This window comes from Bradyrhizobium sp. Pa8 (assembly GCF_052588265.1).
Map to the genome: position 1 here is coordinate 1,095,001 of NZ_CP176767.1, position 115,343 is coordinate 1,210,343.

Genomic DNA, 115,343 nt, shown 5'->3' on the forward strand with positions numbered 1-115,343 from the left:
GGCGCCGCAGGCCGCGCCCGCGCAGGCGCCTAGCCTCAAGCAGATCGCGCTGACCGACAAGCAGCTCGACGGCGTGCTCGCCGCGCAGAAGGACATGGATGCGATCACGGAAAAGCTGCCTGAGAACACCGCGCCCGACCAGAAGGTGATCGGCCAGCTCGACGGCGTCGCCAAGAAGAACGGCTTTGCCGGCTATGACGATTACAACAACGTCGTCGACAACATCAGCCTCGTGCTCGGCGGTTTCGATCCCGCGACCAAGAAATATGTCGGCACCGAAGCCGTCATCAAGGCGCAGATCGCGCAGGTCCAGGCCGACAAGAAGATGCCCGCCAAGGACAAGAAGGAAGCGCTCGACGAGCTCAACGAAGCGCTGAAGACACCAGCGCCGCAGGTCGAGAACAAGGCCAACATCGATCTGGTCGGCAAGTACTACGACAAGCTGGTTGCCGCGCTGGGCGACGATCAGAACTGAGCGCTATCGCGGCAAGCGCACGCCACACCCACCGCTGTCATGCCCCGGCTTGACCGGGGCATCCAGTACGCCGCGGCGGATGTGGTGAGAGCGTGCTCTCCAATATGGGCCTCTGGAATACTGGATCGCCCGGTCAGGTGTTCAGGCCTGGCGATGACACCTTCGGGGCGGCCCCCGTCCTTGCTCTACAAAAAGCCCCGGAGACATCTCCGGGGCTTTCGTCGTTTCTGGCGCTGCGTTTCGCTTAACGCCTCACGTCCTTGTCCGCATCCGCATCATGAAGCTGTCGTAGCTGAGCTCGGCAACCTGCATCCACGCCAGCGACTCGTTCCTGAACGCCGACAGGCTCGTGTACATCTTGTTGAAGTGCGGATTGGTCTTGCTGAGATCGGCGTAGATCTCGTTGGCGGCGTTGTAGCAGGCCTCCAGCACTTCCTGCGGGAACGGCTTCAGGATCGCGCCGGCCACCAGCAGGCGCTTCAACGCAGGCGGGTTGACGTAGTCGTATTTGCCGGTGACCCAGGTGAAGGTGTCGCGCGACGCCATCTCGATCACCGATTGATAATGCTTCGGCAGCGCGCTCCATTTGTCGCGATTTATGACGTTGTGGCCCTGGCCGGTGCCTTCCCACCAGCCCGGATAGTAATAGTATTTTGCGACCTTCACGAAGCCGAGCTTCTCGTCGTCATAGGGGCCGACCCATTCGGCGGCGTCGATCGTGCCCTTCTCCAGCGCCGGATAAATGTCGCCGCCCGCGATCTGCTGCGGCACGCCGCCGACCTTGGCGATAATCGTGCCGGCGAAGCCGCCGACGCGGAATTTCAATCCCCTGAAATCCTCCATCGACTTGATCTCCTTCCGGAACCAGCCGCCCATCTGGGCGCCGGTCGAGCCGGTTGGAATGCCGAGCGCGTTGTATTCCTTCAGCAGATCGTTGAGCATCTCGGTGCCGCCACCGAACAGCAGCCAGGAAATATGCGCGCGCGTGTTCAGCCCGAACGGCAGCGAGGTGCCGAACGTGAAGGCGGGGTTCTTGCCCCAGTAGTAATACAGCGCCGTGTTGCCCATCTCGACGGTGCCGTTCGACACCGCGTCGAGCACCTGCAGGCCGGGGACGATCTCGCCGGACGCGAATGGCTGGATCTGGAATTTGTTGTCGGTGGCCTCGGCTACGCGCTTGCAAAAATATTCGCAGCCGCCGTAGAGCGTATCGAGCGCCTTGGGCCAGCTCGCGGCGAGCCGCCATCTCACTTCCGGCGAAGATTGCGCGATGGCCGGCGCAGCAACCGCTGCACTTGCCGCCAGGCCAGCGCCTGTCACTTTCAGGAATTCACGACGTTTCATGCGTATCCCTCCGTTGTGCCGATTGCTCGACTAAGGGAACGATCTTGGTGTCGTCTTTTGCTTCGCCGAGAACCGAACTTGTCTTTGGTGAAGGTGTGAGTGTGTCCGACGGCCCCTTCAGGGCTCTTTGTGGATCCCGTACGTTGCGGTTCCGGCCATCAGGATGACTGGTCGCCTTACGATAATCAAGCGTCGTCGGAACGCTCGCAGTTGCGAAGCCGATTGGGACAACCAGGTTTGGTCCGAAACCAGAACCAAAGCACGTAAAACCCCGGAGATGGCAGCATCTCCGGGGCTTCTCCGTCGTTAGTCTGTGAGCCGCTCAGCGCCTCACGTCTTGGTCCGCATCCGCGCCATGAAGCTGTCGTAGCTCAGCTCGGCCACCTGCGTCCAAGGCAACGAGTCATTCTTAAAGGCAGTCATGCTTGCATACATCTTGCCGAAATGCGGATTGGTCTTGGACAGGTCCGCATAGATCTCGTTGGCCTGGGTGTAGCAGGCCTCGAGCACGTCCTGTGGGAAGCCCTTGAGGATCGCGCCGTTCACGATCAGCCGCTTCAGCGCCGGAGCATTCACCGCGTCGTACTTGCCGGTGATCCAGGTGAAGGTGTCGCGTGACGCCGCGTCGATCGCCGCCTTGTAGTGCTTGGGCAGCGCGTTCCACTTCTCGATGTTCATGATGTTGTGGCCCTGGCTCGTGCCTTCCCACCAGCCGGGATAGTAGTAGTACTTCGCGACCTTGGCGAAGCCGAGCTTCTCGTCGTCATAGGGGCCGACCCACTCCGCTGCGTCGATGGTGCCCTTCTCCAGCGCCGGATAGATGTCGCCGCCGGCGAGTTGCTGCGGCACGACCCCAAGCTTGGCGAGGATCGTGCCGGCAAAGCCGCCGATGCGCATCTTCAGGCCCTTGAGGTCGTCGACCGTCTTGATCTCCTTCCTGAACCAGCCGCCCATCTGCGCGCCGGTCGATCCGGTCGGGATGCCGTAGACGTTGTGCTCTTTCAGGAGGTCGTTGACGAGATCCTGTCCGCCGCCCCACAGCAACCAGGAAATCTGCTGGCGCGTGTTCAATCCGAACGGGAGCGCCGTCGCGAAGGTGAAGGCGGGATTCTTGCCCCAATAATAGTAGAGCGCGGTATTGCCGATCTCGACCGTGCCGTTCGACACGGCGTCGAGCACCTGAAGGCCCGGGACGATCTCGCCCGCCGCAAAAGGCTGGATCTGGAATTTGTTGTCGGTAATGTCGGCGACCTGCTTGCAGAAATATTCGCAGCCGCCATAGAGCGTATCGAGCGCCTTCGGCCAGCTCGTGGCATAGCGCCACCTGACCTCGGGCGATGACTGTGCAATCGCGGGCGCAGCGACGGCAGTGCTCGCCGCCAAGCTGGCGCCCGTTACTTTCAGAAAATCACGACGTTTCATGCGCATCCCTTCCATTGCGTCGATGCTTCGACCAGGGAACGATCTTGCTGTCGTCTTGTCTTCGTCGAGGATCGACGTTCTCTTGTTGAGATTTGTTTGAGCGTTTCCGAATGGCCCTGATGGGCTCTTTTTGTTGGAAGTCCGATCATTGCGGTTCCGTCAGCAAGGATGACCGTTCGCCTTGCGATAATCAAGCCTTCTGCCTTCCTCGCAACTGCGAATGCGGGCCAGACGCAAGTCGGATTGTCCCGCGATCTGCTACTCGATTGGGCAATAACAAAAGGGAGGCTCGCGCATGACGGGCAAGAAGGTGGTGATCGCCGGCGCGACCGGTCTCGTCGGCAACGCCGCGTTGCGACACTTCGGCACATCCGAGCCTTCAGAAGTTGTGGCGCTGTCACGGCGCAAGCCGCGCGACCTCTATGGTGCCCGCCACGTCCCGATCGACCTTACCAGCGAGGCCGATTGCCGCCGTGTCGCCGCCGAGCTCAAAGGAGCCACCCATTTGATCTACGCCGCGCTTTACGAGGCGCCGCAGCTCGTCGACGGCTGGCGCGACCCGCAGCAGATCCAGATCAACGATTTGATGCTGCGCAATCTGATGGCCGCGCTCGAGCCGGTCGCGCCCGGTCTCGAGCACGTCGCTCTGTTGCAGGGCACCAAGGCTTACGGCGTTCACGTTCGCCCCCTGACGGTGCCGGCGCGCGAAGGCCGCTCCGAGATGTACGAGCAGCCCAACTTTTACTGGGCGCAGGAAAATTTCCTGCGCGAGCTCCAGGCCGGGAAAGCCTGGCACTGGAGCATCTTGCGCCCCGTGCTCATCGTCGGCCTCGCCATGGGGGGCGCCATGGATCTGATCCCGCCGCTCGGCGTCTATGCCGCGATGCTGCGCGAGCAGGGCAGGCCGCTCGACTTTCCCGGCGGCGCCGCGCGCGTCGCGCAGGCCGTCGACGTCGATCTCCTCGCGCGCGCGATCGCCTGGTCGGGCGAGGCCAAGGCGGCACAGAACGAAGCCTTCAACGTCACCAATGGCGATGTCTTCACTTGGGAAAACATCTGGCCCGCGGTGGCCGACGCGCTGGAGATGAAGCCCGGCAAGCCGGTCCCGCTATCGCTCGCCAAGGAGTTTCCAAATTGGGTCTCTTCTTGGGACGCGCTGCGACGCAAGCATGACCTCGTGTCGCCGGACCTCGCCGGCTTCGTCGGCCTGTCGTTCCAGTACGCCGATTACAGCATGCGCTATGGCCAGACCGAGTCCGGTCCGCCCTCGATCGTCTCGACCGTGAAGATCAACCGTGCGGGGTTCACCGAGATGATGGACACTGAGGACATGTTCCGGAGGTGGATCAAGCAAGCCAAAGAGAGCCGGCTGCTTCCATAGAGATCGCTACCACGAAGGCCCACCGCCCGCTCGAAGCACTGGTGACGGTACGCGACCTAGATCCGGAGATCGGGGTCGTTCGTACACCCAGTCGTGCACCCACCGCGTGACCTGGATGCTAATTCTCGGCGAGAGCCACAAGCCGACACGAAACAGGCGACCCCTTTTGGGGCCGCCTGAGCTGTTTAACGTCAGAGCAGATGACCTACTGGCAGAGATGCTGGAGGCCGTCGCTACCCTTGAAATAGGTGCCGGGCCGGCAAACGATGCCGTTGCGGGCAGCATACGTACTCCAGCTGCCGTTCCAGCCCATCTCGCCGTACGACATGCCGGGCGACATGGCGTAGGAATTGCCCCAGCTGCCGACAGTAGCGCTCGGCGCAGCCGGCTGGCGATATGCCGTTCGCCGAGTTGATGGCCGATATCGATAGTCGGGGGTGGTCCCCGTTCCAAGACCCGTGCAGTTGGCGAATTCAGCTTGGCATGCGTCCGGATTGGAGTTGTACCACTGCGCCTGTGCAGCAGAGCTGGACAGGGCAGATGCCACAACAACGACCGCACCAAGAATTTTCAGATTTATCATGGATTGCTCCTTACGGTTGGACCGTGGTGCAAGATGCCACGTGTGTCAGTATCCGGTTTTTTTGCGCGCGGAGTATCAAATCGACGTGAAACACGCTGGGCGAGTACGACAGAACGAGTATCCCCGCGCCATCCCTTGCCACCACCCTGACACTGCTTGGCCTGATCATTGGCTTCTCCAGGCGATCAATCGATATGACCAGCGCAAGAATTTCGAGGAGACTGAAGCCAACGCCATCGTGGTCGAATAGGACGCAACCTGCTGCAATCATAAGCCGCACACGAGCGGGACATAGCGCGGGCTGCGGCCGATGCCGGCTTTTGATCGCGAAGCAGAACTCATGGTTCAACATTCACCGCTTTGGCATAGCTCCACTTCATCTATAATTCTCTTCCGTGGATCAGCTACAGGAGGCAAGAATGAAGCGATCAATTGCCTTGTCAGCGTCGCTAATTATTGGCTTCTCAGTTGGAAGCAATGCAGGCGCGAGTGCTGCAACTTACTGCCGACACGTTGGCTATCCCGCCAAATGTGGCGTTCGGACCGGCGTCATAGTCGCGCCAACCCGTGATGTTCGCGGAATGCCACCATCAATTGATGCGGGCCCGAGCGGCGTTATAAGGCAGGACTTGTTCGCAAGGAATAATCCGAACAATTTGCGATCGGATTGGCCCAGTCCACCCGCTCAACCGGGGCAGTTCTAGCCGCTATTTCGCGAATGCCGTCTCCATCGCCTTGCGCGTCCTGATCGTCTCGTCGTTGGCGTCGAATTCGACATCGCTCCAGCGCACGATTTGGCCATGGGCGACGTCGTGCTTCAGCTTGAGGCGATGTGCGAGACCGATCGGCAGGGCGCCCGCCTTCAGGCTCGTGGCCGCCGGCACCAGCTTGCCCCACACGGTGTAGCCGCCTTCGCCGTCCAGCATCTCGCCGGCGCGCAGATTGCGCTTGGCCACGGCGGCGACGTCGCCGCGGAAGCCATAGGGCTGGCCGGTCGGCTCGCCCCGCAGCGCCGCCGACAGGATCGAGATGTTCAGCTCGAGCCCGATCAGATGGTACGGCTTGTACATCGCCGCGAAGCGTCCGCTGCCGTCGGTCTTCAGGCCGTATTGCCTGAAGCAGTCGGCGGCATAATCGTTCGGCGCCTCCAGCACGACATAGACGCCCCAGCGCAGATCGCGAAACACCGGCCGGCCGTCACGCTCGAGTGACGACACCACCTCCACCACGCCCGACCGCTCCAGCACGCCGCCCTTGTCGCTGGGGCGCATGACATGCGGCAAATCGTCGACGCCGCAGGGCGGAAACAGCAAGCCGCTCGCGGGCACATCGAGGCCGCAGGCATTGGCGATGGCGGCCATCTCGATCGCCGATTTGGTGCCGTCGAGGAACGAGTTGAACATCTGCGGATTCATGCCGGCCGACTGTGCCTCGCCCGCGGTGAGACCATAGTGCTGCCAGACGCCGTCAGGCGTCACGTCGTGATAGGCCGGCAGATATTTTGTGCCCTTGCCGGCCGCGACCACGCGAAAACCGGTGGCGCGGGCCCAGTCGACCATCTCGGCCGTCAGCGCCGGCTGATCGCCATAGGCGAGCGAATAGACCGCGCCCGCCTTCCGCGCTTCCTCGGCAAGCAGGGGGCCTGCCAGCACGTCGGCCTCGACATTGACCATCACGATATGCTTGCCCGCCGCGATCGCAGCGCGTGCGTGCTTGATGCCGACGGCCGGATTGCCGGTCGCTTCAACCACAACATCCATCGCGCCGCCGGCAATGGCGCGCGCGCCATCATCGGTGAACACCGTCGCGGCAATCCGCGCCGCGTCCCAGCCGACGGTGCGGCAGGCTTCGCGCGCACGGTCGCGATCGATGTCGACGATGATGGGCACCTCCAGCCCCGGCGTGTGCGGCACCTGCGCCAGAAACATCGAGCCGAACTTGCCGGCGCCGATCAGCGCGACACGGACAGGCTTGCCGGCGGACGCGCGGGCCTGGAGGAGGCGGAAGAGGTTCATGGGGGTGTCCTGCGAAATGATCGTGTCCCGGACGCGGTGCAGCGTGAAACGCTGCTCCGCAGAGCCGGGACCCAGAGGAAAACTGTTTGTGTAGTGTGGGCCCCGGCTCAGCAGCGCACCGCTTGCGCGCTGCTGAGCCGGGGCACGAGACCTGTTTACTCCGCCGCCTGCCGCGGCGCACGTGCCAGCCGCACCAAGGCATCATCGTCCACCGTCTTGATCGGTGCAAAATCGCGATGCGCGATGTACTCGGGCCGCGTCGGTGTACGGATGTAGTTCGAGACCGCATTCAGCGTCAGGTACACGATCTTGCGCGGGTAGGGCGTGATGTTGCCGCTAGAGCCATGCACGAGATTGCCGTGGAACATCAGCATGCCGCCCGGTTTGCCGGTCGGCGCCACGATGCCGCCCTGCTTGACCAGCCGCGTCACGGTCTCTTCGTCCAGTGTCCACAGCGGGTAGGACGTCGTCGCAAGATCATGGGACGCCTGGAGATCGCCGGCATTCTGGCTCTGCGGCACCAGCATCAGCGGCCCGTTGATCGGCATCACCTCGTCGAGGAAGATCGCGATGTTCATCGCGCGCGGCTCCGGCATGCCGTCGTCGCGCTTCCAGGTGCCGTAATCCTGGTGCCACTGCCAGACGTCGCCGGTGAAGGCCGATTTCGCGTTGATCTTGAACTGGTGCATGTAGACCGGCTCGCCGAACAGTTGCTCGACCGGGTCGATCATGCGCGGATGCGCACCCAGGATGCCGAAGGCCTCGTTGTAGAGATGCGCGGCAAAGGCCGTGCGCGGCGCGCCGCTCTTCTCGCGCCAGACCTCGGGCCGGTTGGCATCATAAATGCCGACCGCCTCGCGCGCGAGGAAGTCGACTTCCTCCTGGCTGAACAATTCGGGGAGGAACAGCCAGCCCTCGCGATGGAAGAACTCCAATTGCTCCTGAGACAGTTTCATGGGTCGTCCTCCTTGTTTTGTTTATTGTTGTCATTCCGGGGCGCGCGAAGCGCGAGCCCGGAATCCATTTCTCCGCCATCTCTGAGGACCGATGGATTCTCTGATGCGCAATTGCGCATCATAGCTCGACGCTGCGCGCCGCCCCGGAATGACAGCTACGCCGCCGCCTCGTCCGTCGCCTTCAATCTCTCCTCGGTCATCCGTCCCGCCGTCTGCGCATGGGCCAGCGCTGCGCGCTCGGCGGCTTTCGCATCGCCTGCGAGAATGTGTCCGGCAATCGTCGCGTGCTCGGCCCATGCGCTGCCGCGATAATCGAGCTCGGAGAGCACGGTCGCCATCGAGCGGCGCATATGCGGCCATTGCGGCGCGATCGTCTCCTCGATCACGGGATTGCCCGCGAGCTGATAGATCGCGCGGTGAAAATCGACGTCGAGCACGATCAGCTCGGCGAGCGAAGTCTTGCGGTCGATGCGGCGCCCGGCGGCGAGGGCTGCGTCCAGCCGCGCGCGTCCCGCCGCGTCGCTTGCGGCGCGCTGAGCGGCGAGCCGGGCGGCCAGCGCATCGATGGCGCCGCGCACCTCGTAGAGCTGGCGGATGCGCGAGGGGTCGAGCTGGGTGACTTCAAAGCCGCGCCGGCCGCTCTCGGCGACGAGTCCCTGCCGATGCAACAAATGCAGCGCATGCGACACCGGCTGGCGCGACACGCCGAGCTTGTCGGCGAGTTCGTTCTGCCGGATGCGTTGGCCAGGTTGAAGCGTGCGGTCGGAAATCGCTTCCAGGATCCGCGCATAGACCTGGTCGATCAGGTTCGGGAGCGGGTCGAGAGGGATCACGCCGGCAACTCCGAGATACAAAATGGGAATACAGAATTCCGTATTCGAAGGTACTGCGAGAGGGGAGGGGCGTCAAGCGGGGCGCGGGGCCGTTTAGGCTCTCCTTTGGCGTCTCGCTAAGCCATTGATATCGCTAGGCCCGTCTACTGTGCATGGGGTTGTTTTCGACAAAAAGGGCCTGATGGCGCCGAGCGCCTACTTCTTCTTGCCCTGCTCGATCAGGATCCGGCTCATCAGATAGAGCCGCGGCACGATCGAGTTGGTGTCGATGAATTCGTCCCGCGCGTGATAGCCGAAGCCGGCGAGGCCAAAGCTCTCGACCACGACCGCCTTGCCGCTGCGGTTGGCATAGCCGGCGTCGGTGGCGCCGCCGGTCATCTCGGCGATGTCGAGCTTGCGGTCGATCTCGGCATAGATCGCCTGCCCCTCCTGCGCGAGCGCGCGGCCGCGATCGCTGGCGACGAAGGGTGGGCGGCCCGCCGTGATCGTCACCGTGGTTTCGGTGTCGGGCACGAACTTGTCCTTCACCTTCGCGTCGAGCGCCGCCTGCAATTTGGCGATGCCATCGGGGATGGTCAGGCGGATGTCGGCGCCGGCCTCGGCCTTTTCCGGAATCTGGTTGCGCACCGTGCCGGCCTGCGCCGTGGTCCAGTTGAGCTGCGTGCCCGGGATCGACTTGGCGACGTCCTTCGTCTGCTGCAATTGGTGCGCGAGCTCGATCAGCGCGTTGCGGCCGAGATCGGGCGCGGCGCCGGCATGCGAGGCGCGCCCCTTCACCTCCATTTTCGCCGTGGCAGTGCCGCTCGCGCCCAGCAGCAGCCCGTCATTCTTGGCGATCGGCGCAGCCACCGTCGGTTCGCAGGAGAGCACGACGTCGTGCTGGTCGGCGAGCTCGGCGATGATCTCGCCCGACCCGATCGAGCCGACCTCTTCATCCGGATTGAAGGCCACGGTGAGCCTGGCGTAATCCTGCCAGCCGGCGTCCTTCAGGATCTTGAGCGCATGCAGGACCACGGCGATGCCGCCCTTGTCGTCGGCGATGCCGGGGCCGTAGATGCGGTTGCCGTCGACACGGTACGGCTCGCTTGCGAGGATGCCGCGCTGATAGACCGTGTCCATATGCGCGATCAGCATCAGTTTTCGCGACCCGGTACCCTGGAAGGTGGCGATCACCATGTCGGCGCCTGTACCCGCGGTGGTCTTGCGCCGCTCGATGCTGCCGCCCAGCGCTTTCAGGCGCGCTTCGGTGAAGTCGGCCATCTTCTTCAGGCCCTCGGCATCGCCGCTGCCGCTCTCGATCATCACCATGTCGCGCAGGGTCTCGATCAGCGGCGCCTTCTCTTGCTCGGCCGCGGCCTTCAGCTTCTCGTCGGCGGCCGCAAGCGCGGTGGTGCTGCCGGCGGCGAGGCCGAGCAGGGACAAGGCGAGCAGGGGAATGAAGCGGACTGTCATGGAATCGTCCTTTCGCGTCTTCAGCGCTGGCACCGCGCGATTGGACTTCAGCGTAACATCCGGGCTGTCCGGATGCCACGTCCCGCTAGCGCTCCAGCACCTCGACCTCGAGCGCCGCAATCCGCTCCGCATCGGCCATGGCCTCGATTCCCGCGATCCGGTCGCCGTTGAATGTCACGCGGAGCGCGATGCGCAGCAGGCCGTCGAGGATGACGGCGACGCCGATCGCGCCATCGACCAGCGCCGCCCGCGCAGCCTGCGCCCGGCCCTTGTAGAGCTGTGCGACCGCATCCGCGCCGCGGATCTCCGGCAGCGTGCCGAGCCGCACTGCGGCGTCGTCGGCGCGGAACACGACGTCGGGATCGAGCAGGGCCAGCAGGCCCTCGAAATTGCCCTCGCGCGAAGCCCTAAGGAAGGCATCGACGATCGCGCGCTGGTGCGCGATGTCCGTCTCGGGCACCGGCGCACCCTGGACGCGCCGCCGCGCGCGGCTCGCCAGCTGCCGCGAGGCGTCGACCGAGCGTCCGACGATCGGCGCGATCTCCTCGAACGGGACTGCGAACATGTCGTGCAGCACGAAGGCCAGCCGCTCCGCCGGCTGCAATGTCTCGAGCACGACGAGCAGGGCCGCACCGACGGAATCGGCCATCTCCGCCTCGCGCTCCCGCGTCTCGTCGACCGGCTCGGGCACATGCGGGCCCATCGGGTCCTCGCGGCGCGATTTGCGCGCGCGCAGCATGTCGAGGCAGATGCGCGCGACCACGGTGGTCAGCCAGCCGCGCAGGTTCGCGACATCGGACGTGTCGTAGCGGCTGACCCGCAGCCAGGCCTCCTGCACGGCATCGTCGACCTCGGCGCTGGAACCCAGCATCCGGTAGGCGACCGCGCACAGATGGTCCCGGCTGGCCTCGAACTGGTGGCTGAGAAAACTTTCTTGGCTCATCGGTCACACTCCCTGATCGCGATCCGTCATGCCCATGACGAAGCCAATCCGGCCGATGTGACCGGAACCTTCGAAATTCTCAAACGGAGACGCAAGATGATGCACGCCCGCATGAACCACCCCGTCATGGTCCTTCCCGATGCCATGAATGTCCTTCAGTCCCTTGGCAATTTGACCAAGCAGGGCCTGCCGGAAAAGCTCCTGGAACTGGTGCACCTGCGCGCCAGCCAGATCAATGGCTGCAGCGTCTGCGTCGACATGCATCCCAAGATCGCCCGCAGGGCCGGTGAGACCGACGAGCGCCTGTTTGCCGTGTCGGCCTGGCGCGATGCGCCCTATTTCAGCGACGCCGAGCGCGCCGCGCTGGCGCTGACCGAGGCCGTCACGCGCCTTGCCGATCGCGAGGACCCGGTGTCTGATGCGATCTGGAACGAGGCCGCCAAGCACTTTGACGAGCGCGAGCTCGCAACCCTGATCCTCTCGATCGCGACGATCAACGTCTGGAACAGGCTGAATGCGACGATCAAGATGCCGGTCGGTGTGTGGAAGGTGTGAGCTACTGTGCCCTCTCCCCTTGCGGGAGAGGGCACACCGCTGGCAGACACGAACTCACTTGGGTGAGGGGTATTTCTCCGCAGACCCATTTGCAGATGTGACTGCGGATAGAACCCCTCATCCGGCGCTCCGCGCCACCTTCTCCCACATCCGCCTTCGCCTGAAGGCTTCGGCGGACAAGAGGGGAGAAGGAAGAAAGAAACCTACTCCGCCAGAAACCTGTTCACGACCTCGCCGAACTCCAGCGGCGCCTGCTCGAACATCCAGTGGCCGGCATTCTCGATCACCGCCGTCTTGCTGCCCGCGATGTGCTCCGCCAGCACGCGCCACATCACCGACAGGCTTCCGGTGGTCGCGCCGCCGCCGATCAGCAGCGTCGGCGTCCTGATCGCTTGCGCGTCAGCGAGCGTGTAGGGCCGGCGCTGCTCGTTGATCTGGCCGAGGAAGGTGAGCGTGTTGTCGCGCAGCTGTTGCTTCGCCGCCGCCGGCACGCGCCGCCACGAGCCGTCGCCTTCGATGCCCTCGTAGAAATTCTGCAGCGCGCCGTCGAGATCGCCGGCGCGGATCATCTCGACCGAGCGTATCGTCTTCGCAGCGAGCGGCGGATGCGCGGGCGTGCCTTCGGGCACCGGCAGGCTGGCGTCGAGATCACCGCCCGGCTCGGCCAACACCAGCTTGCGCAGCAGGTCAGGCCGCGCCTGCGCGACGCGAAAAGCGATGTGGCCGCCGCGCGAATGCCCCATCAGGTCGACCGGGCCCGGTTTGACCTGCTCGATGAAGGCGATCGTGTCGGCCACATGCTGCGCCATCTTGTAGTCGTCGCTGATGGCGTCCCAATGCTCGGGAAAGAAGTGCCGCAGGCTGACCGAGATCACGCGGTGCGCCTTCGACAGCGGGCCGAGCACTGAATACCAGGTGCGGAAATCACCCAACGTGCCGTGGACGCAGACCAGCGGCGGGCCCTCGCCGACTTCGAGATAGGCCATATCGTAACCGTTGACGCGAAAGCTCTGCATGATCAGCTCGCCAGGAAATCCAGAACCAGTTCGGAGTATTTTTGCGGCGCCTGCTCGAACATCGGATGGGTCGCGTTCGGGATGATCGCCGTCTTCGAATAGGGCACATGCGCGGCGAGCGCATGCAGCACCTTTGGCAGCAGGCCCTTGGTCCGCGCACCCAGGATGAACAGCGTCGGCATCCTGATCGATTCTGCATCCGCCTTCGAGAAGGGCGGGCGGTTGTCACGGACCTGCCCGATCAGGGTATAGGCGTTGTCGCGCAGATTCTGCTTCACCATCGCCGGCAGCCGCGGCCAGGTGCCGGCTCCCTCCAGCGTGTCCACGAAGACGGCGAGGCCGCCGTCGACATCGCCGGCCGCGATCTTCTCGGCCGAGGCCGTGAACCGCGCCAACAGCGGCGAGGGTCCACCGACGTAATCGGGATCGAGGCTCGCATCGAGCTCGCCGCCGGGCTCGGCCAGGATCAGCCGCCGCAACAGGTCGGGGCGCGCCTGCGCCACGCGAAAGCAGATGTGCCCGCCGCGGGAATGGCCCATCAGATCGACCGGGCCGACGTCCAGCTTCTCGATGAAGGCGATGACGTCCTGGACATGCTGGGCGATCGAATAGGTGTCGCCGACGCCGTCCCAGCGGTCGGGAAAGAAATGCCGCAAACTGACGGCGATCACCCGATGCCGCTGCGTCAGCGGTCCGAGCACGCAGCCCCAGACGCGGAAGTCATTGAGCGAGCCATGCACGCAAACCAGCGGCGGCCGGCCTCGGTCTTCACCCACGTCGAGATAGGTCATGTCGTATCCGTTGACGTGGAGGCTTTGCATTCGGGGCTCGCGGGAGGGGGCGGGAACTCCTGTGCAAGATTCCCGGAAACCGGGTGGATCGCAACTATTTCCAAGCCTAGATATAGGCACGGATCACAATGGGGGCATGCGATAAGGACGCAAGCCAGGAACCAAGCCATGACCGATCAGCATTTTGCCCTGTTCGACACCAGGATCGGCCTCTGTGCCATCGCCTGGGGCCCGCGTGGTATCAACGGCACGCAGCTGCCCATGGGCGGCGAGGAGAAGATCCGCACCCGCATCAGCCAGCGTCACGCCGACGCCACCGAAGCCGAGCCAACCGCCGAGGTGCGAGAGGCGATCGACCGCATCACAAAATTGCTCGCGGGCGAGCCGGACGATCTCACCGATATCCCGCTCGATCTCGACGGCGTGCCCGACTTCAACCGCGGCGTCTACGAGATCGCCCGCGCCATCCCGCCCGGCAAGACCATCACCTATGGCGACATCGCCAAGCAGCTCGGCGGCGTCCAGCTGTCGCGCGATGTCGGCCAGGCGCTCGGCCGTAATCCGTGCCCGATCGTCGTGCCCTGCCATCGCGTGTTAGCCGCCGGCAACAAGCCCGGCGGCTTCTCGGCGAATGGCGGCGTGGTGACGAAGCTGAAGATGCTCGAGATCGAAGGCGCGCTGGTGAACCACACGCCGAGTTTGTTTGATTGAGATTCTCGTAGGGTGGATTACGCTTCGCTAATCCACCCTACGGATCTCGCCCTAGATCTTCGCCGCCGTCTTCGGCCAATACCGGTCGCGCAGATGCCGCTTCACCAGCTTGCCCGTCGGCGTGCGCGGCAGCTCGGCTTCGAAATCGATCGAGCGCGGGCATTTGATCGCCGAGAGACGCGTCTTGCAGTAGGCGATCAGGTCGGCTTCCAGCGCCTTGCCGGCGCGGCTCATGTCGTGTGGCTGCACCACCGCCTTCACCTCTTCGCCCATCTCCTCGTTCGGCACGCCGAACACGGCGACGTCGGCGATCTCGGGGTGGGTGATGAGGACGTCCTCGGTCTCCTGCGGGTAGATGTTCACCCCGCCGGAGATGATCATGTAGGACTTGCGGTCGGTGAGAAACAGGAAGCCGTCCTTGTCGAGATAGCCGACGTCGCCGAGCGTCGACCATCCCTTGGTGTTGTAGGCCTTCTTCGTTTTCTCTGGGTCGTTGTGATAGGTGAAAACCGGCGCATCGGCGAAATAGACCGTGCCGATCTCGCCCGTCGGCTGCTCCTCGTCGTTCTCGTCCAGGATCTTGATCTTGCCGACCACGGCGCGGCCGACGCTGCCGCGATGCTCCAGCCATTGCTGCGAATTGCAGACGGTGACGCCGTTGCCTTCGGAGCCGGCGTAATACTCGATCAGGATCGGTCCCCACCACTCGATCATTTTGGCCTTGACGTCGACAGGGCAGGGGGCAGCGGCGTGAATCGCGCCCTTCAGTGTGGAGATGTCGTAACGGTTGCGGACCTCGTCCGGCAGCTTCAGCATGCGCACGAACATGGTCGGTACGAGCTGTGACTGGGTCACTTTATACTTTTCGACCAGCTTGAGAAAATCCTCGGCGTCAAAGTGTTCCATGATGATGGAGGTGCCGCCAAGCACGATCGCCATCATGTTGAAGCGCAGCGGGGCCGCGTGATAGAGCGGCGCCGGCGAGAGATAGGTGCTCTCCGCATTCATGCCGCACATGTCGGCGCAGAGCACGCGCAGGAATGCGTTCGGCACGTCGATCTTGTTGCCCTCGAACGCTTTCTTGATGCCCTTCGGTCGGCCGGTGGTGCCCGACGAATACAGCATGTCGTAGCCGGCGACTTCGTCCGCGACCGGCGTTGTCGGCTGTGCGGACGCTTCCTTGTCGTAGGAGCGAAAGCCGGGCTGGGGCTCGTCGACCATGTAGAAGATCGGCTCGCCCGCGGTCTCCTTGATCAGGGCCTTGATCTGGTCGGCGCATTTCGGCGTGGTGATCACGACCTTGGCGCCGCAATCACCGATGATGTAGTCGATCTCGTCCTGCTTCAGATAGCGGCTGATGGCGGTGTAATAGAGCCCGCTGCGTTGCGCGGCCCAGCAGATCTCCATGAACGCGAGACGGTTTTCCATCAAGAGCGCGATGTGGTCGCCGGCCTTCAGGCCGAGCGAGCGGAACAGGTTTGCGCCCTGGTTCGAGAGCTCGTCGAGCTCGCGATAGGTGATCGCCTTGCCGGTCCCGGCCATCTGGTAGGCGATCTTGTCGGGCGTCGTGCGGGCGTAGATGGAGGGATGGGTCATCGCGGAAATCTCGCAACAGAGAAGGTGTCGTCCCGGCCTAGTGCGCAATTGCGCACGGGAGCCGGGACCCATAACCACCGTTCCAAATTGTTGAAACGCGATGTCGCCCCAGCTCGCCCTAACCACAAATTCCTGTGGTTATGGGTCCAGGCGTTCGCCGGGACGACACCTTTAATGTGGCTGCGACTTACCGACGTCTCGGCTTACAGCCGCTCCACGATCGTCACGTTGGCCATGCCGCCGCCTTCGCACATGGTCTGCAGGCCATAGCGCTTGCCGCGCTGGTGCAGGGCGTGGACCAGCGTCGTCATCAGCTTGGTGCCGGAGCCGCCGAGCGGATGGCCGAGCGCGATGGCGCCGCCATTGACGTTGAGGCGGGACGGATCGGCGCCGGTGGTCTTGAGCCAGCCGGTCGGCACCGAGGCGAAGGCCTCGTTGACCTCGAACAGGTCGATGTCGTCGACCTTCATGCCGGCCTTCTCCAGCGCACGCTTGGTCGCGTGCAGCGGAGCATCGAGCATGATGACGGGATCGCCGCCGGTCATGGTCATGTGATGGATGCGCGCCAGCGGCGTGAGTCCGAGCTGCTTGAGCCCGCGCTCGTTCACCACCATCACGCCGGAGGCGCCGTCGCAGATCTGGCTGGCGCTGGCCGCGGTGAGCTTGCCGTTCTCGGCGATCAGCTTGACGCCCTTGATGCCGTCGAGCGTGGCGTCGAAGCGGATGCCTTCGTCGATGTGGTGGGTGTCCTTGCTGCCGTCGGCGCGGGTGATCTCGAGCGGCACGATCTCCTTCTTGAAATGGCCGGCCTGCGTCGCCGCGATCGCGCGCTGATGGCTGTTGTAGGAGTATTCGTCGAGGTCATCCTTGGAGAGGCCGTACTTCTCGGCCATCATCTCGGCGCCGGTGAACTGGCTGAACACGATGTTCGGATATCTCGCTTCAATGCCCGGGCTCTTGTAATTGCCAAAGCCGTTCTTGGCCGGGAGCTGCGAGGACAGGCCCATCGGCACGCGTGTCATCGATTCCACGCCGGCGGCGATCACCACGTCCATCGTGCCGGACATCACGGCTTGCGCCGCGAAGTGCAGCGCCTGCTGCGAGGAGCCGCACTGGCGGTCGATCGAGGTGCCCGGCACGCTCTCCGGCAGCTTCGAGGCCATGATCGCGTTGCGCGCGACGTTGTTGGACTGCTCACCGACCTGCATGACGCAGCCCATGATCACGTCCTCGACCAGGGCTGGATCGACCTTGGTGCGATCGACCAGCTCGTCCAGCACTTTTGCGGCGAGATCGGCCGGATGCCAGCCGGCGAGGCGGCCCCCCTTGCGCCCGCCCGCGGTACGCGCAGCGGCGACGATGTAAGCCTCGGCCATGTCGGTCTCTCCCTGGATTGTTCTCTATCGAGTTGGATTGTCGGCGCGGATTTGATGGGCGCGATATCGTTTAGTCAATCGATCAATTAACTCTTGTGATGAGGCGCTGCTTCGGCTTATCTGCGGCCGCTTCAAGCGGCGAGAACAGGGAACTCCGTGACTACCAGCGTACCGAACAGGCTCCCGAGCGGAAAGAATTCCACGGCAGAGAAATTGCTCGTGGCCGCGAGCGAGCTGATGATCGAACGCTCGTCGATCGAGATCTCGCTCTCCGACATCGCCCAGAAGTCGGGCGCCAATGCCGCGCTGGTCAAATATCACTTCGGCAACAAGGACGGCCTCTTGCTGGCGCTGCTCGCGCGCGATGCCGCGACCGAGATGTCCAACCTGGAATATCTGCTGGCGCAACCGATCACATCGACGGCGAAGCTGAAGCTGCATATCGCCGGCATTATCCGCGCCTATTACCGGTTCCCCTACATGAACCGGCTGATCCACTATCTTCTGCACGAAAGCGTTGCCGGTTCCGCGGACGAGGTCTCGAAATTCTTCGTCGCGCCGCTGCTGGATTTCCATCGCCGCCTGCTCACTGAGGGCGTCAGCCGCGGCGAGTTCCGCGCCACCGATCCGGTGCTGTTCTACACCAGCCTGATCGGCGCCTGCGATCACCTGTTCTTTGGCCGGCACGCGATGTCCCGCGCGACCGGCGTCGGTCCGGTCACCGATGACGTCTGCCGGCAATACATCAGGCACATGGAAACGCTGATCTGCGGCGGCATCCTCACGCAAGCCGAGGAAGCTGCCGCGGCCGGATAATCCGGCCGAGACGTTCAAAGTCTAGAGAAGAAACGCCCAAGGAAAGGTACCCATCATGGAATTGAAAGACGTCGCCGTTCTCATCACCGGTGGTGGTTCGGGTCTCGGTGAAGCAACTGCCCGCGCCATGGCCGCCAAAGGCGCCAAGATCGGCGTGATCGATCAGAACAAGGACAACGCCGAGAAGGTCGCTGCCGAAGTGAAGGGCGTCGCGCTCCATGCTGACGTCACCAGCGAAGAGCAGATCAAGGCGGCGATCGCGAAGGCGGAAGCCGCGCACGGCGTCGCGCGCGTGCTGATGAACTGCGCCGGCATCGGCGGCTCGCAGCGCATCGTCGGCCGCGACGGCATCTATCCGCTCGAAAAGTTCGCGCGCATCATCAACGTCAATCTGATCGGCACCTTCAACTGCCTGCGTCTGTTCGCCGAGCGCCTCGTCACGATCGAGCCCGTCGGAGAAGAGCGCGGTGTCATCATCAACACTGCCTCGGTTGCCGCTTATGAAGGCCAGATCGGCCAGATCGCCTACTCGGCCTCGAAGGGCGGCGTCGTCGGCCTGACGCTGCCGGCGGCGCGCGACCTCGCCAGCCAGAAGATCCGCGTCAACACCATTGCGCCCGGCCTGTTCTTCACGCCGTTGCTGATGGGTCTGAACGAAGAAGCCCGCAAGAGCCTGGGGGCCCAGGTGCCGCATCCCTCGCGCCTCGGCGATGCCAAGGAATACGGCTCGCTCGCGGTGCATATCGTCGAGAACGCGATGCTCAACGGCGAGACCATTCGTCTCGACGGCGCCATCCGCATGGCGCCGCGGTAGGCGACGCTGCTTCTTACCCTCCCCTGGAGGGGGAGGGTCGGCGCGAAGCGCCGGGGTGGGGTGATCTCTCCACTCGAGCACTGTTCGGTGGGGAGAGACTGTCACCCCACCCCGCTCGCGCTGCGCGCGAACGACCCTCCCCCTCCAGGGGAGGGTGACAGTCCGGCTCATGACCGATGTGCGAGGCTCCCATGTCCCAACCGCTGCTGATCGAGCACAACGATGGCGTCGATACGGTGACGCTCAATCGGCCCGAACATCTCAATGCGCTCGATCCCGCGCTGATCGATGCGCTCAACGTCTACTTCCAGGGCCTCCAGCGCAACCGCGACACGCGCGTCGTTGTGCTCAAAGGCGCCGGCAAGAATTTTTGCGCCGGCCTCGACCTCAAGGCTGCGATGGCCCGCCGTGCCGGGCAGCAGGAATTGCCCGGCGTCACCGAGTCGCTCGACTCGCAGCGTCGCATCGCCGACATCGTGTTGCTGATGCGGCGTTGTCCGCAGCCGATCATCTCTCTGGTGCAGGGCGCGGCGGCCGGCGGCGGGTTTGCGCTGGCGCTTGCCTCCGACATCCGCATCGCGACAAAGTCGGCGCGGATGAACTGCGCCTTCATCAAGCTCGGCCTCGGCGGCTGCGATATCGGCACCAGCTACTTTCTGCCGCGGCTCGTCGGCGTCTCGGTCGCATCCGAGCTGATCCTGACCGGACGTTTCATCGGCGCCGAGCGTGCGCTCGCGGTCGGGCTCGTGTCCGAGGTCGTCGATGAAGACCAGCTCGATGACGCCGCTGCGCCCTATGTCGATGCGATGATGACGGCCTCGCCGGTCGGGCTGCGGCTGTCAAAAGAATGTCTCAACATGAGCGTCGATGCGGGATCGCTGGAAGCCGTGATCGCGATGGAGGACCGCAACCAGGTCCTGTGCAGCCGTTCCGAGGAATTTTCGGAAGGCATCAGGGCCTTCCTTGAGAAGCGAAAGCCTGTCTATATCAAGCGCTGAAACGAGAACGATCCGCAAAGGACGATAATTCCGGGAGACGCAAAATGAGTGGAAGTGCGGCGGCCGTGATGACGAAGCCCGCCTTTCGCAAGGTCGAGTGGCTCGCGCGCGACATCGACGTCGAGCGCCGCGACGACGGCACGGTGGTGCTGAAATCGCGCATTCCGCTGCAAGCCTACGAGACGCATCTTCCGGCCTCGCTGGCGAAATGGGCGAGGCAAGCGCCCGAGCGCATCTGGCTCGCGCAGCGCGGCGGAGCGAACCGCGAATGGCGCAAGGTCTCCTATGGCGAAGCCAAGCGTACCGTGGATGCGCTGACGCAGGCGCTGCTCAATCTCAAACTCGAGGGGCGCCCGGTTACGATCCTCTCCGGCAACTCGATCGAGCACGCGCTGATGACGCAGGCCGCGATGCAGGCGCGCTCGCCGGCGGCTCCGGTGTCGCCGGCCTACTCCTTGATGAGCCATGATCACGTCAAGCTGAAATATCTGTTCGACCTGATCAAGCCGGCCGTGGTGATGGTGCAGGACGGCCCGACCTTCGAGAAGGCGCTGAACGCACTCGACCTCACCGGCGTCACCGTCGTTCACGTCGTGCGCCCCTGCGACGGCGTCAAGAGCGTCAGCTTCGCTGAACTCGCAGCCACCACGGTCACCGCTGATGCCGAAGCGTCGATCGCAAAAATCACGCCGCAGACCGTTGGCAAGCTGTTGTTCACCTCGGGCTCGACCGGCATGCCCAAGGCCGTCATCAACACGCAAGAGATGATGTGCGCCAATGCAGCAATGATGATGCAGGTCCGTCCACGCGATCCCGGCGGTCCGATCTCGACCATGCTGGACTGGATGCCATGGAACCACACCATGGGCGGCAATGCGGCGTTTCACCCGGTGCTGGTCGACGGTGGCACGCTCTATATCGATGACGGCCGGCCGATGCCGGGCCAGTTCGAGGAGACGCTGCGGAATCTGCGCGAGATATCGCCGACCTATTACGCCAACGTGCCGGCCGGCTATGCCGCGCTCGCGGCGGCCATGGAGAAGGACGACGCGCTGTGCCGTTCCTTCTTCAAGAACCTGTCGATCATGGCCTATGGCGGCGCGCGGCTGCCTGACGATCTCTATGAGCGCATGCAGGCCCTCGCCGTGAAAACGACCGGCGAGCGCATCGTGTTCTACACCGGCTGGGGCTCGACCGAGACGGCGCCGACCTCGACCGGCACCTATTGGGATACCGAGCGCGTCGGCCTGATCGGCCTGCCGTTCCCCGGCGTCGAATTGAAGATGGTGCCGTGCGGCTCGAAATACGAGCTGCGTCTGCGCGGCGTCAACGTCACGCCCGGCTATTTCGGGCAGCCGGACCTGACGAAGAAGATGTTCGACGAGGAAGGTTTTTACTGCATCGGCGATGCCGGCATCTTCGTCGACGATGCCGATCCGGTGAAGGGCATCATCTTCGCCGGCCGCGTGGTCGAGGATTTCAAGCTCACCACTGGCACCTTCGTCCATGTCGGATCGCTCCGCACTGACGCGATCGCCGCCGCGACGCCCGTCGTGCATGACGCGCTGGTTGCCGGGCAGGATCAATGCTCGATCGGTCTGCTGGCATGGCCGAACCTGCACGCCTGTCGCCAGCTCGTCGGCAATCCCGATTTGAGCTTTGAGGATGCTGTAAAACATCCCGAGGTGATCGCCTGCTTCAGACGTGGCCTCGAAGCACACAACACGGAATGTGGCGGCGCCAGCAGCCGCGCTATCGCGCGCGCAATGCTGATGGCCGAGCCGCCCTCGATCGACGGCAACGAGCTCACCGACAAGGGCTACATCAACCAGCGCGCCGGCTTAGAGCGCCGGGCGGCGCTGGTGGAGCGGCTCTACGCGGACAAGCCGGATCAGGATGTGATCGTGCTGCGATGAATCAAGACTGTCTCCAATCGTCATTCCGGGGCGCGCGTAGCGCGAACCCGGAATCCATCGGGCCGCAAGCGCGTGGCGAAATGGATTCCGGGCTCACGACTTCGTCGCGCCCCGGAATGACAGCAAGAAAAAGGTAGCCCGCCATGAACTTCGATTTCTCCGACGACCAAAAGCAGCTCCGCGACCAGGCGCGCAAATTTCTCACCGAAAAATGCTCGCCGAAGGCGGTGCGCGTCGTGCTCGACGGCAAGGCGCCCTACGACAAGGAGCTGTGGAAGGGGCTCGCCGAGATGGGCTTCCTCGGCGTTGCGATTCCGGAAGAATTTGGCGGTGCGGGCGCGGGGCATCTCGAGCTCTGCGTGATCGCGGAGGAGATGGGCCGGGCGAATGCGCCGGTGCCGTTCTCCTCGACAGTGTATCTTGCCGCCGAAGCGCTGCTGATCGCGGGCAGTGATGCCCAGAAGAAGAAGTGGCTGCCGGCGATTGCCTCGGGCGAGGCGATCGGCACGCTGGCGCTGTTCGAGGGCAAGGGCAATCCGTCGCCGAAGAACGTCAAGCTCACCGCTGCGAACGGCGTGCTGAACGGCGTCAAGAGGCCGGTCGCCGATGGTGCGATCGCCGATTTCGCCGTGGTTGCCGCGCGCGCGGGATCGAGCGGTCGCGACGGCGACATCTCGCTGTTCCTGGTCGACCTCAAGGTCGGTGGCGTCGAGGTGAAGAGCCTCACCAATCTCGATCCAACCCGGGGGCAGTCCGAAATCACGTTCAGGGATTGCAAGGCCGAGCCGCTGGGAGCTGCGGGTGAAGGCTGGAGCATTTTGACCCAGGTGCTCGACCGCGCCGCGGTGCTGTGCGCCTTCGAGCAGGTCGGTGGCTCCGACCGCGCGCTGGAGATGGGCCGCGATTACGCGCTGGACCGCATCGCCTTCGGCCGCCAGATCGGCTCGTTCCAGGCCGTCAAGCACATGCTCGCGGACATGTATGTGTCGGCGACGCTGGCGCGCTCCAACAGCTATTATGGCGCCTGGGCGCTTTCGACCAACGCGGCCGAGCTGCCGGAAGCCGCCGCCGCCGCGCGCATCAGCGCGACGCAGGCGTTCCAGCACTGCGCCAAGAACAACATCCAGGTTCACGGCGGCATGGGTTTCACCTGGGAGTTCGACTGCCACATGTACTACCGCCGCGCCAACGCCATGGCGCTCGGACTCGGCAGCCTGTCCTATTGGGAGGACCAGCTGATCGACCGCATGCGCAAGAAGAACGCGGCGTAAGCGAAGGACACGACCATGAACTTCGACGACACCCCGCAGGAAGCCGAATTCCGCGCCACAGCCCGCGCCTGGATCGGTGCCAACGCGCCGAAGCAATACGAGGAAGAGCTGCGCAAATCTTCGCTCGGGCGCACGGCGCTCAAGAACGCCAACATCCTTGAAGTGGCAAAAGCCTGGCAGAAGAAGAAGGCCGATGCCGGCTGGGCCTGCCTGCACTGGCCGAAGGAGTATGGCGGCCGCGGCTCGTCGCCGATCGAGCGCGTGATCTGGCAGCAGGAGGAGGGGCCGTTCGGCCAGCTTTCCCGCATGTTCATCATCGGCCACGGCATGTGCGGACCGACCATGATGGCGTTCGCGCGCGAGGAGCATAAGCGCACCTATCTGCCGCCGCTCGCCTCCGGCGAAAAAGTCTGGTGCCAGCTGTTCTCCGAACCCGCCGGCGGCTCCGACGTCGCGGGTCTGCGCACGCGCGCGGAAAAGGATGGCGATGACTGGGTGATCAACGGCCAGAAGATCTGGACCTCGGGCGCGCACTATTCCGACTATGGCATCCTGCTGACCCGCACCGATCCGACCGTGCCTAAGCACAAGGGTCTCACCATGTTCTTCCTGGACATGAAGAGCCCGGGCGTCGAGGTGCGGCCGATCAAGCAGGCGAGCGGCGCCTCCGACTTCAACGAGGTCTATTTCACCAATGTCCGCATTCCCGATCATCAGCGCCTCGGCGAGGTCGGTGACGGCTGGAACGTCTCGCTGACCACGCTGATGAACGAGCGCAGCGCGATCGGCGCGGCCGTCTCGACCGGTTTCCCGGAACTGTTCGAATATTGCTCCAGCCTGATGCTCGACGACGGACCGGCGATCGAGGATCGCGCGGTGCGCTCGAAGCTTGCGAACTGGGCGGCGAAGGCGAGCGGGCTGAAGTACACCAGCATGCGCGCGATCTCGGCGCTGTCGAAGGGCGAGCGCCCGGGTCCGGAGAATTCCATCGGCAAGCTGGTGGCGGGCTCGATGATCCAGGACGTCGCGACCTACGCGCTGGATCTGCAAGGTGCCAGCGGCGTCGTCAGCGGCGAGGATGGCGAACTCGCCGGCCGTTTCCAGGCGATGCTCTTGCGCGCGCCGGGCACCCGCGTCGAAGGCGGCACCGACGAGATCATGCGCAACATCATCGCCGAGCGGGTGCTGGGCCTGCCCGGCGATATCAGGGTCGACAAGGACGTGCCGTTCAACATGATCCCGACCAAGGGAAGAGGGTAGAGGTCCGCCATGAATTTCGACGACACCCCGCAGGAAGCCGCATTCCGCGAGACCGCGCGCAAATGGGTCGAGGCCAATGCGCCGAAGGAATTGCACGCCGAGCTGTCCAAATCCTCGCTCGGCCGCATCCGGCTGGCCAATCATGACATCGTCGATGTCGGCAAGGCCTGGCAGAAGAAGAAGTTCGAGGGCAATTGGGCCTGCCTGCACTGGCCGAAGGAATATGGCGGCCGCGACGCCACGCCGATCGAGAAGGTGATCTGGCAGCAGGAAGAGGGCGTCTACGGCAAGCTGACGCAACCGTTCCAGATCGGCGAGGGCATGTGCGGCCCGACCGTGATGGCTTTTGGCAGTGAGGACGCCAAGCGCCGCCATCTGCCGAAGCTCGCCTCCGGCGAGGAGATCTGGTGCCAGCTGTTCTCCGAACCGTCCGCCGGCTCCGACGTCGCGGGCCTGCGGACGCGCGCGGAGAAGGAAGGCGACAATTGGGTCGTCAACGGCCAGAAGATCTGGACCTCGGGCGCGCATTATTCCGACTTCGGCCTCCTGATCGCGCGCACCGATCCAAACGTGCCCAAGCACAAGGGCCTCACCATGTTCTTCCTGGACATGAAGAGCCCGGGCGTCGAGGTCCGCCCGATCAAGCAGGCCAACGGCATGCAGGAGTTCAACGAGGTCTATTTCACCGATGTGGCAATCCCCGACAGCCAGCGCCTCGGCGCCGTCGGCGAGGGCTGGAGCGTGTCGCTGACGACGCTGATGAACGAGCGGATGTCGATCGGCTCACGACTTGCGACCGGCGTCCCCGAAATGTTCGAGTTCTGCTCCAATCTGATGCTCGAGGACGGGCTCGCCATCGATGATCCCGCCGTGCGCTCGAAGCTCGCGAGCTGGGCGGTGAAGTCGAGCGGGCTGAAATACACCAGCTACCGCGCGATCTCGGCGCTCTCGAAGGGCGATCGGCCAGGGCCGGAGAATTCGATCGGCAAGCTCGTCTCGGGCATGATGCTGCAGGACATCGCGACCTACGCCATGGACCTTCAGGGCACGGCCGGTGTTCTCACCGGCGCCGACGAGGAGACCGTGCAGGGCCAGTTCCAGCAGATGCTGCTGTCCTCACCCTCGATGCGTATTGCCGGCGGCACCGACGAGATCTTGCGCAACATCATCGCCGAGCGCGTGCTGGGATTGCCGGGCGACATTCGCGTCGACAAGGACGTGCCGTATAACAGGATCCCGACCAAGGGGCGGTGATCCAGCCTCTCGCTGTATCTCGTAGGGTGGGCAAAGCGAAGCGTGCCCACCATATGCAGATGCGCCGGGGTGAGTCTGTCGGTGGGCACGGCGCTATCGCGCCTTTGCCCACCCTACGAGAGGAGCGCGAGCTAATTCATGGATGCAAAAGTGAGCCAGACCCAGGACCGCATCGGCGTGCTCGAGGAGCTCCTCAACGAGCGCTACTCAGTCCGCGCCTTCCTGCCCAAGCAGGTCGACCGCGCGACCATCGAGCATGTGCTGACCACCGCGCAGCGCACCGCGTCCTGGTGCAACAGCCAGCCGTGGCAGGTCATCATCGCCAGCGGCGCGGCCAAGGAGTGCTTTCGCCAGGCGATCTACCAGGAAGCATCTGGCGGATTGGGTGACGATTACGACTTCACCCCGCCGCGCGAATATGTCGGTGTCTATCTCGAGCGCCGCCGCGAGAGCGGGTTTCAGCTCTACAACACGCTCGGCATCGCGCGCGGTGACAGAAGCGCCTACGCAAAACAGGCGCTGGAGAACTACAATTTCTTCGGCGCGCCGCATGTCGCGATCATTCACACCAACGAGCCGCTCGGCATCTACGGCGCGATCGATTGCGGCGCCTATGTCTCGAATTTCATGCTGGTCGCGCAGGCGCTCGGGCTCGGCACCATTCCGCAGGCGGCGCTGGCGCGCCATTCCGGGCTGATCCGCCGCCACTTCAATCTGCCCGACGACCGCCGCGTCGTCTGCGGCATCTCGTTCGGCTATGCCGACGACGCCCACAAGATCAACAGCTACCGCACCTCGCGCGCGAGCGTCGCCGACACGGTGACGTTCGTCGAAGAGTAGTTAGACGCGCAAAGGCGGCCGCAGAAACGGCCGCCTTCGCATTCGTCTCGGTCCGGTTGACGCGGCCGCTATCCACCGCTGCCGCCGATCACGGCGCGCACGGTCTCGTCGGGCCCGAAGTCCTCGGCGCCATCGACATAAAGCAGCGCAGCGAGCTTCGAGCGCGCGCGATTGACGCGGCTCTTGATCGTGCCGACTGCACAGCCGCAGATCGAAGCTGCGTCCTCATAGGAGAAGCCGGAGGCGCCGACCAGGATCAAGGCCTCGCGCTGGTCCTGCGGCAGCTTCTCGAGCGCGCCGCGGAACTCCTCGAACTCGAGATGCGCGTTCTGCGACGGCTGCGTCTTCAGCGTCTTGGCATAGTTGCCCTCGGCATCCTCCACCTCCCGCCGCCGCTTGCGATAGTCGGAGCGGAACAGGTTGCGAAGGATCGTGAACAGCCACGCCGGCAGGTTCGAGCCGGGCTGGAACGAGTCGATGTTGGCGAGCGCACGCAGAAGCGTTTCCTGCACGAGATCGTCGGCGCGATCTGCGTTGCCGCTCAGCGAGATCGCGAACGCGCGCAGACTGGGCACGGCCGCGAGGATGTCGTCACGTAGGGAGTCCGTGAGAGGCATTAATCCCTCCCATTGTTGTCGTTGGAGCTCCTGTCGGGTTCCACTTGGGGTGCGCCTCCCGGCGCATCAAGCTTCTTGATCAGTTCCGCGAACCGGTCCGGAACCCCCTGCCGCACCACGTCGTCGTACATGGCGCGCAGCTGGTGGCCGATCCGGGACTGGATTTCCGGAGTGAGGCCTCCCTTGCCGGGGGTCGTGCTTTTGCTGGCTTGAGACTTGAGATCTTTCATGACCTGTTCCACGTTTCCCCGAGTTAAGTAACTGTAAAATCGAGAAGTTCTCTCAACCGGGAGCCGTTCCCTGGATAGGCACAATTCCAGGTTCGACAAAAAGTTCCCAGATAAGCGGAACTTTTCTTGGCGTGAGGCGTAGACAGCCCAGCAGGGGAACCAGGGCCTCCCCGCTTGTTGCGTGGTTCGTCAAGGTCGGCCCGAAGATGAATGGAGTGGGGATGTCCCGTTCGCAGCTTGTTGCTGAACACTTGCCGTTGTTGCGCCGGTACGCGCGCGCCCTGACGGGCAGCCAGGCCTCCGGTGACGCCTATGTCGCAGCCATGTTGGAAGCGATGCTCGGAGATCCGTCCGTGCTCGACGAGAGCCATGGTCCGCGCGCCGGCCTGTTCCGGCTGTTCACCCAGATCTGGAATTCGGTCTCCGTCAACGACGATGCCGAGGTGACGACCCTGCCGATGCCGCCGGAGCGGCGGCTGTCGAACATCACGCCGCTGCCGCGGCAGGCGTTCCTGCTGCTCTCGCTCGAAGGATTCTCGGAAGAAGAAGTCGGCTACATCCTCGGCACCGACGTCGCCGAGACGCGGCGGCTTGCCGATGCCGCGGGACGCGAGATGGCGGCCGAGATCGCGACCGACGTGCTGATCATCGAGGACGAGACCTTCATCGCCATGGACCTCGAGAGCCTGGTGAAGAATCTCGGTCACAATGTCGTCGGCGTCGCGCGCACCCATGCCGATGCGGTGGCGCTGGCCAAGAACAAGCGGCCGGGCCTGATCCTCGCCGACATCCAGCTTGCCGACGGCTCGTCGGGCCTGGACGCCGTCAACGAGCTGCTCCGCACCTTCGAGGTGCCGGTGGTGTTCATCACCGCCTATCCGGAGCGCTTCCTGACCGGCGAGCGCCCCGAGCCGGCGTTCCTGATCTCAAAGCCGTTCCAGCCCGCGATGGTGTCGGCGGTGGCGAGCCAGGCGCTGTTCTTCCAGCGCAACTCGCGCAACCGCGCGCCCAAGGCGCCGGCGGCGTAAGGAAGGCGCAATTTAGCGAAACAATCTGATCCGGCGTGCTGTCAGGCACGCCGGATTTTTCGTGACCGCTCCGCCGCGCTTGACGGCCATCGCGTTCGCCGCTCATACCTCATGCATCGCCCCAATCGGAGATGTGCCCATGGACCAAGCGCTGCTCGACCGCCTCGCCATCCGCGACCTCGTCGAGAACTGGGCGGTGTGGCGCGATGCCGGCGACTGGGAGCGCTTTGCCACGGTCTGGCACGACGAGGGCTGGATGTCCGCCACCTGGTTTCAGGGGTCGGCGCGGGATTTCATGCGCGTCAGCCAGGAGGGGTTTGCCAAGGGCGTGCGCATCCTGCATTTCCTCGGCGGCACCAGCATCGATCTTTCGGGCGAGCGGGCCATTGCCCAGACCAAGACGACGATCTCGCAGCGGGCCCTCGTGCACGACGTGCTCTGCGACGTCGTCTGCACCGGGCGCTTCTACGATTTCCTGGAGAAGCGGCATGACCAATCAGGCATTGGTAAATGGGGCATTGTTCGCCGCCAGCCGATCTACGAGAAGGACCGGATCGACCCGGTCGATCCCGCCGCAACGCTTCAGCTCGACCAAAAAGCGCTCGCTGCGCTCCCCGAAGGCTACCGCCACCTCGCCTACATGCAGGAATTGATCGGCTACAAGATCAAGCGCGACATGCCGGGCCTGATCGGCGCCGAGGTCGAGAAGCTCTATGGCGAGGGACGGGACTGGCTCGCGGGGAAGCCGAAGTAAATCCCGGACAATCTTTGACGCGCCATGATCCGCTTCTGCGCGTATGTCTCGCGCAAATCCTGAATGCGCGTGGTCGCCGCAATTTTCGTCACGCTGCTGATAAATTCATCCAGCAATATTCACGCGCATACGCCTCACGGCTTTGTCACTGATCAACAGCTTCGCGAAAATATGGGCTGCTTGACAGGCATTTTCAGCCGTCGCAGTTTTAAGTTGAAATGGTCGTCGAATGATTTTGCTTTGCTCGTTTGATTTTCCAGGCACCAAACGTGGAGCATTCATATGACGGCTATTCCTCCCGCCAGTGGCGTTACGCTCCACGATGGCGACACGATGGATGTCAGTGGCGGCATTTCCGTTGATAGCACGACGATTTTTGCCGGCGGCTTGCAGACGGTCGGCGGATCTTTCTCGACGAGCACGGCAACCCACACTGTCATCTATGGCGGAGAACAGGACGTCGTCTTTGACGGCGTCGCCAGCTATACGACCATCTACCAGGGCGGCATCCAGCGCGTCACCGGCCAATATATCCATGAAGGTCCAACCCCGGGCGCAGCCGATCACACCACGATCAATGGTGGCGGCGAGCAGGACGTCGACACGGGAAGCGCAACGGCGACGACTGTCAATTCCGGCGGCCTCCAGAACGTGACGAATGGTGGCACCGCCAGCGGCACCATCGTCAATTCCGGCGGTGTTCTCAAGGTTTCGGGTGAAACGGTCGAAACGGCGCCCGTGTATCCGGAGCCTGTCATCCGAAGCGTGGCAACCGCTGCAACCATCAACTACCAGGGCGAATTCGACGTCACTGGCGGCGGGACTGCAGTGAACGCCGTGGTCAACGGCGGCGTCATGACTGTCTCGGGATCGATACCCGATCCGTTCGCCAACGTCCCCGGCCAGCCGGCCGTCGACGCCAGCATGGCGACGGGCACCATCGTTGAAGGTTTTGGAACGTTGACGGTGTCGGACGGAGCGGTCGTATCGGGCACGATACTCCAGAACTTCGGCACGTTGAACGTTGATGCAGGCGGCACGGCAACCGGCACGACCATCAATTACGGAACGTTGGTGCTGTCCGCCGGCGCGAGGGCGACCAACACGACCGTCAATCAGTATGGCGGCCTCATTGTGCTTGGCAACGCCGATTTTTCGGAGACAGTCTTTAACGCCGGCAGCACCTTGCAGATCGGCGATGGCACGATTGAAAACGGATTTGTTGTCGCGAGCAGCGTGACGCTGGCCGTCCTGGACGGCGGTGTCGCCAAAAACACTGTTGTTTCCGCAGGCGCAACGCTCATCGCTGAAGCTGGCGCGACGCTGTCCAATACGACGTTCCAGAGCGGCGCAACGTTTATTGCCGACTACGGCTACACGGAAAACGGCTTCACCGTATCGAACGGCGTATTGTTCAAGGTGTTCGGCACGGCCACGAACACCACGATATCAGCGGGTGGCAAGGAAATCCTGGGCAACTTCGACCTGGGAGCCACCGCCAGCAACACCGTTATCAATGGCGGCGAACAGGATGTCGGCCTTAGCTCCACCGCGAGCTACACCACGATCAACATGGGCGGCATTCAACGTGTCGCCGGCATCTATCTGCACGATGCGCCGGGGCCGGGCCGGGCCGATCACACCATCGTCAACAATGGTGCCGAGCAGGACGTCGATACCGGCATCGTGACGTCAACCACCGTCAACGCCGGCGGCGTCCAGAATCTCACCAATGGGGGCTTTGCAAGCGGCACCATCGTCAAGACGGGCGGCATCATCAATGCTTCGGGAGAGACGCTCTATCATTCTCCCGGGGCCCCATACAGCACCGTCATCAGAAGCGAAGTCGATTTTGCCGTTGTCGACAGCGGCGGCCAATTGCACCTGTTCGGGGCGGGGATCGCCAAGAAGGCCACCATCAATGGTGGTGTGATGACGGTTTCGGGATTCATTGTAGACCCCACGGCCGATCCAAGCGCACCGGCGCTCGACGCCAGCGCGGCGAGCGGGACGATCCTCAATTCAGGAAGCATCTCCGTCTCGGACGGCGGCATCGTCACCTCCACGACTTTGAACGGCGGCACGCTTGACGTGCTCGATCACGGCACCGCGAACGCTTCGACCATTTATCATGGCGCCACAGAGCTCGTCGAAGCGGGTGGCATTGTCGGCGCGACCACGATCGCCGGCGGCATGCTTGATCTCGAGGCGGGCGCGATTTCCGACGACGCGATCACCTTCTCCGGCCAAGGCGCACTCAAGATCGAGCAGAAGCTGGTTTCAGGCGCTTCGACCTTTGCAAGCCAGATCAAAGGCATTGTGCTCGGTGACCAGATCGACCTTTCCGGACTGTCCTATGCAAGCGGCGCAACGGTAACTGTATCCGGCTCGAAGCTCACGGTCAGCAACGGTGCGGCCAGCGAGACCTTCACACTGGCGGATACGTCGGTCACGCGCTTTGGCATCGCGAAAGACGGCTCCGGCGGCATTCTGCTGACAGCCGCAGCCCTGCCGACCATTGCTGGAGCCGTGTCGGGACAAACGACCAGCAACGGAGCTGCGATCAATCCGTTCGCGAGCGTAACGATCACAGATCCAAACGCGGCAGCAACGGACAGTCTGATCATCACGCTCGCGGGCGCCGCCGGCATCCTGTCCGGAGCAGGATTGATCTCGCTTGGAAACGGAACCTACGAGCTGACAGCTACCACCGCCGCCAACCTGACCGCCGAGTTGCACGCCCTCACCTTTGTCGCCTCGCCGCACGGAGACGGCAGCGCAACGACCACTTTCACCCTGAGCGACACGAGCAGCGTCGGCGTGACCGTCAGCGACGCCCACACGTCCGTCACAGACACGCATCAAGCCGGGAGCACGACGATCGACGGCCCGGCATCCGGTTATGCGGTCATTCAGGGCACGACGGGCAACGACATCATCCACGCCTATGGCATGTTCAATACCATCCACGGCAATGGCGGGAGCGATACGATCTACGCCGGATCATACGGTACGGTTGATGTACCGAGCGGTGACAGCACCGTCTATCTGGAGGGGATCGTCAACCACGTAACCGGCGGCAACGGCAACATCACGGTGACGGGATCGACAGGCGCCACGACGATTGCGCTCGGCAACGGCAACGACACCATTAATGCTGGCGGATATGGAAACATCATCTCGCTGGGCAACGGCAACGATGTTGTCCATCCCGGTGACGGCGCGAGCCAAACGACGGCCGGCAATGGCAACGACCGAGTGACGCTTTCCGGATATGGCAACACGGTCGTGCTTGGGAATGGCAACGATGTCGTCACGGGCGGAGATGGCGCCAATAGCGTCACTCTCGGCGATGGCAACAACACCGTGAATCTCGGCGGGATGGGAAACCAGATCACCGTCGGCTCGGGAACGAACACGATCATGGCCGGCAGCGGATCCGACAACGTCGTTGCTGGCGCGGGCCACGATACAATCGTACTTGGCGGAGCTGCCAATCACGTGGTGCTCAACGGGTCCCAGGCAAACGTGACAAACCAGATTGGCCAAGACGTCATTACGGTCAATGGCGGATCAGACCAGTTTAACTTTGCCGGGTTTGGCAATCAGGCCATCATCAATGGCCCGGCCCACGTCAACATCATTGATCACGGCACGGGTCTGACAGTCTCGATTAACTCCAGCAGCCAGGTCGATACGATCTCCGGATTTGGCAATGACACGCTCGGCGTCGTCGCTCTTGCCAACGGCATAGGTGATTACCACTCCGCCGCCGACATCATGGGCGCGCTCAGGAGCGATGGGCATGGCGGGACGCTGCTTGCGCTGGGGAGCGGTCCTGACGCAGGGTCTATCGACTTCGTCGATACCGCAGTCAGTCAATTGCACGCGTCGAATTTCATGATCGTGTAGAGACCAAGCTTCTTTGCAACGATAGCGAAGCATTCGGGCCCATGAGGACGCCCTTGAGGTTTGCCCTCGCTGGCCTGGCCGGTGCGGAAGATGGGGGCGAAGCCAAAAACCTGGAAAATTCCCCCGGACAAAAGTAAGGCGCGACTGGCATCACCACGTCCGTGGTGGGATGCCGCGCTTGTCCTTGATCGTTCGCTGTAGGCTCCTAACCCGTTGTAAATTCTGCTATAATCGCGTAACTTGAAATTCGCCGCCGTTCACGGACGTTCGCCGCCATCCGCTGCAATCCGTGTTCAATGGTGGGGCGGATGGTGGGGCGGTTATGACTAAAAGACAGTTGCATAAGCTCTCCGCTCGAGAAGCGGAGACCATCGTTGAGCCCGGCCGCCACAGCGACGGGGGTGGGCTTTATCTTGCGATTGAGATTGGAGCACATGCGCGGCGCCAATGGATTTTCCTGTACCGCGTGCGCGGCACGGGCAAGCGGCGCGAGATCGGGCTAGGCGCCGCTAAGGGCAAAGGCAGGGACGGCATCTCGCTGGCGGACGCCCGTCTCAAGGCCGCAGACACACGCAAGAGACTGGCCGAAGGCAAGGACCCAGCGGCGGAGCGGCGCGCCGAAATAGTCGCGGCTAAGATGTTCGGAGAATTCGCGGATGCCTTCCTCGTATCGATCAAGGCGGGCTTCAAAGGCAAAAACACGCTGGCCGACTGGACACGAGACCTGAAGGTCCGGTGCAAGCCAATCCGGGATATCGAACTCGCCAATCTCACGGTGAACGACGTGTTGAGGATCTTGTCGCCCATATGGATGACGATCAACCGCACGGCGCGCGAAACGCGAAGCCGGATTGAGCGCGTGCTTGACGCTGCGGAGGCCAGAGGTCTTCGGTCGGGGAAGAACCCCGCCATGTGGAAGACCCTGAAGCCGCTCTTACCGAAGTCGAAGCGGTCTAAGCGCCATCACAAGGCCGCACCCTACAAGGACGTGCCCGGCATCGTCCAGGCGCTGCAGGCCAACCACGGAGCGGCGGATACCGCCGTCAACCTTGCGGCTGAATACATCATCTTGACGGCGGTGCGGACTGGAGAAGCCTGCCTGATGCGCGTGCGCGAGGTGGACTTCGCAGAGCGGCTTTGGACCATCCCTGCGGAACGGATGAAAGCCGAAGACCATCCAGAAGGCAAAGATTTCCAAGTGCCGCTCTGCGACCGCGCGGTCGCGATCTTGAAGGCGGTTATCCCGAAGGAGGCTGTGCGCGAGGCGTACGTATTCGCCGGGCAATGGTCCAAAGACCATACGAAGCCGCTCGGTATGAATGCTGTGCTCCACGCCCTCAAAGCCGTCTATCCGGCGATGACAACGCACGGGTGCCGGTCCAGCTTCCGCGATTGGGCGGGTGATGAAACCCGCTTCGAGCGTGAAATTGCGGAGATGGCATTAGCCCACAAAGTGGGAGATGAAACGGAGCAAGCTTATCGGCGGGGCAATGCGTTGAAGAAGCGACGGCAGCTGATGGACGCTTGGGGCCGATACCTCGCAAGCGGTTCTAACGTGATCCGACTTCCTCGCCGCGAGCCGGTATAGATCCCAAAGATGGCGTGCCGAGCCACTGGCTTCGTCCTTCGCCTGCAGCGTCGCGCCTTTCATTCAGCTTACGAACGAACCGCCTATCGCAAACCTCGGATGACTGATCGAGAAGTTGGGTAGGTGCGTGTTGCAATCGTCATCTGCGCCAGTTCTGGCCGAGCTCATCGTCGAACCACATCTCAGCGTCATAGTCGGTCCCCGTCGCCGAGCGGAAGTTCAGGTAGTGCGACAGCCAGGCCTTGAACTCACAGAAGCTGGGATCCTCTCGCTTCTCTTCCGGCAGCGCATCGTACCAGTGGGTAGCAAGCGCCCGGATGGCGCGCTCTGATTCGAACCTCCTCATGAGCGATTCTAGCAAAACAGGTGCTCATTGACCGAGTCGCGCCCACGATCCCGCAGCAACTCAGGACGTGCTCACCTCCTATCTGCCGGACAACGGCATAGTAGGTCTTGACTTGCAGCATATGAAATCGCTGCTTCAGATCCCTCGCTCCGGTCACTACTCCACTCTCCTGGTAAAAGAGGGAGCTGCGACGAGCACGGTTCAGATATCTTCGCAAGCTGGGGGCGCAAGGTATCGCATATATGAAACGTTCATGTCCGGATCGTTCGGATAAGCTCAGGGAATTGGCGCGCAATCTCCGGTATTCAGACCCAGGTTAGGCTCCCCGCAAAACGCAGCGGCTCAGGCGTATCAGTCCTATAATCCTTTGGCTCTTCTTCGCCGCAAGGCGGCGAGTGGCCCCGTGATCGCGCTGGAAAAATGCATTTACTCACAGTAAACAGCAGGAATAGGGCGCTCGATTCAAATAGAAATCTACGCGTTAGCCGGTTAAGCGGCGACGCAGCGAGTGCTGCTCTCATTCTGTGCTCTAATCGAGAGCGTTGCATGCCCAATCACGGCCTTGTCTCGGGAAGTCTCCTCGCACTTACTGCGGCTGGCATCGCGCTGCTTTGCTCGAGCCAGCTCGCCTTTGCCTTGATCTAAACCAACAAACTGCCGGCCTTTCACGCCGCAGGAAATGATTGGCACTGGACCATGCAGCAGAACCTTAAGGGTGCAGGCAGATCATCTGGAACTGCAAGAGTTGTTCGATGGTCGCCTCGTGAATCGGTTGCGATGAAGAGATACTATTTTGATATCCGCGACGGCAGTCAATTCATCCGTGACGATGAAGGTGTAGAGCTGCCGGACATCGAGTCTGCGCGGCAGGAGGCCACCGCTGCGCTCTCGGAGATAACCCGCGAATGGGACAGAGGCAGGCCGCAGCATCGCATGGCAGTTGCACACGCCGCGCCGAGGTCACAGATGCCGCCATTTTCGCCCGTTTCGTTTACGCTCTCCTCGACGAACTCTCGGGCAACAGGGCCCGATATCGAAAGTGTCATGCAAAACGCAGCGACAGTCCTTGCGGATGTCATTGTCGTCGCGGTGATTGCCTATCCGGCGATGACAACGCACGGGTGCCGGTCCAGCTTCCGCGATTAGGCGGATGATGAAACCCGCTTCGAGTGCGAAATTGCGGAGATGGCATTAGCCCACAAGGTTGGAGATTAAACGGAACAAGTATATCGGCTGGGCAATGCGTTGAAGAAGCGACGCCAGTTAATGGACGCTTGGGGTGAGCTGGTCGGAAGGACCGGCACAAGAACCAATTCCTTGGGCAGAAAAGCCGCGAGACTGGTTACGACTATTCAAAGATTGAGACCGTGCTGGATTTGATTGTCGCGAATTGCGTCGCAATCAGCCAGGCCCGCCAAATCGAATATCTCGAAACCGAGTTATAGCGGCACATCGAACATTGCGGGCTCAGTCATCAGCTGGCGGTGGGGCCCAAGCTCAAGGAGGGCTATCGCTGATTGATTCGGTGCGATTGCGAGCTGCGATGTAGCGTGGTCCCAATCTTTTCCAAATTTGTTTGGCGCGATCGCTTGAATAACCTGTCGTCCACCTTAGGTAGAGGTGGCTGGGGGCATTATGTCTGATCACGATTATTCGCTGCATGGCGGGTTTAACCGCGCCAAAGTAGGCCGTTACTTGACGCTCGTTGCGACTTCGGTTTCTGGCGTCATTGTCTTCCTACTCTTGTCCACAATTGACCTCGCAAAGCGCTTTGGTCTTAACGTGAATCTTCCCCCGACCGTTCTCTCGTTGGTTGGGGCCGGCATGGTCTTCACAGCCCTTTACTGGATTTTTAATCGCTACGCCTGGCGGTGGCCCTACATGGGCAAGGCGCTCAGGGTGTCTGATCTGGCGGGTGAATGGGCGTGCACGGGGCAATCAGTCAATCAAGACGGCACGCCAGGATACCAATGGCAGGGGACCGTCACCATTTTTCAAAGCTGGGACAGAATCAGGATTCGGCTTAAGACAAAGCAGTCCGCGTCAGACAGCGTGGCGGCGGCATTGATTTGCGATGATGCTGAGGGGTATCGGCTTCTCTACAACTATCGCAACGACCCCAAGATCGGCGAGGTCGACCTCAAGAGCCACCTTGGTTCATGCATGTTGGTGTTTGCGAAAGATCTGCGGAGCGCTGAAGGCGAGTATTTCAACGGTCACGGCCGATACACATTCGGAACATTGAAACTCACGAGGTAGAGATGGCGAGGAATATCAATAGTCGCCTAGATAAATTGCAAACACGGCGCAACGGCATGGACCGCCTGATTGCGTTAGATGAGGCCTTTCGCAAGGACGTTCTTGCCAAGAGCGCCGTTACAGAGAGCTGGCAAACTCGGGCGACCACGCAACCTTTCACACGGTACGCGCTCGGCGCGATGCAAGAGGTCGGTCCGGCGTACACCAAAATCAGTATCGAGACGGCTGAAAGGGTCGGCAATCAACTAGCGAAATCCATCAGTGGCGTCGAGTTCAAGCTTCAAGGTTCCGTCCCGTTGAATGTACACATTCGCGGCGTGAGCGATGTCGACCTGCTCATACTTGACCCGACATTCGTGATCATCGATAGATCGGGGCCCTCAGCTAATTCCTCCGCGTACTACGATACTCCGAGAACTAGTGTTGGTGTCCTCACCAATGTTCGATCGCAGGTCGAAAAGGTTTTGCCGCAAAGCTTCCCGGCCGCGACTGTTGACAAGTCCGGTGGGAAGGCCGTCGCCATATCCGGTGGGTCGCTTGCAAGACCCGTCGATGTTGTGCCCTCGCACTGGTACGATACGGCTGCCTATCAGCAGTCGGGGGCGCAGGACGATCGTGGTGTGTATATCCTTGATCGCAAGGTGCCCACGACAATTAACAATTTTCCGTTTAAGCATATCAAGCTAATTGGCGATCGATGCGACACATGCCTCGGAGGCCTCCGCAAAGCAATTAGGCTTTGCAAGAATGTGAAGGCAGACGCGTTCGAAGAGGGCACAAAAATCAATTTTCCGAGCTTCGACATTGCGGCAGCTATGTACCACGCTGATCAATCAGCTTTCACGATCGGATACATGTACGAGCTTCGAATTCTAACGGAAGTGCAGCGCCACCTTGATTATATGTATCATAATCCAGAGTGGGCGAAGACCCTACGTGTGCCAGACAATTCGAGAGTCATCTTCGATACCCAAGAGAAATATGAGGGAATGCAAGCGTTGTCTCTCGAAATCGATGATCTGCTCAAAAATGTTGTCAAAGAGCAGAAGCCGCAGCTTCCGGTCGACCATAATCTGCCTTGGAGCGCGGCGAGAGACGCCATCTCATCGATTACCATTCCAGGCTGACGCGATTCAGCCTAATACCCAATCCTCTGCGTCGACCAACTGCATCAGGTTGCTGCAGTCGACCTTCATGGCGTTGCAGACGCCGGGATCTTGCCGAGGCTGCCAATCCCGGTCTCTTCGAAGCGAACTGCTCTAAAGGTCAGCGAACGGGCATCCCGAAAAGCCGCCGCGGATTTCGAGAACGAGCAGAAGCGCCGCGAAGTTCGAGCGCCGGCGAGAAGAGGCCGCCCGGGAAAGGGATCGCGAACGGCGCAAGAAGGCAATTGCGAGAGCGCAAGGGGCATTGGACAAGGCCGAACGCGAGTATGCGAAAAGAGCCGCGGCCATCCAAACCGAGGTCGAGGTTATCGAGAAGCGCTCACGGCCGAAGATGCCCGTTGGGAAAAGGAGAAGGCGAGGCTCGAGTCCGCGCTGCGGCGTGCGCGGGACTAGGCCGGCGAGACCGGATTAACCGGCGCGATTCCTTGCGTAAATAACCCGCGTCGGGAGTTGAAAGTTTTTTCCGCCTTCCAGATTTTTTCGGCGTCGCCATCGCGGCGACCGGGACGCCTTCGGGGTCTCGCGACTTGAGTCAGGCGCCGGACGCTGTCCGGAGCCTGCTCGTACCCATCTTGCTCCAAGGAGAATTTGGACATGAGGTATGATTGGACTCTCCCCTGGAGGTCGACCATCGGGTTCGACCGCCTTTTCGCGTTCTCGACGAGGTCCAGCGGACCGCCGAAGAGAGCTATCCCCGCTACAATGTCGAACGTTTTGACGAGAATCGTTTCCAGATCTCGGTGGCGCTCGCCGGCTGCACGCGCAGGAAGCGCGCTGGCGGTCGAGCAGAACGTCCTGGCGCTCGAGGGCCGCAAGACTAACGGCGGTGCCCTAACGAGATACCAAGCCTTATAGCTTTTTGGCGAAGCGAGCCTTCCGTTCGCTTCATTGCCTTAGCGATCTTCGCTACGGCGTCTTCGCTTTGGAGTGGGCGCGCGACTCTTTAACGTTCGCTGTAGTGAATTCGCGGCGGACAACTTTCTTTGTCTTCTTTGCCATTGAGGATCCCGTATGCCTTCGGTGCTTCTACCAGGGTGGAGGAAAATGGCAATGTCGCGCGAGTTGCTACTACATTCTTGTTTATCAAAACTCTCGGCAAAGATTATGCAATGGAGTCTGTTTTGTACAATTGATGCGGAGGCCGCCGAAGAACATCGGAGCTTCGGTCCGCACCCGCCTGCTCAATCCTGCAAAAGAGTGCAACGACCCGTTTGATCTCCTTGCTCATTCAATATGCGCTTTGCGAGACCGATCTATTGTAGTATTGAGGTTGAGCAACAAAAGAGATCGAAATTCGGCAAGCGTGGCGTGCTGCTTTCCGTCGTCAGTTGCTGGATCATCCCGTAGTCTTCCGGATTTTCAGTTTAAGAGAAATCGACGCATTTCAACTTCCCTAATGTGGCTGTGCGCTTGACGGATGAAGAGCGAAGTTCTCCCAGCCCTCGTGCCGAAGATATTTCGTTTTACCGACATCGATCAGTACCGAACTGCCGTGCGAAATCTGAAGGTGGAATTTACACCTCTCGTGCGGAAAATATCTGCTGAGCAGGTCATCCTGAGTCTCCCAGGGTGCGACATCAATTTCGCCAGGTCTTTTCCACGCATTGCCGATGGCCAGCTTGCCGAAAATTGCACCGCTATCGGTTTCTCGATGGATGAGGGTGTTCCGATCCGGTTCAACGGGGCCGACAGAGATCGGTCGGCTATCGTGATCGGTCGCAGCAGCGCTGTGTATTCCACAGTCGAACGAACCGAACGACAATTCACGTCGATCATCTTCACGCCGGAGATACAGAAGCGCGGCTGGCCCAAAGCAGGTCAAAGCTGGAAAGTGTTCGAAACGAGCGCCCTTGCGCAGCATCGGCTGCGTGAGTTAGTGAGGCTGGTCTTGTCGGTTTCCTCTACGTTCAATGGCTACGAGGCGGCCGATGCTTCCGCTGCGATCCGGGAGTCCCTGCTTGCCGGTGTTGATGCTGCATTCGCGCAGGTGGTTGACGCGAGATGGGCCACTCGTGCCAATTCCGTCAAGCAGTTCAAAATGTTTCGAGATATTCAGGATGTATTATCGGCCAATATTGCGCGTCCGATCTACAGCGAAGAACTTGCGAAACAACTTGGTATCTCGGTACGCAGTATGCACGATGCGGTCCAGCGATACCAAGGAATGAGCCTGCATCGATGTTTGCGCCTGAGGCGTCTTTGGCTCGTGCGGCAAAGACTACTGGCCGGGGCGGACAGCGTAAAGATGTGTGCGCTCGCTTTCGGGTTTTGGCACTTAGGTGAGTTCGCTAGGAGTTTTCGTCTTCACTTCGGCGAAACCCCTTCGGACACTCTGGTGAAATCTCGTCAACGTTGATGCGGGTATCTGGAAATAGGGGGCGTCGAAGTCGCGTCGGCCTCCTCGCCCAGAGGAGCAAGGAAGCGACGGAGTTTCGATGCCGCCGATAATGTGGCGTTCGGTGGCGGCGCCATCGGTTCGTGCCGCCACAAATGCTATGTTGACGCTTTAGGGTCGATCATCTTGGCGTCGACGTAGTCAACAACTCGCAAGCAGTCGCCGCAATCCTAGCTGCGGCCTTCTCTCATTGGCGGTGTCGGTGGCCCGCGGGTTGCTGCTAATCGGCAGAAAGCAGGCGGCCGCGCGTCATACCTCGAAGGACGCAGCATTGTTGCCGCGAAGACCGCGGGTTTTCGCACAGCTGCGAATTTCCTGGATGGACACCCTGTGGAGCGCCCTTTCCGAAAATCATGCCACCCTCATGAATCTGGAAGACAAGGAGGCTATCGATCTGATTCCACGGCGCGCGACAACGCGGCCCGACCCGGGCTGATTGAGCAGGAAGACGGCGGATCAAAATCAACAAACGCTGCAGAACGTCATGATTGCAATGCTAACGTGCTTCGCCGAAAAACTGGGGAAACAGCGTGGTTAGGGCATTTCGCAATACTGTCATGGTCCTTACTTTTGTCGGCGTCGCCGGCAGCAACATGTTTTGGAATTTCATGAATGACTATATCGCCTGCGGCCTTGCGCTGGCGGCTTCAGTCACCGCCGGCTTTTGCGCTGAGCGCGTCTTCATCGAGCGGTCCCGTCGCGAGATGATCCGCCTCCACGGCGCGGACTGGCATTCGGCAGAGGACCGACAGCCCGGCGCATGAACGCCACCCGTTACACGCTGTTCATCTTCATCATGATTCTTCGCATTCGATACGAGAGGTCTGCCCTGATGACCAAACCCGACCATCCATTCCGAATCGCTCGCGTCGAGCGCCTGGTGGCGCTGCTTGAGGGAGACTACCGAATGGCAATTGATCCGAATACCAGCGAGAGCACCACGAAGTCGGACGCGCCCGATCCGGACGTGCTAGATTGCCGACTTTGCTACCCAATCCTGATCCAGGAGGGCGCGAGCAGGCGCCTTCGTTGCGTGTCATGTGAGCCCTACGGCATGGAGGTCTCGACCAAGTCGGTCGGCACGCCGTAGGAAGCGATCACGACCGGGAACGGCGACTGCCATAAGCTGACCCCGACTAATCGAGGTATGCAATGACCACGAGACCGCGCTTGGCTACAGCTATTTTGTGCAGCAGCGCCGGGAGTGGATTCGCAAACCTTGCGCATGTTCGGCCTCATTAATGCGCCCGATCAATGCGCTCTCCACGAAGCAACACACGTTCTGAAACGGGACGTGTGTCACATTTCGATTCTAGGCATATCCTTTATGACGCACTAGCGAGGTACGCCGGGGGCGAGTTCAACTCTTTAAGAGCTTACGCCACTGAGGACTTCGTCAATAGAATGGGGGCCGAAAAGCCATCGCAGCTTTCGCTTTCGGGCCTCAATGTTGCAAAGCAAAAGCTCATATACTTTTTCGCAGAAATCTGCACAGCTCCTGTTCTGAGGCTTTCGATTGCCTATCAGACAGAGCGCGAACTCGACGAGGAACTGATTGCGATCTGTCGCGTCCTAACGGATCTAGACCCTGACAACCTTGAAAGCTACGAGGACAGGGCGCGCGAATTGGTTCGGGCACGATCCATAAAGGACGCGCTAAAGGAACTTCAACGCAGTAAAATTTCCGTCGATGAAGACGTACTGCGAAATGTTATCAAGAAAAACCTTTCCGAGGACTTCAATCGTTACATTGCCCTGCTCAAAGCGGGCGTTGCTGTCGTTGATGAGAATTATCGAAAGAACCTACTCAAGGCGGTATCATCTGGCGAGATTCCCCAGTCGCTCTTCGATGTTCCGGAGAACGAGGCTAGCGCGCTATTCGCGTCGATTGTTGTATCGATTATGGCCGAGCTAGCATTTAATCATGAACACGGTTTGGATTGCTATCTAAGCCTTCGCATCAGGCACGGCACTCTATCTGGTCAGCTTCGCGGCCCGGCCGAGCGCGAGCACATAATTACGCGCAGGGATGCCGCCACAAAGCAGTATCAAGCCAACCAATATTGGGGACAGCGACTATCGGAGACGTTCTCGTTGCGAATCCGAGTTGGGACTACGGAAGTGGCAAGCGATCGGTAAAGGCTGGAGTTCGAACGTTTGAACCAGCCCCTCAGCCTTTTGTTCTATCAACACGCATTCGTGGCTTAGTGGAATCACTCCAAGATCGATCGGATTTGCTGCATTCCCTTCGTGAAAGCTTTCAAGGGAATAAGCCGGGTAGCACTCTGCGAATATTGATTGGTCCCCTAGCATCCGGAGCAGCTGGGCGGCGGCGATCAAGGTGAGACCTTAGCGACAATCAGGATGAGACTGCGCCGATGGGGACGGACCGAAGGGAGGGCGTAGCCCGACCGGAGGACCGTCCCCATCGGCGCCGCGTTTTTCGGACCCGTCTGGCGGCCGGGTGCGGCTGGTGCAAGCTGTTGATTCGTCTCGACAAGAGGGAATCGATGCCTTGCCTGGCCTTCACATCACCGACCACCAGATGAGGCTGTACATGACCTACCGACTGACATTGTCCCCCGAGGCCGCCGCGGCCAAGGCGGGGTTCTCGAAAGCGAGCGCGTATCGGATCGAGAACGATTTGCGCCTGCCATCGCAGAAGAAGGCGCCGAGGGGCCGGCGACGGTCCGATCCGCTCGATCCCTATTGGGACGCCGAGATCGTTCCGATCCTGAAGGCTGCGCCCGGCATCCGCGTGATCGGCGTGCTCGACGAGCTGCGCCGCCGGCATCCCGACCTCAACCCCAACATCCGACGCACGCTGGAGCGGCGCATCAATGCCTGGCGGGCGCTCAACGGCCCTGAACAGGACGTGATCTTCCGCCAGGAGCACGAGCCCGGTCGTCTGGGTCTGTCCGACTTTACCGATACAAGCCCGCTCGGCATTGCCATCGCGGGTGAGGCGCTCGATCACCGGCTCTACCACTTCCGGCTGGCGTTCTCCGGCTTTGAGCATGCCCATGTCGTGCTCGGCGGAGAAAGCTTCGTCGCCCTGGCCGAGGGCTTGCAGAACGCCCTGTGGGCGCTCGGCGGCGTGCCGCGGGAGCATCGCAGCGACAGCCTGTCGGCAGCATTCCGCAATCTGGCGGCCGACGCGCGGGAGGATCTGACACAGCGCTACGCCGCGCTGATGGGCCACTACGGCATGGCGCCAACGCGCAACAATGCGGGCATCGCACACGAGAACGGCTCGATCGAGAGTGCGCACGGTCATCTCAAGCGAGCGCTGGAGGATGCGCTATTGCTGCGGGGCACGCGCGACTTCGCCAGTCTCGATGCCTACCGGGCTTTTGTCGACGAGATTGTCGGCCGGCGCAACGCCAACCTCGCCAAGCGGATCGCGCTCGAAAAGGAAGCACTAGTGCCACTGCCGAAAGGCCGCACGACCGACTTCGAGGAGAAGGTGATCCGGGTGACGTCGTCAGGCGGCTTCATCCTGCGGCGCGTGTTCTACACTGTGCCTTCAAGACTGATTGGCCATCGCCTGCGTGTGCGCATCTTCGACGACCGGCTCGAATGCTTCCTCGGCGTCACGCCGGTCGGGACGCTGCGGCGCGGGCGGCCTGTGTCGGAGAACCACGGCGGGCATGTCGTTGATTATCGGCACGTCATCCATGCCCTGCGGCGCAAGCCGATGGCGCTCGTCATCTCGTCTATCGCGATCAGCTCTTCCCGCGCGCGGCTTACAAGCGCCTCTTCGAGACCTTGCGGGAGCATGGCGACGACCGGCGCGCCTGCAAGGTGACGGTCGAGCTTCTGGCCCTGGCCCATGAGCGAGCCTGCGAAGCCGAGCTCGCCGAGGCGATCGCGACCGCTCTCGATGCCGGACGGTTACCCGATCTTGCGGCATTGCGCGATCGCTTCCGACCCGAGGCGGCCTCGATCCCGAGTGTCGCCGTCAAGCTGGCGTCGCTCGACGTCTACGATGAGCTGGCCTCCGTCAGCATCGTGTCGGCCCACTCGAACCTGGGAGGAGCAGCATGACCGGCATAGCGACCTCAATCGATGCCGCCCGCGTCGAGCTGCTGCTCAATGAGTTGCGCCTGCCCGGCGTCAAGGCGATCTGGCCGAAGCTCGCCGCGCAGTCGGACAAGGAAGGCTGGCCCGCCGCCCGCTTCCTTGCGGCCCTTGCCGAGCACGAGGCAGCCGATCGCACCCGCCGCCGCATCGAACGACACATGGTGGAAGCGCGTTTGCCCGCCGGCAAGACGCTCGCCACGTTCGAGTTCGAGAGCGTGCCGATGCTGTCAAAGGCACAGGCGATGGCGCTCGCCGCCGGTGACGTCTGGTTGAAGACCGGCGCCAATCTGCTGCTGTTCGGTCCACCCGGCGGCGGCAAGACCCATCTCGGCGCAGCGATCGGCCTGGCTCTCGTCGAGGACGGTTGGCGCGTTCTCTTTGCACGCACCACTGATCTGGTGCAGCGGCTGCAGGTGGCCCGGCGCGAGCTGGCGCTGGAGTCCGCCATCGCCAAACTCGACCGCTACGACCTCCTGATCCTCGACGACATCACATATGTGAGCAAGGATCAGGCGGAGACCAGCGTACTGTTCGAGCTGATCGCCACCCGCTACGAGCGACGCTCGCTGCTGATCACGGCCAATCAGCCGTTCGGCGAGTGGGGCCGCATCTTCCCCGATCAGGCGATGACGCTGGCGGCGATCGATCGCCTGGTGCACCACGCCACGATCCTCGAGATGAACGTCGAGAGCTACCGTCGAAAAGTTGCTCTCGATCGCAGGCGCGGTCCAGGCCGGCCGCCGGTTCACGCCACTCCAAATGAACTCGAGAAGGCGGTGACTGACGCTGGCAATGCCGCTTGATTGTCGCGCAGCGTCAATCAAGCCTTGCCAAGCCCGCAGCCAGCGTCAATTATCTTCTGACTCGGCCGCCTCGTCTCATCTTGATTGACGCGCCGCTCTCATCCTGATTGTCGCGCCATAGGAGCAGCGGTGCTAGCTGACGAAAAGATCATCGAGTCGCTGAAGTCTCAGCAGAATCGGAAGCTTCTCGGAATAGATATGGAGAGCTACGGAGTCATGGCGGCTGGCTCTGAAGTATCTGCTCCTAGGCCGGAAGCGCTGATCATCAAGGGAGTATCGGATTTCGCAGATTCTGCAAAGAACGACGCTTATCGACATTACGCTGCTTATGCTAGCGCCGGCATCCTGCGCCTTTTGGTTGAGCATCTCGGCTTGTAGCGTTAGCGGCAACGGAAGGTGTAGGTTCGCTCCCTCTGCGCAAAGCCAGCTTCAACGCGCCTGTCTGGATCGGGATTATTGATGTAATCAGTCGCCCGTGAACAAGGCTTTAAGCGATTGAGAAAGAGTCTGTTTTCGGGGTTTGGAGGCGTTTAAGCTTGCAGGGATTTGGGGCTTGAGGCGTCCAAACCTTGCAAATTGGTTTTTGGATTTCCTTTTGCGACGGGCCATGATTCTGTTGCGCATCGGAGGGGACGATGCGGCCGAAGAAGCACAAGACGACGGGATCGAATGACCTGTTCCGGGCGCGACTGGACCAGATCATCAACATGAAGCACGAGCTGGTTCTGCTCGCCGGCAAGATCGATTGGGATTGGATCGACGGCGAGATCGCTCCGCTTTACAGCGAGAACGGCCGGCCCGGGATCGAGACCCGCTTCATGATCGGGCTCTTGCTGCTCAAGCACATTTACGGGCTGTCCGATGAGGGGGTGTGCGAGCGCTGGGTCCACGATCCGTATTTCCAGTTCTTCACCGGCGAAGAGTTCTTCCAGCACAGCTTCCCGCACGAGCGCTCGGACCTCAGCCATTGGCGCAAGCGGCTCGGCGACAAGCTGGAGCTGCTGCTGGCCGAGAGCCTGCGGGTGGCGCACGCGGCCGGCGCGTTACGCGGCCAGGACCTCAAACGGGTCACGGTCGACACCACGGTGCAGCCGAAGGCCATCACCTTTCCGACCGATGCCAAGCTCTTGCATGCGGCCATCAGGGGGCTCAACCGCCTGGCGAGACAGCACGGCGTCAGGCTGCGGCAATCCTATTCTCGCGTGGCCAAGGCAGCCGCGATGATGGCGGGTCGCTACGCTCATGCCAAACAATTCGGGCGGCATCAGCGGCAGTTGCGTATCCTGCGCAGCCGGCTGGGCCGGATCATCCGCGACATCCGTCGCAAGATCGAGGACCAACCAACACTGGAAGAGGCGTTCGCACTCCCCCTTGGTCGAGCCAGCCAGATCCGCTCACAGCAGCAGCGCCAGCGCGGCTGGAAGCTCTATTCCTTTCATGCCCCGGAGGTGGAGTGCATCGGCAAGGGCAGGGCCGCCGCGCCCTATGAATTCGGTGTGAAGGCCTCCATCGTCACGAACAACCGCCGAGCCCCCGGTGGCCTGTTCGTGCTGCACGCCAGCGCGATGCCTGACAACCCCTACGACGGTCACACCTTGCGAGGCGTCATCGACCGCACCGAGACACTCACCGGCTGTCCGATCGAGCGGGCCTATGTCGACAAGGGGTACCGCGGCCACGACGCTCAAAATCCACGTCGCGTCTTCATCTCCGGCCAGAAGCGCGGCGTCTTCGGCGTCATCAAGCGCGAGCTGCGCCGCCGTTCCGCCATCGAGCCCATCATCGGACACATGAAGACCGAAGGTCATCTCAGCCGCTGCTACCTCAAAGGCCGCGCCGGCGACGCCGCCAACGTCATCCTCTCAGCCGTCGGCCACAACTTGCGCCGCATCCTCGCCTGGCTCAGAGAATTATTGCGCCTGTTCCTGGGATTGCTATGGCGAACGCTCACTTGCCAGGCCCAGCTCAATCCGGCTTGTTAACGGACGACTAATCAGCCTGACGCAACCGGACGTGCGGGGGGCCACTTGCCGAGCCTCGGAACCGACGCAGCAAGTGCGGAGAGATTTCGCGGATCATTAGCTCTCTACACCCTAGGGAAGTGATCCATTTACGTCCTTGAATATAAAGGGCAATGGTGGACACACAAGGGATCGAACCTTGGACATCTCCCGTGTGAATCGAGCGCAGCTCTGGTGTCACACGAACAAATAGCGCCTCCCTTTTCGAATTCCCGTGACTTTGGCCGCTTTCGCTCGTGGCCCTTTCGATGGCGCGGCGCCCGCTGGGTCAAGCTGCTTCTGACTCGTCGCCCGCGTCATCAATCAACTGGCGCGAGTGCTGCGGCTTCTTTGAGCTTGAGTCATCAACTGTACCAAAAAGGGCCGAGGCCAGGCGATCTGAAATTTTCGTAGCAGCCTGTTTGACCGGATCAGCCGCGAGATGCGCATACCGCGCAGTCGTCTGGAGGCGCGATGACTCAGTTGTGATCGCAGGTCGATGGCGAGCGCCGCAAGCCGAGACAACACGCTCAACTGTTCGTTCGTTACGTACCGGTCGGAGCAAAGGCGCAAGTTCTAGCAAAGTCAGCGTGCCCCAGCCAGAATATGGGGCAACGCCGATTGGAGATATACGTTGGACCGTGATGGTGACTTGATCTTTCAGCTTCTGCTTTACCTTAGTCTGTTGCTTATTGTTGCTTCTCTGATGGACTTAAGCGCGATGGGGATTGCAGCATGGTCGAGCGAATGACCGTCAGCAAGTATTAGTTCTGGGGCGAGCTGCGGCAGTTGATCGAGAAGCACATCAGCCCATCGAGCACGTTCGAAGATTACGTCCTCATAATCGGGCAGCTCGAAGAGGCGAAGAACAGGCTGGAGCTGGAGTCCGAGAAGTTCCCGGAGGAGGAGGTTGGCGCCTACGAATTATAGCGAGCGCATCGCCCTATACAGACCTGGTAGAAAGGTGGTCACGCAGGATAATCTCGATTGAGCAATTGCGCCGCGCTCATCCTTCGGGATGAGATGCTGCGCATCCTGAGCCCGATCGACCGGCCGCGACCTCTTCTGATCGCCTAACGTGTTGATCCTCAAGAAAGAGTCGCGCTCAGATGAGCGCGACTCTTTCAAGAATAGCTTATGTGTGTCCCGGGGGTCAGACGCGGATTTCCATCCATACGACGACCGAAATTGGGACATTCGGCCTCAAGCCCTGTGCGCGGCGGGGATTTCTCTGAGGATCGCACCGGCCGTCGTTGTGTCGCTTGGATCGGTTTTGGGATGCAGCGGCGGTGTACGTAGCCGCCAAGGATGACAACGTGCGGCCCAACCTGTCGGCGAAGAATGCACCGGCTCGACCTGTGGCCCCAAGGATATCTCGGTGCCATTGCTCCTAGCGGGTTTCGCGCGGAAGGCGGCGAACGGTCTCGCTGGCATCCGGAAGCTCTGTCTGCATGGTCGATCCGTCGAGATCTCCGATTACTCAAGGATGATCTCGCGCCGCGGCTTGGGGTCGAGCGCGTGCTCAGCCAATGTCCGCGAGCCGCCGCGCCTGGCCCGCGCCTCGGCCTCCTCAACGATGCCTTGCTCGATCGCTTGCCGGGCGAAGGTTGGCATGGTCTCTCCTCGTTGGTTTTCAGTCGGCGCCGCGGCCGGGGCGACTTCTGCGGTGATCGCAGGGCTCGGCGGATTGACCCCGAGCAGCTCCCGCAGCGCTCCATGCGGGCGATCTGGAAAGGTAGGCGAGCTTGGTCATCAGGGAAGGTCCCTCCGATCGAATGAGAGGACGCCGACAATGAAGATGATGACGTGCGTGCCCAGGAGCAGTTTCATCAGCGGTCCCGGCTGCTCGTTGTCCGCATAACCCCAGCCCGCGCCATAGATGCGTGCCATCTTGCGATGGAGCGCGGTTGACAACGGCGCGCTCGATGCGGCGTGCGGCAATGAATGACGCGATTAGTGCGAGGACGCAGGCTAGATAGTCATCCAGTTGTGTCCGGTGCCCGCAACATGCGATCCCCGCGCATGTTGTGTTGCAATCATTTGCGCATTCAAGCGGACCAGAACTCGACAAGGTACACGGCCAGAAGAGGTGCAGAAGCCTTCAAGAACAGGCACGCTGTTTGCTTCGCCGAAGTGAGCATCGCCAGTCTTGCATGGGCGGCGATGCTAAGGCGGGCTCAGGCTTTTACACGGCCATTTCGGGTCCGCCTGGTTAACCCGAGGCAACATGAAGCAACAATATTCGAGCGGCTTCCGCGGCGATTGCGTTCGCGCATGCGCTCGATCGCGAAGTTCTCAGCGCGTACGAACATGAAGGCCGTGCGCCCACAGGATCATTATCCGCCTAACCAGGGCTGAGAAAACGGTTACGACTTCGACGGTGAGTGCCACATCGCCGGTGCACTACCAAGTGTATATCACTTTCACTTCTTTCATTTCAGCTGGCCCATTGAGTCGATCTCCTGTTGGTCTACGACCAGGACTGCCAAGTGTCCGCCTTGCCATCAATTGCCAAGATTGGTTTGTTGCGCTTTAAATCGTGCTTACGGCTCCCTTAGATGATCTTCCGCAGGTGTTCGGAGAACGAAACAGACTATTCCGGCATTCTGCCTATGGCGCAGCGAGGATGTTTGGTAAAGATCGCCAGGCGGTGTCCGATGATCCGGTCTCCGAAGACCTAATAGTGGAGCCCCGCATAACACGCCGCCGGGTCGGACAAGAGGATCTGAAGATAAGCACTTGACCGCTCGCGTCACGTGCTCGACCATCCGCACGATAAGCAACTCGATGCGCCGCACCATCTCATCGAGTGGTGTCTCCGTCGCGTCGCCAGAGCTGGTTCCCATAGCATTCTTGCCCAGTCTGCAGCGCTGCCCTGAACCAGATAATCGACCGCTTCCTTACTTCTCTCGTCAATTCGGGATCACTTGATGGCCCTCAAGCAGTTCTCTCAGGACAGGAGCCTCAACCGCCTCCTGCAACAACTTGCGAAGGAACGCTGGTTCAATCTGCATTTCCTTGCTGTCACGCAGTCGTGCGATCGCGGCAAGTATTTTGCGAACATCGTAGGTCGAGTTGAAGACCTGTGGCACCCCGCGGTCGATGTTGAGAAGGGTGTAGGTGGCCTCCATCGCGGTGCGAACCGAATACTCGGTTGTGAATACACAATCTCGCTCGGCCGACTCGGCAAATTGTCCGATGAACGCGAAGTTGGCAGCTTCTTTTGGCACGATATCTGGCCGGTCGCCCGCTTGCCTCGGCATAAAAAGGGAAGTGACGTAGGGCATCATGACCGGAACCGTTTTTGCACCGGTCTCGGCGAGTTGCGGTATCTCGGCAACGGGCACACCAAGGTGATATAGCCATTCCTGCGTAACTTCTGCGCCTGTGCAGTCTTGCATCGACTTCTTCACGAAATCACCGAGCCTGTCGACAAAGAGAGAGTAGAGCCAGACGATGATTTGGTCTTTTGGCTGATGCTTGAAGTGTGGCTGGCGGTTCACCGTCCAACTGAGCAGCCAACTCGAATCCTTCACCGTAACGATGCCCCCTGTGACGACCTTGCCGCTGAATGGATCGCGTTTGGCGATCTTACAAATATAGTTTGGGATGCGCGTATCTAAGGTCGTGATGGTCGCAGATTCCCATTTGGTCGCATGAACGTTGCCGCCGAAAACGTCAGGCCGGCCGAACGCCGCGCTCTTTGACGCGATACGTCGCCAGAGGTCCCATGCTGGAGCAGGACCTTCATTGAGCTTGGCGGGTGTGTGATGGTCGCCGGTGTCGGAGTTCTCCGTCAAAGAGCCGATTGTCACGAAGACGAGATCGTCCGCGCAAAGATCAATTCCGCCGCTGATACCGTCTCTTTTGTACTTGATGTGCGTGGCCTGCTTGTATCCAGGCCGGATCTCGAAATCGACGTCGGTGACTTCGACGCCGAATTGAAAGATAACACCCTGCCTGGTCAGCCAGTTGCACAGCGGCAGAATAAGGGATTCATACTGATTGTATTTGGTAAACTTCAGTGCGCTGAAATCCGGGAGCCCACCAATGTGATGGATGAATCGATGGAGGTATCGCTTCATTTCTAGCGCGGAATGCCATTCTTCAAAGGCGAACATTGTGCGCCAGTAAAGCCAGAAATTGCTGTTCAGAAGATCCTGCCCAAGAACTTCATCGATGCGTTTTTTCTCCATGTCCCGAGGATTAGCGAGAAAAATAGTGGTCAACTCTCTTTGCGCCTTGCCGGTCAGGTTGAAAAGGCCATCGGTATGGGCATCTTGCCCTCGATTCACTGTCGCTCGTTGTAACGAGCAGTTCGGGTCATCCTTGTTCAGCCAATAGAACTCATCGAGCACGCTCGCGCCTTCCACTTCCAGCGATGGGATCGACCTGAACAGATCCCATAGACACTCGAAATGGTCCTCCATTTCCCGGCCACCCCGAATGACGAATCCCTTCTCGTGCTGCTTGGCCCCGTCGAGCGCACCGCCCGGCAGCATCAGCCGTTCGAGAATTGTGATCCGCTTCCCGGCTATATGTCCATCGCGAATGAGGAAGGCCGCGCCGGCAAGCGCCGCCAGGCCCGCACCGATGAACCAAGCGGTCTTCTTGTCTGCAGTATCCGGCTTACGGGGACGGGCAAAGGCTTCGTAGTTTCCGCTGCTATAATACATGGCATGTTCTCCGATTGGCCGGCACGTCGGTTGATGTCACGAAAACATGTTCTCCAGCGACGCGCATTTATGCGGGACCCCGATAGTCAACCCGCCATCGAGCACAATCTCGGTACCGGTCATGTAACTGGACGCATCGCTAAGCAGGAACGCGACCGCCTGAGACACTTCCAGCGGATTGGCTGCTCGGCCCAATGGAATAGGAAAAAGTGCAGGATCCAGGTTCTCGCTCATCGCCGTGGTGACGAGACCAGGATGAACCGAGTTAACACGCACGCCGGAGGCCGCGCACTCCAGCGCGGCAGACTTGGTGACGCCACGCACGCCGAACTTGGAGGCGACATAAGCATGAAGGCCAGGGCTGCCTCGCAGCCCCTCGACCGAGGAGATGTTGACGATAGAACCTCCGCCCGCGCGCCGGATTGCTGGTAGGGCCGCCTGGATACCGAGAAATACGCCGGTCAAATTAACAGCTAGGGTCCTGTTCCATTGATCGAGTGGGAACTGCTCGATCGGAGCCATGCTGGCGATACCCGCATTGTTGACGAGCCCATGTAAGGCGCCAAAGGTGTTCACTGCGGCCCCGACCGCCATTGCCCAGGATTTTGGTTCGCTGACATCCTGGTGCACGTACATGGCCGCATTGCCCAGTTCGGACGCGAGAGCCTCTCCGTCTGCATCAAGGACATCGGTGACTACGACTCGAGCGCCCTCCGAAACCAGCAAGCGGGCATGGGCCGCTCCCATCCCGCGCGCTGCGCCAGTCACCAGAATGACTTTTTCGTTCACACGTCCCATGAAATGGTCCTCGCCATGAAATGGTCCTCGCCTGCGGCCACGGATCAGTGTCAATGAAATACCTTATCGCACTGGAAGAGGCGCCGCGCGGCCCTTGGACAGTCGCCAAACGCGGCGCTTTGCGCCGAAGGCACTCATTGTAAATTCTCGAAAGTGGCAGATGATGGCGATCGCCGCCGCCAAGCCGGCGATACCGGTGAGATAACTATTGCAAGACGCAATTGGCTCTGCTCGACGTCAGGACGACGATACAAACGTACATGACGCTCTCCGGCGAAATAGTTGGAGATGAGAGCTCGTTTCAACCCGCCGATAGTAGGCCAGTGAGCCAGGACCAATTCGGATGCAGCGCGATGCTCCCGCCAGAGCCAGTGCAGCCTCGAACAGCTTCGCAGTTCTGCCGCAATATGGGACGTCCTCCCATGCTCCACTGCTCTTCCCCTCTTACCTTGCTACAGCGCTGCCAACGATCGTGCGACAAACCAATACGAGCAATGCGCATGCCAGGAGCTGGCAGGTTGTTTAGACGACTCTGGCCACTACGGCTGACGTGTTACAGCGGTCAAGTCGGGCGTCGCGTTGGATTTCCGACATTATGGGCTAAACCGGACATTGATTGAGACGGGGCAACAAGCAAAGCGCAGCTCAGGCGGGAGTCAGTTCGCCCGGATTGCGAGCTGCCTTCTGAACGGAAGGGAGTGATCCCCAACTCCCATCCTCTCAAGCCATCATCGGCTGTTATGGTCAAAGCGTCCCCTTCAGCAACGGCGGTTCACGCGTCCGAAAGAAGATCGACAACCTCCAGCCTGGAGTCGTACTCCTCGTACGTGCCAAGCATGATCTGGCCAACGGCCAAATTGTGCACGGGATCGATGACTGAGGGCGAGTCGTAAGTTAGTGAAACAGGGCCCGTGAATAAGACTTCTTCGCCCGACTCATCTCGCCGGAACGTTCGGTCTGTGCACCACTTGACGAGCTGTGTTACAGCTCCTTTCCCGGATTGGGTTATCGGAGGCAAATGCCGGATCGAATAGAAGTTGGTGTGTGTTGAACACATCTGCCGTGCGGCCGGTCTGAGGCGCGAAGCCGGCTGAGCAGTGATGGTCAGCAGACGCTTGCCTGCCGGACGTTCAAGTGTCCCTTGAACTAAGCCGCCCTCCCGGGTCAATGCGACGTGTGCAAACTTCTTGGGAGCTCCGAGCCCCTCGCGTCCAGAGGCGAGGGCAGCATCGTTCGCGGTCACATAGATGTAAGGAATGTAGAAACCGGTCTGCCCACCAGGATCACGAACTTCGATTCCAGAATATTGCTCCAGATATGGTCCGACGATGCTTGAGCCGTAGTTTGCTATACCTACAACCCCGATTGGCGGATTTGCGGCAGGAATTAGCTGCTTTGGTAATAGGCGTCCCACGTCGCTTGCAATTGCAAAGATGGCTTGAACGGCTTGGCAATTAAGAAACGCGCTGTCATGCTCTTCGTCCCCGTGATAAAGGGGCGCATCGAACGGAATACCTCTGATTTCTGTCATTATTTACCCTCCGGTTGAGCGTCCTGCGGGGCGCCTGGTGAAATTCGCGCGCAGGTCACTGATCACGCGCGATAGTGGTTCACGACCGCTGCCCCGAATCCCACGTCAATGTTGGAGTCGCCTTGCTGCGAGACCGAACTATGCACCGCCCAGAACTAGAATTTCACGTCCTTTGGCGCGAGCGATGCGACAAAAGCACTGACTCTCGCGACCCCGACTGGGGCGGCCGGAAGCGGACTCGTCTGTACGGTGACGTTCACGGCGCGTTCGCGATGGCGTTGTCTGTCGCGAGCGATTTCAAACAGAACAGTATCACCGACGTAGAGCGTATCGGTATCCCTTAACGCACTGCCGTGAACAAAGTGATCCGCGCTACCGTCGTCACATCGAATGAAACCGTAATGGCGCTCCCGATTCCAGTAGGTGACTTTGCCTGTCTTCATTCCTGCTCTCCGTTAGTCAAGACCACAAAGTGAACGTAAAGTGGGTTCCTTCCCGGCAATCGAACAGGCAGGCACGACCGCAGCTGATCTTCACTGTAAAGTAGGATGCGGTGTCGTGATCGAAGCCGATGTACACTCCAAGGCGCTTCGGAGCGAGCTGCAAGCGTACCCCCGTTCCATAGTGCTGCAAGCTAGGTAACGAGCCGCTGAAGCGACAGTTGTGCCCGTAGTCGAATCCGTTCGCGTTATTCCCGCGTACAGAGACGCTAGTCCTACTGTAGCCACAAGTTTCATGCTCGTAGACACTCACAACATCGCGGCGAAGGCCGTGCGCAAATGCGGTTGCTGCCGCAGCAGCTCGAACATGTGGTTTCATTACGCAACACACCAGCATGCATCTTTGAGCGAGCGGACCCGCCTGAGGCGAGCCCGCCCTACATCACCGGGGGTGGTTCAATGGAATTCGGTGATGTCGTCATAGCGCAGCAAGTTGCGTGCCAGCATCGCAATTGAAAGCGCTTGGCGGCCGACCTCGTTGCGCCAGGAACCTACAAGGTTTGGCAGGCGGCTAACTCAACAGGCTTAAGTATGCTAACGGCTTAGGTTGTGCAATGCGGGGATATTCCACACGAAGGAGGCCTCAGATGGTCTACAAGAAACTCGTCAATCAAAGTGTGCTGACGCTTACGGTGTTGCTCATCACACGTGTTGGTTCGGAGCCGAACCAGTAACGGACCGATTGTCGCGGCGGCGCCACCGGCGGGCGGCAGGCAGACAGATGAGTACGGTCATACGCAGAATCCTTTCCTCAACGGGCTCGTGATTTCTCGTCTTCCGATGGTGCGTTTTCGAACGCCCCGCAGACCGTAACAACTCGCGGCAGCAGCTGGGACCATCTGCTGAACACACACACGACACGCTGACCGTCAGCGAGCGGGTAGGCTGAACGTGATGGGCTCGAACACATAAATGTAGCCGACGGCCTGCTGATCCCAGCGGCGGGACCTGGGCCGCTCCTCGGCGCCGCCGCCTGTTCGACGGGGGGCAGCAGATGAAGGGAAAGCACCGGTGCAGCGGTGATCGCGCGGGCCGCTTGTTGAATGACCTTCCGGCCGGGACGCACCGTGGCTCCTTCATCTGAGTAGTACAGCAGGAACCGAAGGCGCTCTGGGCCAGAGTATCCCTCGGAGACGCTCGAGAGTCCCTGAAACGACCGCAGGTCATCATGGGAGACGGTATATGCATATGAGCACCAATCTTGCGCTACACGAACCGACCAACGCACTCCGGCTGGTCACACAGGCGTATATGAGCCTTCTCCTGATCGCCTTCGCCCTGATGCCCGCCCAGTTCATCGCCTACCTGTACTTCCAGCAGGATCCCGCGCTAAAATTCGAAAATCACCTGTTCCACGAATTCGCGATTGCCGTCGCCACTCTCGAAGGGCTGTTCGTCACCTATGTAACGTGGCGGTGCTACCAGTCTTCAGGCGAACCTCTGTTGCGTTGGTTGACGCTCGGTTTTCTCGGCTTCGCGCTGATCTATTCGCCGCACGGCGCCTTCACCGGGATGGCACTCCGCAATATTTGGCTTTTTCTGCTCTATGGGCCGGCGTCGCGTCTCGCGATGTCGATCCTGCTCTTCGTTGGGCTGCTCAGCTACAACCAGCCGTCAGACGAGGTCGAGAAGCGTTCGGATCCGCGCGCATGGCTGATCTGGATCGGCCTGTTCCTGACGATGGACATAGCCGTCGCCCTGATCGCCTACTCCCCCTATGCGGGACACCCCACGGTACGCTTGTCCATGGAGGGGGGCGCACTGGTATTCAGCGCGCTGAACGTCGCGGCCATGCTGATGCGACGGATTCACTCGCCGCTCATGCTTATTTTCGGCATTTCGGTCGCGTGGTTTGCGCTATCGTCGCTCGCATTCATTCTGGCGGCGCCCTGGAATCATATGTGGTGGCTCGCCCACGCGATCTTTGCTGGCGGGTTCTTCCTGCTCAGCTACGGCGTTGTCCAGGCTTTCCGAACGACGCAATCATTCTCGACCATCTATAGCCAGGAAGAAATGACGGCCCGCCTGGCCGAATCGATAGCCGAGACCCAAAGGGCGCTACAGCAACTGCAACTGAGCAATCAAAGGTTGGAACGCCTTGCCGCCACCGACCCACTAACCGGTGCCGGAAATCGGCGCCACTTCATCGATCATATCGGCGACGAGATCGCGCGGGCCAAACGAAGCGGTGCTCCATTATCTTTGCTGTCGATCGACCTCGATCATTTCAAGTATATCAATGACTCACGCGGTCACAGTGTCGGCGATGAAGTCCTCCGCGGATTCGTGCGAAAGTGTCTGGAGGCGATCCGCCCTTACGACTCTGTCGCGCGCGTGGGCGGTGAAGAATTTATGGTGTTGCTGCCGGGAGCGACGCTCGACGCGGCTTGCGCGGTAGCCGAGCGCCTTCGATCAGCCATCGGAAGCGCTGCGTTCGATGTCGGAGCCCAACCGTCGGTCGGTGTCACCATCAGTGTTGGGGTATCGGAGTTCGGGCGCGATGGAGACACGCTTGACGGATTCCTGAACGTCGCCGATCAGCGGCTCTATCGCGCAAAATATGAAGGTCGCAATCGTGTGATTGTCGCGTAAGCCGCTTCCTGGGAATTGCCATGTCGTTGATTGGTACGGCGTTGTTCAACAGCTTTCGTTCCGTCGCGCGTTCAGACTTCTGCGTTGGCGGGACGCGTGAGATCTTCATGCCGACGACCGGTGGCGACGGCGTAGGCAAGATGGCCTTTCCGATTCTGCCAGTCCTTGTCGCGATCGCAGGCAGCCCCCTTTGGCGGGGCGAAGCGACGGAGGTCGACAAGTCGACGCCGTCAAGGTCCGGATCGGAGAGCCACTGGGACAAGACCCTAGTGGACTGGTCGCGGATGTCGCACCCGAGCTTGGCGTTAGCGAGCTGGCGGTGGCCGACTTCTAAGCTTCTCGTCCACGACACCGGTAGCTTGTTCGTCGACCATCGCGATACCGAGAAAGGTTCCTGGGTCGCGACCATGGCGCCGGCGCTGCCCTCGGACCATCGTGGCTGCGAACAAAACGTAGATCGCGTCTTGCTGTGCGCGGTCTGCGAGCCGCTTTATCGATCAACGTCGCAAGCAGGACAGCGACTTCGCAGTCGGCACGGTTCGTTAAAGCTGCTCGAGCAGGCGCGCCGCATTCTTCGTTGTTCAAAACAGGAACATGCAGCTGCTTCAGGTCGTCTAGGCCGCGCCGACACAGATAAGCGGATGCAGGCGCCTTCTCGGTGGCTCGCCGGCTGCGGGAGCGCGGCTAAACCGGGACCATTCTTGGGGGCCTTTCGTTTGCTCTTGCGACGCAACGCGCGCGGACCAGAGCCCTCAAAGTCTTGAAGCGGCACCTTGAGAGCGTAAATCGTGGCTTCGGCCACGTTAGCGATGGGCGAACTTACCGGGTCGTTCGAAAACACTCTGCCGGGAAGGACTATCGCGATCCGACGGCGCGTTTACCGTCGCGGCTTGCGAGGCGTTACTCGAACTTCGACGATCGATACACAACATCTGGTGTTAAGTCAATATCTATGCTACCTGAAAGAACTCACTCCGAAACAACCGGCCTCAGCGAAGGTTCGACTGTCATGAGTTTCTCAACTCCACGATCACGCGTATTGAACGCCGATTGGTTTGATTGGCGTAGTTCTGCCACAAGGGATTTCGTTGCTCTTTTTGGGGCCGTCGTTCTCGCCTCGATTTTGCTGCATGTCTATGAGGTTGGCCCTCTTTTGTTTCAGCTGGGGCGGGGCTATGCGGATTCGGCACTCGACGATATCTTATTCATCATATTCGTCGCGTTCTTCCTGTGCGTTTCGCTGACAATTTTTAGTGTCCGTCGCTATCGAGATCTCGCCCGCGAAACCAAAGCGCGAGCCATTGCGGAAGGTGAAGCGCGCGACCTAGCGCGACACGATTCATTGACCGGCCTGCCAAACCGTCGCCTGTTTGATGAGAAACTTGCTACCTGCCTTGCCCTCGCCCGCGACACACACCAGGTGGCCGTTCTGCTGCTTGGCCTTGATGGCTTCAAGAGGATCAAGGACGCGCATGGCCACGCAGCGGAGGACAAGGCGCTATGCGAGTTTGCCAACAGGGTCGCCGACATCTTGCGCAAGGATGGCATCCTGGCGAGGATCGGAGGCGACGAATTCGGGATTGTCCTACCAGACATTAGCTCCCTTGAGGTTCCCACCAATTTGGCGCGCCGTATTGTGGCGTCCGCCACCGAAACTTTCGCGACCGAGACGGGGGCAGCCGAGCTTGAGGTTGGAATTGGCATCGCCATCGCTCCGATTGACGGCATCAATCTCCACGAATTGGTCAGGCGCGCAGAACGTGCACTTTATCGCGCACAAGGGGATGGCAGGTCGTGCGTTCGCTTTTTCGAACCAGAGATGGACATGCATCTCGACCGGCGCATCCAGATCGAGCGAGAGCTTCGCAGCGCTATCACGGCCGATATTATCGAGCCGCACTACCAGCCGCTAGTTTCACTCAAAAGTAATAGCATTATCGGGTTCGAGGCACTGGCGCGTTGGGAGAACAGGACATTGGGGCGTATTCCGCCCGACGTGTTTATTCCGATTGCAGAAGAAACGGGTCTCATCAACGCCCTTGGAGATCAGCTTTTTCGTCGCGCTTGTGTCGACGCCAATGCGTGGCCGGAGACGTTTACGCTTGCCTTCAATATTTCCCCCATTCAGTTGCGTGATCCCGCGCTTGGACAGCGCATTCTATCGATCCTTGGGCAAACCGGATTCAGTCCCCGCCGCCTGGAGATTGAAATTACCGAGAGCGCGTTTGTGGAAAAGACCGGGGTTGCGAAGACCGTAATTGATGTGCTCCGTCAAGCGGGCGTCCGCATCGCGCTAGATGATTTCGGAACAGGCTACGCTACGCTGAGCCAGCTGCTTTCGTTTCGTCTCGACAAGATCAAGATAGACCGCAGCTTCGTGTCGCAACTTGACGACAGTACCGACAGCCGGGTGATCGTTCGTGCTATCCTTGGCCTTGCCAAGGGACTCGGCTTGACGACTACCGCCGAGGGCGTCGAAGACGCCGGCCAGCTGGGCTTTCTGGTGGCCAATGGTTGCACAGAAGGACAAGGCTACCTGTTCAGTGATGCCGTCCCAACCGCCGGTATCGGCGCGCTGCTTAATCGCGAATCCGGCAGCACGACGGTCGCTGAAGATGGAACAGCAATCCTGCATGCGTGAGCCGACGCGCTCGGTTGTTCGGAGCGGATTGGCAATAAGACGCCATCTATGATGGCTTTTCGAGCATGATCCAGAGAAGTGGATGTTTTCCGAGAAGATCACGCTCAAACAAGAAGATAGAGCGGGACGAGGGTCCGAAGATCAGCCATCACGCTCGAAACCTGCCGATGGGGATGGGCTGTCGTCCAGATGAATTCCGGGCCATCGCGGACCGGGCAGAGCGACGGGACGGCGTCGTTCGAGGTCGCCGGGCAGGTAGTAATAGTTATCCAGCAGAATGCGGTTCTTGAGGGCCTGGTGCCAACGCGCGATCTTTCCCTGGGTCGGGGGATGACACGGCGCGCCGCGTACATGGCGCATGCCTTTCTCCTCGAGCCACCCGGCCAGATCCATCGTATGCGTCGTTTTGAACCCACCTTCTCGCGACGCGAGACAGGCGAGGTTCACGATCTCTTTGAAGGGATCGGCTCGTGTCTATGCTTGACCATACGCTTAAGTCGGACGCGGCGGCGCGCCGGCTCGAAGTGATCACGGAGGCGGGACGACGTCGTTGGTTCTCCAGGGCCCGGATAGTCGAGGAACGCTGGCACTAGGTGCGGTCGTTTCCGACGTCGGCGTGTGCCGCCGCCTTAACGCTTGTTGTTGAGCCCGTCAGCAGCTTTTGCCGAGCTCGTGATAGCCGTTTCGAACGAACATATCGGTGCGGGCTTATGCCAGTAACCTCGCGCACAGCCTCGTGTAGCGTTCGCACCGAGATACCAAGCGATGCGGCCAATTCTCTTATGCAGAATAACATGTATCGAGGTAAGACGAGGATTAGTTTATCTAGTTCGTCAACCAAGGCGTGCAACGATCGGCGCGCACTGTGGGAGGATTGTGGGTCCTGATCGAATCACTGCCATCAAACAGGACGTTGCGTTAAGCCCATAAAACTTGATAGTTCCGACGATGCAGTTTCATCTGCTACGCAATGATGGTGGGGGAGGCGTGGTCGCGGAGCTATAGACATGCCGATGTGTTGCGGAGCTATAGACATGTTGAGACCTCATGAATATCGCGAGCTATCCAGAATATATATGGACCTGTCGAGAACAGGTGATCTTTCACCAAGGCGATTGAGCGTCTTGGTCAGCATCTCAAAAACTTATGCAACGTTGGCCGCCCAGTGTGAGCTCCTTGACATCATCCTCAAAGAGGAAGACTGCAAAGTCATGCCGTTCCCCAGGAGCAAAAGACGGTAGCTTAGGTTTCGAGATGCATCGCCGCGCTGACCCACTCGGCAAGATACAGTGGGGTCGTAACGGTGCCGAGTTCATGCGCATCTTCCCTGAAGATGCGATACATGTTGCGCGTCGTTGGCTCTTATGCCTGCTGGCGTCAGGAAAATATGCTGCACGGCATGGGCCAGGCGCGGGACCGAAAACCCCACTCTTCCCTAAAGCGGCTGCGCTTCATGCTCTGATCCTTATATGTGCCCGCGGGCCTCAATCTGGATTAAAGCCAGAGGGCAAGGTCTCAGTGCTATTGTATTTGCCCGGTTGGGCGATGGGAGCGACAGGAACTGGCCCGGAGCCTTTGGCATAGCGCAGCGCAAGATACCGGCGCGTTTGACTGGTTATGGCGAACTCGGATGGATCTTCCATCCGAGCTGCGAGTGCGGTCGTGTGTTATTATACAGCGACGTTTGAAACGCCCACAGGACCGTTCTTCGCGAGGTCCCTGGTTTGGTCGCCGAGTTGGCGTTCGTGGGCGGTCGAAAAGGCTGACGATGTCGTTCTTCGCTGCACCGCGACGTATCGCAAGCAGAGCGTTGGCTGGAGGTTCTATCATGGATGTTCGACGGGACCGCCTGCCCTGGGCCCGAGCTTCGGACAGCTGAGCCGTTAGTTGCATCGATGCACTTGTGGCGCTTTCTGCGCTTCTCGATCTGGCGTTGAACGATCGGGCGTATCAACTGCCCCGCTTTTTGAAGTGCGAATCCGTTTGAGTAAGGGGAACCCAGCCGGAATCGGCAATCGCAACATTGCCGAAGGACCCCGCGCCACCCTCATCGTGTGCGCCATCTCATTCGGGCGTCGAACAGCAGGCGGGCGATGGAGGCATTACCGTCCGGGGAATGGCAGATATAGGGATCATCCGCATCCTTGTTGGTGGTCTGCGCGGCATTCATGCCTAGGCCATCGAAGCCCGGAAAGGCCGTGTTCATTGCAGTCAGCGCCGACATCGTGTCGGAATTTGACGCGAAGAGATCGTTGAAAGGTCTTTGGAGATACTGTGCAGCCCTCTCGCGCAGGCTGGCGTGCTTGATGAGATATTCCCGGTAGCTGGTCCTGGCGAGAACGCTCTCCTTGGCACCCAAAGCCATTCCCTTGAGATAATCTATAGGCGCTTCATGGAAGGCAACAAGAGCCGCTTTGTCCGCTTCCGTGAGTGGAAACCGGCGATGAAGGCTTTTAGCGGGCGGGCGTTCAGTCGATTGGGAAGCTGGTCGTCGCCCGCCATCCAGAACGGATCGCAGGTCACAGGCTTGTCTTCGCCCGAGTTTTCCTTGTCGAGGACACCACGGCTCAGATTCCTGGGTGCGTAGAAGGTACGGTCGAATGCCGCGGTGAACCAGTCGAGATCGATGCCAGCGATTTCACAAGCGCTACCAAAGAAGGTAGGCGTGGAGATGTTGGAGGTTGTGCTACCTTCCGAAGAGTTGATGATCGGAACTGAGCAGAGAACCACGTAGCACGTTGTCAATCTTTATTCAGGTTGGGAGATATCGAATGCCCACGATTGCGGCCGAGGACGAGAAACGCGAACGGCGGACACGCTCAGTACCCGAGCTGGCCGTGCTCTTCGCTTCCGCAGCATATAGCATTGCAGAATCGGCGGAGCCTGCATCGCGCAATTCAATTGGGTTTCTGGAATAATCAAGCCAATCTCCTGCTGCCCGTTGCAAGGATTCTTCGGAGTTATTGAAGTGGCAGTTCCCCGAGAAATACTGCCCCGAAGTCGTTCAGCCAAGGCTCGACAATATTGGATCAGCTCAAAGCGCAGCCATTCTTTACAACGCGGTGATCAATCCGCCGAACGTGAACAAGGGACGATCGCGCTCTACTCCCTCCGTGGAGCCCGCGAGAAACGGCGCCCGAACGATGTTGTGATCTCTAGCAGAACGACCTAGCGCTTCGAGGGTTGTACTTGTCAACTGTCTCATGTCGAATCGTGACGGTTCAATCGCGTTCAACGTCAGGATGAATTGGATCGTTTGCTCGCCTCCATGAATTCGCCTTTAAGTGTGCGCCACAAAAGGCTTGGAATGCGGTTGGAAGTCTCTCATGAAGCTCGCGCGTGTGGTCATCGGCTTGGTTCTCCTCGCCGGCGGATTGTACGTCATCATCGGCGAGCACTTCGCTGGAACTTCGGCAGATGCCACGGTAAATGCTCGACTTTACGTCGTGCGTGCGCCGATCGAAGGCCGGGTCACGCTTGCCGTCAAGAGCATTGGGGGGCGCATTAACGCGGGGGAACTCGCGGCCGAAGTGGCCGACGAGCGCTTCGATACCGCTCGGCTTCTTGAGCTTGAGCGCGATCGGGACAATCAACGCATCGAACTCAAACGCATTGCCGGTCAGCGTGACGCGCTATCGCAATCGAGAGCCGGATTTGATGCGCAGTCAACCGACTACCAGCGCGGCAGAATTCGCCAGATCGAGGCGCGGATCGCCGAGACGAGGGCGACGCAGGATGCGGCAGCTGCGCGCCTGCGCGAGGCAGATGCGGAATTCAAACGCGCCAATGAGTTGAACAATCGCGGCGTTCAGACGGCTGCCAACCTTGATCGAGCCCGCGCGAAGTTTGACGTCGCACAGCAAGACGTAGAGAGTGCGCAGCAGCGCGTCAATTATTTCGAGACGGAGCTCGCCTCAGCACGCACGGGAGTCTTCATCGGCGAGTCCTATAACGATGCCCCCTTCTCGACGCAGCGCATTCGGGAACTCGATCAGCGCCTGGCGGAACTGCATGTCGATGAGGAGCAGATTAAAGGGCGCATCGCTCAATTCGATCGGCAAATCGATGCCGAGCGTCTGCGGGTCAATCGCCTGACGTCGGCGACGCTCAATGCCCGTGTCCCGGGCCTCGTCTGGGATATCCTGGTGGACGATGGCGCGTACGCACGGCGTGGGCAAGACCTAGTCAAGCTCGTCGACTGCAATAGCCTTGTGGTCACCGCGGGCGTATCCGAATCCCTTTATGACAGTCTCTCCGTCGGCGCGACCGTTCAGTTTCGGCTGTTCGGCGACGAACGAATTTTCGATGGAACCGTCACCCGGCTCGGCGGATCCGGCGCATCGCCCCTTTACGCAAACCTTGCCGTGGGTCCGAGTCCGCAGCATCTGCAGCGCTTTGACGTAACGGTAACGGTGCCGGGCCTCGCACAGCAGCCGGATCTTGGCTGCGCCGTCGGTCGCACTGGACGTGTTGTGTTTTCGAGCGGCCCAATCGCCCAATTCCGTCGTTTTCTCACGCGTTATGGCTTCTAATGCTTATCCTGTCGCCTATGCTCGCCGCCTTGGCGGGAGCCGCCATCATCATCGGACTCCGCCTGACGGTCCTCCCGCTGCTCGACCCGAGCCGATGGTACTGGCGTTCCCTTCTGCTCGGCCTGGCGGCAATTCTCTCTTGGCGCTACGTGGTATGGCGGTTCACCGAGACACTGGTGCCACTCGACTGGACTGCGGACGCATTGGTCAGTTGGGGCTTCGCCGCGCTCGAGGGCATGACGGTCCTGTCCTCGTCCATTGCCTTTGTGATTCTTTCACGCGTCAAGGACCGTACCGCGGAAGCTGACCAGCACGCCGGATGGTGGCTGCCTGGAGAAGCACCGAGCGTAGACATCTTCATCGCGACCTACAATGAGTCGCTTGAAATCCTCGAACGAACGATTATCGGCGCCAGGGCGGTGCGCTTTCCGAAGCTTCGCGTCTTCGTGCTTGACGATGGCCGCAGGGACTGGCTCCGACAGGCCTGCGAGCGGCATTCTGTCGGATACATCGTGCGGTCCGACAACGCACATGCCAAGGCGGGAAACATCAACCACGCGCTTGCTGCGCGTGTCCAGGATCCGGATCGACCGGATTTTGTCGCCATCCTTGATGCGGATTTCGTTCCACATGTCGATTTCATCGACCGCACAGTGGCACTGTTTCACGATTCACGCGTCGGCCTGGTCCAAACGCCACAACATTTCTTTAACCCGGACCCGATCCAGCACAACCTCGGCATTACCGCCGGGTACCCGGATGAGCAACGACACTTCTTTGATAACGTGGAGCCGGCTCGGGATGCCTGGGGAATTGCGATCTGCTGCGGCACCTCGTCCGTGCTGAGGGTACGAGCAATCCAACAAATAGGCCTGCTTCCGACGCAAAGCGTGACCGAGGACTTCCTGCTCACGCTCAAGCTCGCGGAAAACGGATGGCAAACTGTCTATCTCAACGAGCCGCTGACTGAGGGGTTGGCTCCAGAGGGTCTCAAGGAATACATCGTCCAGCGCGGCCGCTGGTGCCTCGGTCTGATGCAGATTGCGCGCAATTCCTACAATCCATTCGGCTCCAACCGACTGGGTTTGATGCACCGGATCAGTCTCATCGATTCCCTGCTCTATTGGCTAACCACCTTTCCCTTCCGGTTGGCCAGTTTGATTTGTCCGCTCCTGTACTGGTGGCTCGGTGTTACGATCGTAAATGCCTCGCTCGTCGATATCATCAGGTACTATGTCCCATACTACGTCATGGTCCTGGTGGCCTTGAACTGGCTCTCGAAGGGGCTGTTTATCCCCATCGTCAACGATACCGCCCAGCTGATTGCCGCCTGGCCAATCTGTCGGGCCGCGGCGCTCGGCCTTTTGACGAGAGGACCGCATAGATTTTCGGTGACGGCCAAGGGGGGCGACAGAACGAGGGTCGTTGTCCAATGGTCATTGATGCGACCGTTCCTGATCCTCTTTGGATTGACCGTTGGCGGCCTGATCGTGCCGCTAAATTCCGACTTCGTCTTCAATACCTCGTCGACAGCCGGCGACGGCGTCGCCATCGTTCTGTTCTGGACGGTGTACAACGTCCTCGTCTTGGTGGTGGCGATCGCGGCGTGCATCGAACGGCCCCGATATAATCGACCGCAGCGCCAGGTGCTTGAACCCATCACGTTGACGATCGGAGACGATCGGCACCGTGGCTGGCTCGTGAATCTCGGGCCGGAAGGCGCCCGCATCAGCGGGCCATTCGGCCTTTCGGTCGGGGCGACAGGCAATTTGACAATCCCAGCTATTGGCGACGTCGAGGCGCGTGTTCTTGCGCCAACTCGTGACGGCTACCGGTTAAAGTTTTCGCCGAGCGTTGAGCAGCGGGCCCAAATTATCGAAAAGCTCCACACCGCCCGAGCTCTTCCGGGATCCGATCGCGGGGACATCGTTCGCATCATCCGCGAATTGGCTCGGGCTCTAACTCATTGAGGAGGCGTGATGGCGAACAGACGACTGAGCTTGCGCACGCTTGTGTTCTTTGGCGGCGCGACGTTGATGCTGGCGCCGGCCATGGCGACCGCGACGCTATACACCGCGGCATTGGAGCGGCGCGGCGAGGAATTGCAGGTCGAGAAGTTGGCGACCCGCGGCGAACTGAGCGCGAACCTGCTGGCGCGGCGCCTCTATGGGGTTTGGATGGACGTGGCACGTATGGCTGACCTGATCGACCCCGCCGACCTGGCAAATGCCCGTGAGCACATCAAATTCCTGAGCCGCCTGGATGGCCGATACTCCTGGCTCGGCATAGCCGATCTTGAGGGCAAGGTACTGGCGGCCAGGGACGGGATGCTCGAGGGCGCAAGTGTAGCGCAAAGGCCGTGGTTCAGGCGCGGCCTTGATGCGCCAACTGCAGTCGATGTCCACGAGGCCCAACTCCTGGCAAGCCTCTTGCCTGTATCCGCTGAACCCTATCGCTTCGTCGATCTGGCCGCACCGTTGCGGCATGATGGTTCCGTCGCCGGCGTGATCGGAGCGCACCTCAACTGGAAATGGGTGGAGGAGGGCATGGCCGCGTTGCAGGCGCCTGGAATCGATGTGCTGCTGCTGTCGCGGGATCGAACCGTCCTGTTTGGCCCGACTGATGTCGTCAACAAGCGGCTAAGCGTCGGCTCAGCGTTTGCGGCCAGTCGCGTTACCAGCGCGTTCTCGAGCGAGCGATGGTCCGATGGAAACGACTATTTCACCGTGATCGTTCCGAGCGTTGGTTTTGCAGATCTTCCGAGCTTCGGCTGGTCTCTTCTGGTCAGACAGAACGCCGACGACGCGATGGCATCAACCCGAGAACTGATCCGTACATTCTGGTTCATTCTCGGCGCGGGCGCCGTCGTCGTTCTGATGCTGCTCCTGTGCGCCGCTCAATGGCTCAGGACGCCGCTTCTCCGACTCTCGGAAGCCGCCGAGGCCATCCTGGTCGATCCTGGCTCGCGCCCTCCGCACCAAGAAACCCGATTCGAAGAAGCGGCAAGGCTGAGTGACGCGCTCGCCCACATGCAGTCGAAGCTTTTGGGCCGTTTCCAGCCGTAAGTGGGGCGCCAGAGAGAGAGTGGAGAAGCGCAATTGGCCCCGCCGAGCGGCTTGAATGTGCGCACTATTCAACGGATAGAGCGTGGACAATCGGCAAGCGTCGCTTCCCTGTGGGCGCCGTGTTCGAGGTAGATTGTTCAAAAAGAGCCAACCATGAGTACCAGTGCCAGCCCAACTGTCAGCCCAGATGGAGCGCTTGCCTTATCCACAGTGCGCAGGCGGAAGGCCTTGTTCTGCGCCGCTGCTCGGCCATCGAGCCCATCATCGGGCACATGAAGGCCAAAAATCACCTCAGCCGCGGCTACCTCAAAGGCCGAGCCAGTTATGCCGCCAACGTCGTCTTCACTTCCGCGGCGGTCCTAGGTTTCCTGTGGCGAGCGCTCGCATTCCAGCTCAAGCTGGCTTCTTAACATCGCGGCTAACGTCAAAATTAGCGCCGTCCTCGTTGAAGCACCGGATTTGCATGATAATTTCGCGCTGTTGCTCTTGGCTCAGCCTTGTTTGACCGAGCAAATTTGAATACTTGATCGGGAACGCCTGGTGATGGCGAAGGACGGCCAACTGTTCCCGAATGATGATCGTTCCTAGTGTTGGTCTCTGACCGCTCTGGCCTTCGTTGTTACCGTCGACAACCAGCTTGCTTCAGACGCTCCGCCGACGTTGGCGCCTATCTCGACCTGACACCAAGACGATATCAATCCGGCGATGTTCGCGGGGCACGCAGCGTGCAACGTACGCCGCTGGCTCTCGCGGCAACCGCCAGGTTCAGACTTATCTATTCGAGGCTAGGAACGTGCTGTTGACCGTTGTATAGTGAAGTTCTGCGCTCAAGCGGTGGGTAGAAAGCTGACCAAACGCGTCGGCGGGCAAAGGTCGCCGTCGCGTGCAAATGGCGGTCATCCTCCATCCTTACTGGACCGATGGTGCTGAGCTCAAGGTAGAGATACCCGCCGCATGAAGCAGTCTTAAACCAACCCAGATTCGCCTTCGCGACGGAACACGCCGGGACGAAGGTGTTGGCAATCTCGAAGTCGTCCTTGCAGGCTTTATGAACCGCGCTCTTCAACCCGTGAACGCCATCATGCGGCGGTTCTTGCAGAGATGACCGCGAAAGGAACCACGAACCCGGCAGTGGGGTCACTCTTGTCTATCGGGGTTGACACCGCGCTCACGACTAAAGAACGACGACTACGTAGGCACGAGCATGGTCGGTGAGCCGCTCAAGATGCGGCAGCAGGGCAGAGCACAGATCCTACCAGATTCAGCAGGTGATCCGTTTCCTAGGCCGGCTAAGATACAAAGGCGCATCTACATGCGCCGCGTTAGTCGCCGAAATCAAGTCGTGCACCACGCAACTAGGGAATAATCGCAATGGCCGAACCTATCATCAAACCAAGGCACAAAGGTGATTCAGTAGAGAGAGCGCAAAGGAGGTTGATCGAGGGACTGAGATGCCTCACACAAAGCCCAGCTGACCGTTGTGAAAACGATACCGTTGTCGTCGGCTGATGACGCTGCCGAGCGTCAGCCCTCACTTGTCTATTGCCGGAAGTCTCGTCGCCGGAAGGTGGATTCAGTTCCAGCACACAAGCTTAGAGGCGGGCGCGCGACGCATATTGATTGAGGATACTTCGTCAGGTGAGCAACTATGATCCGCAGCTATCCGATCTGGAGTTGATGCACCGCTGCATCGCGCTCGCCAAATCCAGCCGATCTGACGGAGAATATCCATTTGCCGCGGTGGTCGGCCGGTATGGTGAGGTCGTTTGCGAGGCGTCTAACATGGTGCGACGCGCAAGCGACGTGACGCGCCACGCCGAGATGGTCGCGTTGTCGGCCGCCCAGCAGATGCTGCATACTAGGTCGCTCGATGACTGCACGCTGTACTCTACGGTCGAACCCTGCGCCATGTGCGCCTATGCCATTCGCGAAAGCAGGATCGGCAGGGTGATATTCGGCCTGCAATCGCCGCTCATGGGAGGCCATTCGCGCTGGGACATCCTGAGAGACACGACACTGTCGTCCGTATTGCCGGAGGTGTTCGCGCCGCCACCTTATGTGCTCGCAGGCTGCTTGTGCAAGGAGGTGCGCAGCCTGTTTCGTTTGCAGCATCCGCTAGCCTGGCATGTAGTTGAGGGCCGAAGAATATTCGTTGAGCCGGTGCCTAGCGAAAAGGACGCGACCAACGCTGAACCGGAGCGACGACTGAAGCAACGATTCGCAAACTGGGCCAGAAGTCAGATCTTCGACCGTCTTTGGCGTGCATAGCCGCGATGATTTCGGTGGCGCACTGCGAGCCGTTTGAGTCAAAACAAGTAAGTGAGGGGTAGCCGTGCGTGCGGCGGGCGATGTGGTGAATACAGTAAGGGCCCGTCATTTCTGATGAGCGATGAGCCGAACGCCGTTCTTCCAGTCGGATACGACTTTCTTTCACGTCGCCTTCGCGACGATAGCGCCGCGATCACATCCGTTCAGACAAAGAGCTCGATAAAGTCTTGAGCTTCATTCCCATTCCCGGCCATATTGAAGACACGCTCAGTGCGTTGCCGGAATGTTGGCGTGCCTTATGCGACGTGTCCAGAAGCGCAGAAGAATAACATGGATCCAGGGCCACAAAGAGCGATCGCTCACTCCGGCGACGAGACATCTGAAAGACTGATTCTTCCGGCTAGGAACTGGACGAGTCGCGTAACCGCTAATCGGCACGCACACTCGCTGCCATCACTGATTGCAGCGAGTCGCATCACGCGTGGATGGCGAATAAACAGCGAGACCCTTGCCACCGCACATCGCGAACGCCCTCCTCCGCGTATTGAGATCCATCACGACGTTCGAAGAGCGGCACCTTCAAACCTTGCACGAGAGCACTCAGCGCACCGCCTTCGTCTCCTTGGCTTTTGTATCAAACCTGGTTATACTTCGCGATCGGATCTATCTCCTCAACCGAGATGGAGCCAAAAGCAACTTAAACCTGCCCGACTGTTCGGATCACTTGATCCAATGGATCGCCAATAACGGCCCAAAGCCGTCCCGTCCCGACGATAAGATCGCGAAACCGGTAGTCTTCGGCGGCTACGCTTCAGCTCCAAAAGTCCCCGCCACTCCGCGATCGGATAATCGAGTAAAAAGGGTTCAACCCGTCCGAGTCTTTTCGAGTAGACTAACTGGTCGTTCGTGAAGAACGTTTCTGAGCACCGTTTTACGCAAGGTGTGGTTGCGATAGGCGGCGACAGAGTATCCATAGCAGGACGCGTAAAAGTTCCGCGAACCAGTGGCGGAGCAGGCTGAAGTTGTAGCCGGCGGCGGCGAGAACGGCGTTGATGCGGTCGCCGTCGCGGCCCTTGAGATGGTTGCGGCGCATTCGGTGGTCATCCTTGAGATGGCCGATCACAGGCTCGACGGCGGCACGACGCCGCATCTCGCGGCGGATGGCTTTGGTGACGCGGCGAACCTGGCCGCTGATCCAGACCTTGAACCGGTCGGGATAGTTGTGGCCGCGATAGCCCTTGTCGCCGTGGATGCGGCGCGCCGCGACACCTGTGAGCTTTTCGAGATCGGCGATGACGGGACCGAGCGTGTGGCCGTCATAGGGATTGCCGTGCAGGGCCTTGGCATGCAGCACGAACTGCCCGCCTTTGGGCGCGGTGGCAGGCGTGGCAATCGAGACTTTGCAGCCAAACTCGTAAGGTGCCCTGGCCTTGCCTTTGCCGATGCACCCCACCTCGGGGGCGTGCAACGAGTAGACCTTGGGACCGCGCTGACGCTGCTCTTGATGGCGAACCCGGTGGGCGAGATCGAGCAGCGGACCAAAGCGATCCTCAAGCGCAGGGTCGCCCTCGATCTTGCGTCTGATGTCACGGATGATGCGGCCGGGTGCGCAGGAATTTGAGCTCTCGCCGGGCGCGCTTGAACTGGTGGGCATGCGTGTAGCGCCCCACCATGATGGCGGCGCGCTTGGCCACGCGCAGATAGCTCTGGCGCAGTTCGATGCCCTCGCGTTTGGCCAAATCGACCAGCTTCTCGATCGCCCGGTGCATGAGCTGCGCGTCGCTCGGATGCGCGATCGCCTTCTCCTGGACGGTAGTGTCCACAACGACCCGCTCGAGATCTTTGGTCTCGATCGCCCCAGTTCGATGCGCCACCGAGAGGCTTTCTTGCAACAGCGCGGCGATCTGCTCCTCACCCAGCCGCTGGCGCCAGCGGGTCAGCGACGAGCGATCGAACGGCAGGTCGTGCCGGAACACCACCTCGCCGCAGAAATACTGAAAATACGGGGTTCTCGACCCACCTGTCGCACAGTGCCTCGTCAGAGAGATTGTGCATGTGCTTGAGGATGAACAGTCCGGCTACCAATCGTGTCGGCAACGGTGGCTGCCCCGGCCCGAGGCGACAGACCGAACTGAAGCGTCCCGCCAGGAAGTCCCACTCGATCTCCGCCGCCAGACGCACCAGCGGATGGCGAAGGTTGATGATCTCCTCCAGAGATGGACGAAACAGATCGTCCTGACGATCGTCGCGCGGCTGGCTCATGGGTTCTCCCCAACAGCGAATCTCGCCGTCAAAGGAATCACGAAGCCGCCAAATCCGGAATCCAAAACGCAAGAAAACCAAGACCTACCCACGGCTTTCTTGCAAAATCGAATACTTGCTCACGTCAAATCACAGCGACGGATCAATCGCTTCCGAATTCTTCACGGGCGACTAACTGCATAATCGCCGCCAACCGCGACCGCCAAATGGCATCAGGCTGCAAGGTAGTCGCTGGTCGTCGTAACCTTGCCATAGGCAAAGCCAAGTGCCGCCATGAAGGCCGCATGCACCTGCGCGGCAGGCACTGTCATGCCGCCGAAATTGAGATCGCATGTGGCGCAGGCGTCGTGAATGATGGTGGTTTTGTAGCCGTGATCGACGGCGGCCCGGCTGGTCGAATCGATGCACATGTGGCTCATCGCACCTACGACCACAATTTCCTTAACTTCTCTGGCGTCAAGCAGCTGCTTCAAATCGGTCTCGCGGAAGGCGTTCGGATGATGTTTGAGGATGACAGGTTCACGCTCCATTGGCTGGACAATTGGATTGATCTCCACGCCTTTTGTGCTCGGCTTGAAGATGGGAGCGTGAGGGTCCTCGATTTCGTGCTTAATGTGGATAACAGTATCGCCCCTGGCACGGGCATCCTGAATCACTCTAGCCGCATTGGCCGCAGCGTACTCGATGCCAACCAGGGGCAGCTTCCCAAATGGGAAGTATTCGTTTTGGATGTCAACGACGATGACGGCGCGTTGGCTCATGGCATCTCACTTTACACTTGTTGGACAGGCCGTCGATCGGAATTCGTCGGGGGAGCTGCCAATGGGTTACTCACGGTCGAACTGAGCGCGTTGCTGCGATGATGTTGGCGTTTGCAGTATCAGCCGAATTCGAGTGCCCTGTCTGAGTTCTGAGGTAGTGCTATCGGAGGAAACCGGGAGCACCGGCCTGTCCGTGCGATGGCTCCGCCTCTTCTTATTCATGCGGGCTTTCTTTTGCATGGAGTTGGGCGTGGCCATCCAGCCGAACTACCTCAAGGATCGGTCCATCCAAGTTGAAATAGCATTTGCGGCTTCGATCGATCGTGTCGCATTCGAGTACGACGCGATAGGGATAGAGACCCGGCTCCAGATCGGCCCCGACTGCCCCCGCCCAATAATAGTAGGACGGCGTCCACGGGCTACGGACCTTGTCCGGGCCGCCATAGATTTTGAGATCATTGCATATCTTGCGGTACTGCGGCGTGCCATCGGGTTGTAAGAAAACGATGTTCACGATGCGCGCGGAGAGAGGCCAGCTCCCGTCTGAACGCTTTTCCATGTCGATACAATAGACCAGCCAGTTCAGGACCTGACCCTGCCGACAGACGGTGCGCAAGGTGTTCGTGCCTTTGCCGCTACTCTCGCCGCCATTGTCCATCAGCCCGGTGTTCCCGGTGACACTGCCGGTCCGTAGTGTGCCCGCAACGTCTACGACGGAGGTGATGTTCAGCTGGGTGGCGGGGAGAGAGGGGGCGCTAGGAGGCGCAATGAAGGGTTGCATCATAAACTTCAAACTCGGATTGCGGCGCGTGAAATTTGGAGGGTGGCCTCGATGAGGCGCGCTTCGGCACCTTTGCTGAGCGTCCGCGCCCGGCTGCCGAGTTCTAAGGTCAGGCCATACGGTAGATCGCCGACCGACTGCTTCACCTCACCGCGCCAGTAGGAGATATCTGAGTCGCGATAGGTCTTACGCTCAAGCTCGCAGATGTCCGGGGGCAGTTCGATCGCCCGCACCGCAACATGGGTCTCGCATTCAATCGGAAGCAACGTCCAGATGATCCAGTCTCCCGGTGCTACCGCTGTTGCGAGCCCAGCAGTCGCCTGATTGCGCGACCCACCGAGACGGTTGTCATCGATCATGTACAGAGAGCCAGCCAGCGTATCCGCCTCCAGTGCGCCGATGACATCCACAACCATTCGAATATTGATTGTTCTCATATCGCCTCTCCCGCAGCGCTCGTGGGGCGGAAGGGCAGGATCGGTAGGAGGCCGGTTATGAAGCAGCCGGTGAAGCCGTTGACGCCCGGGCCGGTGCCAACCTCTATGCTGCATCCCAGGGTGAAGAACTGCGGCTCCCACACCAGCCCGCCGTCCTCCTGAACCGGCTTATAGAGCGCCACGTCCATCTGGTATTCGTGCCGGCCGACCTTGGCCGTATCGACGGTTGCGCTCCAGTACCAGCCATCCGTCAGCAGATCGGGCGAACCGTAGAGGGCCGGATACACAACGCCGTGCTCCACCGCCGGTCCGCCAATACGGGTGACAATCGGGGGCACGCTGCCTGCGGCGGCGGGGTCGTCAGGCTCGAGCACCTCGCCAGCCCCGTCGAGTAGGGGAGCGTCATGCGGCTTGACCGCGCCGTTGCGGCGAACCAGCAGGGGTTTTGGCATGCGAATGCCTTCCGGATCAGACAGCAGCTTGGCTATCCCATCCTGCGTGCGGGTCGCCCTGCGGAGGGCGTCCACCAGCCGGTGTTCGGTGTTCGCCGTGTTGTAGCGGTGGCGATAGCTGCGGGGCAGCGTCAGTGGCAAATCAGCGACCCCGACTGTGATCCAGTTTAGGACCGCCTCCGTCGCCTGCGAACCGTCGGCATTATAGACGCCGGGTACATTCGTGACGCGGGCACCGGCCGGCGGAGCGAATGGGCCCGTATTGTCGATCAGATAGGCATTCCCGTCGAGAGTGCCCTCCTTCAAGGCCGTGTCGATATCGATAACGGTGACAATGGAAATCTGCATCTTATCATTCTCCCGCTGGAGCGGATTGTGCGACCGCCCAGGTTGGCGGTGAAGGCCAAGGCGGAATCGGCCGCCCTGCCGGCGGAGGCATGAATAGAAGGGACGGCCCGTCGATTGTGATGGTGCGCCCAGTCAGGCCGCCCGTGACGAGCGTCAGCCGATAGCCGTGGCGCGAGCCTGGAGCCAGCCACCAAGGGACGTGTCCGTGCCAGCGCAGCGCCCACGGAGCCGGAGGGCCCGCGGCCGGCGGCGCGTTCCCGTCGAACGATACGCCCGTCAACCAAGCCATAGTCTGGACGTCGAGCGGCGTCAGGCTCCAGCGGACCAGTTGCCCCGGCCAGACGGGGCTGGTCAACTTAACGGTGCCAGAATCCTGTCCGCCGCAAAGGCTATCGTCAAACAAGAAGACGTTGCCGTCGGCCGCATTGCCAAGTAGCAGGGCGACGACATCGACGAAAACTCGAACATTAAGTGGTGTCATCATTTGCCTGCTCCGGCGGCGGTCCTGGTTACGGTTATCAAACGCGGTCGACGACGAGGGGCACCTTTCCGACTGCCGTGCGGGCCAAGTCAGTCCCCCTTGGATCTACAAACCGGATGGCAAAGCTGTAGCCGGAGCTCCGCAGGCTCGCCTCATTCGCTTCCAGTGCGTTAAAGACGGACAGGGAGCGGACCAGCCCGGCGATGATCAACGGCGAGGAGCCTTCCGGTGTAAGGCGTGCGGCGACGTGCGCCGAGAGGGATACGGCTTCCGGCGTACCGAGCAACAACTGGAACTGGCGCTTCGCGCGGTCGATCTGAAACTGCATGTCAGTGGCGACACTGTCGATCTCCAGAACTTGTCGCCGGCGGAATTCGGCAATGATGGCCGCTAGGGCCTGAGACGCCGAATATTGCGTGTCGCCGATATGCATGAAATCGCCGCTGCGGCCGACATACTCAAACTGCATGGCATTCAGACTGGGCGACCGCAGATCCGGGCGGCGGATGACCCGGTCGCCTATTTTGTAGCGCAGTACCGGGGCCGCATTACCGAACAGCCGGGTGACCACCAGTTCGCCTTCCTCCCCCATCGCCGCCCATTGCCCGTTCGGCCTGACCACCTCCACCAGGTGCAGGCCGGGTACCGCCGTGAGGACGGGGCTTTCCGGGTCGAGCTGCAGGCCGATGGTTTCCGCTTGGGTGGCGGCGAAGTAGCTCAGCGCGATCAGGTTCGGATAGGCCTGCCTTAGATCCGCCCGCGCCTTGGGGGGCAGCACGCCACTGCCATAGAGGGCCACGCGGAAGCTGTGGCGCGCCTCGCGGGATAGGCCGTCAGCGAAGCTCGCGAGAAGCGCGATGCTTTGGGTAATGCCCATGATCGCCTTCGGCCCGGGATAGGACATCATCAGCTGGAAGACTTCACGGCTCATCGGCCCAGCTCCGACATAGTTGACCCCGGGAATCCTCTGAAGCACGCCGCCCACCATGGTGCCGCTGCTCCACATCTGATAGTCGGCGAGCGTGGTGGCCACCCATTTCGCACCACCGCCGGCAAGATGGCGCACCATAATGTGTCGGCCCATGAAATCCCCCGCCCAGCCGTATGTCTCCTGCAGCTCGCCGAGCGGATAGACAGTTTCCGATGGTTGGCCAGAGCTCGTGCCACCGCTCGCCACGACCTCAAAGCCACAGCGCTCGATGGGCACGACCATGCCCGGCCGACTCCCCGTGAACATGTGACGGAAGTCTTCTTTTTCGGTCAGTGGCAGCGCTTGAAACCGGTCGAAGCTGTCCACCGGACCGACGCCTACAGCATCATCGATGCGTCGGCGCCACAGAGGGTTGATACGGGCAATAGAGACGAGCTGCGACACCCTGCGCTGGACGATGACGGCTTGCGTTTCCAAGCTCATTTCATCGATCCGACAGCCGACATGCGCTTGCGCGGACAGAAGTGTGGTCAGGAATGAGGGCAGCTCTAGCACGTGATCCACAGTGCACGGATTTAACGTCGCGTCCGGCAGCACCTTGTAAGCGAATTTGTCTAGCGGGGAGGCGAAGTGGCCCATAAGTCATTCCACAGGCTGGAGCCCAAAGGGCAGGTCTTGGCCGCCATTTATGGAGTCTTTTCAAGAATATCGCGCGCGTGGCGTCGGATTTCCGCGCCCATGCCGGCAATGTCGGACAGGCCGATCCTATGATTCATTAGAACGATGCGGAGCATCGTCTGTCCATTGAGATCGACCTTGGATAGGAGATACCGTCCGCCCGCCCGTATGCGGTTGCGCAACTCAAGTTGGAGGCTGGAGAGGCGATTACCGCTCAGACCCGGAGGCCGATGGACGAAGCAGAGGATATTGGATTCAGGCTGGTAGGGTACGATGAAGTCCGGCTGATCGATGAAGTAATCGTACGCAGACCTGGTTATCTTCACTAACTGCTCCAACTTATCAGCGAAGGCCCGGCGACCATATAGCGACCAAGCTAGCCACAGGTTGAGGATTGTCGGGCGCTTTGTGCATTCGAAGTTCTTCACGCCGCTCTGTACGGCAGCCATCTCATCTTCGAACGGGTCGAATACATAACTGTCCTTCTGGGGGAAGGCGGTTTCCGCCAAGCCCTTCTCGCGATAGAACAGCAACGTGCAAAGGGCCGGGACAAAAAGAGTCTTATGGGCATCCAGGCAGAAAGAATCCGCGAGCTCCAGTCCTGCAAGGCGTGGCCGCAGTTGGTCGGAAACCAGAAATGCGCCATTGTGCGCCGCATCCACATGGAGCCAAGCGCCGTGCCGCTTGGCCAAGGCAGCAAGCTCCGGCAACGGATCGTTAGCGCCAATCGCGGTCGTCCCGGCCGAGGCAATCATGCAAAAAATGTTCAGGCCCTGCACCACCGCCCCGTCCATGATCGCTCGCGCGCGTTCTGGGCAGATCTGCCGTCGTTCGTTCAGCGGCAGCCGTATTACCTGATCCTGGCCGATCCCAATGATACCGGCAATGCGGGAGACCGAGAAATGCGCATCCTCACCTATGGCAATGGCTGGCCGGCTTGCGCGGCCAACCGCAAGTCCGCCGTTCCAGCTTCCCGAAATACGACGATTACGGGCTACCAATGCGGCAGTCATGTTAGCGAGCGAGGCCCCGGACGTCGTCACCATCTCGAAGCTGCCTTGCGGCCACCCGATGAAACGGCCGAACACCTCTTCGATCAGCCGGTCCGCAATGTTGGCGAGCTGTCCCGCCTCGTAGTAGGAGGCCGGCTGAGGGGCCATGGCGGACACCATCTCAAAAACTGCGGTGATGGGCATCACCGAGCTGAACTGCCGGCCCATATATCCGCGGGAGTTCACCTTGATTCCTGTTTCCAGGTAAAGTTCGAGGATGGCGGCGAAGCGGCGCGAGTCGAAGCCCCCCAAATCAGCCGTCGTCATGAGACTGCGGGCCCTAGCCATCAGGTCGACTGGCCTTTGCAGTCGGACCCCTTCCACCTCGTCACGTGAAAGCATATCAGCGAGCCACTCAATAGCCTGATGAGCGGCTGCGCTGAACTCTCGGACCTTGAAAACCGGTTCTGTTTCGGTGGCGAACGTCTCGCGCCGATGCGAAGAACCTCCGTCAAGCACGCAAAGACTGTCCATAATCGTCGCGCCCCTCAAGGTTATGATCGCTGCAGACTCACCCGCGGTACAGGTCTCAGCTATGTTCTCGGCTAGGTCGTGCGATCGAAAAGCGCAGTCGTGAGGGATTCACTGGGGTGCCGCGTTGTCGCACACAGGCAGCGGTGCAAAACAGAATACCCTTCCTGAACATCGCGATTTCCCTCAAGTCGCTGCGTCTCATGTTCGACATTTCGAAACATCCAACAACGAGTGCAATGTAGTCGACATGGAGCATGGAGCTCGTTTGGTGACCACTGAGCGTACGACATTCCTGCCGGTCGAGTCACCTACCAGGAATGGTTGGCAACGCCGGAACCCGAGCTTGGCTGTGCTACACGAATAATTTTTCGTATGTTGGCTCCTGGCAGCTTCCACCGGCGACAACTTTCAGCCAAGTCGGAGTGTCACCTCAATACAGACGAAGAGAGCAGGGACCCCAACCACGCCCGAGGTAGAGCGCTATCAAACCTGCCAAGGCGCAGGCCCACTGCCCGCAGTTGCTTAAGACCAAGCAATTGACACAGGTCAACACGAGCAACGTCAAGCTCAGAGATCATTCAGCATCGGGTAAACAACGGAGACGATCATGCTAGAGCAGAGCAGCATGCATTTCTATCTTAACTGGGCCAAGGAGCGGATCGACGAGATGGACGCCGCACTAGGTTCGTTCGAGATCAAAGCCGGCAAGGCTAAGGCCGGGGCCGAAATCAAGGCCAACCAGATTGTCGCTGATCTGAGGAAATGCCGCGACGAATTCCAGGCGGAGCTCAAGGCGCAAGCGCAAGCTGGCGAAGCCACTTGGGCGCACACCAAGATGGATCTTGAAAGACAATGGAACAGCTTCGAGACGCAGATGAAGGCCTACTTCGAAAACGCCGGCAAGCAGATCGATCAACAGCAAGCCACGTTCAAGGACGTAGCCGGGGCGCAGGCAAGGGCTTGGCGCGAGGCCGCTGACAAGTTCCGTGAGGCGGCAGGCAAGATGGCGGCATCTCACGCCGGCGAGTTCAAGGCCGCACTCGAGCAGATGAGGGCCGATGCGTCCACGGCGAACGCGCGTCTGGCGACGCTGAAGCAGGCGGGCGGCGAGTCCTGGGCTGTGCTGAGCGCCGCCTTAGCGGAATCCCGCAAGGCGTTCGATCAGGCCAACCAGGCGGTCTGGCATGCGTTAAAGGGCTCTGACGCGAAGAGCTGAAGGTTGTCTGGTTTCCTGCCGCCACTTCAACGGAGATGCAGTCTTAGAGTCTGGTCCGGCAAAAATATGAGCCCGCCATCAGCAAGCCGTCCTTCAACAGGACGATTCCGTTCGCGACGAGGTCGACGTAAGGCACGTGATCGGCGAAAGTCAGGCCGGAATGAAGGAAAGAGCGCAGCGCGACCATTGAAGCGGACCTTTCTTGGCGGTGCCAAGGTGTCGAGGTCGACCGCAGTACGCGGAATGGTAGATGTGGCGGGCATAGACTCGCCGCATCATCAGGTCCGCTTTCGCCATCATCCGCAGCGCCGCCACGACAACGATCCAGATCGCATAGCCAAGTATTGCCGCGTACTAGGTGATCACGACGAAGATCAGGATGGTCGCGGCAAGCCCTTTCAGTAGGACCAGCTCGCGATCGGCGCCCGAGCAGAAGGTTCGGTCGCGACAGCGTGCGATGAATGCGGTTGCGTCTGAGATTAGCGCCGACCTCAGCCACAACCGAGGTCCCTTGCCCTGTTCGTCATCGGCGGCGTGCGCCCGACCTCGCCGATCGAGGCGCCGCTCGAACCGAACAAGGCCACGATCCGCGTGGCGGCCGAGAAAGATGCCGGCGACGAGCACGACGTACATGAGGCGTCGCGCAAATCGTTGAGCTCGCCCCCGAAGCTCAGCATGCCGCCGGCAATCGCCAAACCGCAAGTGCGATGATCCCGGTCACCGGGCGAGACGGCGCTCAGGCGCGTGCGCGACGTTCGCCGCGATGACGGCATTGGCGAGTGTCGTCTTCCCCGAGCCTGTTCGACCGACACCACGATGTTTAGGCGCGAGGCGATGGCATTACGGATGGCCGCGAGCTGATTGGCCGTCATCACGACCTGCGTCACGTAATCCTCGAGATCGAAGAGACGCAAAGCCCGCTTCCGGATCGTGAATGTGAGGCGACCTACGATTGGCGGCAGCAAACCTTCGAAGCGATGATTGCTGATCGGCAGTTCGCCAGTTGGCTCTCGCCGAGGCGGGTTGTGCGTCTTGCTTTCGGCTGCACCGTTGCCGGTAGCCTCTCGGTGAATATCCGACGCGGGCATTGCGGATTCGCGCATCCAAACCGCGCATGAAGTCGATTTCGACAACCAGATTCGCGGTCTTAGCAAGTGGCTGGGAATAATACTCGGCAGGGCCGTGCGACCAACAAGGCTCGCAAGGTCAACGCCCTGCTTGCTGACGCGCCGGATCGGCGAGATATCTTCACGCCGCTACTGCTTACCCAGTCCTGTTTGACCGAGCAATTGAGAATTTTGATCGAGAACTCCTGGCCGTGGCAAACGGCGACCAAACTGTCCGGCGAATGTTGACCGTTCCCGGTATCGGTCCCCTGACTGCCCTGTCCTCGCCGTTACCATCGATGATCCCACTCGCTTTAGACATCCGACTGATGTTGGCGCCTACCTCGGCCTGACACCGAGACATTATCAATCCGGCGAGATCGATCGCACCGGCCTATCTCCAAGCGTGAAAACCACCAGGCTCGAGCTTACTCGCGGCCGCGAATGTCCTGCCGACCGTTGTCAAGCGAGGTTCTGCGCTCAAGCGCTCGGGCAGCAAACTGGCGAAACGCATCGGCGCAAAGAAAGGCGAAGTTGCCGTCGCGCAAAATGGCTGTCATCTCCATGCCATCTGGACCGATGACACCGAGTTCCGCACTCTTCACATCGAGATGCCGCACCTCTTGAACGCCATCATACAGCGCTCCCGCATAGAGACGACCGTGGAAAGAACCATGAACCCGACAGTGGATCATTTTTTGTCGATCGGGGTCGACACCGCGCCCACGATTAATGAACGGGCGACTGAATCGTCCTGGTGATCAGCCTTATTCGGTATCTTTCAATCGTGCGTCTCCGGGCCCTATCGCCAGCCGCAGATTCGACGGCCGCGATGCCACCGGCAAACCCAGCGGCGATGGCGACGCGGCGGGGGCCGTCCCCAATCGGCGAGGCGGCGGGCCCCATAGGGCCAACGTCATTTGGTTGGTCGACTTTTCGGCGCCGGATGATTGTTTGGAAATTGGCATCGCCTCTGCGCTGTCGATAAGATGAACACCGATTGCGCCGACCGCGACGGCGGCCACGGCACCCTGTGCGAGGCTAAGAATAGCACGCGATTAAGAAGGCTCATTTTTTGCACCTCTTCAACAGCGGCATAAAATCGCCTGCGGGCGGTTTCGCCGATGCGGTTAGGTCATCCCGCGAAATTCGATAGGGTCGTTCAGGATGATGCAGCGCCTTGCGGTTGCTCCCCGGTGAGGGGGTGCGCCGCCTTGGCGAGGGCATCACGCAAAATCTGTTCCTTCGTCTCATCCAGGGACGTCTTCAGCACGATGCCGCCGGCGTCCTTGATCTCCTTGAGAACCTTGTCCGCGGTCATGTTCTTGATCAGAACGAAGAGAGCGGCGTTTCCGGGTTCGAGCGTTGTAGCTAGTTCCTTCATGAAGGCATCGTCGATGCCAAAATCCGTCAAGGCACCTCCTAGCGCTCCTGACGCCGCCCCTAGCGCAACACCGACGATGGGATTCAGAAAAATCATCCCGATGAGTAGGCCCCAGAAGCTGCCGGTCGCCGCACCCATGGCGGTTGTGTTCACCAACTGATTAAGCTTGATGTTACCCGAATCTGTTTTTACCGCGATCACCGCGTCGCCAAGGCTGATTAGATACTCCTTCTGGAGTTCGAGAAGCCGCTGACGCACCTTCTCGGCCTTCGCCTCGGTCTGGTACACGATCGCAACAAGATCAGACATGAAACTCTCCTCGGCGTTGTTGGCGGAACCGCCCGCGGGCCAGACAACCGTTCAATAGTGGGAGTGCAAGCTTAAGCCGCGAGCCAGAGGATGGCCCCAATGTTCCATACCTCCCGCAGGACCTCTACGAATGTCTGACAGCGCCTTGTTCGACCAGACCGTTGATGATGTTGTCAATTCCAGAGGCCGTCTGAGAGAGTACATGCGAAGATCACTTGCCGTGTTGCCGATTCCGGTCGTGGATCTTAGTGATCCTTGCGAAATCTTTGATGTGGGAGCGCGCCGCCAGAGCAGCGGCCGAGGCTGAAGTGGTGAGTGCGATAAGAGCTGCCGTGCCGAGCAGGACGTCTTTCATTTCATCTGGCCCGTTCGAGCCGCTTTCTCTACGACTACCATTGCATTCGTTGGCCTTTGCCATCAATTGCCAAGGTTGGTAGTTGTGCCTTAGATCGTGCGTACGGCTCCCTTGGCGTAGACTTCCGAAGGCATTCGGAGAATGAGACAGCCTATTCCGACGTTCTGAAATGGACCCTATACTGAGGACCACCGGGTCCGGTTTCTTAAGTCGAGCTGCTGCCGTTCGTTCATCCCAATACTGTAGCGAGACCGAACTTTGGACCACCCAGAACTAGAGTTTTGCGCTTCTTTCACGGTGGCGGGTTGGTGGCGCCATCGTGGTTATGCAGCAAAATCGGCGGTCTGTTGCCGATTGCCCCATGCGGGCGTTCTTCATTGTAGTATCTGCGCCAAGTCTCCACCTTTTCCTGGGCGTCCGCAAGGCTGAGGAACCAGTGGGCGTTGAGGCATTCGGCCCGGAAGCGCCCGTTGAAGGCCTCGATGAAGGCGTTGTCGGTCGGCTTGCCAGGCCGCGAGAAGTCGAGCGTGACGCCGCGCTGGTAGGCCCAGAGGTCAAGATCGCGCGACACGAACTCGCTGCCCTGATCGACGCGGATCGTCGCCGGGAATCCCACTTCATTGCAAACCCTTTCCAGGACCGCCACGACGTCGGTGCCGCGGAAGGTGAACCGGGGCTGCAGCGCCGGCGAGAAGCGGGAGAAGATATCGACGATCGTGAGCACGCGCAGCTTATGCCCCGTCGCCAACTGATCGTGGACAAAATCCATCGCCCAGGTCTCGTTCGACCGCGTCGCTGGCCTGCGATCCTCGCGCAGCTTGGCCTTGACCCGGCGCTTGGGCGATTTGTTGCGCAATTGCAGGCCCAATTCGCGATAGATGCGCCGCGTCTTGTTCTGGCCGTGGCGCCATCCCTCGCGGTGGAGCAGAACGTGGACACGGCGGTAGCCGTAGCGAACGCGTGCATGGCAGATTTCCTTGATCCGATGTTCGAGGGCAGCCTGGCCGGAGCGACGCGACTTGTAATGGTAGGTCGACCGGTCGAACTCGAGGGCTTCGCAAGCCTTGCGGATCGAGACCTGCCACTCACCGCGAACCTCGTCGACCAGCTTGCGCTTGCGGCCAGGCTTCATAGCTAATGGGATGGTCTGCCCCGCCGAACCCGCGCACACCGCGCGGTGGTTTTCGACCGAGAAAGGATCACAACGATGTTGCGCAACAAGGCTCAATCCGCCGCCGTCTTTGGCATCGATATCGGAAAAAACGTCTTTCATGTCATCGGGATCGACACAGGCGGCCACGTCATTCAGAAAGCAAAGTTCCGCCGCGATACACTTTTGCAGTTCTTCGAATCCGCCCGGCGTACCGTCGTCGCGATGGAGGCTTGCCCAGGCTCCCAATGGCTGGCACGCAAACTGCGACAGCTCGGGCACTCAGTGCGAGTGATTCCTGCACAGTTCGTAAAGCCATACGTGAAGTCCAACAAAAACGACATCATCGACGCGGAGGCGATTGCCGAAGCCGCGACAAGACCGTCGATGCGCTTCGTCGAGGTTAAGTCAGAAGCCCAGGTTGATATTCAGGCGCTGCACCGCATCCGAGACCAAAAGGTTTCGTTGCGAACTCAGCTGGTTTGCCAAATGCGGGCGTTTTGCCTCGAATACGGAATAGCAATCCACCAGGGTATCGGGAAATTCAAAGCCGACTTCCCCCGCGTGTTGGCCAACGAGGGCAATGATCTGACGCCGATGATGAGGCGTACGCTTTGCCGGCTGTTCGAGGATTTCGGACATATCGAGGATCGCATTGCCGAAATCACGCGCGAAATCGAGGCCTTGGCGGCGAGTGACGAACGGACGCGGCGACTCATGACTGTTCCCGGGATAGGCCCACTGGTGGCAACGGCATTCGTCGCTAGCGCGGGCAATGCAAGTCAGTTCCGAAGGGCTAAAGACCTCGCCGCATGGCTTGGGCTCGTCCCTCGCGAACACTCAACGGGTGGTAAGACGACTCTCCTTGGGATCAGCAAAAGAGGCAATCATTACCTCAGGCGGCTGCTGATCCACGGCGCAAGGTCATGCGTAATGCATCTAAACCGGACTTCCGATCGTCTGGGATCGTGGTTGACTGGCCTCGAAAAGCGCATGCATGTCAACAAGGTCACCGTGGCGCTGGCCGCAAAAATAGCGCGGGTGGCCTGGGTCATCCTCACGCGACCCGGCTCGACTTACGAGCGTCGCCTTCCCGCGCTCGCATAAGTCCGGCAGCAGACTGCGAGGTTCGAGGTGGTGATGACGAGACAGTTGATCGGCGCCGCGTAAGCCCTTCGCCGAAAACGGGCCAGTGCCCGATTAGCTATCTGGGAACGCGGCGTGCTGATCTCATCATGGCCTGGCTGCAACCGCAGCCCACTCGCGAGAGGCCGGATACATTTACGCAGACTGTCGAAGTCGGATCGCTTAAGAGCCTTGCACAGGCGGGGCAGACCATACATTTCGGCGGATCACGTCCTGCAGCATCTCCTTGTCGAGCGACAGATCCGCGACCAGCTTCTTCAGCTTGGCGTTCTCATCCTCGAGCTGCTTCAACCGCCGCATCTCGGTCGGCAGCAGGCCGTCATACTTCTTCTTCCAGTTGAAATAGGTCGCCTGGCTGATCCCGGCCTTGCGGCAGATCTCCGCCACTGCACCCCCGTCATGGCCCTGCTTCAGGATGAACGCCTTCTGGGCGTCCGAAAATTTTGAGGCCTTCATCGTTGTTCGCTCCTCCCAGCCGGGACTCGGTGCGCAAAACTCTAGCCAAAAATGGTCCAGTTTGCCGGCCTCAGATCAGCGCGCGCAAGAAGCCGATTCGATTCTTGCTGCGCTCGCAATGGTAGGTCCTCATTCCCGAGCCTCACCCAGGCTTCGTCGATTGGCGGTCCTATGAAAGAAATCCGAAATGTCTCGCCAAGATACGCGCCCATCCTACACGGCACCTAGAAAGTCGATGCGATCCTTACTATCGGATATGGTAGGGGGGACTGCCTGCAATTTGGGATACGCTGGTAAAGCGACGATCCGCTCGCAACCAAGATCCGCTCGCAACCAAAATACCACGTCAGCTCGAACCATGAGTCGTGGCCTGTGCATCCGTAAGGCCTTGAGAGAGAATAAACTGCGGAGACGATCATGAAAACGCGATTGGCGGACTGTAGACCTAGCGATGCGAGTCATTTTCCGCTTGCCAATCTGGATGTAAGCGAAGCCAAGCGCTTTCAAGATGATAGCATATGGGACTGTTTCGAGCGGTTGCGGATGGAAGATCCCGTTCACTACTGCCAAAACAGCGCTTATGGTCCATATTGGTCCCTAACGAAATACCGAGACATCGTAGCTGTAGATACAAATCACAAAATATTCCCGTCGGAGCAGGGTGTCACTATTGTCGACGTGCCTGACAAGTACTGGACTCCGAGTTTCATCAAGATGGGTCCTCCTAAACATGGCGAGCAGCGCAATACCGTAAGTCCGGCAGTCGCTCAGGAAAACCTGATGAAGCTCGAAGACTTGATCCGCCGTCGGATAAGGACGATTCTGGACGGCTTGCCGCGTAACGATGACTTCAATTGGGTGGACATGGTTTCTATTGAATTGACGACGCAGATGCTCGCCACGCTATTCGACTTTCCATTCGAGGATCGGCGGCTTTTGACCTATTGGTCGGACGCAGCTGTTGGCCATGCGATCGACAGTTGGGACAAGAGAAGCACGATCTTGTCCGAATGCTTGAAGTATTTCACGCGACTTTGGAACGAGCGCATCAATGCCGAGCCACGCGTCGATCTGATTTCGATGATGGCGCATTCGCCCGCAACTCGCCATATGGAGCCGAGTGAATTTCTCGGGAATCTGATTCTGCTGATCGTGGGAGGAAATGACACCACACGCAATTCGATTACCGGCGGCGTCCTGTTCATGAACCAATATCCTTCCGAGCTGCGAAAACTACGCGATAATCCCAATCTCGTGTCGAGCGCGGTCTCCGAGATTATTCGATATCAGACGCCCATCGCACATATGCGCCGCAACGCCGCTGCCGATATCATCGTGGGTGGGAAACAAATCAGGAAGGGCGATAAGGTCGTCATGTGGTACATCTCCGGTAACCGCGACGAAGAGGTCATCGGGAACGCCAACAGCTTCGTCATCGATCGCAGGAACGTACGGCAGCACCTCTCGTTCGGATTCGGCATCCACCGCTGCGTTGGTCGACGCCTTGCGGAGCTGCAGTTGAAAGTCCTCTGGGAAGAACTCTTGAATGCACGGTTAGAAGTCAAAGTTGTCGGCGAACCGGAGCGAATTGCATCCAATTTTGTGCACGGTTATTTCGTTCTCCCTGTGCAGATTGCAGGTTAGGCTGTGATGCTCTGACTTGGGAGCCGCCATGCGGCACGGATTCTGCTCCCCTTTGGCCCCTCTCGCCGCATCGCGGTGCTGTCCGGATGGGCCGGATGCAAAGCGGATGTCACCGTTGAAGGCATGCCTCGCCGAAAAGGTACTGGCTCTGGCCGCAGGGGGGATCGGATGCTGCTGTCTTACGGCGTCTTACCGTGCGGGCGCTCCCGGTCGAGAACGCCAGGCTTAATGGGCTCGTAAGCGATGCCTCTCGGAGCCGTTCAAAGCCGCCACACCCTTGAGCGCAAACGGAAGGCCGCGCAACTTAAACCCGCGCTGCTCCTGAAGCGGTCATAAGGCGCTGTCTCTACGACCGCAAGGCGCGTTACGTCTGTTCGGTCACAAACATACTCTGTTCGATGATCGACACGTCCTTGTGGGGACCAGCCACCTTGACCCGCGTCAAACAATCGCGCGGCTCTTGTGTAGGCGCCCGCGTCACGACAGAACAGAGGTCTCGGTTCCGCTGGGCAGGTCAATGTCGTCCAGCCCAGTTCTCCTTCGCCGAGCGTCCATTCCGGCGTTTGCCCGTAAAGCTCGACGACGAGTTTCCAGAATTCATCCATGGCTTGTTGCGGATGGTAAGCCCTGCAGCCCATCACAACTCTGGCCTTTGCATTGAGGTCGTCGGCGAGCGTCGCGAGCTGAACCTGTCGTATTGGTCCGTACGCGCTCGGACAGCGGGTTACCCATCAGATCAACGACGCACTCAGCGCCGAACTGCGTCAGCAGCGTCTCGGGCAGGCTGCCCGCGTCGAGAAATGTGAGCCCAATGGGCAAGCTCCGACTGCTCCGGCGGCAGGGGTCGCGAGAAGTTTGTCAGCGCGCTGCCTTGACGGGCGAACAGGTCACTATCGATCTGATGGAGTAGTACGTTTCGACTCCATCCATGTTCGATGGCCTGGCGGGCGTACCAGGCGCGTTCGTCGGGCCTCTTGATGGCGTCGCGAAGTCGAGCGTTATGCCAGTAGTGCAACAACCTGTGCACAAATTCGCCGTGCGGCCAGGCCTCTGCAACGCCCGCATGTACTGGAGATTTCGAGCGGACAGGCCTGTCATCTCGGGAAGGCGCGGCCAAGGTCTTCGGCGAGGTGATCGATGACTTTGGCTCCCTAACATTCTTCTCCAGCCGGATCGGAATGTCGCGGCGGATCGTCCAGTATAGCGGGATCGGTTCGCGGTTCACTGATAGGCCGACACGATGCCTCGCCTCGGCGATCCTCGTCTTGAGATCGCCAACGAATGCCGAGTAGCTCTGCGCGTCGATCTCGGTCGCATCTCCCGCGCCTTTTTGCCTGGGCGCTTGGTCGTGCCGCCGCCTTCAAGCGCTTCTTGGTAAGCATGGAGCGCACGAACGTGTCCCACCTCGCAATACCGGCCCGCTTCTGGGGAATGTAGTGCCAGCGATCATAGTTCTTTGAGCTGACGTCCTGGAGCGCATGATTTTGTAGACGATCCCGAATCTCTTTGGACACGCCGGCTTTGCCGGCCAGCGTGTTGAAGGTTCACCGGCGTGGATGGCAGTCGCCGCCGGCACACTGCCGGTCTCCTCGACCCGCTGCATCCAGCCGACGGCGGTGCTGATCGCCACCCCAAACTGCTTGGCGGCCCGATTGCGCGGCATCCCGCCCTCGATCGCGGACACGACACGCTTACGGAGATCCAGAGAATAAGGCTTGCCCATCCATGCTGGCCTCCAATCCGGCCAGCATGGTGAATCAGAAACACACCGATTTGGGAATCCCAATCGATTCAACCTAACCCCATCCCGCTTTAACGGCCAATCAATGGCATGCGTGGGCATTCTGGAAGATCTTCCAAGTGGCAGGACGTTCCGCAATGCGATCGCCGCCAGAGTGCCTTGGCCTATTTCACACCAAGCTTGCTAATTCAACGGCGAGCTCCGTCGCGCAGCGCAGTCTATATATTTGTGATTAGGTTGAGGAGGCGGACGCTGCAAAGAGGTTGTGAGATCGGGCAGCACGAGTTGCAATTGATTATGCACAAGCACGATTCATCGAGCGGATGCCCTCTTGCTCGGCGATAGCGAGCCGGTTTCGGTTACGCGCGGGTGGGCGCGACGAGGCGGGCGAGAACCCGCAATAGGAAGCGCCGTGACCGGTTTCACCTTGTGATTAGGCGGGCCGACTACAACTATACGCCATCCGACTCTCAGCGGGCTTTGAAGGACAAATGGCGATCGAAACTAGTGGGCAGAAGCATCCAATGACGACACGACATGCCCTTTCGTCCGTCCGACGGCTGCTCAGGCTAGTCAACTATCAACCTTGGGAATTGATGGAGAAGATGGCCTCATGGCAATCTTAGTCTAACGCACCGTCAGCGGAAACGGAAGCTGGATTTAGAGAATGAAGAAAGTCTTGCTGGGCACGATAGCTTTCATCGCACTGGCCGCTCCTGCCTCTGCCGCTGATCTTGCCGCGCAACCCTACGTCAAAGCCCCCCCGCCGGTCATTCCAATCTATGATTGGAGCGGCTTCTACATCGGCATCAATGGCGGCGGCGGCTCCGCTCATCAATGCTGGGACGTGGTCAACGCCGGCGGCGTGGTCGTCGCTGCGCCCGTTGGCATGGGGTGCCATAAAGCGACCGGAGGCACGGTCGGCGGTCAAATCGGCTATCGCTGGCAAATTGCGAACTCGGTGTTTGGCTTGGAGGCTCAGGGCAACTGGTCTGATTTCAAGGGCTCTAACGCCAATCTCGCTTTCGCAGGCGTCCAAAATGAATCCAAGCATGACGCATTCGGCCTATTCACGGGCCAAGTCGGCTATGCCTGGAATAACGTGCTGCTCTACGTGAAAGGTGGAGCTGCGGTCGTGCGTGACTGAAACCGGGTTTTGGATCTTGCGTCTGGGCGATCGACAACGGCAGCGAAACTCGTTGGGGCGGCACGGTAGGGGCGGCGTTGAATTTGGCTTAGAACGGGGAGCGCGTCGCAATTGTCGAGGCGGATCCACAAGGCACGATTTCAAAATGGAAAGAGCGGCGCGGCCACCCCTATCCGCAGGTCGTTCGGATCTCCGATCCCGCCGAAATTGAAGTCGCTCTCGATAGCCTCGAAGCTGAGGGAATCTGGCTTACGGTCATCGATACCGCCGCCACGAACAACGCACTGGCCGTGCTCGCCATCGCGAGGGCCGATCTTTGCCTGATCCCGGTGCGTCCGAGCGTGGCCGATATCGAAGCTGCGATACCGACGCTGATTGCTATTCGTAGGCTCAACCGCCGATTCGCTTTCGTCCTCAATCAGGCGCCGCCGCGGGCTGCCGCTTGAGTGAAGCTGCAACATCGCTCAATTCACTCGGGGTGCTTGCGCTTCCCTATGTCGGACAGCGCAATGACCACCAGGACGCGCTCGGGTCAGGATTAGGCGTGACCGAGTTTGCACAAGAGGGAAGAGCCTCGGAGGAAGTTAGTGAGCTGTGGCGCTGGGTCTTGAAGAAGCTTGTCGAGGGGTCGTTAGATCATGAGCCACACACAAAAAAGGCGCCGTGCTAGTCTTGCGCGCTGCGCGCGACGCTCGCTAGTGGAGCTTACCGCGGCGGCGAGCCGAGCCGTTGACGATGGCCTGTTTGTGTTGTCCAGCGGGATTGCTGCGCCCAATCCGCGATCGGAGCACACAGGAGAGAAAACGTGTGATCAAACAATGCAGGAGCGGCCCTAATGTCAGCGTCTTCTTCGTCCAAAGCTCGGACGAAAGTTTCGGGTAATCCTCGCAGGGCCCCGGCCCCAATCAAATCGGACGCCAAAAACTCGCGCTGCTAGCTTTACAGTTCTGGATCTGAAATGCGGGTCAGCATCTTCACGTGCGGTCCCGCCCGTTTGAAGACCGGCTGCCAAAAGGCATAGGCTGTCTCAGCGAAACTCGCGCTTATGGTGAACTTCGTGAGCGCCGCTCGATATGCGGCCTGTAGCGGGCAGCCTTGAGCCTCGACAAGGTGCCAGATGAAATGAGCGACCTGGCGGGCGTACGTGCTCGGATGCCCTCGGAGGTTGCGTACGATCTCAAGCCGCATGGTCCCGGTGTCGCGCGTCTCCGGTTCCGTGATATTGGCAAGCCAGATGAAGATTGATGGATCAATGCTCGCGGCATAACCGTCGCGCTTGAGCTGCTGATTGATCATAGAGAACGCGCTGGCGGCTTCTCTGAAGCATTCGCTCAGGATAAAGTTCGCCTGATTCTCTACCTTGCCGCTCTGAAGATCGTCCAGCAATCTGAGCGCCTCGTCAGTAAGCCGCCGCATGTATTGCGGTCGCGGCTGCCCCGCGCTGTCGGCAGGTTCCTTCTGCACGATCAACTCGGCCGTATCCGAGCGGAGCTCCGTTGCGGTTCCTTTGAGAACGGTCAAAAAATTGTTTTCAAGACCGGAGCCGGTGTCTTTCGACGCCGCTTCGCCCCCCACCCGTGTCTCTACGAGGTCCCTTGCATGGTCGAACGCAGCATTCAGGCTTGCTGTGATGTTTTCAAGAGCGCTGTTTTGATAGTCGTTGGTGATCTTCACCATCATCCCGGCGGTAGTGTTGGAGTCTAGGAGTTCCTTCTTACGCAGCGCCGCCGCTTTCTGAGACCCAAGCACCGCAACGGGACTCGGAGCCGTCGCTTGCCTCGCAAGCGTTGTTTGATCACACGTTTTCTCTCCTGTGTGCTCCGATCGCGGATTGGGCGCAGCAATCCCGCTGGACAACACAAACAGGCCATCGTCAACGGCTCGGCTCGCCGCCGCGGTAAGCTCCACTAGCGAGCGTCGCGCGCAGCGCGCAAGACTAGCACGGCGCCTTTTTTGTGTGTGGCTCATGATCTAACGACCCCTCGACAAGCTTCTTCAAGACCCAGCGCCACAGCTCACTAACTTCCTCCGAGGCTCTTCCCTCTTGTGCAAACTCGGTCACGCCTAATCCTGACCCGAGCGCGTCCTGGTGGTCATTGCGCTGTCCGACATAGGGAAGCGCAAGCACCCCGAGTGAATTGAGCGATGTTGCAGCTTCACTCAAGCGGCAGCCCCGCGGCGGCGCCTGATTGAGGACGAAAGCGAATCGGCGGTTGAGCCTACGAATAGCAATCAGCGTCGGTATCGCAGCTTCGATATCGGCCACGCTCGGACGCACCGGGATCAGGCAAAGATCGGCCCTCGCGATGGCGAGCACGGCCAGTGCGTTGTTCGTGGCGGCGGTATCGATGACCGTAAGCCAGATTCCCTCAGCTTCGAGGCTATCGAGAGCGACTTCAATTTCGGCGGGATCGGAGATCCGAACGACCTGCGGATAGGGGTGGCCGCGCCGCTCTTTCCATTTTGAAATCGTGCCTTGTGGATCCGCCTCGACAATTGCGACGCGCTCCCCGTTCTCCATCGCTGCGACTGCAATCCCGACCGCCAGCGTGCTCTTGCCGCTTCCGCCTTTTTGGGTGACCAGAGCAAGGACATACATATCCTGCACTTCCCGGATGACAACGAGATGAAACGCATGAGTCGTTAAAAAAGCTGAGCCTTCCAGTCGGTGACCTACCACTCCCCATCGTGAATCGCATCAAGAGCGAACGTGGAACTCACAACCAAATCAAGTCCCAGCCACGAACGATACACCGCGCTATATGTTGCCCAAAGCCTGCTTAGGCCCTCAGTCAACTACCAACCTTGGGAATGGATGGGACGATGATCAGGTGGTAATCCTTGTCCAATACACCGTCAGGAAAGTCGATACGAAGCCGGGTTTAAAGAATGAAGAACGTCCTGCTGGGCACGATAGCCTTCATCGCGCTGGCCGCTCCTGCCTCTGCCGCTGATTTAGCCGCGCGGCCCTACGTCAAAGCGCCGCCGACGGTCATTCCAATGTATGATTGGAGCGGGTTCTATATCGGCCTCAATGGCGGCGGCGGCTCCGCGCATCAATGCTGGGACGTCGTCAACGCCGGCGGCGTGATCGTCGGTCCGCCCGTTAGCGTGGGGTGCCATAATGCGACGGGAAGCACGGTCGGCGGTCAAATCGGCTATCGCTGGCAAATAGCGAACTCGGTGTTCGGCTTGGAGGCGCAGGGCAACTGGTCCGATTTCAAGGGCTCCAACGCCAATCTTGCTTTCGCAGGCGTTCAGGATGCTTCCAAGCTTGATGCATTCGGCCTGTTCACGGGCCAAGTCGGTTATGCCTGGAATAACGTGCTGCTCTATGTGAAAGGTGGGGCTGCGGTCGTCCGTGACAAATACCGGGTCTTCGATTTTGCGTCTGGGCTGACCATCGACAACGGCAACGAAACTCGTTGGGGAGGCACGGTAGGGGCGGGCCTTGAATTTGGCTTCGCTCCGGACTGGTCCATCGGTGTTGAGTACGATCACCTGTTCATGGGCCATCGGGACGTGGACTTCTTTTTTTCACCCGGACTAGTGGGTGGTCCGCCAGGCGCTTTTGCAGGGACTGCCCGTATCGGTCAGGACGTCGATATCGGTCTGGTTCGCGTGAATTACCGCTGGGGCGGCGCGGTCGCCACGACATACTGATCGTGCGCTAGAACGAGGTTCGGTCACGCGGGGAGCTAGACAACCCTTTACGCCCGTTGCTCCTCTCTCAAGCTAGTCATCTGGAATGCAAATTCGTCACATAAAAGGGCGCCGGGACCTCTGAAGAAGAGCGCTTGTCGCAAGTGCAGGTATGAGAGGTCGGCCGATCGCTGCGTGTAGGAGCGGCCGTACTGGGAGAGGCAAGTGCGTCGTCATCGTGTTGCCCGCTGGCTATCTGAGCGGTGTCGCTGGATCCTGTGGTGTGCGGACGGCTTGCCATCTTGACTGCGTTCGCTGTGGCGACGTCATCGAGGACGAGTACACGACGGAAATGAACGAGCGCGGCCAGTAAGTCGCGCTCAGCCAGATCGTCGATCGCGACCGCCGGGTTTCGGGCGATAATGTCGGTGAGCTATTAGGTGTCGAGCCTCGCCTCGCCGTTTGTCTCCTTCGGTGATCGCATCCACGTCTATTTGGAGGCCATCGCGCTTCGTGAAGACGCGATGGCGCAACCGATCAATGCGGGCTCTGGAGAACTGTATGGCGAGGTGCCTGAATGGGCCGAGCTCAAGGAGAAGTCGAGGCATTCGACCTATCGACGCGATGACATCCCCGATGGCGTTCTCCGTCTCTCCATCACGACCGACGTGCAGAAGCAATTGATTCCCTGCGTCATCCGCCATTGGGGTGCGCGCGCCACGTCATGGCTGATTGACTGGGGTTATCTGCGCGGCGATACGGCAGAGACCGATGTACCAGCTGGTCGAACCGATCTCGACGCCGCTCGATGGAACGACGACCAAATCGACCTTCGTCGACTCTGGCTTCAGGCCAGACAAGTCCGACACGCAGGCGCTCAATCGGGTTTACGAGTTCCGCCGGCGACTCCCCGGACGAGTCCGCCCGACCAACTCAGCCGATCCGGCGCGCATGATGCAGGATTTGCCCGCGGATTTCTTTCGCGGCGGTGAGCGAGGCGACAATCGCACGCGGATCGAGGAAGTGCAGAATTTCGGCTACCGCGACGCCCTTGCCGCGCGACTAAAAAAAGGAGGGCGGGCAAGGGTCAGCAGAAAAAGGCGAGCCCGCCGAGGCGATTGTCGCGTTCCTCGGCGGTCAGCGCCATCACTCGGTCTTCCTGGCGCTTGATGATCGCGGGCACCGCCCGTGAAGCCCGGCGGGAACCTGCAACATGACGACATCGGCCAGATGACGATGATCAGGTGCACCGCCTCTACATGCCGCGATTAGCAGATCACGGTGGCTACTGCTTGCGTCAGGCTTCCAGTGACTGTTCGGATTGTTGAGCTAATGGGCACAACCATAGTTCCACGATGACGCTGAGTAGTTACGCCCGGGCTGTGGGAGATCGTAGGTTGCAATCATGACGGACGTTGAACGCTCCGTTCGCTCAACTGCCCGCTTACGCCGCCGCCATTCGCCGGAAAGTATCGCCCAGAAATCCTGCAGGCACCTATGAGTCTTGCCTGGTCATCCCAGGCGGGGCGAAATCCTTGGGTGGGCCTCAACCAGGCTCAACTACCAGACTTGATAGTACTCCGGACAATTGTGGCGGCTAATCTTGCCAAGATGTTTAGCGATCGTCGCGCAGCGTGTCGGGAGGAGCTTTCAACGATGCTGACCGCCGCAGAAATTGCGGACGCCAAAAAGCGCGTCAAGTATCCATACGCAAGCGTTCTGCACGAACATGACGACAGCGTCAGGATCGCCTATCAATGGCTTGATGCGCAAATAACAACCAAGAGAAAGCTGAGGCGAGCGTACCCTCTGAAGGAGATTGTCGAAATTTGGGGCGGCAGGTACGTTGCATCGTTCGATGTAGCAGTTGCCGCTGAAATGCACCCGCGAATCCGAGGGACGTACCCTCAATTCAATATTAGCTCTCGGCTTACGCTCCCTTCCGATCGTCGGCTTGCAGACATAGCCGAGGCTAGGACGCAAGACTACCTGCTTACGGCAGCTCACATTATACAAATCTATCGTCGGATCGAGGAACCGTAGAGCACGAAGTTAGCCGCCAGAATGCCCGTACGCTTTCAGCAACGACCAACACATTGATTTCCAAGCGGCGCACACTGACCACCAGAAATCGAGATTGCTGCTCAGACCAGTTACCATCCGCTGCGTTCGAAGCCGAAGCATGTGAAATTGCTCGCAATGATCATCGCGCTCACCAAACAACTCGCCCCCAGCACCACGGTTGATCGGCTGGGACCACGTCCGTGGCCAACCCTCGGCGCCCATATTCTTCCGGAACGGCGACACCAATCTGGAAGCAAGGAATTCCCTCAATGGATCGACCGCCATCAAATGCGCCGTGACAACCCTGCCCTGGAAGCGCACGTAAGTAGATCGCGTGACCATTGGAATGGTCGAGATGAATGAAGAGCTGCGGATCAAGCTTTGCGCGCTGGAATTCCCGCGCGCCTGCAAGAAACGCCTGCTGGAATGATACAAGCGCATCGGTTGGATCTGTCATGGCCGGCATGAGCTCGTATCCCACCAATTTGAAGTTTCCATACAGCATCCGGCGATGCGCGAATGAGGGGCTTACGCCGATTTCCGCTCGATTATTTTTGAGACGATGGCTTGATTTCGCCTGCCGGGCCCGGATTGGGTGCCGGCGCGGTCATCCTCCATTGGGCGGTCAGGAGCGATATATGACGCTGCTGGCGTTTGCCCGGCGCCGGCGTGCTTGGGTAGGCTCTGTGCCTTTACGCAGGCGGCCCGTGCTCTCTCAGGGATAGAGCCGACTACTAGATGCGGTAATGGGCCCGGCTCCGAGCAAGGGGTCATGATGGTGGCTGTCCCCCGATAGATGATGAAACGGGGTCACGATTTGAGTCGGCCCCAAGCATCTGGAGACGGAGGACAGCCGTGGACAATTATGCCGGAATCGACGTGTCATTGGAACTGTCGAGCGTGTGTGTTGTGGACGCCCAGGGTAAGATCCTGAGGGAAGCAAAGGTCGCAAGCGAGCCCGGCGCCTTAGTTGAGCTTTTTGAGGCGCTCGGCTTTGCAGTGAAGCGGATCGGGCTGGAGGCTGGGCCGCTGTCGCAATGGCTGCATGCGGGCCTGAGAGGTGCAGGATTCGAAACAGTTCTGCTGGAAACGCGGCACGTGAAGGCCGCGTTGTCTGCAATGACGGTTAAGACGGATCGGAAGGATGCCCGCGGGATCGCCCAGTTGATCCGGATGGGGTGGTATCGATCGGTACACGTAAAGTCGGTTGACGCGCAAGAGATCCGGGCACTCCTGATCGCACGCAAACAGCTTCTCGGGCGGCTCATCGATGTAGAACTAAGTATCCGAGGGATTTTGCGCGGCTTCGGTCTGAAGGTTGGTCCGGTGACGCGAAGGAATTTCGAAGCGCGGATTCGAGAGCTGGTTGCGGGCCAGGCGACATTGGAGCGCATTGCCGATGCGATGCTTTCGGCGCGATCGACCCTGAAGGCAGAATACGGAAGGCTACACAAGGCTGTGCTGGCAGCTGTGCGTGACGATGCGGTCTGTCGCCGGCTGATGACAGTGCCAGGCGTTGGTCCCCTAGTGGCTATTACCTACAAATCGGCGATTGATGATCCTAAGCGCATTGCAAAGTCAAAGGCAGCAGGCGCGCTGTTCGGGCTCACACCAAAGAAATATCAATCGGGAGAAAAGGACGTCACGGGCGGAATCACGCTGGCCGGCGATGAGACGGTGCGGACGGTCTTGTATGAAGCCGCCAACGTTCTGCTATCGCGTATCACACGGTTCTCGAAACTCAAGCGCTGGGGGATGGACGTCGCCAAACGGCGAGGCTCGAAGCGCGCAAAAGTCGCCCTGGCACGTAAGCTCGCAGTGATCTTGCATCGGATCTGGGTCGACGGCACAACTTACCGATGGGCTGAAGCGGGGCCGATAGCGGCATAGAACAGGCGGAGGAAATTAAGAACGCAACCGGGCTGAACTGAAGCCCAATGCCCGAAGTCCCGTCGCCGGGACGGTGGATCCGGTGAAGCCGTTACACGCCCAGTGGCCGTCGTCTGACGAACCACGCGTATCTAGATAGGCTCACCGCTCCCTCTGACAGCATGATGTGGCGGCCAGGCGTCGACCACGGACAGAAGCATGAGCTCGGCGGCGTGACGTTCACTCGGGAGGCTTGACATCATCGGGCCCATTACAGAAGGGCGTGTACTCATCTGTGGACGCCCCGCCAGATGCAAGCGGTTTTTGAGGAAGATTGGCACGTAGTCGGATGCTGCCATCTGTCCGGCCTCTGATGCAGCGATGGAGCTGCGGGCCTGTATGGGAGTTCGCGGACCGGAACCAAATCATAAATGCGTGCTCTAGGCACGATGAGTACATCTGGTTCTTCCGGCCCCGTCTCGCCGACTGTTGCACCATACCCTCCTTCGACCGACTACACCTCTGACGACCTCAGGCCCACCAAGATCACGCCTTGGCTGCGACCGGAGCCCTGTAATTTTCCTGCTTTACAAGTAGCGCCCAGACGATCCGCGCCATCTTGTTGGCGAGCGCGATGGTCACCAGCATGCGCGGTTTGCGAGCCAGCATCTGTTCGAGCCACGAACCCCTTGGCGCGCCGCGTTTGCTTGCCTGTTGCACGACCGCGCTGCTGCCGATGATGAGGAGGCGCCTGAGCGTGCGTTCGCCCATCTTGGATGTCGCACCGAGCTTCTGCTTGCCGCCTGTCGATCTTTGAAGAGGCGTGAGACCCAACCAAGCGGCGAAGTCACGGCCTTTGGCAAAGGTCTCGGCCGGCGGTGCTAGAGCGGCGATCGCGGTGGCGGAGATTGGGCCAATGCCGGGAACGGTCATTAGCCGGCGCGATACTTCGTCCTCGCGAGCACGTCGCGCGATTTCCTGGTCGAGGTCCGCGACCTTGCCATTGAGGTCGGTCAGCAGGTCCAACATCAATCGGAACATGGCGTGGGCCGCTTTGGGGAGCGAGCTGGCCATCTCTTCTTCCTCGATCAGGTCGGTAAGCATCGTCACGTGCGACGGCCCCTTAGGTGCGACCCATCCATATTCAGTGAGGTGTCCCCGGATCGCGTTGATGAGCTGCGTTCGCTGCCGCACTAACAGGTCACGGGTCCGAAACACCAGACCCGCCGCCTGTTGCTGTTCGCTCTTCACGGCCACGAACCGCATGCTCGGCCGCTGCGCTGCTTCGCAGATCGCCTCGGCATCGATCGCGTCATTCTTTTGACGCTTCACAAACGGCTTTACGTAGGCGGGAGGGATCAGCCGAACTTCATGGCCAAGCTGGGCGAGCTGCCGGGCCCAGTGATGGGCTCCGCCACATGCCTCCAGAGCTACCGTGCAACTCGCCTGGGCTGCAAAGAAATCCAGCAGCTTTCCTCGGCTGATCCGTTTGCTGAATATAGCTCGCCCTTTCCCGTCTGCTCCATGAGCGTGGAAAACATGCTTGGCGATATCCAGACCGATTATGATAACCTCTGACACGGACGCCTCCCTTAAGTGGTGCTCAACACCTCCACTTTGGCACATCGATGCCGTCGGGCGGGGCGTCCACCCCATCATAAATCCGATCAGCCCGCGCAGAGGTAGGGCCCGTGTCCGTTTAGCCTTCAAGAACGGAAATCGCCAGTTCGCCCTAGCTAGTCCCCTAAAGGCCAATATACGACATCGGCCCGTATGGGCATCCCATGTGAACCGTTGTATAAATCGCGTCTAGGTTGGATTGCGGGCCATGGTGAGGGAGCCGCCAGTTCGGGTTGAGCGGAGGTTGTCGGCGATATTGGCCGCCGATGTAGCTGGCTACTCGCGGTTGATGCACAATGACGAAGAGGCTACGCACACCAAACTGACAGCGCTCACAACGGAGGCTGTCCACCCCGCGATCGCCGAGCACGGCGGCCGCATCGTGAAGAACACCGGGGATGGGTTCTTGGCTGAGTTTCCGAGCGCTGTCGAAGCGGTTCGAGCTGCTGTTCAGTTCCAGAACCGCATCAAGGAACTTACAAACGCTGAGATGGAGGACAGGCGCATTGCTTTGCGCGTGGGCGTCAACATCGGCGATGTAATCGTCGAGCCCCATGACATCTTTGGAGATGACGTTAACATTGCGGCGCGGCTTGAGTGCATCGCACAACCCGGCGGCATCTGTATCTCGGCGTCTGCCTACGATCGCGTCCGAGGCAAGGTCGGCGTTGAGTTCACCGATCTAGGCGAGCAGAACCTCAAAAACATCGCTCGCCCGGTCCGAGCCTATGCCTCGGTCCCGGATGCAGTTAATCCGGCGACACAGCCTGGGGGCATCAAGCCTGACCTGCCTTCGCCGCCTCATCTTTCCATCGTTGTGTTGCCCTTCGCCAACCTTAGCGGCGATCCCGAGCAAGACTACTTCGTCGATGGTGTGATCGAGAGCCTGACTACGGATTTGTCACGTATCAGTGGCTCATTTATTATCGGCCGACACACTGCATTCACCTACAAGGGTAAGGTGATCGATCTCAGGCAGATCGGTCGTGAGTTGAACGTTCGCTATGCGCTTGAAGGCTCGGTACAGCGAAGCGGCAAGCGGCTTCGGTTGAACGTGCAGCTCGTGGATGCAGAAACCGGGGCGCATCTTTGGGCCGATCGTTTTGACAAACCGATTACCGATCTTTTCGACATGCAGGACGAGATCGTATCCCATCTCGCCAATGCGCTAAATGCTCAGCTGACGGAGCTCGAAGCCCAGCGGTCAGAACGATCTCTGCATCGCGGTTCAATGGACCTGTGCTTCCAAGGTAAAGCTTCGTGGAATAAGGGCTGGACGCCTGAACATATGGCACAAGCGCGCGTTTTCTTTGAACAGGCGCTATTCCTCGATCCCGGAAATATCGAGGCGATGGTCGGCATTGCGGTCGTCGATCTTGTGGTTGGGAGTAGCTTCTTTACCGACGAACGAACCGCGAATCTTGTGATGGCCGAGGCCGCGCTGGGAAGGGTCCTGTCCCTCGCGCCGAATCATGCCTTTGCCCACTTAGCCTTGGGCGGTGTGCTCATGTGTAGTTTCCGAGCCGCGCAGGGCGCTGCGGAGTGCGAACGAGCGTTGGCACTGGATCGAAATCTAGCTGAAGCGCACGCGCTAATCGGCTGGGCCAAGTATTTTATGGGGCGCGGAGCAGAGACCGAGACTCATGTCATTGAAGCATTTCGTCTCTCTCCTCGCGATATCCTCAGCTTCCAGTGGTCGATGATGGTCGGCTTCGCCAAGTTGCAGGTTAGCGAGGACGCCGAGGCACTCGGCTGGTTCCGCCGTAGCATCGAAGCCAACCGTAATCATCCCACCTCGTATTTTGGGCTGGCTGCTGCGCTCGCGCTTCTCGGGAAGCAGAAAGAGGCGCGGGCTGCCGTGAATGTGGGGCTTGCGCTGAATCCGACGTTCACTATCAAACGCTTCAAGAGTTTCTCAGTAAGCGACAATCCGGCGTTTCTCGCAGGTGCCAAGCGCGCAGTAAAAGGGTTTCACTTGGCCGGGGTGCCGGAGGGGTGATGTCGGAGATGGGTCACAAGCCGCCGACCACGCTCAAGCTGGCAGACTTCCGCTTTGCGTTGGTAAGCCGACGTTTATGATGGGGTGGACGCCCCGCCGACGGCATCGATGTGCCAAAGTGGAGGTGTTGGCACCACTTAAGGGAGGCGTCCGTGGCAGAGGTTAGCATAATCGGTCTAGATATCGCCAAGCATGTTTTCCACGTTCATGGCGCGGACGGGGAAGGACGCGCTATATTCAGCAAACGGATCAGCCGAGGAAAGCTGCTGGATTTCTTTGCAGCCCAGGCGAGTTGCACGGTAGCTCTGGAGGCATGTGGCGGAGCCCATCACTGGGCCCGGCAGCTCGCCCAGCTTGGCCATGAAGTTCGGCTGATCCCTCCCGCCTACGTAAAGCCGTTTGTGAAGCGTCAAAAGAATGACGCGATCGATGCCGAGGCGATCTGCGAAGCAGCGCAGCGGCCGAGCATGCGGTTCGTGGCCGTGAAGAGCGAACAGCAACAGGCGGCGGGTCTGGTGTTTCGGACCCGTGACCTGTTAGTGCGGCAGCGAACGCAGCTCATCAACGCGATCCGGGGACACCTCACTGAATATGGATGGGTCGCACCTAAGGGGCCGTCGCACGTGACGATGCTTACCGACCTGATCGAGGAAGAAGAGATGGCCAGCTCGCTCCCCAAAGCGGCCCACGCCATGTTCCGATTGATGTTGGACCTGCTGACCGACCTCAATGGCAAGGTCGCGGACCTCGACCAGGAAATCGCGCGACGTGCTCGCGAGGACGAAGTATCGCGCCGGCTAATGACCGTTCCCGGCATTGGCCCAATCTCCGCCACCGCGATCGCCGCTCTAGCACCGCCGGCCGAGACCTTTGCCAAAGGCCGTGACTTCGCCGCTTGGTTGGGTCTCACGCCTCTTCAAAGATCGACAGGCGGCAAGCAGAAGCTCGGTGCGACATCCAAGATGGGCGAACGCACGCTCAGGCGCCTCCTCATCATCGGCAGCAGCGCGGTCGTGCAACAGGCAAGCAAACGCGGCGCGCCAAGGGGTTCGTGGCTCGAACAGATGCTGGCTCGCAAACCGCGCATGCTGGTGACCATCGCGCTCGCCAACAAGATGGCGCGGATCGTCTGGGCGCTACTTGTAAAGCAGGAAAATTACAGGGCTCCGGTCGCAGCCAAGGCGTGATCTTGGTGGGCCTGAGGTCGTCAGAGGTGTAGTCGGTCGAAGGAGGGTATGGTGCAACAGTCGGCGAGACGGGGCCGGAAGAACCAGATGTACTCATCGTGCCTAGAGCACGCATTTATGATTTGGTTCCGGTCCGCGAACTCCCATACAGGCCCGCAGCTCCATCGCTGCATCAGAGGCCGGACAGATGGCAGCATCCGACTACGTGCCAATCTTCCTCAAAAACCGCTTGCATCTGGCGGGGCGTCCACAGATGAGTACACGCCCTTCTGTAATGGGCCCGATGATGTCAAGCCTCCCGAGTGAACGTCACGCCGCCGAGCTCATGCTTCTGTCCGTGGTCGACGCCTGGCCGCCACATCATGCTGTCAGAGGGAGCGGTGAGCCTATCTAGATACGCGTGGTTCGTCAGACGACGGCCACTGGGCGTGTAACGGCTTCACCGGATCCACCGTCCCGGCGACGGGACTTCGGGCATTGGGCTTCAGTTCAGCCCGGTTGCGTTCTTAATTTCCTCCGCCTGTTCTATGCCGCTATCGGCCCCGCTTCAGCCCATCGGTAAGTTGTGCCGTCGACCCAGATCCGATGCAAGATCACTGCGAGCTTACGTGCCAGGGCGACTTTTGCGCGCTTCGAGCCTCGCCGTTTGGCGACGTCCATCCCCCAGCGCTTGAGTTTCGAGAACCGTGTGATACGCGATAGCAGAACGTTGGCGGCTTCATACAAGACCGTCCGCACCGTCTCATCGCCGGCCAGCGTGATTCCGCCCGTGACGTCCTTTTCTCCCGATTGATATTTCTTTGGTGTGAGCCCGAACAGCGCGCCTGCTGCCTTTGACTTTGCAATGCGCTTAGGATCATCAATCGCCGATTTGTAGGTAATAGCCACTAGGGGACCAACGCCTGGCACTGTCATCAGCCGGCGACAGACCGCATCGTCACGCACAGCTGCCAGCACAGCCTTGTGTAGCCTTCCGTATTCTGCCTTCAGGGTCGATCGCGCCGAAAGCATCGCATCGGCAATGCGCTCCAATGTCGCCTGGCCCGCAACCAGCTCTCGAATCCGCGCTTCGAAATTCCTTCGCGTCACCGGACCAACCTTCAGACCGAAGCCGCGCAAAATCCCTCGGATACTTAGTTCTACATCGATGAGCCGCCCGAGAAGCTGTTTGCGTGCGATCAGGAGTGCCCGGATCTCTTGCGCGTCAACCGACTTTACGTGTACCGATCGATACCACCCCATCCGGATCAACTGGGCGATCCCGCGGGCATCCTTCCGATCCGTCTTAACCGTCATTGCAGACAACGCGGCCTTCACGTGCCGCGTTTCCAGCAGAACTGTTTCGAATCCTGCACCTCTCAGGCCCGCATGCAGCCATTGCGACAGCGGCCCAGCCTCCAGCCCGATCCGCTTCACTGCAAAGCCGAGCGCCTCAAAAAGCTCAACTAAGGCGCCGGGCTCGCTTGCGACCTTTGCTTCCCTCAGGATCTTACCCTGGGCGTCCACAACACACACGCTCGACAGTTCCAATGACACGTCGATTCCGGCATAATTGTCCACGGCTGTCCTCCGTCTCCAGATGCTTGGGGCCGACTCAAATCGTGACCCCGTTTCATCATCTATCGGGGGACAGCCACCATCATGACCCCTTGCTCGGAGCCGGGCCCATTACCGCATCTAGTCTTAGTAGGTTCGTTGTTCCCGGCTCTCAGTTAAGTGAGGAGCCGTTTGGCAGACACGCCTCATGCAATATAAAGAAGAAGTTCATGTAAACTGCAACTATAGTGATAGGTGCAGCCCTAGCCTGTCCCGCACCTTAAACCGTCGCAATCGGCCGCTGACAGAAAGTGCGGCCGGGCAGGGAGAAACTCCATGCTGTTCGATTTGGCTGCGCTGCGCCACGCCCCTCTTGCGCTGGGCCTATTTGCCTGCGCCGGGATAGGGAGCGCCCGGGCCGACGATCCGCCGCCGCGCCCCGACGCCGGCCAGCCAGCACGCCGGGCCCGACGCGCGCAGCGGCAGTGCGACTAAGTCCCCATCGACCGCCGAGCAGCATCGCCTGCCGCCGGATCCCACCGCCAAGTAGACGCTGGAGCTGCCCGGGCGGGCGTTTCGTTTTATCGCGACTGCGGGCTCGATCCGCGTGTTCGATGACAAGGGCGAGCCGCAGGCCGACATCGCCTACACCTCCTATCAGCTTGACGGCACAGATCGCGCCACGCGTCCGGTGACGTTCCTCTTCAATGGCGGCCCCGGATCATCGTCTGCTTGGCTGCAGTTCGGCTGTGCCGGACCATGGCGGCTATCCATCGATGCGGAGACCGTCACGGCGTCGGCCTCGCTTGAGGTTACGCCCAACGCCGAGACCTGGCTCGATTTTACCGACCTCGTATTCATCGATCCTGTCGGCAGCGGTTATAGCCGTTTCTTGGCGACGGGCGAGGATGTACGCAAGCGATTCTATTCGGTCGATGGCGCCGCCAGTTCGATCGCGCTCGTGATCCGCCGCTGGCTCGAGAAACACGAGCGGCTGTCCTCGCCGAAATATGTCGCGGGGGAAAGCTATGGCGGCATTCGCGGACCGAAGGTCGTGCGCAATCTGCAGATGGAGCAGGCGTAGGCGTGAAAGGCTTGATCTTGGTCTCGCCGCTGTTCGACTACCGCGAGTCTACAGGCACAAGCCTTCTGCAACATGTTGCGAGGCTGCCAACCCATGTCGCGGTGGCGCGCGAAGCCAAAGCCGAGGGCAGGGGAACGGTCAAACGTGCGGATCTCGCCGATGTCGAAGCTTACGCGCGTGGCGAATTCTTGGCCGACCTTGTCAACGGCGAGGCAGACAAGGACGCCACCAACCGTCTCGCCGACAACGTCGCGGCATTGACCGGCATCGACCAGACCGTAAGCCGACGGCTTGCCGGGCGCTTTGACGGCAACGAATTTCGCCGCGAATTCGATCGCAAGAGCGGCAAGGTGACCAGCGGTTACGACGCCTCGGTGCGCGGCCTCGATCCCTATCCGGACTCCGATAGCCACCACTTCGGCGATCCCTCGGGCGATCCGCTGGCGGCGCCCTTGACGAGTGCCGCCGTCGATGTCCTGACGCGCAAGCTCAACTGGCGGCCGGACGGTTCCTATGAACTGCTCAATGGCGCGGTCGCGCAGGTCTGGGATTTCGGCAACGGCAGCTCCGCGGAATCGCTGTCGGAGCTGCGCCAGATCCTTGCGACGGACGCGAAGATGAACGTGCTGGTCGGGCACGGCCTGTTCGATATTGTCACGCCCTATTTTCGGCTCCAAATTGGCGCTCGATCAGTTGCCGCCTTTTGCGTCGGCGCGGCGGGTCAAACTCGTGGTCTATCCAGGCGGCCACATGTTCTATTCACGCGACACCTCGCGCCAGGCCTTTCGCGCAGAGGTCGAAGTAATGATGAAGTAGGGCGGGTGTTCATTAAGTCGGCGGCGAACTAAGTCACGAGTCTGCGTCCTACGTGTTATAGTAGCTCGACTCTTCTTAAATCGAGAAGCGCGGGGCAGAATGAGCAAGCCAGCGGCGGCCGCGATGAAAGTGGCCGACGAGCTGGTCGAGCAAATCCATCCGCTGCTCGCATGAAAGAACCCCAGAACCAGTGGGCGTTGAGGCATTCGGCCCGGAAGCCGGGAGGCAGCAGAACGTTGACATTTCAGGCAGTTGAAATGGACCCGCGGAGCGGGACTGCCTGAACCGGTTCGTTGGAAACTGACCGCTCCTGATCCCTTTCTATCACGCTGACAGAGTCTCTGTCTGCTCGCCGTTGCTGTGAGCATGAGGCATGGATCTGGTTCGGGTGAACCTCGTAGCACCGGGCCCGATCGGTCACCGTCGCCTGCTCCTGTACCGCTTCCAGCGCGATCTTTGCCTTCGGTGCCGCGTCGACCTTGTGTCTCGTCCTCGCCGTCATCATGCGCTCCGTCAAGCAAACGGAGCAGCCCTTCCAACTAAGCACGTGGTCCCAAAAAGGGCGGGCCATTTCACTGTGAGAACGATCTTGAATGCTTCAGGATACGTTGTACTTCAATCGATTAGCCTGACCTCGGCGGCTCTGTACTTTAAGCGCCGTTTGTTGAAGCGACGATCGAAAGTCACGTGCGTGCCCGGCACCAGATCAGTCCCCCTGCAGTTGCGTAGTTCGGACATATGCGCGAACAAATCCTTGCCGTTGCAGCCATCAGACCTTACGAAGCTCCAACCTTTTTCGACGCCGTACGACACTACCGTTCCAGTCTGCATCATTGCTTTAGCTTATCGAGATTGGAGAATTATGCATTGACGTTTAGGCGACGACATCGAGTCCTGAGGTAGGCCTGCGCGGCGGCTTCGGAGCTGCGTGTACACTTTCCAGATTAGCCAGGAGCAAGGATCTCGTGGACCTGCGGTCTCGTCTCCCGCGGCTTAGGTCCTTCTGTTCGTGCCCGCGTAGTATATCGCGGCGGCGAGCGTGAGCGAATCTGGTCGCCGGTCGAAGGTCCTGATTCATGTCGCCTCACAGCACCAGCGGGGCGGACCAGACGCTAGCGGCGACGCGGCGCCGAGCCCGCCCCTAACATCACCGCATCTGGAAAATGGGCGATGCTGCCCCGAGCCCAGCAACGGCCCTGCCGAATCGAGTATCGGAGGTTCTGCGGGCGTTTCGTAGCGGGCTGTATCGCCAAGTTGGCGAACATTGGTCTGAAAGCCGACAATCGACGCCAACACTGTCCGACGCTTCCTAGCTTTGGCTGACTTCGGACCAATGGCGGGATCACCGTTGCCTCGCGCTTTGGACATGGCCGAAAGCATTGTTCTGTGGTAGGCAAGAATTGCACCGGTTTAGAAAGGATTGCGTTATGAGTCTGACGCAGAGATTTGAGTTTCGGCAGTCATTGGTGATGACGCCGCAGTTGATGCAGGCGATCAAGCTGCTGCAATTGTCCAATCTTGATGTCGCGACGTTCGTGGAGGAGGAACTCGAGCGCAATCCGCTACTCGAACCCGCTGGCCATAATGAGCTCTCAACCAGTGATGTTTCGGACGAAACCAGCCTGTTCAGCGACCGCGGAGAACGCGCAAGCCCAGACCATGACTCCCTAGGCGGGGCCGTCGAAGCGTTTGAGCTTGGCCTAGAGGCATGGCCGAATCCTGATCTCGGCACCCGCGCCGAGATCGAGCAGACCCTGGATACGGGCCTGGACAATGTCTTCTCCGAGGAACCGGCCGAGGCCGCCGCGCGCAACGCCCAGGATGCGGCGCCGACCACCTATACCGAATGGGGCGGCGGTGCCTCCGGTGACGAGGACTACAATCTCGAAGCCTTCGTCGCCGCGGAGATCACGCTCGGCGACCATCTCGCCGAGCAGCTCTCGGTCGCCTTCACCGGCCCGGCGCAGCGCATGATCGGCCAGTACCTGATCGACCTCGTCGACGAGGCCGGCTATCTGCCGCCGGATCTCGGCCAGGCCGCCGAGCGCCTTGGCGCATCGCAAGCCGATGTCGAGGCCGTCCTTGCCGTGCTGCAAAAATTCGATCCGCCCGGCGTCTGCGCGCGCAATTTGAGCGAATGCCTGGCGATCCAGCTCCGCGAGCTCGACCGCTACGATCCTGCGATGCAGGCCCTCGTCGAGCACCTCGATCTGCTGGCGAAGCGCGACATCGCTTCGCTGCGCAAGCTCTGCGGCGTCGACGACGAGGACATCGCCGACATGATCGGCGAGATCCGCCGGCTCAATCCCAAGCCCGGCATGAAGTTCGGCTCGGCGCGGCTCCAGACCATGGTGCCCGACGTCTATGTCCGCCCGGGCCCGGATGGCGGCTGGCATGTCGAGCTCAACAGCGACACCTTGCCGCGCGTGCTGGTCAACCAGACCTATTATTCCGAGCTGTCGAAGAAGATCGGCAAGGACGGCGACAAGTCCTATTTCACCGACGCGCTCCAGAACGCGACCTGGCTGGTGCGCGCGCTTGATCAGCGCGCCCGCACCATCCTGAAAGTTGCGACGGAAATCGTGCGCCAGCAGGACGGCTTCTTCACCCATGGCGTGGCGCACCTGCGGCCGCTGAATCTGAAGGCCGTTGCCGACGCCATCCAGATGCATGAATCGACTGTGTCGCGCGTCACCGCCAACAAGTACATGGCGACAAATCGCGGCACATTCGAATTGAAATATTTCTTCACCGCCTCGATCGCCTCCGCCGACGGCGGCGAGGCGCATTCCGCCGAGGCCGTGCGCCACCACATCAAGCAGCTGATCGATTCGGAAGCGCCGTCGGCGATCCTGTCGGACGACACCATCGTGGAACGGTTACGCGCCTCGGGAATTGATATTGCCCGCCGCACGGTCGCGAAGTACCGCGAAGCCATGCGCATTCCCTCGTCGGTACAACGCCGCCGTGACAAGCAGAGCGCTCTTGGTAACGTCCTCTCCACCGCAATGCCCGATCGCTCCCGCAGCACCGAGCCGGCCTGATTGCGCTGGCTCAAAGCTGGGCATCAACAGGCGAGCCGCCTGAGCTCACCGGATTTGAACGCTAGGATTGGCATTTTGTAAAGAGTCTCTGACAGCGAGCTCGGCAAGCACAAGAGTCCGCCGCGATCGATCGTTCGTCGCACAGACTTCAAGGCGCGACGTACCTTCCGCAAACATCTTGCGTTGGCGCGCGATCGACTTTTGGCGAAGGCGACAACGACGTCCGGCGCCAGCATCGGAACGGGCGAGCTCGTCATCAACGACGGCCCGGTCGGGCACGAGCGGTTGAAGGATTTCCCTCGGCGCCTGCGGCCTCGATCCCGACGCAGGAGTGAAGCGCTGGCACCATACGCTGCCGAACGGCGTCAGCTGCGGAACCTATGGCTGTAACGACGCTATTACGAGAACCCGCTCCTCTTTACCGTGCTTGCCGGCCAGGCCTTCGTGCTCGGAAAGAAACGGAAACAACTTGCCGGACATTTGCGTGATGATCTTAATCGGCGACGATTCGCATGGACAATCGACCGCATCAGCCGCATCTTCTGGTCAATGACCCAAGACGGCGACCCGCGCATGGAACGATTTTGCGGAAGTTGAGATGAGGGATTTCTCAAAACTGTCATTTCAGAATCGCGTTTCGCGCCCCGGATACGAGCGGAAAAGCGAGCTGAAAACGAAAACCCCGGCATCGCTGCCGGAGTTTCGTAGTCGTTGGAGCGAGTGGACTTAGAAATCCATGCCGCCCATGCCGCCGCCCGGCGGCATGGCGGGGCTGGCGGCGGCCTTTCTCGGCAGCTCGGCGACCATGGCCTCGGTCGTGATCAAGAGCGCCGCCACGGAGGAGGCGTTCTGGATCGCGGCGCGTACGACCTTAGTCGGGTCGATGATGCCCTTTATGACGAGGTTGCCGTAGTCGCCGGTCTGCGAGTCGAAGCCGTAGGCGTACTGATCCTTCTCGAGGATCTTGCCGACGATCACAGAGCCGTCTTCACCGGCGTTGATCGCGATCTGGCGAGCGGGCCAGGACAGCGCCTTGCGCACGATCTCGACGCCGGTCTTCTGGTCGTCGTTCTTGGTGCGAAGGGTCTTGAGCTGCTCAGAGGCACGGAGCAGGGCGACGCCGCCGCCCGGCAGGATGCCTTCCTCAACCGCCGCGCGGGTCGCATGCATGGCGTCATCAACGCGATCCTTGCGCTCCTTCACCTCAACCTCGGTCGCGCCGCCGACGCGGATCACCGCGACGCCGCCTGCGAGCTTGGCGAGACGCTCCTGCAGCTTCTCACGGTCGTAGTCCGAGGTGGTCTCCTCGATCTGCGCCTTGATCTGGGCCACGCGCGCCTCGATGTCGGCCTTCTTGCCGGCGCCGTTGACGATCGTGGTGTTCTCCTTGTCGATCATCACCTTCTTGGCGCGACCGAGCATGTTGAGCGTGACGTTCTCGAGCTTGATGCCGAGATCTTCCGAGATCGCCTGGCCGCCGGTCAGGATCGCGATGTCCTGCAGCATGGCCTTGCGGCGATCGCCGAAGCCCGGCGCCTTGACGGCCGCGACCTTCAGACCGCCACGGAGGCGGTTCACGACCAGGGTCGCAAGCGCTTCGCCTTCGACGTCCTCGGCGACGATGACCAGCGGCTTGCCGGTCTGCACCACGGCCTCGAGCAGCGGCAGCAGCTCGTTCAGCGAGGAGAGCTTCTTCTCGTTGATGAGGATGTAGGCGTCGTCCATTTCAACGCGCATCTTGTCGGCGTTGGTGACGAAGTAGGGCGAGATGTAGCCGCGGTCGAACTGCATGCCCTCGACGACGTCGAGCTCGGTCTCGAGCGACTTGGCTTCCTCGACGGTGATGACACCCTCGTTGCCGACCTTCTTCATGGCGTCGGAGAGGAACTTGCCGATCTCCGCGTCGCCGTTGGCCGAGATGGTGCCGACCTGGGCGATCTCGTCGTTCGAAGTGACCTTCTTGGAGTTCTTCTGGAGGTCCGCAACCACGGCTTCGACCGCGAGGTCGATACCGCGCTTAAGGTCCATCGGGTTCATGCCGGCGGCAACCGCCTTCGCGCCTTCACGGACGATCGCAGCCGCGAGCACGGTGGCGGTGGTGGTGCCGTCGCCGGCCGCATCAGCGGACTTGGAGGCGACTTCGCGCACCATCTGGGCGCCCATGTTCTCAAACTTGTCGTCGAGCTCGATCTCCTTGGCGACGGTAACGCCGTCCTTGGTGATGCGAGGCGCGCCGAACGACTTGTCGAGGACGACGTTACGGCCCTTCGGGCCGAGCGTGACGTTCACGGCGTTGGCGAGGATGTCGACGCCGCGCAGCATGCGGTCGCGGGCGTCAACGCCGAATTTCACTTCTTTGGCTGACATATTTGGTCCCCTGAGTTGTCTTGGTCTCATCTCACTCTTGGCGAGGCGCCCGGCAGGCGCTCCTCAGGAGCGAGCGGTACGAGCGGTTGAATTAAGCGGCCTTCTTCTTGGCCGACAGGTCGGTGAGAACACCCATGATGTCGCTTTCCTTCATGATTAATAGCTCTTGGCCGTCGATCTTGACCTCGTTGCCCGACCACTTGCCGAACAGCACGCGATCACCGACCTGGACGTCAATGGGGATCAGCTTGCCGCTCTCGTCGCGGCCACCGGGGCCGACGGCGATGACTTCGCCCTGCGAGGGCTTTTCCTTGGCAGTGTCGGGAATGATGATGCCGCCAGCGGTCTTCTGCTCTGCCTCGATGCGCTTGACCACGACGCGGTCGTGAAGCGGACGAAATTGCATACAGTCCTCCTTGCATTTGCACGATGAGAATTTCAATGTTGTTAGCAGTCGAGGCCTGCGAGTGGTAGTGCAGGCGCAGCTGAAATAGGACGGGTTCTTAGGGGAGCAAGGGCTTTCAGCCAAAAATCAGCATTCAGATTAGTCGGCAACACAGATGCTGCAATCTTGCTCAAGTGGATTGAATGCTCTTGAGAGAGATGTTTGGCGTCACGTCTCACTGTCAACTACAATAACTTTTCTGCGAAATTGACGGCCAGACTGATAGCACTATTAGGCGCCCTTATTCTGGAAGGAGAGGCGGCATCATCTGATGCTCCCGTCTTGGCTTGCTATGCATGCTCGGTTGATGACGCCAATGTTGCGAACCCGACAAAATTGTCGCGGCTCATTGCAGCGGGTATGCTGGCATACATGCGTATTTCACTTTCCCGAGCAAGCGAAGCCATACTCCAGGCGTGGCATGCCGATTGCTGAAATGAAGCAAAGAGGTGCCGCCTACAAGCTGGTGTTAGCGGCCTTTCCCACGATCGCAGATTACATTGGAGAGCAAGCCTATGTTTTTCCGAGTTTGAAAACCAGTCCATAATCCAAGAGGTCGATAGGCTCGATCTTCCGCATTCTCGAATCAAGCACTTTGCTCCGGCCAGCTATGCACAAGCCGGAAGACGTCATTCTGGAAGGAATCTTGTCTGCGAGACTCTGTAAGAGTCAAAGATCCTAGGATAGTGTTTTCTATGTCGAGATCAGCGCCAATCAACCCGTCTCTACCTCGAGTACATATTCTTATGTCCCAAAGAGGCGCGCGAGGTGTTCTGGTTGAACCCAATCCCGAATTGGGGACACTGATCCGAACGGCGCGCCCCAGAGACGTTCTCATTCCGTCCGTTGTCTTGCCCACTCCACAGCCGTTTGCCACACTCTTCATCGGAAACGCCCATGACCTTTCCTCTGTGAACCAAGCACATTAGTTTCGGCGAATTCGAAGGTTTAGGAGGTATACGAGACCGTATCGAAGTGAACGCTATCGGCATCAACTAGCTGGTGATCCCTTATGCCGACAAATCGATTTCTTGTCGATCGATTGCGAAGGACTGGATCACGATCTCATTAAAGCCATCGACTACGAGCGGATCAGACCTTCTGTCATTCAGTGCGAGCCAAGTGAACCTTTCCTAAATGGTAACAAGGCTCGGATCGTCAATCTAATGGAAAGTAGATCATACCGGCTTGCTGCAATGGCCGACATCAACGTCATCTTTGAGCGATTGAACTGATGCAACCGCTCAAATCGACCGGCTGTCATCAAACGGGTATCCAAGGGCCACCATCGGAGCTGGCTCTCGGGGATAGATATCGCCAACCCCGGCGCCTGCCGGATGGCGCCGACGCAAATCCGACTTATCCCATTATGTGCGGATAGCCGGCTACCGCGTTTCACAATTTTGGCCAATCATCTGGCTTGTAGAGTGGTTCCTGCCGCTACTTTGGCTTCAAACGGCCTTTCATATCCGTTCGGCGTAGGTCACAGAGTCACCGCCTTAGCAGCCCGGGGTCCTCTTTGTAGCTTTTCGCCAAGCGCACTGGCGATAGGACCTCGCGTTTGCCAATTGCGCTTTCCATGCCTTGTTCCATCGAATGGATTCTTCGCGGCACTCCGTGCTGCGTGCGTTGTTGTCGTCGCTATGCTTAGCTCGCTTGGATGTGCTAACAGGGTGAGCGGTATGGATAAGCGTCGAGTGCGGCGGCGACAGCCCGAATCAGAAGACGGTGCTCCTCTCTCACGCGGATAAATCCATTCTCGATGTTCACGATTCCATCTTCGGCGAGCCTCGCCAAGCGTTCCGCTGAATCAAGAAAAGGAAACGGATCAAATCCGTGGGCGGCACAGATTGCCGGCACGTCGGCTTCCAGATCGCTCATCAGCCGCTCGATGATTGCTCCTCGAACGCGGTCTTCGTGGGTGAGACGGCAGCCCTTGATGTCGCGAGTCGGCCAGCTCTGATGTGCCGGCTGTAGGAACCCGTTGCAACTTCGTTTTGGACGTAACCATCGCCCAGACGGCCAATGGCCGACGTGCCGAAGCCAATCAAGGTTCTACAGGTGTCTGCCGAGTAGCCCAAGGAATTACGCCGCAGGCGACCGGCCTGCTGCGCCAGGGCGAGCTCGTCCTGGGCAAAGCAAAATGGTCGAGTCCGACTGTGCGGTAGCCGGCGGCGGCCAGCGTATCGGCCACGGCCGCCGCCTGTTCGGCGCGGGCAGCGTATCTGGCAGCGCTTTCTCGTTGATAAGGCGCTGATTTTTCTTAAATGACGGAATGTGCGCGTAGCCGAAAACCGCGAGCCGGTCGGGGCGTATCGCTGCCGCGATTGTCGCGGTGCGTATGCATGACTGCACTGTCTGCTTTGGAAGGCCGTAAATGAGATCGAAGTTGATGCGGCGTATTCCATGCTGGTGCAATTTTTCAACGGCCGCCGCCGTTTGCGCAAGAGTCTGGGCCCGGTTTATCTCTCTTTGAACGACGGGATCGAAGCTCTGCACGCCGAGGCTCGCGCGGTTCACGCCGGCTGCTCTTAAAGCCTCGGCCATCTCCGCGGTGAATGTGCGCGGGCCGATCTCGACGGCAACGCTAGTCGATTTCCTGAATGCGAAGCGCCGCCGCAAGAGTTTCATCAAGTCCAAAAACTCCGTTGGCTTGATGAGGGTCGGCGATCCGCCGCCAAAATGTATGTCGCTCACGAGCAACCCTTGCGGCACTTGCTCCGTGACCAAACGGATCTCCTCACGCAGCACCGCCAAATAGTTGAGAATGGGCGCATCCCGCTGAGTCATCTTCGTTGGAAAGCCACAATACCAGCAAATCGAGCGGCAGAACGGAACGTGGAGATAGAGCGAGACTGGCTCCTCGGCTGACATTCGCCTCAGCCATTGCTCACAAGCTTCGGGACCGACCGCGGCAGAGAACTGGGGTACAGTTGGATAGATGGTGTACCAAGGCA

Annotated in this window: 90 protein-coding genes and 15 pseudogenes (2 of these 105 only partly in view); 52 read left to right on the plus strand and 53 right to left on the minus strand. The window is 60.2% G+C overall.

The features are described from left to right. Positions 1 to 475 carry the 3' portion of a hypothetical protein gene (locus ACKWRH_RS05100; protein WP_166348920.1) on the plus strand. Its footprint begins 113 nt before the window's first position, so 475 of the gene's 588 nt are visible here — the last part of the coding sequence; the start codon falls outside the window, past its left edge; the stop codon is at positions 473 to 475. Between the two features lie 252 nt (positions 476 to 727). Here ACKWRH_RS05100 and ACKWRH_RS05105 read toward each other — a convergent pair whose 3' ends face one another. Further along, positions 728 to 1,819, minus strand: coding sequence for a TRAP transporter substrate-binding protein (locus ACKWRH_RS05105; RefSeq protein ID WP_445219576.1), 1,092 nt, complete (start codon positions 1,817 to 1,819; stop codon positions 728 to 730). Between the two features lie 330 nt (positions 1,820 to 2,149). Further along, positions 2,150 to 3,241: a TRAP transporter substrate-binding protein gene (locus tag ACKWRH_RS05110; RefSeq protein WP_445219577.1), complete on the minus strand. Its 1,092-nt coding sequence runs from the start codon at positions 3,239 to 3,241 to the stop codon at positions 2,150 to 2,152. Between the two features lie 295 nt (positions 3,242 to 3,536). Between ACKWRH_RS05110 and ACKWRH_RS05115 the strand changes: the two genes are divergently transcribed. Then, positions 3,537 to 4,622: an SDR family oxidoreductase gene (locus tag ACKWRH_RS05115; protein ID WP_445219578.1), complete on the plus strand. Its 1,086-nt coding sequence runs from the start codon at positions 3,537 to 3,539 to the stop codon at positions 4,620 to 4,622. 205 nt (positions 4,623 to 4,827) lie between these two features. Here ACKWRH_RS05115 and ACKWRH_RS05120 read toward each other — a convergent pair whose 3' ends face one another. The 6 genes from ACKWRH_RS05120 to ACKWRH_RS05145 form a co-directional block, all read right to left on the minus strand. Beyond that, positions 4,828 to 5,205, minus strand: coding sequence for a hypothetical protein (locus ACKWRH_RS05120; protein WP_445219579.1), 378 nt, complete (start codon positions 5,203 to 5,205; stop codon positions 4,828 to 4,830). Positions 5,206 to 5,912: 707 nt separating this feature from the next. Continuing rightward, positions 5,913 to 7,220: an NAD(P)H-dependent oxidoreductase gene (locus ACKWRH_RS05125; protein ID WP_445219580.1), complete on the minus strand. Its 1,308-nt coding sequence runs from the start codon at positions 7,218 to 7,220 to the stop codon at positions 5,913 to 5,915. 155 nt (positions 7,221 to 7,375) lie between these two features. Continuing rightward, the gene (locus ACKWRH_RS05130; RefSeq protein WP_445219581.1) at positions 7,376 to 8,176 is read right to left on the minus strand and encodes a phytanoyl-CoA dioxygenase family protein; all 801 of its coding nucleotides are present in this window, start codon (positions 8,174 to 8,176) and stop codon (positions 7,376 to 7,378) included. Between the two features lie 155 nt (positions 8,177 to 8,331). Continuing rightward, complete coding sequence (locus ACKWRH_RS05135; protein ID WP_085401953.1) at positions 8,332 to 9,009, minus strand: GntR family transcriptional regulator; 678 nt, start codon at positions 9,007 to 9,009, stop codon at positions 8,332 to 8,334. A gap of 195 nt (positions 9,010 to 9,204) precedes the next feature. Continuing rightward, positions 9,205 to 10,461 carry a M20/M25/M40 family metallo-hydrolase gene (locus tag ACKWRH_RS05140; RefSeq protein ID WP_445219582.1) on the minus strand — a complete coding sequence of 419 codons (1,257 nt, stop codon included), beginning with the start codon at positions 10,459 to 10,461 and terminating at the stop codon, positions 9,205 to 9,207. Between the two features lie 85 nt (positions 10,462 to 10,546). Next, positions 10,547 to 11,404: a sigma-70 family RNA polymerase sigma factor gene (locus tag ACKWRH_RS05145; protein WP_445219583.1), complete on the minus strand. Its 858-nt coding sequence runs from the start codon at positions 11,402 to 11,404 to the stop codon at positions 10,547 to 10,549. Between the two features lie 99 nt (positions 11,405 to 11,503). On the opposite strand from ACKWRH_RS05145, the gene ACKWRH_RS05150 reads away from it, so the two are divergent. Beyond that, a complete protein-coding gene (locus tag ACKWRH_RS05150) occupies positions 11,504 to 11,959 on the plus strand; it encodes a carboxymuconolactone decarboxylase family protein (RefSeq protein WP_445222319.1) in 456 nt (151 codons plus the stop codon). Positions 11,960 to 12,162: 203 nt separating this feature from the next. Here ACKWRH_RS05150 and ACKWRH_RS05155 read toward each other — a convergent pair whose 3' ends face one another. Together ACKWRH_RS05155 and ACKWRH_RS05160 are read right to left on the minus strand one after the other, a co-directional pair. Further along, positions 12,163 to 12,975: an alpha/beta fold hydrolase gene (locus ACKWRH_RS05155; RefSeq protein WP_445219584.1), complete on the minus strand. Its 813-nt coding sequence runs from the start codon at positions 12,973 to 12,975 to the stop codon at positions 12,163 to 12,165. 2 nt (positions 12,976 to 12,977) lie between these two features. After that, complete coding sequence (locus tag ACKWRH_RS05160; RefSeq protein WP_445219585.1) at positions 12,978 to 13,796, minus strand: alpha/beta fold hydrolase; 819 nt, start codon at positions 13,794 to 13,796, stop codon at positions 12,978 to 12,980. A 138-nt stretch (positions 13,797 to 13,934) separates the two neighbouring features. On the opposite strand from ACKWRH_RS05160, the gene ACKWRH_RS05165 reads away from it, so the two are divergent. Next, on the plus strand, positions 13,935 to 14,477 hold the full coding sequence (locus tag ACKWRH_RS05165) for a methylated-DNA--[protein]-cysteine S-methyltransferase (protein WP_063985757.1): 543 nt from the start codon (positions 13,935 to 13,937) through the stop codon (positions 14,475 to 14,477). 51 nt (positions 14,478 to 14,528) lie between these two features. Here ACKWRH_RS05165 and ACKWRH_RS05170 read toward each other — a convergent pair whose 3' ends face one another. After that, the gene (locus ACKWRH_RS05170; RefSeq protein ID WP_445219586.1) at positions 14,529 to 16,073 is read right to left on the minus strand and encodes an acyl-CoA synthetase; all 1,545 of its coding nucleotides are present in this window, start codon (positions 16,071 to 16,073) and stop codon (positions 14,529 to 14,531) included. A gap of 203 nt (positions 16,074 to 16,276) precedes the next feature. Then, entirely contained in the window at positions 16,277 to 17,449 is a 1,173-nt protein-coding gene (locus ACKWRH_RS05175; RefSeq protein WP_445219587.1) for an acetyl-CoA C-acetyltransferase, read from the minus strand. Positions 17,450 to 17,686: 237 nt separating this feature from the next. Between ACKWRH_RS05175 and ACKWRH_RS05180 the strand changes: the two genes are divergently transcribed. The 8 genes from ACKWRH_RS05180 to ACKWRH_RS05215 all read left to right on the plus strand — a co-directional run bounded on the left by ACKWRH_RS05180 (position 17,687) and on the right by ACKWRH_RS05215 (position 26,618). Beyond that, a complete protein-coding gene (locus tag ACKWRH_RS05180; RefSeq protein WP_445219588.1) occupies positions 17,687 to 18,265 on the plus strand; it encodes a TetR family transcriptional regulator in 579 nt (192 codons plus the stop codon). A 55-nt stretch (positions 18,266 to 18,320) separates the two neighbouring features. Next, positions 18,321 to 19,079: an SDR family NAD(P)-dependent oxidoreductase gene (locus ACKWRH_RS05185; protein WP_166082383.1), complete on the plus strand. Its 759-nt coding sequence runs from the start codon at positions 18,321 to 18,323 to the stop codon at positions 19,077 to 19,079. Between the two features lie 191 nt (positions 19,080 to 19,270). Then, complete coding sequence (locus ACKWRH_RS05190) at positions 19,271 to 20,077, plus strand: enoyl-CoA hydratase/isomerase family protein (protein WP_445219589.1); 807 nt, start codon at positions 19,271 to 19,273, stop codon at positions 20,075 to 20,077. A 44-nt stretch (positions 20,078 to 20,121) separates the two neighbouring features. Beyond that, a complete protein-coding gene (locus tag ACKWRH_RS05195) occupies positions 20,122 to 21,993 on the plus strand; it encodes an AMP-binding protein (protein ID WP_445219590.1) in 1,872 nt (623 codons plus the stop codon). A gap of 143 nt (positions 21,994 to 22,136) precedes the next feature. Then, on the plus strand, positions 22,137 to 23,264 hold the full coding sequence (locus ACKWRH_RS05200; protein WP_445219591.1) for an acyl-CoA dehydrogenase family protein: 1,128 nt from the start codon (positions 22,137 to 22,139) through the stop codon (positions 23,262 to 23,264). A 15-nt stretch (positions 23,265 to 23,279) separates the two neighbouring features. Next, entirely contained in the window at positions 23,280 to 24,524 is a 1,245-nt protein-coding gene (locus tag ACKWRH_RS05205; protein ID WP_445219592.1) for an acyl-CoA dehydrogenase, read from the plus strand. A 9-nt stretch (positions 24,525 to 24,533) separates the two neighbouring features. Next, the gene (locus tag ACKWRH_RS05210) at positions 24,534 to 25,778 is read left to right on the plus strand and encodes an acyl-CoA dehydrogenase (protein WP_445219593.1); all 1,245 of its coding nucleotides are present in this window, start codon (positions 24,534 to 24,536) and stop codon (positions 25,776 to 25,778) included. A 138-nt stretch (positions 25,779 to 25,916) separates the two neighbouring features. Beyond that, positions 25,917 to 26,618, plus strand: a complete 702-nt coding sequence (locus tag ACKWRH_RS05215; RefSeq protein ID WP_445219594.1) for a nitroreductase — start codon at positions 25,917 to 25,919, stop codon at positions 26,616 to 26,618. Between the two features lie 68 nt (positions 26,619 to 26,686). Here the strand turns inward: ACKWRH_RS05215 and ACKWRH_RS05220 are convergent, their stop codons facing one another. Both ACKWRH_RS05220 and ACKWRH_RS05225 read right to left on the minus strand, forming a co-directional pair. After that, complete coding sequence (locus tag ACKWRH_RS05220) at positions 26,687 to 27,235, minus strand: sigma-70 family RNA polymerase sigma factor (protein ID WP_014491704.1); 549 nt, start codon at positions 27,233 to 27,235, stop codon at positions 26,687 to 26,689. Beyond that, positions 27,235 to 27,465, minus strand: a complete 231-nt coding sequence (locus ACKWRH_RS05225) for a NepR family anti-sigma factor (protein ID WP_028157779.1) — start codon at positions 27,463 to 27,465, stop codon at positions 27,235 to 27,237. The genes ACKWRH_RS05220 and ACKWRH_RS05225 overlap by 1 nt, the downstream gene beginning before the upstream one ends. 221 nt (positions 27,466 to 27,686) lie before the next feature. Here ACKWRH_RS05225 and ACKWRH_RS05230 point away from each other — a divergent pair, with 221 nt between their 5' ends. The 5 genes from ACKWRH_RS05230 (at position 27,687) to ACKWRH_RS05250 (ending at position 34,747) form a co-directional block, all read left to right on the plus strand. After that, a complete protein-coding gene (locus ACKWRH_RS05230) occupies positions 27,687 to 28,493 on the plus strand; it encodes a response regulator (protein ID WP_014491706.1) in 807 nt (268 codons plus the stop codon). Positions 28,494 to 28,632: 139 nt separating this feature from the next. Further along, positions 28,633 to 29,247, plus strand: a complete 615-nt coding sequence (locus tag ACKWRH_RS05235; RefSeq protein WP_445219595.1) for a nuclear transport factor 2 family protein — start codon at positions 28,633 to 28,635, stop codon at positions 29,245 to 29,247. A 63-nt stretch (positions 29,248 to 29,310) separates the two neighbouring features. Beyond that, the gene (locus ACKWRH_RS05240; RefSeq protein ID WP_445219596.1) at positions 29,311 to 29,499 is read left to right on the plus strand and encodes a hypothetical protein; all 189 of its coding nucleotides are present in this window, start codon (positions 29,311 to 29,313) and stop codon (positions 29,497 to 29,499) included. Positions 29,500 to 29,529: 30 nt separating this feature from the next. Next, on the plus strand, positions 29,530 to 33,159 hold the full coding sequence (locus ACKWRH_RS05245; RefSeq protein ID WP_445219597.1) for a hypothetical protein: 3,630 nt from the start codon (positions 29,530 to 29,532) through the stop codon (positions 33,157 to 33,159). Between the two features lie 322 nt (positions 33,160 to 33,481). Further along, positions 33,482 to 34,747: a tyrosine-type recombinase/integrase gene (locus ACKWRH_RS05250; RefSeq protein WP_445219598.1), complete on the plus strand. Its 1,266-nt coding sequence runs from the start codon at positions 33,482 to 33,484 to the stop codon at positions 34,745 to 34,747. Between the two features lie 139 nt (positions 34,748 to 34,886). On the opposite strand, the gene ACKWRH_RS05255 is transcribed toward ACKWRH_RS05250, so the two are convergent. Beyond that, positions 34,887 to 35,093, minus strand: a complete 207-nt coding sequence (locus ACKWRH_RS05255) for a hypothetical protein (RefSeq protein ID WP_445219599.1) — start codon at positions 35,091 to 35,093, stop codon at positions 34,887 to 34,889. A gap of 777 nt (positions 35,094 to 35,870) precedes the next feature. Here ACKWRH_RS05255 and ACKWRH_RS05260 point away from each other — a divergent pair. From ACKWRH_RS05260 to ACKWRH_RS05270, 3 genes are all read left to right on the plus strand, one after another. Next, the gene (locus ACKWRH_RS05260; protein WP_445219600.1) at positions 35,871 to 36,239 is read left to right on the plus strand and encodes a DUF6894 family protein; all 369 of its coding nucleotides are present in this window, start codon (positions 35,871 to 35,873) and stop codon (positions 36,237 to 36,239) included. 489 nt (positions 36,240 to 36,728) lie between these two features. Beyond that, positions 36,729 to 37,352, plus strand: a complete 624-nt coding sequence (locus ACKWRH_RS05265; protein WP_445219601.1) for a Cap15 family CBASS effector — start codon at positions 36,729 to 36,731, stop codon at positions 37,350 to 37,352. A 2-nt stretch (positions 37,353 to 37,354) separates the two neighbouring features. Beyond that, the gene (locus ACKWRH_RS05270) at positions 37,355 to 38,479 is read left to right on the plus strand and encodes a hypothetical protein (RefSeq protein WP_445219602.1); all 1,125 of its coding nucleotides are present in this window, start codon (positions 37,355 to 37,357) and stop codon (positions 38,477 to 38,479) included. An 856-nt stretch (positions 38,480 to 39,335) separates the two neighbouring features. On the opposite strand, the pseudogene ACKWRH_RS05275 reads toward ACKWRH_RS05270, so the two are convergent. After that, a pseudogene (locus ACKWRH_RS05275) lies at positions 39,336 to 39,517 on the minus strand (hypothetical protein). Between the two features lie 418 nt (positions 39,518 to 39,935). Between ACKWRH_RS05275 and ACKWRH_RS05280 the strand changes: the two are divergent. From ACKWRH_RS05280 to ACKWRH_RS05320, 9 genes and pseudogenes are all read left to right on the plus strand, one after another. Further along, positions 39,936 to 40,874: a helix-turn-helix domain-containing protein gene (locus tag ACKWRH_RS05280; RefSeq protein ID WP_445219603.1), complete on the plus strand. Its 939-nt coding sequence runs from the start codon at positions 39,936 to 39,938 to the stop codon at positions 40,872 to 40,874. Positions 40,875 to 41,470: 596 nt separating this feature from the next. Continuing rightward, complete coding sequence (locus ACKWRH_RS05285) at positions 41,471 to 41,677, plus strand: hypothetical protein (RefSeq protein ID WP_445219604.1); 207 nt, start codon at positions 41,471 to 41,473, stop codon at positions 41,675 to 41,677. After that, on the plus strand, positions 41,674 to 42,003 hold the full coding sequence (locus tag ACKWRH_RS05290; RefSeq protein WP_445219605.1) for a hypothetical protein: 330 nt from the start codon (positions 41,674 to 41,676) through the stop codon (positions 42,001 to 42,003). The genes ACKWRH_RS05285 and ACKWRH_RS05290 overlap by 4 nt, the downstream gene beginning before the upstream one ends. A gap of 314 nt (positions 42,004 to 42,317) precedes the next feature. Then, positions 42,318 to 43,052 carry a hypothetical protein gene (locus tag ACKWRH_RS05295; RefSeq protein ID WP_445219606.1) on the plus strand — a complete coding sequence of 245 codons (735 nt, stop codon included), beginning with the start codon at positions 42,318 to 42,320 and terminating at the stop codon, positions 43,050 to 43,052. A 376-nt stretch (positions 43,053 to 43,428) separates the two neighbouring features. Further along, positions 43,429 to 44,960 (plus strand): annotated as a pseudogene (istA, locus tag ACKWRH_RS05300) (IS21 family transposase). Then, positions 44,957 to 45,799 carry an IS21-like element helper ATPase IstB gene (istB, locus tag ACKWRH_RS05305; RefSeq protein ID WP_445219607.1) on the plus strand — a complete coding sequence of 281 codons (843 nt, stop codon included), beginning with the start codon at positions 44,957 to 44,959 and terminating at the stop codon, positions 45,797 to 45,799. The pseudogene istA and the gene istB overlap by 4 nt, the downstream one beginning before the upstream one ends. 129 nt (positions 45,800 to 45,928) lie before the next feature. Next, positions 45,929 to 46,177, plus strand: coding sequence for a hypothetical protein (locus tag ACKWRH_RS05310; protein WP_445219608.1), 249 nt, complete (start codon positions 45,929 to 45,931; stop codon positions 46,175 to 46,177). Between the two features lie 257 nt (positions 46,178 to 46,434). Further along, positions 46,435 to 47,781 carry an IS5 family transposase gene (locus tag ACKWRH_RS05315; RefSeq protein ID WP_445219609.1) on the plus strand — a complete coding sequence of 449 codons (1,347 nt, stop codon included), beginning with the start codon at positions 46,435 to 46,437 and terminating at the stop codon, positions 47,779 to 47,781. 807 nt (positions 47,782 to 48,588) lie between these two features. Next, positions 48,589 to 48,729 (plus strand): hypothetical protein, encoded by a 141-nt coding sequence (locus ACKWRH_RS05320; protein ID WP_445219610.1) that lies wholly within the window; start codon positions 48,589 to 48,591, stop codon positions 48,727 to 48,729. A gap of 546 nt (positions 48,730 to 49,275) precedes the next feature. Here the strand turns inward: ACKWRH_RS05320 and ACKWRH_RS05325 are convergent. The 6 genes from ACKWRH_RS05325 to ACKWRH_RS05350 form a co-directional block, all read right to left on the minus strand. Continuing rightward, entirely contained in the window at positions 49,276 to 49,413 is a 138-nt protein-coding gene (locus tag ACKWRH_RS05325) for a hypothetical protein (RefSeq protein WP_445219611.1), read from the minus strand. Between the two features lie 138 nt (positions 49,414 to 49,551). Further along, a complete protein-coding gene (locus ACKWRH_RS05330) occupies positions 49,552 to 49,713 on the minus strand; it encodes a hypothetical protein (RefSeq protein ID WP_445219612.1) in 162 nt (53 codons plus the stop codon). A 998-nt stretch (positions 49,714 to 50,711) separates the two neighbouring features. After that, on the minus strand, positions 50,712 to 52,475 hold the full coding sequence (locus ACKWRH_RS05335; protein ID WP_445219613.1) for an oleate hydratase: 1,764 nt from the start codon (positions 52,473 to 52,475) through the stop codon (positions 50,712 to 50,714). Between the two features lie 36 nt (positions 52,476 to 52,511). Next, positions 52,512 to 53,273 (minus strand): glucose 1-dehydrogenase, encoded by a 762-nt coding sequence (locus ACKWRH_RS05340; RefSeq protein WP_445219614.1) that lies wholly within the window; start codon positions 53,271 to 53,273, stop codon positions 52,512 to 52,514. A gap of 772 nt (positions 53,274 to 54,045) precedes the next feature. Beyond that, complete coding sequence (locus ACKWRH_RS05345; protein WP_445219615.1) at positions 54,046 to 54,804, minus strand: acetoacetate decarboxylase family protein; 759 nt, start codon at positions 54,802 to 54,804, stop codon at positions 54,046 to 54,048. 155 nt (positions 54,805 to 54,959) lie between these two features. Continuing rightward, positions 54,960 to 55,247, minus strand: coding sequence for a cold-shock protein (locus tag ACKWRH_RS05350; protein ID WP_445219616.1), 288 nt, complete (start codon positions 55,245 to 55,247; stop codon positions 54,960 to 54,962). 1,245 nt (positions 55,248 to 56,492) lie between these two features. On the opposite strand from ACKWRH_RS05350, the gene ACKWRH_RS05355 reads away from it, so the two are divergent. Further along, entirely contained in the window at positions 56,493 to 57,896 is a 1,404-nt protein-coding gene (locus tag ACKWRH_RS05355; protein ID WP_445219617.1) for a GGDEF domain-containing protein, read from the plus strand. Between the two features lie 1,039 nt (positions 57,897 to 58,935). Continuing rightward, on the plus strand, positions 58,936 to 60,537 hold the full coding sequence (locus ACKWRH_RS05360) for a putative bifunctional diguanylate cyclase/phosphodiesterase (protein WP_445219618.1): 1,602 nt from the start codon (positions 58,936 to 58,938) through the stop codon (positions 60,535 to 60,537). A 237-nt stretch (positions 60,538 to 60,774) separates the two neighbouring features. On the opposite strand, the pseudogene ACKWRH_RS05365 reads toward ACKWRH_RS05360, so the two are convergent. The 4 genes and pseudogenes from ACKWRH_RS05365 to ACKWRH_RS05380 all read right to left on the minus strand — a co-directional run. Continuing rightward, a pseudogene (locus ACKWRH_RS05365) lies at positions 60,775 to 60,927 on the minus strand (IS3 family transposase); the annotation flags it as partial. Positions 60,928 to 61,126: 199 nt separating this feature from the next. Then, entirely contained in the window at positions 61,127 to 61,333 is a 207-nt protein-coding gene (locus ACKWRH_RS05370) for a helix-turn-helix domain-containing protein (protein ID WP_445222320.1), read from the minus strand. 1,251 nt (positions 61,334 to 62,584) lie between these two features. Next, positions 62,585 to 62,896, minus strand: coding sequence for a hypothetical protein (locus ACKWRH_RS05375; protein WP_445219619.1), 312 nt, complete (start codon positions 62,894 to 62,896; stop codon positions 62,585 to 62,587). 20 nt (positions 62,897 to 62,916) lie between these two features. Beyond that, on the minus strand, positions 62,917 to 63,282 hold the full coding sequence (locus tag ACKWRH_RS05380) for a hypothetical protein (protein WP_445219620.1): 366 nt from the start codon (positions 63,280 to 63,282) through the stop codon (positions 62,917 to 62,919). A gap of 581 nt (positions 63,283 to 63,863) precedes the next feature. Between ACKWRH_RS05380 and ACKWRH_RS05385 the strand changes: the two genes are divergently transcribed. The 5 genes and pseudogenes from ACKWRH_RS05385 to ACKWRH_RS05405 all read left to right on the plus strand — a co-directional run bounded on the left by ACKWRH_RS05385 (position 63,864) and on the right by ACKWRH_RS05405 (position 70,402). Next, positions 63,864 to 65,069 (plus strand): HlyD family secretion protein, encoded by a 1,206-nt coding sequence (locus ACKWRH_RS05385; RefSeq protein WP_445219621.1) that lies wholly within the window; start codon positions 63,864 to 63,866, stop codon positions 65,067 to 65,069. Then, positions 65,069 to 67,039: a glycosyltransferase gene (locus ACKWRH_RS05390; RefSeq protein ID WP_445219622.1), complete on the plus strand. Its 1,971-nt coding sequence runs from the start codon at positions 65,069 to 65,071 to the stop codon at positions 67,037 to 67,039. The genes ACKWRH_RS05385 and ACKWRH_RS05390 overlap by 1 nt, the downstream gene beginning before the upstream one ends. 9 nt (positions 67,040 to 67,048) lie before the next feature. After that, positions 67,049 to 68,134 (plus strand): hypothetical protein, encoded by a 1,086-nt coding sequence (locus tag ACKWRH_RS05395; RefSeq protein WP_445219623.1) that lies wholly within the window; start codon positions 67,049 to 67,051, stop codon positions 68,132 to 68,134. 233 nt (positions 68,135 to 68,367) lie between these two features. Continuing rightward, positions 68,368 to 68,544, plus strand: a pseudogene (locus ACKWRH_RS05400) (IS5/IS1182 family transposase); the annotation flags it as partial. 1,228 nt (positions 68,545 to 69,772) lie between these two features. Further along, on the plus strand, positions 69,773 to 70,402 hold the full coding sequence (locus ACKWRH_RS05405; RefSeq protein ID WP_445219624.1) for a nucleoside deaminase: 630 nt from the start codon (positions 69,773 to 69,775) through the stop codon (positions 70,400 to 70,402). Positions 70,403 to 71,333: 931 nt separating this feature from the next. Here ACKWRH_RS05405 and ACKWRH_RS05410 read toward each other — a convergent pair. From ACKWRH_RS05410 to ACKWRH_RS05445, 8 genes and pseudogenes are all read right to left on the minus strand, one after another. Further along, positions 71,334 to 72,664: pseudogene (locus tag ACKWRH_RS05410) on the minus strand (IS5 family transposase). 212 nt (positions 72,665 to 72,876) lie between these two features. Then, a complete protein-coding gene (locus ACKWRH_RS05415) occupies positions 72,877 to 73,425 on the minus strand; it encodes a cysteine hydrolase family protein (RefSeq protein ID WP_445219625.1) in 549 nt (182 codons plus the stop codon). Between the two features lie 214 nt (positions 73,426 to 73,639). Then, positions 73,640 to 74,209: a hypothetical protein gene (locus ACKWRH_RS05420; protein ID WP_445219626.1), complete on the minus strand. Its 570-nt coding sequence runs from the start codon at positions 74,207 to 74,209 to the stop codon at positions 73,640 to 73,642. 5 nt (positions 74,210 to 74,214) lie between these two features. Continuing rightward, a complete protein-coding gene (locus tag ACKWRH_RS05425; RefSeq protein ID WP_445219627.1) occupies positions 74,215 to 74,643 on the minus strand; it encodes a hypothetical protein in 429 nt (142 codons plus the stop codon). Then, positions 74,640 to 75,443, minus strand: a complete 804-nt coding sequence (locus ACKWRH_RS05430) for a hypothetical protein (protein WP_445219628.1) — start codon at positions 75,441 to 75,443, stop codon at positions 74,640 to 74,642. Before ACKWRH_RS05430 ends, ACKWRH_RS05425 begins: the two co-directional genes overlap by 4 nt. 4 nt (positions 75,444 to 75,447) lie before the next feature. Then, entirely contained in the window at positions 75,448 to 75,927 is a 480-nt protein-coding gene (locus ACKWRH_RS05435; RefSeq protein ID WP_445219629.1) for a hypothetical protein, read from the minus strand. 34 nt (positions 75,928 to 75,961) lie between these two features. Next, positions 75,962 to 77,494, minus strand: coding sequence for a hypothetical protein (locus tag ACKWRH_RS05440; protein WP_445219630.1), 1,533 nt, complete (start codon positions 77,492 to 77,494; stop codon positions 75,962 to 75,964). Between the two features lie 47 nt (positions 77,495 to 77,541). Continuing rightward, a complete protein-coding gene (locus tag ACKWRH_RS05445) occupies positions 77,542 to 79,044 on the minus strand; it encodes a pyridoxal phosphate-dependent decarboxylase family protein (protein WP_445219631.1) in 1,503 nt (500 codons plus the stop codon). Between the two features lie 622 nt (positions 79,045 to 79,666). Here ACKWRH_RS05445 and ACKWRH_RS05450 point away from each other — a divergent pair. After that, a complete protein-coding gene (locus tag ACKWRH_RS05450) occupies positions 79,667 to 80,275 on the plus strand; it encodes a hypothetical protein (protein ID WP_445219632.1) in 609 nt (202 codons plus the stop codon). 205 nt (positions 80,276 to 80,480) lie between these two features. Here ACKWRH_RS05450 and ACKWRH_RS05455 read toward each other — a convergent pair. Next, positions 80,481 to 80,774, minus strand: a pseudogene (locus ACKWRH_RS05455) (conjugal transfer protein TrbD); the annotation flags it as partial. Between the two features lie 227 nt (positions 80,775 to 81,001). Continuing rightward, a pseudogene (locus ACKWRH_RS05460) lies at positions 81,002 to 81,279 on the minus strand (ATPase, T2SS/T4P/T4SS family); the annotation flags it as partial. A 397-nt stretch (positions 81,280 to 81,676) separates the two neighbouring features. Between ACKWRH_RS05460 and ACKWRH_RS05465 the strand changes: the two are divergent. Continuing rightward, positions 81,677 to 81,724 (plus strand): annotated as a pseudogene (locus ACKWRH_RS05465) (hypothetical protein); the annotation flags it as partial. 85 nt (positions 81,725 to 81,809) lie between these two features. Here the strand turns inward: ACKWRH_RS05465 and ACKWRH_RS05470 are convergent. The 4 genes and pseudogenes from ACKWRH_RS05470 to ACKWRH_RS05485 all read right to left on the minus strand — a co-directional run. Beyond that, positions 81,810 to 82,076 (minus strand): hypothetical protein, encoded by a 267-nt coding sequence (locus ACKWRH_RS05470; protein WP_445219633.1) that lies wholly within the window; start codon positions 82,074 to 82,076, stop codon positions 81,810 to 81,812. 467 nt (positions 82,077 to 82,543) lie between these two features. Then, positions 82,544 to 83,074 carry a DUF1269 domain-containing protein gene (locus ACKWRH_RS05475; protein WP_445219634.1) on the minus strand — a complete coding sequence of 177 codons (531 nt, stop codon included), beginning with the start codon at positions 83,072 to 83,074 and terminating at the stop codon, positions 82,544 to 82,546. A gap of 211 nt (positions 83,075 to 83,285) precedes the next feature. Continuing rightward, entirely contained in the window at positions 83,286 to 83,492 is a 207-nt protein-coding gene (locus ACKWRH_RS05480; RefSeq protein WP_445219635.1) for a hypothetical protein, read from the minus strand. A gap of 229 nt (positions 83,493 to 83,721) precedes the next feature. Next, positions 83,722 to 84,564: pseudogene (locus tag ACKWRH_RS05485) on the minus strand (IS3 family transposase); the annotation flags it as partial. A 72-nt stretch (positions 84,565 to 84,636) separates the two neighbouring features. Here ACKWRH_RS05485 and ACKWRH_RS05490 point away from each other — a divergent pair. Then, complete coding sequence (locus ACKWRH_RS05490; protein ID WP_445219636.1) at positions 84,637 to 85,686, plus strand: IS110 family transposase; 1,050 nt, start codon at positions 84,637 to 84,639, stop codon at positions 85,684 to 85,686. A 237-nt stretch (positions 85,687 to 85,923) separates the two neighbouring features. On the opposite strand, the pseudogene ACKWRH_RS05495 reads toward ACKWRH_RS05490, so the two are convergent. Beyond that, a pseudogene (locus ACKWRH_RS05495) lies at positions 85,924 to 86,181 on the minus strand (transposase); the annotation flags it as partial. 417 nt (positions 86,182 to 86,598) lie between these two features. Between ACKWRH_RS05495 and ACKWRH_RS05500 the strand changes: the two are divergent. Further along, positions 86,599 to 87,825 carry a cytochrome P450 gene (locus ACKWRH_RS05500; protein WP_445219637.1) on the plus strand — a complete coding sequence of 409 codons (1,227 nt, stop codon included), beginning with the start codon at positions 86,599 to 86,601 and terminating at the stop codon, positions 87,823 to 87,825. A 748-nt stretch (positions 87,826 to 88,573) separates the two neighbouring features. Here ACKWRH_RS05500 and ACKWRH_RS05505 read toward each other — a convergent pair. The 3 genes and pseudogenes from ACKWRH_RS05505 to ACKWRH_RS05515 all read right to left on the minus strand — a co-directional run. Beyond that, complete coding sequence (locus ACKWRH_RS05505) at positions 88,574 to 89,050, minus strand: DUF1016 N-terminal domain-containing protein (RefSeq protein ID WP_445219638.1); 477 nt, start codon at positions 89,048 to 89,050, stop codon at positions 88,574 to 88,576. 124 nt (positions 89,051 to 89,174) lie between these two features. Further along, a pseudogene (locus ACKWRH_RS05510) lies at positions 89,175 to 89,369 on the minus strand (site-specific integrase); the annotation flags it as partial. Positions 89,370 to 89,470: 101 nt separating this feature from the next. Beyond that, positions 89,471 to 89,668, minus strand: a pseudogene (locus tag ACKWRH_RS05515) (hypothetical protein); the annotation flags it as partial. A 565-nt stretch (positions 89,669 to 90,233) separates the two neighbouring features. Between ACKWRH_RS05515 and ACKWRH_RS05520 the strand changes: the two are divergent. Next, positions 90,234 to 90,713 (plus strand): outer membrane protein, encoded by a 480-nt coding sequence (locus tag ACKWRH_RS05520; RefSeq protein WP_445219639.1) that lies wholly within the window; start codon positions 90,234 to 90,236, stop codon positions 90,711 to 90,713. Positions 90,714 to 90,850: 137 nt separating this feature from the next. Beyond that, complete coding sequence (locus tag ACKWRH_RS05525; protein ID WP_445222321.1) at positions 90,851 to 91,159, plus strand: hypothetical protein; 309 nt, start codon at positions 90,851 to 90,853, stop codon at positions 91,157 to 91,159. 493 nt (positions 91,160 to 91,652) lie between these two features. Here ACKWRH_RS05525 and ACKWRH_RS05530 read toward each other — a convergent pair whose 3' ends face one another. After that, on the minus strand, positions 91,653 to 92,681 hold the full coding sequence (locus ACKWRH_RS05530) for a hypothetical protein (RefSeq protein ID WP_445219640.1): 1,029 nt from the start codon (positions 92,679 to 92,681) through the stop codon (positions 91,653 to 91,655). Continuing rightward, positions 92,650 to 93,312, minus strand: coding sequence for a nucleotide-binding protein (locus ACKWRH_RS05535; RefSeq protein WP_445219641.1), 663 nt, complete (start codon positions 93,310 to 93,312; stop codon positions 92,650 to 92,652). Before ACKWRH_RS05535 ends, ACKWRH_RS05530 begins: the two co-directional genes overlap by 32 nt. Positions 93,313 to 93,602: 290 nt before the next feature. Between ACKWRH_RS05535 and ACKWRH_RS05540 the strand changes: the two genes are divergently transcribed. The 4 genes and pseudogenes from ACKWRH_RS05540 (at position 93,603) to ACKWRH_RS05555 (ending at position 95,547) form a co-directional block, all read left to right on the plus strand. Next, on the plus strand, positions 93,603 to 94,376 hold the full coding sequence (locus tag ACKWRH_RS05540; protein WP_445219642.1) for an outer membrane protein: 774 nt from the start codon (positions 93,603 to 93,605) through the stop codon (positions 94,374 to 94,376). A gap of 151 nt (positions 94,377 to 94,527) precedes the next feature. After that, a pseudogene (locus ACKWRH_RS05545) lies at positions 94,528 to 94,658 on the plus strand (IS630 family transposase); the annotation flags it as partial. Positions 94,659 to 94,795: 137 nt separating this feature from the next. Then, positions 94,796 to 95,347, plus strand: coding sequence for a terminase gpA endonuclease subunit (locus ACKWRH_RS05550; protein ID WP_445219643.1), 552 nt, complete (start codon positions 94,796 to 94,798; stop codon positions 95,345 to 95,347). 125 nt (positions 95,348 to 95,472) lie between these two features. Next, positions 95,473 to 95,547, plus strand: coding sequence for a hypothetical protein (locus ACKWRH_RS05555; RefSeq protein ID WP_445222322.1), 75 nt, complete (start codon positions 95,473 to 95,475; stop codon positions 95,545 to 95,547). Positions 95,548 to 96,567: 1,020 nt separating this feature from the next. On the opposite strand, the gene ACKWRH_RS05560 is transcribed toward ACKWRH_RS05555, so the two are convergent. Beyond that, positions 96,568 to 96,885, minus strand: a complete 318-nt coding sequence (locus ACKWRH_RS05560) for a hypothetical protein (RefSeq protein WP_445219644.1) — start codon at positions 96,883 to 96,885, stop codon at positions 96,568 to 96,570. A 389-nt stretch (positions 96,886 to 97,274) separates the two neighbouring features. On the opposite strand from ACKWRH_RS05560, the gene ACKWRH_RS05565 reads away from it, so the two are divergent. Continuing rightward, positions 97,275 to 98,309, plus strand: a complete 1,035-nt coding sequence (locus tag ACKWRH_RS05565) for an IS110 family transposase (RefSeq protein WP_445216185.1) — start codon at positions 97,275 to 97,277, stop codon at positions 98,307 to 98,309. Between the two features lie 525 nt (positions 98,310 to 98,834). Here the strand turns inward: ACKWRH_RS05565 and ACKWRH_RS05570 are convergent. Then, complete coding sequence (locus ACKWRH_RS05570) at positions 98,835 to 99,869, minus strand: IS110 family transposase (protein WP_445219645.1); 1,035 nt, start codon at positions 99,867 to 99,869, stop codon at positions 98,835 to 98,837. Positions 99,870 to 100,116: 247 nt separating this feature from the next. Here ACKWRH_RS05570 and ACKWRH_RS05575 point away from each other — a divergent pair, with 247 nt between their 5' ends. Further along, positions 100,117 to 101,907: an adenylate/guanylate cyclase domain-containing protein gene (locus ACKWRH_RS05575; RefSeq protein ID WP_445219646.1), complete on the plus strand. Its 1,791-nt coding sequence runs from the start codon at positions 100,117 to 100,119 to the stop codon at positions 101,905 to 101,907. Between the two features lie 152 nt (positions 101,908 to 102,059). Beyond that, positions 102,060 to 103,094, plus strand: a complete 1,035-nt coding sequence (locus ACKWRH_RS05580) for an IS110 family transposase (protein WP_445216184.1) — start codon at positions 102,060 to 102,062, stop codon at positions 103,092 to 103,094. Positions 103,095 to 103,619: 525 nt separating this feature from the next. Here the strand turns inward: ACKWRH_RS05580 and ACKWRH_RS05585 are convergent. Next, positions 103,620 to 104,654 (minus strand): IS110 family transposase, encoded by a 1,035-nt coding sequence (locus tag ACKWRH_RS05585; RefSeq protein ID WP_445216185.1) that lies wholly within the window; start codon positions 104,652 to 104,654, stop codon positions 103,620 to 103,622. A 312-nt stretch (positions 104,655 to 104,966) separates the two neighbouring features. On the opposite strand from ACKWRH_RS05585, the pseudogene ACKWRH_RS05590 reads away from it, so the two are divergent. Further along, positions 104,967 to 106,530: pseudogene (locus ACKWRH_RS05590) on the plus strand (S10 family peptidase). A gap of 615 nt (positions 106,531 to 107,145) precedes the next feature. Here the strand turns inward: ACKWRH_RS05590 and ACKWRH_RS05595 are convergent. Further along, entirely contained in the window at positions 107,146 to 107,364 is a 219-nt protein-coding gene (locus ACKWRH_RS05595; RefSeq protein WP_445219647.1) for a cold-shock protein, read from the minus strand. 593 nt (positions 107,365 to 107,957) lie between these two features. On the opposite strand from ACKWRH_RS05595, the gene rpoN reads away from it, so the two are divergent. After that, positions 107,958 to 109,574 carry an RNA polymerase factor sigma-54 gene (gene rpoN, locus ACKWRH_RS05600; RefSeq protein WP_445219648.1) on the plus strand — a complete coding sequence of 539 codons (1,617 nt, stop codon included), beginning with the start codon at positions 107,958 to 107,960 and terminating at the stop codon, positions 109,572 to 109,574. 726 nt (positions 109,575 to 110,300) lie between these two features. On the opposite strand, the gene groL is transcribed toward rpoN, so the two are convergent. Together groL and groES are read right to left on the minus strand one after the other, a co-directional pair. Beyond that, positions 110,301 to 111,941 carry a chaperonin GroEL gene (gene groL / locus ACKWRH_RS05605; protein ID WP_445219649.1) on the minus strand — a complete coding sequence of 547 codons (1,641 nt, stop codon included), beginning with the start codon at positions 111,939 to 111,941 and terminating at the stop codon, positions 110,301 to 110,303. A gap of 91 nt (positions 111,942 to 112,032) precedes the next feature. Continuing rightward, positions 112,033 to 112,347, minus strand: a complete 315-nt coding sequence (groES, locus tag ACKWRH_RS05610) for a co-chaperone GroES (protein ID WP_445219650.1) — start codon at positions 112,345 to 112,347, stop codon at positions 112,033 to 112,035. A 1,070-nt stretch (positions 112,348 to 113,417) separates the two neighbouring features. Between groES and ACKWRH_RS05615 the strand changes: the two genes are divergently transcribed. Next, positions 113,418 to 113,621 carry a hypothetical protein gene (locus ACKWRH_RS05615; protein ID WP_445219651.1) on the plus strand — a complete coding sequence of 68 codons (204 nt, stop codon included), beginning with the start codon at positions 113,418 to 113,420 and terminating at the stop codon, positions 113,619 to 113,621. A gap of 430 nt (positions 113,622 to 114,051) precedes the next feature. Here ACKWRH_RS05615 and hemN read toward each other — a convergent pair. Further along, positions 114,052 to 115,343, minus strand: a pseudogene (gene hemN, locus ACKWRH_RS05620) (oxygen-independent coproporphyrinogen III oxidase); it runs 40 nt beyond the window's last position.

Coding starts and splice junctions, on each gene's coding strand:
- ACKWRH_RS05105 (WP_445219576.1), bottom strand. CDS start 1,819: ATGAAACGTCGTGAATTCCTGAAAGTGACAGGCGCTGGCCTGGCGGCA.
- ACKWRH_RS05110 (WP_445219577.1), bottom strand. CDS start 3,241: ATGAAACGTCGTGATTTTCTGAAAGTAACGGGCGCCAGCTTGGCGGCG.
- ACKWRH_RS05115 (WP_445219578.1), top strand. CDS start 3,537: ATGACGGGCAAGAAGGTGGTGATCGCCGGCGCGACCGGTCTCGTCGGC.
- ACKWRH_RS05120 (WP_445219579.1), bottom strand. CDS start 5,205: ATGATAAATCTGAAAATTCTTGGTGCGGTCGTTGTTGTGGCATCTGCC.
- ACKWRH_RS05125 (WP_445219580.1), bottom strand. CDS start 7,220: ATGAACCTCTTCCGCCTCCTCCAGGCCCGCGCGTCCGCCGGCAAGCCT.
- ACKWRH_RS05130 (WP_445219581.1), bottom strand. CDS start 8,176: ATGAAACTGTCTCAGGAGCAATTGGAGTTCTTCCATCGCGAGGGCTGG.
- ACKWRH_RS05140 (WP_445219582.1), bottom strand. CDS start 10,461: ATGACAGTCCGCTTCATTCCCCTGCTCGCCTTGTCCCTGCTCGGCCTC.
- ACKWRH_RS05145 (WP_445219583.1), bottom strand. CDS start 11,404: ATGAGCCAAGAAAGTTTTCTCAGCCACCAGTTCGAGGCCAGCCGGGAC.
- ACKWRH_RS05150 (WP_445222319.1), top strand. CDS start 11,504: ATGCACGCCCGCATGAACCACCCCGTCATGGTCCTTCCCGATGCCATG.
- ACKWRH_RS05155 (WP_445219584.1), bottom strand. CDS start 12,975: ATGCAGAGCTTTCGCGTCAACGGTTACGATATGGCCTATCTCGAAGTC.
- ACKWRH_RS05160 (WP_445219585.1), bottom strand. CDS start 13,796: ATGCAAAGCCTCCACGTCAACGGATACGACATGACCTATCTCGACGTG.
- ACKWRH_RS05165 (WP_063985757.1), top strand. CDS start 13,935: ATGACCGATCAGCATTTTGCCCTGTTCGACACCAGGATCGGCCTCTGT.
- ACKWRH_RS05170 (WP_445219586.1), bottom strand. CDS start 16,073: ATGACCCATCCCTCCATCTACGCCCGCACGACGCCCGACAAGATCGCC.
- ACKWRH_RS05175 (WP_445219587.1), bottom strand. CDS start 17,449: ATGGCCGAGGCTTACATCGTCGCCGCTGCGCGTACCGCGGGCGGGCGC.
- ACKWRH_RS05180 (WP_445219588.1), top strand. CDS start 17,687: ATGATCGAACGCTCGTCGATCGAGATCTCGCTCTCCGACATCGCCCAG.
- ACKWRH_RS05185 (WP_166082383.1), top strand. CDS start 18,321: ATGGAATTGAAAGACGTCGCCGTTCTCATCACCGGTGGTGGTTCGGGT.
- ACKWRH_RS05190 (WP_445219589.1), top strand. CDS start 19,271: ATGTCCCAACCGCTGCTGATCGAGCACAACGATGGCGTCGATACGGTG.
- ACKWRH_RS05195 (WP_445219590.1), top strand. CDS start 20,122: ATGAGTGGAAGTGCGGCGGCCGTGATGACGAAGCCCGCCTTTCGCAAG.
- ACKWRH_RS05200 (WP_445219591.1), top strand. CDS start 22,137: ATGAACTTCGATTTCTCCGACGACCAAAAGCAGCTCCGCGACCAGGCG.
- ACKWRH_RS05205 (WP_445219592.1), top strand. CDS start 23,280: ATGAACTTCGACGACACCCCGCAGGAAGCCGAATTCCGCGCCACAGCC.
- ACKWRH_RS05210 (WP_445219593.1), top strand. CDS start 24,534: ATGAATTTCGACGACACCCCGCAGGAAGCCGCATTCCGCGAGACCGCG.
- ACKWRH_RS05215 (WP_445219594.1), top strand. CDS start 25,917: ATGGATGCAAAAGTGAGCCAGACCCAGGACCGCATCGGCGTGCTCGAG.
- ACKWRH_RS05220 (WP_014491704.1), bottom strand. CDS start 27,235: ATGCCTCTCACGGACTCCCTACGTGACGACATCCTCGCGGCCGTGCCC.
- ACKWRH_RS05225 (WP_028157779.1), bottom strand. CDS start 27,465: ATGAAAGATCTCAAGTCTCAAGCCAGCAAAAGCACGACCCCCGGCAAG.
- ACKWRH_RS05230 (WP_014491706.1), top strand. CDS start 27,687: ATGTCCCGTTCGCAGCTTGTTGCTGAACACTTGCCGTTGTTGCGCCGG.
- ACKWRH_RS05235 (WP_445219595.1), top strand. CDS start 28,633: ATGGACCAAGCGCTGCTCGACCGCCTCGCCATCCGCGACCTCGTCGAG.
- ACKWRH_RS05240 (WP_445219596.1), top strand. CDS start 29,311: ATGCGCGTGGTCGCCGCAATTTTCGTCACGCTGCTGATAAATTCATCC.
- ACKWRH_RS05245 (WP_445219597.1), top strand. CDS start 29,530: ATGACGGCTATTCCTCCCGCCAGTGGCGTTACGCTCCACGATGGCGAC.
- ACKWRH_RS05250 (WP_445219598.1), top strand. CDS start 33,482: ATGACTAAAAGACAGTTGCATAAGCTCTCCGCTCGAGAAGCGGAGACC.
- ACKWRH_RS05255 (WP_445219599.1), bottom strand. CDS start 35,093: ATGAGGAGGTTCGAATCAGAGCGCGCCATCCGGGCGCTTGCTACCCAC.
- ACKWRH_RS05260 (WP_445219600.1), top strand. CDS start 35,871: ATGAAGAGATACTATTTTGATATCCGCGACGGCAGTCAATTCATCCGT.
- ACKWRH_RS05265 (WP_445219601.1), top strand. CDS start 36,729: ATGTCTGATCACGATTATTCGCTGCATGGCGGGTTTAACCGCGCCAAA.
- ACKWRH_RS05270 (WP_445219602.1), top strand. CDS start 37,355: ATGGCGAGGAATATCAATAGTCGCCTAGATAAATTGCAAACACGGCGC.
- ACKWRH_RS05280 (WP_445219603.1), top strand. CDS start 39,936: ATGAAGAGCGAAGTTCTCCCAGCCCTCGTGCCGAAGATATTTCGTTTT.
- ACKWRH_RS05285 (WP_445219604.1), top strand. CDS start 41,471: ATGGTCCTTACTTTTGTCGGCGTCGCCGGCAGCAACATGTTTTGGAAT.
- ACKWRH_RS05290 (WP_445219605.1), top strand. CDS start 41,674: ATGAACGCCACCCGTTACACGCTGTTCATCTTCATCATGATTCTTCGC.
- ACKWRH_RS05295 (WP_445219606.1), top strand. CDS start 42,318: ATGGGGGCCGAAAAGCCATCGCAGCTTTCGCTTTCGGGCCTCAATGTT.
- istB (WP_445219607.1), top strand. CDS start 44,957: ATGACCGGCATAGCGACCTCAATCGATGCCGCCCGCGTCGAGCTGCTG.
- ACKWRH_RS05315 (WP_445219609.1), top strand. CDS start 46,435: ATGCGGCCGAAGAAGCACAAGACGACGGGATCGAATGACCTGTTCCGG.
- ACKWRH_RS05325 (WP_445219611.1), bottom strand. CDS start 49,413: ATGCCAACCTTCGCCCGGCAAGCGATCGAGCAAGGCATCGTTGAGGAG.
- ACKWRH_RS05335 (WP_445219613.1), bottom strand. CDS start 52,475: ATGTATTATAGCAGCGGAAACTACGAAGCCTTTGCCCGTCCCCGTAAG.
- ACKWRH_RS05340 (WP_445219614.1), bottom strand. CDS start 53,273: ATGGGACGTGTGAACGAAAAAGTCATTCTGGTGACTGGCGCAGCGCGC.
- ACKWRH_RS05345 (WP_445219615.1), bottom strand. CDS start 54,804: ATGACAGAAATCAGAGGTATTCCGTTCGATGCGCCCCTTTATCACGGG.
- ACKWRH_RS05350 (WP_445219616.1), bottom strand. CDS start 55,247: ATGAAGACAGGCAAAGTCACCTACTGGAATCGGGAGCGCCATTACGGT.
- ACKWRH_RS05355 (WP_445219617.1), top strand. CDS start 56,493: ATGAGCACCAATCTTGCGCTACACGAACCGACCAACGCACTCCGGCTG.
- ACKWRH_RS05370 (WP_445222320.1), bottom strand. CDS start 61,333: ATGTTATTCTGCATAAGAGAATTGGCCGCATCGCTTGGTATCTCGGTG.
- ACKWRH_RS05385 (WP_445219621.1), top strand. CDS start 63,864: ATGAAGCTCGCGCGTGTGGTCATCGGCTTGGTTCTCCTCGCCGGCGGA.
- ACKWRH_RS05390 (WP_445219622.1), top strand. CDS start 65,069: ATGCTTATCCTGTCGCCTATGCTCGCCGCCTTGGCGGGAGCCGCCATC.
- ACKWRH_RS05395 (WP_445219623.1), top strand. CDS start 67,049: ATGGCGAACAGACGACTGAGCTTGCGCACGCTTGTGTTCTTTGGCGGC.
- ACKWRH_RS05415 (WP_445219625.1), bottom strand. CDS start 73,425: ATGAGCCAACGCGCCGTCATCGTCGTTGACATCCAAAACGAATACTTC.
- ACKWRH_RS05420 (WP_445219626.1), bottom strand. CDS start 74,209: ATGATGCAACCCTTCATTGCGCCTCCTAGCGCCCCCTCTCTCCCCGCC.
- ACKWRH_RS05425 (WP_445219627.1), bottom strand. CDS start 74,643: ATGAGAACAATCAATATTCGAATGGTTGTGGATGTCATCGGCGCACTG.
- ACKWRH_RS05430 (WP_445219628.1), bottom strand. CDS start 75,443: ATGCAGATTTCCATTGTCACCGTTATCGATATCGACACGGCCTTGAAG.
- ACKWRH_RS05435 (WP_445219629.1), bottom strand. CDS start 75,927: ATGATGACACCACTTAATGTTCGAGTTTTCGTCGATGTCGTCGCCCTG.
- ACKWRH_RS05440 (WP_445219630.1), bottom strand. CDS start 77,494: ATGGGCCACTTCGCCTCCCCGCTAGACAAATTCGCTTACAAGGTGCTG.
- ACKWRH_RS05450 (WP_445219632.1), top strand. CDS start 79,667: ATGCTAGAGCAGAGCAGCATGCATTTCTATCTTAACTGGGCCAAGGAG.
- ACKWRH_RS05470 (WP_445219633.1), bottom strand. CDS start 82,076: ATGATCCACTGTCGGGTTCATGGTTCTTTCCACGGTCGTCTCTATGCG.
- ACKWRH_RS05475 (WP_445219634.1), bottom strand. CDS start 83,074: ATGTCTGATCTTGTTGCGATCGTGTACCAGACCGAGGCGAAGGCCGAG.
- ACKWRH_RS05480 (WP_445219635.1), bottom strand. CDS start 83,492: ATGGCAAAGGCCAACGAATGCAATGGTAGTCGTAGAGAAAGCGGCTCG.
- ACKWRH_RS05490 (WP_445219636.1), top strand. CDS start 84,637: ATGTTGCGCAACAAGGCTCAATCCGCCGCCGTCTTTGGCATCGATATC.
- ACKWRH_RS05500 (WP_445219637.1), top strand. CDS start 86,599: ATGAAAACGCGATTGGCGGACTGTAGACCTAGCGATGCGAGTCATTTT.
- ACKWRH_RS05520 (WP_445219639.1), top strand. CDS start 90,234: ATGAAGAAAGTCTTGCTGGGCACGATAGCTTTCATCGCACTGGCCGCT.
- ACKWRH_RS05530 (WP_445219640.1), bottom strand. CDS start 92,681: ATGAGCCACACACAAAAAAGGCGCCGTGCTAGTCTTGCGCGCTGCGCG.
- ACKWRH_RS05535 (WP_445219641.1), bottom strand. CDS start 93,312: ATGTATGTCCTTGCTCTGGTCACCCAAAAAGGCGGAAGCGGCAAGAGC.
- ACKWRH_RS05540 (WP_445219642.1), top strand. CDS start 93,603: ATGAAGAACGTCCTGCTGGGCACGATAGCCTTCATCGCGCTGGCCGCT.
- ACKWRH_RS05560 (WP_445219644.1), bottom strand. CDS start 96,885: ATGCCGGCCATGACAGATCCAACCGATGCGCTTGTATCATTCCAGCAG.
- ACKWRH_RS05575 (WP_445219646.1), top strand. CDS start 100,117: ATGGTGAGGGAGCCGCCAGTTCGGGTTGAGCGGAGGTTGTCGGCGATA.
- ACKWRH_RS05595 (WP_445219647.1), bottom strand. CDS start 107,364: ATGATGCAGACTGGAACGGTAGTGTCGTACGGCGTCGAAAAAGGTTGG.
- rpoN (WP_445219648.1), top strand. CDS start 107,958: ATGAGTCTGACGCAGAGATTTGAGTTTCGGCAGTCATTGGTGATGACG.
- groL (WP_445219649.1), bottom strand. CDS start 111,941: ATGTCAGCCAAAGAAGTGAAATTCGGCGTTGACGCCCGCGACCGCATG.
- groES (WP_445219650.1), bottom strand. CDS start 112,347: ATGCAATTTCGTCCGCTTCACGACCGCGTCGTGGTCAAGCGCATCGAG.